We start from the raw sequence: 114,283 nt of genomic DNA on the forward strand, positions 1-114,283 counted from the left end.
TTTTTCGTTTCCGGTGAACCCGGCAGCGCCCGACCGCGTCACCGGCGGCTCGTCATCGGGGTCGGCGGCGGCGGTGGCGGGCAGGCTGGCCGATATCGCCACCGGCTCCGACACCGGCGGCTCGATCCGCGCGCCGGCGAGCTTTTGCGGATTGATTGGGCTGCGCACCACGCATGGCCGCATTTCGCTCGACGGCGCGATGAAGCTGGCGCCAAGCTTCGACACGTTCGGTCGGTTCGCCGACGACATCGAGACCTACGAGACAGTGGGCAAGCTGCTGCTTGGCCGCGACCCGCACCAGCAAGCATTGGAACGCCCGCTGGCGCTGGACCGGCTGGATGGACTGGTCGCCCGCCCGGCGCTTGCCGAATATGCTCGGATGAAGGCACTGGCGAGCGCAGTTTTCGGTACGCCGGCGACGCCGGCTGCACCCTTCGCCTCGTCTGCGGATGAACTCTACTGGTGCTTTCGCCGGCTGCAGGCCAAGGAAGCCTGGGCGGTGCATGGCGCATGGATCACCAGCGGCGACCGCGACCTCGGCCCCGACGTCGATGAACGTTTCGGCTTTGGCCGCGCCGTCGACGCTCCGACAGCACAGGCCGAGACGGTGCGACGGCTGACCTTCAAAGCCGAACTGAGCGCCCTGCTCGGCAAGGACGGATTCCTTGTCCTGCCGACGGTGCCGGGCCCGGCACCCTACGTGGACAGCACGCCGGAGCAGTTCCAGGCCTATCGCGAGCGGGCGTTGCAGCTTCTGTGCCTGGCCGGCCTGTCGGGTTTTCCGCAAATCACCTTGCCCATCGGCTCGGTCGCCGGTGCGCCGTTCGGCCTGTCGCTGCTTGGCCCTTCCGGCAGCGACATTGCCCTGATAAGGCTCGGCCGCAAACTTCTCGACGCCGCACGAAGGGCCTGACCATGGACACACTGACCCGCATGCGTGCCTTCATCGATGTGGTCGAGGCCGAGGGCTTTTCGGCGGCGGCGCGCAAGATCGGCCGTTCCAAGGCATTGCTGTCGAAATATGTCCGCGAGCTGGAGGACGAGCTCGGCGCGCTGCTGCTCAACCGCACGACAAGGCAGTTCTCGATGACCGAGGCCGGCCACACCTATTACCGGCGCGCCTCCGAGATCGTGCGCGAGGTCGACAGCCTAGCCGATGCGGTGCGCGAATCCTCAGGCGACGTGCGCGGCCGCATCAAGCTGTCGGCGCCGCGCACCTTCGCCGATGCACCGATCGGCCAGTCGCTGATCGACTTCGCCAAGCAGTATCCCGACATCGTGCTCGACATCCAGCTCGACGACCGTTTCGTCGACCTCGTCGAGGAAGGCTTCGATCTCGCGGTGCGCATCTCGCGGCTGGAGAACTCGTCGCTGATCGCCAGGCGGCTGGCGCCGTTTTCGATAAGGCTGTGCGCCTCTCCCGAACTGATCGCCAAGCACGGCATGCCGACACGGCCGCAGGATCTCGGCCGCATGCCCTGCATCGTCGACACCAATGGCCGCGGACTGAACAACTGGCCGTTCAAGGGCGACAATGGCGATCCGGTGAGCGTTGCGGTGTCGGGTCCGATCGAGGTCAACAGCCCGATGACGGCGCGGGCCGCGGCCCTGGCGGGGCTCGGATTTTCCGTCCTGCCGGATTTCATCGCCGCGCCCGATCTCGAAAGCGGGCGGCTGGTGACGGCGCTCGATGACCGCATCCTGTCGGGCGGCGGCATCTTTGCCGTCTATCCGCACCGCCGCTACCTGCCGGCCAAGGTCCGGGTTTTCGTCGACTTCTTGGTGCAGTGGTTCAAGTCGCGTGAGGCTGCTTGAGCGCTTCGAGAGCCAAAGCGTAACGCGCTTTAAGTCTTTGTTCGGTGCGTGTCGTTGTCCCAAAACCGCTGCCCGCCTTTGGGCGGTGCGCACCAGCGGTCCCAATTTCGCCCCCTTTCTGGTAACTCTCGATATCTCTCCGAGGCCGATGGAATCGCGACCGAGAATGCACCTCAAACGGCACGCAATCATGCTGGCTTCGGCCTTGGCGGCGACCTTTGCCGCCACCGGACCGGCTTACGTGCATCCTCATGTCTTCGCCGAGGCTCGCCTCGACGTGATCCTCTCCCCGGATCACCAAAGTGTGAAGGCGCTGCGTCATCTCTGGCGCTTCGACGATCTGTTTTCCAGTACGGTGATGATGGAGTTCGACAAGAACTCCGACCTGAAGCTCGACGACAAGGAGCTGAAGGAGGTCGCCGACACCGTCCACGCCTCGCTGGCCGAGTTCAACTACTTCCAGCTCGTCACCGTCGACGGCAAGGATGTGGCGATGACGCCGCCGCCGCATCTGATGGCCAATTTCGACAATGACCAGCTGATCATCCTGTTCGAGTCCGAGCCGAAGGAGCCGATCAAGCTCACCGGCAAGATCGACATCGGCGTCTACGATCCGACCTTCTACACGGCGATCGATTTCACCGAGGACCGCAACATCACGGTCGAAGGCCTGCCGTCGAATTGCACCAGCAAGGTTGTCCGTCCCGATCCGGACGAAGCGATCAAAGAAAACCAGAAGACCCTGACCGATGCCTTCTTCAACGATCCGACAGGCACCGACATGAGCAAGATCTTCGCCACCAAGCTCGAACTGAACTGTCAGCCAGAAGGATGAAGCCGGTGACGAAACCGTCCCTGCGTTTGGCATTCGGCCTGTTGGCCATCACCTTTGTCATGATGCATTTCGCCAATTCCGCCCATGCCCAGAGTTCGCTCGGCATCGGCGTCAATGACGGCATGGCGCCCACCACGGGCCCCTTCGCCCACATCCTGATGTGGATCAATCTCAGGCAGCAGGAATTCTACCGCGCGCTGGCGACGGCGATGAAGGCGATGCGCCAGGACGGCAGCAAGCTGTGGGGGCTTATCGGCCTGTCCTTCGCCTACGGCATTTTCCACGCCGCCGGCCCTGGTCACGGCAAGGCGGTGATCTCGTCCTACATGGTGGCCAATGAAGTGGCGCTGCGGCGTGGCATTCTGTTGTCCTTCGTCTCGGCGCTGCTGCAGGGCCTGACCGCGGTCGCGGTGATGGCGGTCGCTTATTTCGTCCTGCGCGGCACCGCCGTCTCGATGACCGATGCGGCCTGGTTCATGGAAATCACGAGCTTCGTCTTCGTCACCCTGTTCGGTGCCTGGCTGCTGTGGCGCAAGCTCGGCCCGTCCGTCCTGCGCCTGTTTGGCAGAGGGCCCGCCTACAGCCTGTGGGCGGCTCACGCCGGTCATTCCCATACGGGTCATTCGCACGCGGGTCATTCGCATGCCGGCCACTCTCATGCCGGTCATTCGCATGCTGTCCATGACCATTCGGCGCATGCCCATTCGCACGCCCTGCACGCGCATGATCATCACGACCACGCGCACGATCATCACGAGCACGGTGCGCATGACCATGGCCCACACGACCATGCTCATCATGATCACGCGGCGGGCGAGGTCTGCGACACCTGCGGCCACTCGCATGCGCCCGATCCGGCGCTGCTGTCGGGCGACCGCTTCGACTGGCGCACGGCCTGGTCGGCGGTGGCTGCGGTCGGCATCCGTCCCTGTTCCGGCGCGCTGATCGTGCTGAGCTTCGCACTGCTCAACGGGCTCTGGCTCGGCGGCCTGCTGTCGGTGCTGGCCATGTCGCTGGGCACCGCGATCACCGTCTCGGCCCTGGCGACGCTGGCGGTGACCGCCAAGAACTGGGCAGTGTATTTCGCCGGCGACGGCCGCATGGGCAACCGCATCCACTCGATCGTCGAGATCGGTGGCGCGGCGTTCGTCTTCCTGTTCGGACTGCTGCTGTTGTCGGCGAGCCTGGCGACGGGCGGCTGATGTTGCGGGTCGCGACGCTCCGGGTTTAAACCGCGATCTTGCCTTCCAGTTCATCCTCGATATGCGCGCGGATGATCTCGTCAAAACTCTTTTCGGCACTGAAGCCAAGCTCTCTTGACCGCCGCGCCTCGAACCGCGTCGGCCAGCCCTTGACGATCGCCCAGATCGTCTCGTCCGGCTCCTCGCGGATCAACTTCACCGCCTTGGCACCGGCAATGCGTTCCAGCGCCTCGATCTGCTCGCCGACGGTGACCGCGACGCCGGGCATCGTCAAATTGCGGCGCGGCCCGACAGCGTTGCCGTCGATCTCCGCCGCATGGATTAGGAAATTGACCGCCGAGCGCGGGCTGGCATGGGTGTGCACGACCGAGCGCGGCACCGGCAGGATCGCCTCATGGCCGCTCAGCGGCTCGCGGATGATGCCGGAGAAGAAGCTGGAGGCCGCCTTGTTCGGCTTGCCTGGCCGCACGCAGATGGTTGGCAGCCGGATGCCGATGCCGTCGAAGAAACCGCGCCTGGAATAATCGGCAAGCAGCGCTTCGCTCATCTGCTTCTGGGTGCCGTACGAGGTCAGCGGCGTCGGATGGAATTCATCCGGGATGACATCGGGAAACGGCGCGCCGAACACCGCGATCGACGAGGTGAAGACGACGCGCGGTGCAAAGCCCGCCAGGCGGATGGCATCGAACAGCGCTCGCGTGCCGTCGAGATTGACGCGGTAGCCGAGATCGAAATTCGCCTCCGCTTCGCCCGACACGATGCCGGCGAGATGGAAGACGACATCGGGGCGTGATGCGACCAGGCGCTCAGTGGCCCCCGCCTCGGCGAGGTCGCCAGTGTGGATGGTGACGCTGACGCCGTCCATGCTAGGTGCCTGCGGCGGCACGATGTCGTGCAGGTCGAGTGCTGCGATCTTGCGGCTGCGCAGCGTACCGTCCTTCGCCAGCCGGGCGATGAGCTTACGGCCGACCATGCCTGCGGCGCCAGTGATCAGAATGCGCATGTCGAAATCCCTTACTTACCCTGGTTTTTGCGCTGGTTGCGGGCCCGCAGCCAGAACACCGAGAAAAACGCCAGCACGAAGACGATGCCAAAGGCACCGGCCAGCACGGTCGAGAAACTGCCAAGTGCCAGCATCATGGTCGGCAGATAGAACGCGGCGATACCGAACAGAAGCATGATCCACGCTGCCGCGATGGCCGCATTCCTGGTGTCACGGTCCATCATGCTGCACCCGGGCTGCGGGTCTTCATCAGGCTGGTTGTCAAGGCTTTGGGACTCCTGGGGCAGAACCGATCGATACCAATCGATCAGGCCTGGTGATGATGGTCGTGATGCGCGGCCGCATCATGCTCGTGGTCATGATCATGGTCGTCGCCATCGTCGGCGCACTGTCCGAATTCCGGTTCAACGGTGGCATGGCTGATGCCGTGCTCGCTGGCAAGCCGCTTCTTGATGGTGCTCACTGCCTGATAGGCATCGACGCCTTCGGTAAGGCAGGCATGCAGCGTCGCCATGTTGCTCGTGCCGTCGAGCGACCAGACATGCATGTGGTGCACTTCGCGCACCCCCAGGACCGTCGCCTCGATATCCCTGGCGATCAGGTCGCGGTCGAGGCTCGGTGGCACGCCCTCGAGCAGGACATGAGCGGCGGCGCGCATCAGCGACCATGCCGTTGACAGGATCAGCAGCGAGACCAGGACCGACAGGATCGGGTCGATCGGTGTCCAGCCGGTCGCCAGGATCACCAGCGCGGCAACGATCGCCGCAGCCGAGCCGAGCAGGTCGCCGAGCACATGCAGCATGGCGCCCCGCATGTTCAGGCTTTCGCGGTCGCCGCCATGCAACACGAAGAAGGAACCGATATTGACCAGCAGGCCGAGGACCGCCACGACAAGCATCGGTCCGCCGAGCACCGGTGTCGGCGCCAGCAGGCGCCCCCACGCCTCGTAGACGATCCACAGTGCGATGACGAAGATGGCGATGCCGTTGGTGTAGGCCACCAGCGTCTTGACCCGGCCGAAGCCATAGGTGAGACGGCCGGTCGCCGGCCGGCCGGCAAGATGAAATGCATACCACGCTAGGCCGAGCGCGATCGCATCGGCGAGCATGTGGCCGGCATCTGCTAGCAGTGCCAGCGACCCGGTGAGAAGACCGCCGAGCGCCTCGGCGACCATGAAGCCGCCGGTCAGGCAGGCGGCAATCAGAACGCGTTTCTTGTCGGTCGAGCCATGCACTTGGCCGGCGCCGTGATCGTGTCCGCTATGATCGTCGGAATGGGTATGTGCCAATGGCAACTCCCGTTACGCGCCGAATTCAGTTCACGCGCCAAACTCGGCGCGAAAATCCTCAAGCCGTCGCTTCTGCTGGCCGTCGCCATCGAAATTGGCCGGGTCGAGCCACGCTTCGTAGGCTTGGCGTAGAGCCGGCCACTCCTTGTCGATGATCGAATACCATGCCGTATCGCGGTTTTCACCCTTGACGATGAGATGCTGGCGGAAAATGCCCTCGAACTTGAAGCCGAACCGTTCGGCCGCCCGCTTCGATGGCTCGTTGCGGTTGTTGCACTTCCACTCGTAACGACGATAGCCGAGCTCGTCGAAAATGTATTTCATGAACAGGAACTGCGCTTCGGTCGCCCCGGGTTTGCGCGAGATGAGCGGTCCCCAATAGATGTTGCCGATCTCGATGACGCCATAGGCAGGATCGATGCGCATCAGCGTCTGGCGTCCGGCGACCTTGCCGCTGGCCTTGTCGATGACGGTGAAGAACAACGGATCTTCGCTGGCCTCCACCTTGTCCAGCCATGGCTGGAAGGCGGCACGGGTTTCCGGCGGATAATCGGGCAGCCAGGCGAAGCGGCCATCGACGTCGGACACGGAGGACGCTTCGTACAGACCGTCGCCATGCTTTGCAGCGCTCAGCGGTTCGAGCCGGACGGTGCGGCCGTCGATCGCCTTGCGCTCGGGTCGCGGACGCGGTTGCCACTCTTTGAGATTTTCCGACACCGAATGCTCCAATCCGTTTGACTTTTGCCGGCCAAGGCTCACAAAAACGCACGCCAACAGTAAGAACCACACGGACGGGAAAAATGCTCCACACGATTTCCGCCTTCGACCGTCTGGGCGAGGAAAACGCCTTCGCCGTGCTCGCGCGAGCGACAGCACTTGCGAGCCAAGGCCGCGACATCGTCAACCTCGGCATCGGCCAGCCCGACTTCAAAACACCGCAGCACATCGTCGAGGCGGCGATCAAGGCGCTGCGTGACGGCCACCACGGCTACACGCCGGCCAATGGCCTGCTGGCGACGCGCGAAGCGGTGGTGCGGCGCACGCTGACCACCACCGGTGTCGAGATATCGCCTGAAACGGTGATGATCCTGCCCGGCGGCAAGCCGACCATGTTCGCCGCGATCCTGATGTTCGGCGAGCCTGGTGCCGAGATCCTCTATCCCGATCCCGGCTTTCCCATCTACCGCTCGATGATCGAATTCACCGGCGCAGCGCCGATCCCGGTGCCGATGCGCGAGGAGAACGGCTTTGCCTTCTCCGCCGAGGAGACGCTGGCGCTGATCACCTCGAAGACCAGGCTCTTGATCCTCAACTCGCCGGCCAATCCGACCGGCGGTGTCACGCCGCGCGCCGAGATCGAGAAGCTGGTCAAGGGGCTGGAGAAGCATCCGCAGGTCGCCATCCTCTCCGACGAGATCTACGACGTCATGACCTATGACGGCGAGACGCATTGCTCGCTGCTTGGCTTTCCCGAGATCCGCGACCGGCTGATCGTTCTCAATGGCTGGTCGAAGACCTGGGCGATGACCGGCTGGCGCATGGGCTGGTCGATCTGGCCGAATGGCGACAAGGGCGCCCATCTCTACGACAAGGTGCGCAAGCTGGCGGTCAATTGCTGGTCCTGCGTCAACGCGCCGAGCCAGTTTGCCGGCATTGCCGCCATCGACGGCCCGCAGGACGATGTCGACAAGATGATGCGCGCCTTCGACCGTCGCCGCAAGATCGTGGTCGAGGGGCTGAATGGCTTGCCCAACATTTCTTGCATCACGCCCAAGGGCGCCTTTTATGCCTTCCCCAACGTGTCGAAGACCGGCTGGAAGGCAAAGAAGCTCGCCTCGGCCCTGCTCGACGAGGCCGGCGTGGCGCTGATCGGCGGTCCCGATTTCGGCATTCTCGGCGAGGGCTACATCAGGCTCTCCTACGCCAACTCCGAGGAGAACATTTTGCGGGCGCTGGAGCGGATCGGAACGTTCCTGGCGAAGTGAGCTCAGCCCGCGCTGTCCCTGGATATTCACGACCGGAGAAAGTGACTTCGGATGTTCTATGCAATCCTTGCCTATCACGTAGAAGATGCGATCAAGGCGTTGACGCCGCAGGAAGATGCGGCGCTGATGGCCGACCTACTGAAGATCAACACCCGGCTTCACGAGGAAGGCACGCTTGGACCGTCCGCGCGTCTGGGAGCGACGCAGGATGCCTTCACCCTGCGCGGCCCGGGTGACGGCGTGGTCATCGACGGCCCTTTCGCCGAGACCAAGGAACAATTGCTCGGCCTCTATGTCGTCGACTGCGCCACGCGGGACGAGGCCATCGCGATCGCCCGCGACCTTCGCCGTGTCAATCCGACCGCCGTCTACGAGATCAGGCCCATTCTGCTTTTCAAGCCCGGCGCGCCGCTGGCGGGCAAATGAGCCAGCGGCGGAGGCCCCCCAGCGTCCGCTGCTCACCCACGCCCCACAAACGGCATCTTGGTGGCCATCACCGTCATGAACAGCACATTGGCGTCGAGCGGCAGGCTGGCCATGTGGACGACGGCGTCGGCGACGCGCTCCACGTCCATCACCGCTTCGGCGGCGATCGAGCCATTGGCCTGCGGCACGCCGACCGTCATCGGCTGCGCCATGTCGGTCAGCGCATTGCCGATGTCGATCTGGCCGCAGGCAATGTCATAGGGCCGGCCATCGAGCGCCAGCGTCTTGGTCAGTCCGGTAATGGCATGTTTGGTCGCCGTGTAAGGCACCGAGCCCGGGCGCGGCGCATAGGCCGACACCGAGCCGTTGTTGATGATGCGGCCACCCATCGGCCGCTGCTTGCGCATGGCGCCGAAGGCGGCGCGGGCGCACAGGAAGGAACCGGTGAGATTGACGCCGACGATGTCGTTCCAAACCTCGACCGGGATCTCGTCGATCGGCGTCGATTTGTAGCCCATGCCGGCATTGTTGAAGAGCAGATCGACGCGGCCGAAGGCCTCCGCCACCGTCTCGAACAGATCATCGACCTGGCCGGCCTTGCTGATGTCGCAGGCAACCGCCAATGCCTTGGCCTCGGTCGGCCCGGCCTCTGCGACGGCGGCATCCAGCACGGATTTGCGGCGTCCGCAGAACACCGTGTTCCAGCCGGCGTTGAGCAGCGCCGTGGCGACGCTCTTGCCGATGCCCGTGCCGGCGCCGGTGACGATGGCGGTTCTTTGCTCAGTCATGGCTGTTGTCCTCAAGCGGCGCTACGTGTGCTCGACTGATTTTCGGGGTTTGTCTTCAGGAGAGAAGGCATCGCAAATGACGGCTGCGATGGCAAGCAGGACCACCAGGGCTGGTCTCGAAATGTGGAATCCGGTTTTCGGAAGAGACCCCGCTCAAACGAACGGATAGGGCCTGACAAAAAGGGCGGTCATTGGCGACCGCCCTGATCTGAACCGGGCTTGGGAGGAGGAAAAACCGGTCCGACTGTGTAGAATCATGCGCTTCCTGAGTTAATGGAGGGTTAACCCCGGAAAGGCGATCTGTGCCGATTTGGGTTAGCGCCTGGGTCGAAAGTCGCTCTGGCGTGTCATATGGTGGTTGTTTCGAGAACCGGAGCGCAGCGGACTTTGGTCCGTGAGCAGCGGAAGCGCAGAAAACGCCATCAGATGGCCGCCAGAGCAGAGTTTCCAAACAGGCTCTCACCAGCGCGGATTGGACGAAGTCCCTGCCTTGGCCGGCACCCTGGCTGCCGAAACCGTCGCCTCGACATGATCGACCAACGCATCCGGCAGGCCAAGCCGGCCGGCAAGCAGATCGAGATAGCCGCGCTCGGCGCGGGTGTCGGGATCGATGGTAAGGCGCGAGGCGGTATAGAGTTCGAGCTTCTGCGCATCGGTTTTGGCGCCGGCCACCAGCGCGTCGAGGTCGAGCGGGCTCTCCAGTTCCTTCATCAGGAATTTCTCGGCATCGGAGTCTATGCCGGCAAGGCTGAGCTTGCCGGCGATCTTCTGGCGTTCGTCGTCGTCGATATGGCCGTCGGCCTTGGCCGCCGAGATCATCGCCCGAACCAGGGTCAGCGTGAATTCGTCCACGCCTTGCGGCGCCTGCGACGGGTGGAAAGCGGTGTCCTTGGGCGGCGGCAGCAATTCCGGTTCGCCGGCCGCGGGCGCTTCCGCCGGCGCGTTGCCGGCCTTGTAGTTCTGGTAGGCCTTGTAAGCGAGCCCGCCGATCGCGGCCAGGCCGCCTAGCTTCACGGCAGCGCCCGTCACCTCGCGGCCAGCACCGGTCCCGAGCAGTACGGCAGCCAGTGCGCCGGCCGCAAGCGGATTGTCCTTGGCCATCTGCACGGCCTGGCCCGCCTTGTCGCGAACGGTGCCGCTGGTGCCGGGAATTTGCGAGCCAAGCAGATCGTCGAGAAGCTTCTTGGGATCGAACATTCAATGCCTCCAGGATTTGCCCGGCCGAACGGGCAGGTTTCGAACGCCGAAGAGGTAGGCCCCGCACTTTGACATTACAATGACGTATCCATCGGGACAGATCCTTGGCGAGCGGCCGAAGCCGTGATCAGGATCCGATATGCCGGCCCCTGCCCCGTACTTGCGCGAGTTCGACCTGGCGCTGGCGCTCGGCGTAACGCTCGCGATCCTCGTCGGAACGCGCATCGAAACAACGCGGACAAGACACGCCGGTGGCGAACTTCGGTGACGTTAGGTCGCCTGGCGTCAGCGGATGGCGACAGGCACGGCAGAGTTCGGCCTCGCCCTCGGCAAGACCGTGCGACACCGAAACGCGTTCGTCGAAGACGAAGCACTCGCCTTGCCACAGGCTCTGTTCGGGCGGAACCTCCTCCAGGTATTTGAGGATGCCGCCCTTGAGATGGAAGACATCCTCGAAGCCGAGGGACTTGACGTAGGCGGTCGCCTTTTCGCAGCGTATGCCGCCGGTGCAGAACATCGCCACCTTGCGGCCCTCGAGTTCCGCCCTGTGCGCTTCCACCCAGGCCGGAAACTCGCGAAAACTTGCCGTTGCCGGATCGACCGCGTCCTTGAACGTACCGATCGACACCTCATAGGCGTTGCGCGTGTCGATGACGATCGTATCGGGCTCGGATATCAGCGCGTTCCAGTCGGCCGGCGCGACATAGGTGCCGGCACTCGTCGCTGGGTCGATGTCCCCGACACCCATGGTGACGATCTCGCGTTTCAACCGCACCTTCATGCGGTGGAACGGCGTTTCTGCTGCGCTGCTGTATTTGACCTCGAGGCCGGCGAGCCCTTCGATGGCTTCGAGATAATCGATGAGTTCGGCAATCGCCGTCTCGCTGCCGGCGACGGTGCCGTTGATACCCTCATGCGCCAGAAGCAAGGTGCCCTTGATGCCGCGCCCGCAACAGAAAGCGGCGAGCGGCGCGCGCAATTCGTCGAAGGCGTCGAGCCGGGCAAACCGGTAGAGCGCGGCGACGCGGATGGGGTCTGTTGGCGTGGACAATGTCATTGCCAAGCCAACTAGACGCTCGTCGCAGCCGATTCAAGGCGCACCGGCTTCATCAGCCCGTCATCGTTTTTGATGGCAGTGTCCGGTATAACTGCGCCACGGCGCGTGACATCGCGACACGCTTCGTTTCATGGACAGAAAAACACCCGTCTGCTAATCGGTTGAATTGTCCCACGATACGGAGAGACAGATGCCCAGCAAGACCGAAAAACTCCTGTCGCTCCTCAACGGCCAGCCGGTCATCCCGGTGCTGAAGATCGCCAACGTCGATGATGCCGTGCCGCTGGCCCGCGCTTTGGCGCGTGGCGGCCTGCCGGCGATCGAGATCACGCTCAGGACCGCCGATGCACTGGAAGCGATCCGGCGGGTGGCGGCTGAGGTCGAGGACGCCATCGTCGGCGCCGGCACCATTCTCGATGCGCGTCAATTCGAACAGGCGGCGGCCGCAGGCTCGCGCTTCATCGTCAGCCCCGGCATCACCCGCGAGCTTCTGGCGGCAGCGGCCCAAAGCGACGTTCCGCTGTTGCCCGGCGCCATCACGCCTGGCGAGATCATGGCTGCACGGGAAGCCGGCTTGCGCTTTCTCAAATTCTTCCCGGCCGAGCAGTCGGGCGGCATCGCTTCGCTGAAGGCCTTCGCCTCGCCGCTCGCCGATGTGAAGTTCTGTCCGACCGGCGGCATCACCGGCAAGAACGCGGCCGAGTATCTCAGCCTGCCCAACGTCGTCTGCGTCGGCGGCTCCTGGGTTGCCCCGGACGACATGGTCAAGGCCGGTAAGTGGGACGAGATCGAGGCTCTCGCACGCGCGGCCAGCAAGCTGGCAAAATAGGGCTTTCGGCGCGGCATGAAAAACCCGGCCGACTTGCGTCGACCGGGTTCTGCTGCTTGAGTTTCGAGCCGATCAGTTGCAGACCCTGATCTTTTCCACGACCTTGCGGTGGTGAGCCCAATGCGTGACCACCTTGGTGCGGCAGTGCTTCCTCATCATGTGCATATGGTCGTTGGTCTTCACGACAACGGTCGCTGCCTGCGTGGGAGCGATGGCCGCCGAAGTGGTTGCCAAGGCAATGACCGATGCCAGTAGAATGTTCTTCATGGATATCCCCGGGTTTGAACGAACAGGGGAGGAACCCTTGAAGGACTGAGCAAGTTCCACGCTCACGGCAATGTCAGACCGGCGTGATCGGGCCGATGGTCAGGGAATCACCGCGCTCCGCTACGCAACAGAAAAGCCGCGCAGGTTGCCCGGCGCGGCTTTGTCGATTGGCTGGTCGCTTACTTGGTCTGGAAGCGGGCGACCGACAGGAACTTGACGGCGTTGCCGGTGAAGCGGTTGGCGTCGGCCATCTGGTCGCCAGACTGGAAGCCAGCCGTGTAGACCTCGCTCGGCGGCGTATGCACGATGCTGTAGGCGTAGCCCGGCGCTGTCGTGGCGCTTGAAACGGTGGCGACATGTTCGCCGCTGGTCAGCGCCCAGCGGGCGGCCTGCGGCGCGGCGGCAACCACCATGGCCTTGGGACCAGGCTTCAGGTCGCGGGCGGTGGCTCTCGATTCCTTACGGGTCGTCTTGACGCCAGCGCCGATCGCGGCGGCCGGATCGGTACCGGCAGGGCGGGCAACGACAGCCTCGCGCGGCGATGCAGCATCGGCGCCCGACTGATCGTTGAAGGCCGAACGCGCCTCGGACAAGGACAAGGAAGCGACCTGGTATGCGTCGGCCGCAGCACCGGCCCGGGCATTGGCCTCGTCGAGCACGGCCTTCACCTCGTCCGGCCTGGCCATGTCGGGCCGCGCGCTGGGCAGCGCCGAGAAGGCGTCGGTCGCAGCGCTGCCGCGCTCAGCCGTATCCGCCAGCGCCATCAGCACGTCCTTGCTGGGTGGCGGAGCCAGAGCGGCCGGCAGCGAATTGTCGGGGCGCCATGTCGGCAACGGTACGTTGTTGACAGCGACCTGAGCAGGGACCGGGGCCGGGGCGGCCGACGGATCGGCCATGCCGAAAGGCACGTTCGCCGGCGCATGTGCTGTCGCCACGGCCTGCTCGGTAGTTGTTGCCGCATCCGCTGTCGCAGTCGCATCCGCTGACGCATCCGCCATGGCGAAAGGAACGTTGTCAGGCGACTGGGCACCGACATCGGCCTTCGGCCGCGGTGCAAAATCAGGCAGCGGAATGCTGCGGGCGGGCAGCGCCGCGATGATCGTCTCCGGCGTATCCTTTTCCGGCTCCGGAGCCTGCTCCTCGGCGATCTGCGGAATCTCCGCGCGCTTTGCATTCTCCGGCGCCACGATGGCGATGCCCGGGAGGTTGTTGGTCTTGGCTGTCGCGGCCGGCTGCAGGTTTCTAGCCTTGGGCGGAGGTGCCGCCGAAGCGGTCTCGACATCGGCGCTGTCGTCGGCCTCGTCGTCGCCGCCGCCGCCAAAGAAAGCCGACAGGAACCCACCTGATTTCTTGCTGCTGCCGCCGGCGCTGGCCAGTTCAATGGCCGGCGCGCCTGCACCCTTGCGCGCCTTGTAGGAGGCGAGCGCCTGCTCAAAGCCTGGCAGCGGCCTGCCGTCGCTCGGCACATGCAGCGTCTTGCCATTGGGGAACAGGCTGACCAGTTCCTGGCGGCTGATGCCGGGCCAGTGGCGCACATTGCCGACATCCATATGGACGAACGGCGAACCGGATGTCGGATAGTAGCCGACGCCGCCACCCTGCATCTTGAGACCGATGTTGCGCAGCTTCTTCAGCGGCACGCCGGGAATGTAGAAGTCCATCGCCTTGCCGAGCATGTGCTGGCTCTTCTCGGCGACGCCCCTGCTGCGGCTGCGCAGCATCGAGTTCGTCGACGGCGAGCGATAGCCGCAGACGACCTGGATGTAGTCCGTGGCACCGCTTTCCCGGTAGGCTTCCCAGACCAGATCCAGCAGACGCGGATCCATCTTGGTGGGCTCGTTGCGGCGCCAGTCGCGCAAGATGATGTTGATCTTCCTCAGACCCTCGGGAACGTAGCGGCCATTGCGCTTGTAGACGATCTCGGCCTTCTCGTGCGTATGAAGGTGATAAAGTTTCAGCGAACGTGTTTCGGCGCTGGCACCGGTTGCAGCCGCGGCAACAAAACCAAATGCGACAATCAACGCCGCCAGCCATTTCGGCCAGACGCTCACGTGAAGGTGCCGCCCGTTTGTGTGTCGTTCGATTCTGTTCAAATCAAAAGGCCCTGCAGGCTGCCGTTTGTCCCCGGATTTGTCCAAACGGATGTGTCGTTATCACATCCGAATATCGATCCTAATGGTTAATCATCGCTTATTGAAGCCAAAATGCGGTAACACCGTGGCGATATCCCGTCAAAAATTGTTCACCGGGTTTCTTGGTAAACCACTGGTTTAGATCATGTTTCCGCCTTTGCCCGAAACACGATCTGTTACCGTCAGCCTTAATGCGTGAACAGGCCTGTCCATGGGCCCGCCACATTCCCGCCAAAACCCGATATAGGGCGTATTCTGACATTTCAAGCTGGCTCCGGCCTTGCGTCCGAAGCGTGGATCCCGAACCGAAGGTCGGCAAAGCAATGGAGGAAACTGGTTTTCGGAAGGGATTATGCGCTTGAAGGTGTGTTGGAATTGAGGTCAGGCGGCATCGCCTGAACCTCAACATACCTAGGAAGCGAGCCGGTCGACGCGGCCGGTCTCCGGGTCGATGCCGTATTCCTTGAGCTTGCGGTAAAGCGTCGAGCGGCCGATGCCGAGGCGGCGGGCGACTTCGCTCATCTGGCCGTTGTAGTGGTCGATGGCGAGCTTGATCATCTCGAGCTCGACATCGGCCAGCGCACGCACATTGCCGCGTTCGTCGAGCGCCCGCAACGTACCGAAGCGAGGCTGCAGCCTGGCCAGCGGATCGGGCTGGATCGCCACGGCGGCCTCGCCGGACGAGGCTTCCGCGTCGCCAGGCTCAGTGTCCAGCGGCAAGGACGCGGACGGCGAAACGCCATCGGCGTCGAGATTGACGGTGCCTTCCACCTGCGCCCGGATCTGCGGGAAGTCCTCCGTGGTCAGCACATCGCCTTCGCAAAGCACCGAGGCCCGGAAGACGGCATTTTCGAGCTGCCGGATGTTTCCCGGCCAGTCATAGGCCTGCAGCACGGCAAGCGCCGCGGCTGAAATGCCTTGCAGGCGATGACGCGGGTCGGCCGGCGCCACCTTCTCCATGAAATGCGTGACCAGATAGGGTATGTCGTCGCGGCGGTCGCGCAGCGGCGGCACGAAGATCGGATAGACGTTCAGCCGATAGAACAGATCTTCGCGGAACTTGCCGTCCTTGACCTGCTGCAGGAGGTTGCGGTGCGTCGCCGAAATCAGCCTGATGTCGACCCTGACGGTCGAGCGTCCGCCGACCGGGTCGACCTCGCCGTCCTGCACGGCGCGCAGCAGCTTGACCTGCACGTCGAGCGGCAGGTCGCCGATCTCGTCGAGAAACAGCGTTCCCGAATGCGCCTCGACGAACTTGCCTGTGTGCTTATCGGTGGCGCCGGTGAACGAGCCCTTCTCGTGGCCGAACAGGATCGATTCGACCAGATTGTCGGGAATGGCGCCGCAATTGACGGTGACGAAGGGTTTCGAGCGGCGGTCGCCGCTGCCCTGGATGGCGCGCGCCACCAGTTCCTTGCCGACACCGGACTCGCCCTCGATCAGAATCGGAATGTTGGATGCCGCCGCCTTCTGGCCGAGGCGGATCACCCTGTCCATGGCCGGGCTGTGCGTGACCATGTCCTTGAAGGTCAGAAGTCCGCCACGCCGGCGCGACGTACGCTTGACCTCGCCCTCGACGGCCTCGACCTTGAGCGCATTGGCGATCGACGCCTGCAGCCTGTCGGGCGATGCCGGCTTGACGACGAAATCGAAGGCTCCGTGACGCATGGCCGAAACCACGGTCTCGATGCCGCCCTGGGCGGTCTGCACGATCGTCGGGACATTTATGTCGCGCTCGCGCATCGCCTTCAGCACGCCGATGCCGTCCAGACCGGGCATGACCAGATCGAGGATGACCACCGAAACCTCGCGGGCGCCTGGCCCGTCGAGGACATCGAGCGCGGCCGCTCCGCCGTCGACGACGGTTGCCGCATGGCCGAACCGCGTCACGGCTGCTTCGAGCAGCCGTCGCTGCACGGGATCGTCATCGACTATGAGTATGGAACCTGTCATGACTGGTACGACTATGCCCGCCCGAGGAATTCTGCCCTGTGGACCATCTTGGCACAGGGTTCTAAATAAGGTTTCAAAAAACCCGGTGAATGAATTCCTTAGGATTTGACCGGCTTCTCGTTTCCCCTTTGAACCTCGGCCACGGAAGGTATCGGCGATGCACATGGTTTCTGGGCACATGGTTTCTGCTCGGCGGCTAACGGCGCCAGCCTCCGGTCAGGGCGCGGCCGAGCTTGGCGACCTGCCGGAGTGGAACCTTGCCGATCTCTATGCCGGCATGGAAGCGCCGGAACTGAAGCGCGACATCGCCAAGGCCGCAGCCGACGCGATCAGCTTCGAGACCCGCTGGAAGGGTACGTTGGCCGCCGAGGCCGAGCGTGGCAGCGCCGGCAGGCTGGGCGAGGCGCTTGTCGCCTACGAGGCGCTGGAGGAACTGATTGGCCGGATCGTCTCCTATGCCGGGCTGGTCTATGCCGGAAACACCGCCGATCCGCAGCGCGCCAAGCTCTATGGCGATATCCAGGAGAAGATGACCGACGCCAGCGCGCACCTTCTGTTCTTCGCGCTCGAACTCAACCTGATCGACGACGGCGCGATCGAAGGCGCGCTTGCCGGCGATCCCGCGTTCGGCCACTACCGCCCCTGGGTGCTCGATCTGCGCAAGGACAAGCCCTACCAGCTCGAGGACCGCGTCGAGCAGCTTTTCCATGAAAAATCGATCACTGGACGCGGCGCCTGGAACCGGCTGTTCGACGAGACGATGACCGACCTTCGCTTCGACATCGACGGCGAGGAACTGACGCTCGAGCCAGCGCTGAACCGCTTGCAGGACGCCGACGGCGAAGTGCGCCGCCGGGCCGCCGAGGCGCTGGCAGCGACCTTCCGCAAGAATTTGCGGACCTTCACGCTGATCACCAACACGCTGACCAAGGACAAGGAGATTTCCGACCGCTGGCGCGGCTTCGAGGACATCGCCGATTCACGCCATCTCGCCAACCGCGTCGAGCGCGGTGTGGTCGATGCGCTGGCATCCGCCGTTCGCGACGCCTATCCGCGCCTGTCGCACCGCTATTATCAGATGAAGGCGCGCTGGCTGGGCATGGATGTGATGAACCACTGGGACCGCAACGCGCCGTTGCCGGACACGCCGCAGGCGATCATCGGCTGGGACGAGGCCAGGAACACCGTGCTCTCCGCCTATCAGCGCTTTTCGCCCGACATGGCGGAGATCGCGCGCACCTTCTTCGACCGCAACTGGATCGACGCGCCGGTGCGTCCGGGCAAGTCGCCCGGCGCCTTCGCGCATCCGACCGTGCCGTCCGCGCATCCCTATGTCCTGCTCAACTACATGGGCAAGCCGCGCGATGTGATGACGCTGGCGCATGAGCTGGGCCATGGGGTGCATCAGGTGCTGGCCAGCGGCCAGGGCGCGCTGATGGCCTCGACGCCGCTGACGCTGGCCGAGACGGCATCCGTCTTCGGCGAGATGCTGACCTTCCGCTCGCTGCTCGACCAGACCACCGACAGGCGCGAGCGCAAGGCCATGCTCGCCCAGAAGGTCGAGGACATGATCAACACGGTCGTGCGCCAGATCGCCTTCTACGAATTCGAGCGCAAGGTGCATGCCGAGCGCAGGAATGGCGAACTGACCTCCGACAGGCTCGGCCAGTTCTGGCTGGAAGTGCAGGCCGAAAGCCTCGGGCCGGCGATCAAGTTGCGCGAAGGCTACGAGGTGTTCTGGACCTACATCCCGCACTTCATCCATTCGCCCTTCTACGTCTATGCCTATGCGTTCGGCGACTGCCTGGTGAACTCGCTCTACGCGGTCTACCAAAATGCCGAGCGCGGCTTCCAGGACAAGTATTTCGAAATGCTGCGCGCCGGCGGCACCAAGCATCATTCCGAGCTCCTGGCGCCCTTCGGCCTCGATGCCACCGATCCCGCCTTCTGGCAGATCGGGCTTGGCGTCATCAGCGGCCTGATCGACGAGCTGGAAACACTCGACGCTTGAACGCCCTGTAGGTCTCATCTGCACGCAGAACAGTTGAGCCGGGGCGCATACTGGGACGGCTTATTCTTGGCCTAAATATCGGTTCTTGAAGTACTCTCCATGGAAGTTTTCCGATAGCTTTCCACAAGCCCTATGATAGCCTTCCTTCCAAGCTCAGCCGGAGCGCATGCCGATCGGCGAGGGGAAGTCTCAGCCGGCCGCGGCGCCTTGGCGAACGCGACAACGGCCGTTGGCCATGGCAGGCAAAGCCGATCGCCGACAGCTCCAACCGAAGCCGGCTGTTCTGCGAACCGCGGAACCACCATCGACTAGTCCTTTCGCCGAAGGTCATGAACCCATGCCACGGCAGACGGATCTGATTGGAGAGAGAAACAATGGGCACTTTTTTCTACATGCTCCTGGCGTTCCTGGTAGGCGTGTTGGTGGGCTGGTTCCTCTGGGGACGCCTGCGCGGTGAACTCGACAGCTTGCGCGGCGACCTCGACCGCACGCGCAGCGAGCGCGACAGGCTGCGCGCCGACAACGACCGCCTGACCGGTGAGCTCGATGCATGCGGCAAGACCCGCACCGACCTTGAGCGCCGGCTGCGCGAAGCGCCGGCAACACCCGCTGCAGGAACCGGCGCGGCAAAGGCCGCGAGCCAGGCGCCGGCTGCCCTGATATCGACCCCAGCCGCGGCCAAATCGGCGCCCGCGGCGGCCAAACCTGCACCAAAGAAGCCGGCGGCGACCAAGGCAGCGCCCAGCGCCGCCAAGTCCAGCGCCAAGTCCAGCGCACCGAAGTCCAGCGCCCCCAAGGCGAGTTCCGCGCCAAAAGCGGCAGCATCGGCGAAAGCCACGGCGGCCCAGCCGGCAGCGGCCAAGCCGGCAGCGGCCAAGCCCGACAACCTGCGCCGCCTGATCGGCATCGGCCCGGTCAACGAGAAGCTGCTCAAGGCACAAGGCGTCACCAGCTTCGCCCAGATCGCCGCCTGGACAGCCGCCGATATCAAGCGGATCGAGGATGTCATGAACTTCGACGGCCGCATCGCGCGCGAACGCTGGATCGAACAGGCCAAGCTGCTTGCCGCCGGCGACGAGACGGAGTTCGCCAAGCAGTTTCCGACAGCGGGAACCTCCAGCAACACCTGATCGGCGAAAGCAGGATTGTGACAAACGGCGGTGCCCAAGGCGCCGCCGTTTGTTTTTGGCCGCAATCGCAATATCGACCCGGAAGTTGGCCCAGGGATCGGCTCTCACGTTAGCCCGAGAGGTCGGCTTTGAGGGGCAGCGTGCCGTTCCCTCGATTGCGCGCAGGCGGCCCCCCATATAGAGCGGTCGACGGCTTCATCGAGCGTAGCATCCGAGTCCCATGTCCCTGCCCGCCGCAATTTTCCGCAACGACGAAAGCGCGCGCCAGCTCGTCTTCGACCGGCCGGCCGACATCATCGTGGCGCATGAGGCAAAGGACTTCCTGCCGGCGCTGGCGGCGGCGCAGGCGGCGCACGACGCCGGCAAATGGTTGGCCGGCTATTTTTCCTATGAAGCGGGTTATCTGCTCGAACCGAAGCTGGTTCCCTTGCTGCCGAAAGGGCGCCGCGCTCCAATCGTGTGCCTTGGGGTTTTCGACGCGCCGGTCGAAGAGGGGGTGCCGCCCCGCAACGCAGCGGCGACCAATGGCCCGATCTTCGACGCGCGGGCGACATGGTCGCTCGAGGATTACGAGAAGCGGTTCGCGCAGCTGCACCAGCACATCAGGCAAGGCGACTGCTACCAGGGCAACCTGACCTTTCCCGTTCACGCGCAATGGTCGGGCGACCCGCTGGCCGCCTTCGATGCGCTGACCGAACGCCAGCCGGTGAAATATGGCGCGCTGGTCTCGCTCGGTGATCCCATCGTGCTGTCGCGTTCGCCCGAACTGTTCTTCGAGATCGACGCCGCAGGCATGATCGAGACGCATCCGATGAAGGGCACCGCACCGCGCGGCGCCACCAAGGCCGAGGACGAGCGGCAGAAGATTTTCCTGCGCAACGACGAGAAGAACCAGGCCGAGAACCGGATGATCGTCGATCTCCTGCGCAACGATATCTCGCTGATCAGCGAGGTCGGCACGCTGGACGTGCCGGCGCTGTTCCGCATCGAGACCTATCCGACAGTCCACCAGATGGTGAGCGATGTCAGGGCAAAGCTGCTGCCGGGTCTCAGCATCCGCCAGGTGTTCGCGGCGCTGTTCCCGTGCGGCTCGATCACCGGCGCGCCAAAAATCCGTGCCATGGAAATCCTGCACGATCTGGAAGGCACGCCGCGCGACGCATATTGCGGCGCCATCGGCTGGATCGCACCCGGCGGCACGATGCGCTTTTCCGTGGCGATCCGCACCATCTCGCTCTTTTCCGGCGGCGAGGCCGTCTACAATGTCGGCGGCGGCGTCGTCTTCGATTCGACGGCTGAGGAGGAGTATCAGGAGTGTCTGCTGAAAGCGCGCTTCGCGACGGGAACACCGCCGACTTCCAGCTGATCGAGACCATGCGCTGGGAACCCGGCTCGGGCTTCCTGCGCTTCGATCGCCACCTTGCCCGCCTCTATGGCTCGGCAGCGGAACTCGGCTTTGCCTGCGACCCGCAAAGGGTCGGCGACGTGCTGGGCAATGCGGTCAGCGGATCCGGCATCGCGTTGCGCACGCGTCTGGCCTTGTCGCGCGACGGCGAAGCGACCGCCTCGGCACAGCCTTATGAACCGCTGGCCGCCGACAAGGTCTGGGTGCTGCGGCTGGCGCGGACAAGGCTCGATTCGCACGACACGCTGCTGCGTCACAAGACCAGCCGGCGCCACCTGTACAGCCACGCCCGCGCCGAATATCTCATCACCCAGGCCGACGAGGTGCTGCTGGCCAATGAGCGCGGCGAGATCTGCGAAGGCACCATCACCAATGTCTTCGCCGATCTTGGCGATGGCATGCTGGCGACGCCGCGGCTCGACTGCGGCCTGCTGTCTGGCGTACTGCGCGCCGAGCTTCTGGATGAAGGCCGCGCCCGCGAAGCGATCTACAGCTACGGCGATCTGCAGTCGGCCAAGGCGATCTTTGTCGGCAATTCGCTGCGCGGCTTGATTCCCGCAAAGCTGGCATGACCGGGAGAATGCTATGTTCGTCGTTTCGCTGAACTACAAGGTGCCCCTGACCGAGATCGACCGCTTGCAGGCGGCCCATATCGAATGGCTGAAGGCCTGCTATGCGGACGGCATCTTCGTCGCCTCCGGCCCGAAGAAACCGAGAACCGGCGGCATCATCATCGCGCAATGCCCGCGCGAAATCCTCGACGCCACGCTGGCTGCCGACCCCTTCGCCAAGGCGGGTGCCGCGGACTACGATGTCACCGAATTTCTGGCGAGGATGACCATCGCCGTCCTGGACAGTTTCAGGGAAGCTTGAGCTTGGCCGAGGCGCTGCCCACCCATACGCCTTATGACGGCTCGTCGAAACTCTTCAGCATCGGGCTGAAGCCGCTCGATCCGGCAGACTGGATCGAGGTCGACGACCATCTGCTGCCGTATCTGGCCGAAAAGCGCCGGCTCTATGCCGAAATCCCCGAGCGGGTTTTCGTCGAGGAGGACGGCACGCGGGAGGCCCAGCAGGAAGTGCTCGAATTGCTCGGCAAGCATCTGCCGGAAAGATTTCCCGACACCTATCGGCGCACCGATGCAGGCGTCGAGGTCGTGAGCGCGGAGAGCCATTTCCCCATCCCTTCCGGTCTCGACGGCGCACCGCTCGTCGCCGCCTCGCTGTTGGTTCAGGAAGACCTGATCCTGATGCGCCGCAACGACAGCGGCTGGCGGCTTGTCGCCGGCTCTTTGTGCTTCCCCTCATCCTGGTCGCTGCTCGAAAAATTCGGCAAGCCGTTGCAGCAGATCCACGAGCCCGTACCGGGCTTCGGTCCGGGCACGCGGCCGGCCGAACTGATCAACCGCATGTTCGACGGTCTCCAGGGCCAGGCGGTCGAGCGCTTCAACTGGTCGATCCAGGCCGACAATGCGCTCTATCATCCGCTGTCCAATGTCGAGCGCATCGACCGCGCCACCAGCCGGCCGACACGCTTCCCCGATGGTGACGTCAGGGCGCACGCCTTCATCCGCGTCGAACGTCAGACGTTGCGCAAGCTGCCGTCCTCGCGCGACATCCTGTTCACCATCCGCATCCACCTCGACCCGCTCGCCGTGCTGGAGCGGCACCCGGACCGGGCGACGCTCGCACTGTCCTTTGCCGCCCAGCTCGAAGCGCTCGATCTCGACCAGCTCGACTACAAGGGCCTGACATCGGACCGCGACCTGCTGATCGAACGATTGAAGACAATGGCCGGCTGAAGCCGCCTACAGGCTGCCCGCCAGGAAATCAACGAATGTCCTTGCCCTGACGCTGGCCTTGCGTCCGGCCGGAAACAGCGCCCACAATTCAACAGGCGGCAGCGCCCAGTCGACCAGGATCGGCCGAACCGCACCGCTGCGCAGTTCCGCGTCGAACATCCATTCGGAGCCGACCGTGAAGCCGATGCCGGCAAGTACGGCCTCACGTATCCCTTCGGCGGAAGTCACGCGCAGCCGCCCTTGGCCGGCAAGCGAAACTTCTTCGGCGCCTCGCCGGAATGTCCAGCGATTGGAAGTGCCTGCTCGGACAAAAAGGATCGCCTCGTGCCGCGACAGCTCATCCGGCGCGATGGGTTCGCCCTCGCGTGCTAGGTAAGAGGGTGCCGCCACCACGAGACGACGACAGGTGGCGATCTTGCGTCCGACATGAGCGGGGGCGAAGTTTTCACCCAGACGCAGCATGACATCCACCCCTTCCTCGACGAGGTCGACGTTCCTGTCGTCCATCGCCACCTCGACGTCGAGCCTCGGGTGAGCGTCCAGGAAGGCTTTCAGCCTCGGAACGACATGCAGGCGGCCGAAGGTTACCGACGTACCGATGCGCAGCAACCCGTTAAGCGCCGCCGCAGTGCCACGCGCCGCGTTCTCTGCTTCGTCGGCCTCGTCGACCGCGCGCTTGGCGCCTTCATAGAAGCTGAGGCCGGCATCGGTCGGCGAGAGACCTCGAGTGGTGCGCGACAGCAGGCGAACGCCGAGCCGTTCCTCGAGCTGCGCGATGGCCTTCGAGACGGCTGGCTGCCCGACGCGCAAATGCCGCGCGGCCGCCGAGAACGAGCCGGTTTCGATGACCCTTATAAAGGTGTTCATCACCATGAGCCTGTCCATCTATTCCACCTTGGAATTAGTTATATGGTGTTATTCACTCTACTTGACCCATCTAGGAATGGCCAATTGGGCGATTGTCAAATCCATCCATCCATCCATTCGGAGAACCAAAATGGGCAAGCTCAACAACAAGGTCGCCATCGTCACCGGTGCCGCGCGAGGCATCGGTGCGGGCATCGCCAAACGGCTGGCGGCGGAAGGCGCCGCCGTCGTCGTTAACTACGTCTCCAGCCGTGAGGCTGCAGAACGCACGGTCAAGGAGATCGTCGCCGCCGGTGGCAAGGCGACTGCGGTTCGGGGTGACGTGGCCGACGCCGCCGAAGTCGAGAAGATGTTCGAGGCCGCCGAGATCGCATTCGGCAAGCCAAGCATTCTGATCAACAACGCCGCGACCGCCAGCTTCGGCACTTTCGAGGAAGCCAGTGAGGCGGATTATCGGCGGCTCTTCGACACCAACGTACTGGGCACGATCCTGACCACAAAGGCGGCCATGCGCCACTTCCCCGAGACCGGCGGCAGCATCGTCAACATCGGCACGATCTCGAGCTGGAACCCGGTGCCAAACACCAGCCTCTATTCCGCCAGCAAAGCGGCGATCGATACGCTGACGCTTAGCCTGTCGAGAGAACTCGGAGCCCGCAACATCCGTGTCAACATCGTGGCGCCTGGCTATACCCGTACCGAAATGACCGAAGGCATGGTTGGCACCGATTTCGGCAATATGCTGATCGCTGGCGTCCCCCTTGGCCAGCGCTTCGGCAAGCCGGACGACATAGCCCCAACCGTGGCCTTCCTCGCCTCGGACGAGGCGGCGTGGCTGACCGGCGAACGCATCAACGCGTCCGGCGGCGCTCGCTGATACGACGCCGGCTCAACATCCGCCATCGGGCAGGCCATGGCCTCCCGGTGGCATCGCCGAGCACTTCCACAGCGGCGTTCCCGGGCGTTTCGCTGCTTTTCGCTTTATTGTGACAATGATCTATGGTTTGTCGCGCCGCGGCCAAGCGGCTGTTCCGGAGTGTTTTTTGAGGAGTGCTCGATAAAATGGCGAATGAAAATTGGCCCGTTTACGGTGAGATCACCGGCCCTGTGGTGATGATCGGCTTCGGCTCGATCGGACGGGGGACGCTGCCGCTCATCGAACGCCATTTCACGTTCGACAAGTCGCGCATGACGGTCCTCGACCCACGCGACACTGATCGCAAGCTGCTCGACGAGCGCGGCATCGCCTTCGTCCAGGAAGCGGTGACCGAGAAGAATTACAAGAAGCTTTTGACGCCGCTTCTGACCAATGGCGGCGGCCAGGGCTTTTGCATCAACCTGTCGGTCGATACCGGCTCGGTGGATCTGATGCGCCTCTGCCGCAAGCTCGGCGTGCTCTACATCGACACGGTCGTCGAGCCTTGGCTCGGCTTCTACTTCGATGCCCAGGCCGACAATGCCAGCCGCACCAACTACGCGCTGCGCGAAGCGATGATCAAGGAAAAGCACGACAAGCCCGGCGGCGCGACGGCGGTCTCCACCTGCGGCGCCAATCCCGGCATGGTCTCGTGGTTCGTCAAGCAGGCGCTGGTCAACCTCGCCACCGATCTCGGCCTCGAGTTTTCAGAGCCCACGCAGGACGACCGCGAAGGTTGGGCCAAGCTGATGAAGAAGGCCGGCGTCAAGGGCATCCACATCGCCGAGCGCGATACCCAGCGCGCCAAGAAGCCGAAGCCGATGGATGTGTTCTGGAACACCTGGTCGGTCGAAGGCTTCATTTCCGAGGGCCTGCAGCCTGCCGAGCTCGGCTGGGGCACGCATGAGACGTGGATGCCGAAGAACGCCAAGAAGCACAAGCACGGTTCGAAGGCCGCCATCTATTTGGAGCAGCCCGGCGCCAACACGCGCGTGCGCTCATGGTGCCCGACGCCGGGGCCGCAATACGGCCTCCTGGTCACACATAACGAGGCGATCTCGATCGCCGATTTCTTCACCGTGCGCTCCAGGAAGGGCAAGGTTCAATATCGCCCGACCTGCCACTATGCCTATCATCCCTGCAATGACGCGATGCTGTCGCTGGACGAGATGTTCGGCGCCGCCGGCAAGCCGCAGCCTGTGCACCACGTGCTCGACGAGAATGAACTGGTCGACGGCGTCGACGAACTCGGCGTGCTGCTCTACGGCCACGACAAGAATGCCTACTGGTACGGCTCACATCTTTCGCTGGCCGACGCGCGCAGGCTGGCGCCCTATCAGAACGCCACCGGCATGCAGGTCACCTCGGCGGTTCTCGCCGGCATGGTCTGGGCTCTGGAAAACCCTGAAGCCGGCATCGTCGAGGCAGACGAGATGGACTACAAGCGCTGCCTGGAAGTGCAGTCGCAATATCTGGGACCGGTCAAGGGCCACTACACCGACTGGACGCCACTCGATAACCGGCCCGGCCTGTTCCCGGAAGACCTCGATCGCAGCGACCCGTGGCAATTCCGCAACATCCTCGTCCGATAGCGCTCTGCTAGGGATACTCCATTGCCTTGCAATCGCCCGGAAATCGGGCGATTGAAGGGGTGCGGCCTAGAGCGACGTGCGTCCAATCGTACGCATAAAGTACGCTCTAGCACTTTGGGTGTGCGCATCGTGTTTTCCAAAAATCGATTCCGATTTTTGGGCCGATGCGAGAGGAGAGGATTTTCATAATGAACATTGCGCGCAAGATTGTTTGGATGAGCGTTGCAGCAGCTGTAGTGGGACTTGCTGGCTGTGCGACGAGCGGCCCGGATGAACCACCGATGGCGGCTTCGCCGAAAGGTGTCGAAGGCTCCTGGATCGACGCCAAGGGCACCGGCCTTTCGACCTTCGCCAGCGGCACCTTCACGACCGTCGCCACCGACACCGGCCAGAAGCTTGCCGACGGCAGCTACACCATGACCGGCGCGACGTCGGTGCAGATCAACGGCACGTCGCTGATCCGCCAGACCGCGGTCAGCTTCAACTGCCTGATGGTGTCGACAAGCCAGCTCAACTGCACCAGCTCCAGCGGCCAGAACTTCGTGCTAACACGGCGCACCTGAACCGACGAGCATTCGCTTCCCCAGGGGACGGCGGCCAATGGCTGCCGTCCCTTTTTTATGCCGGCAAAAGTCCGGGATTTCCGCTTGCGTCATCTGGAACGCGATGGGAACATGCTCGAAACGCCGACTGTTATGTTCCAGTCAAGCAAGAGCGCTAAACGCCTCTGATCAGCCTTCCGGGAGACGAAGATGAAGAAATTTGCCGCCATTGCCGCCCTCTCCGCCTCGACGATCGCTCTGTCGTCCGGCGCATCCTTTGCCGACTACACGCTGAACATCCTGCACATCAACGACTGGCACAGCCGCATCGAAGGCAACAACAAATATGAATCGACCTGCTCGACCGATGAGGAGACCAAGGGCGAGTGCATCGGTGGCGCGGGCCGGCTGATCACCGCCATCGCCCAGGAGCGCACAAAGCTGGAAGGCCAGAACGTGCTGCTGCTTAGCGCCGGCGACAATTTCCAGGGGTCGCTGTTCTACACGACCTACAAAGGCAAGGTCGAAGGCGAATTCCTCAACGAGATGAAGTTCGACGCCATGGCGCTCGGCAACCATGAATTCGACGATGGTGAGACGGCGTTGGCGCCGTTCCTCGACATGATCAAGTTCCCGGTGCTCGGCGCCAATGTGAAGGCCAACGCGCAATCCAAACTCGGCGACCGCGTCAAGCCGTCAATCGTCGTCGAGGTCGGCGGCCAGAAGATCGGCATCATCGGCGCGGTGACCAATGACACCCCGGAACTCGCTTCCCCCGGCCCCAACATCACCATCGAGGACGACGTCAAGTCCATCACCGCCGAGGTCGAGAAGTTGAAGGGCGAAGGCGTCAACAAGATCATCGCCGTGACCCATATCGGCTACAAGCGCGAGCGCGACGTCATTGCCAAGATCCCGGGCATCGATGTGGTCGTCGGCGGCCACAGCCACTCGCTGCTGTCGAACACCGACCCGAAGGCGGAAGGCCCCTATCCGACGATGGTCGACAATCCCGACGGCTACAAGGTGCCGGTCGTGCAGGCGGCGTCCTATTCCAAATATCTCGGCGAGTTCAAGGTGGTGTTCGACGACAATGGCGTCGTCAAATCGGCCAGCGGCGACCCGATCTATCTCGACAAGTCGATCACCCCCGACCCGGCCGTGCTCGCCCGCATCAAGGAGCTTGGCGCGCCGATCGAGGCGTTGAAGAACAAGGAAGTGGCCGAGACCACCGACGTCATCGACGGCAGCCGCGAGAACTGCCGCACCCGTGAATGCGCGATGGGCAACCTCGTCTCCGACGCCATCCTCGACCGCGTCAAGGGACAGGGCGTCGAGATCGTCATCTCCAATGGCGGTGGCCTGCGCGCCTCGATCGACAAAGGCACCGTCACCATGGGCGAAGTGCTGACCGTGCTGCCGTTCCAGAACACGCTGGCAACCTTCCAGATTTCCGGCAAGGACCTGGTGGCCGGCCTCGAGAACGGCCTCAGCCAGATCGAGGACGGCGCCGGTCGCTTCCCTCAGGTCGCCGGCCTGAAATATTCCTTCGACAAGTCGGTTGCGCCCAATGCCGGTCGCGTCAAATCGGTGGAAGTCATGGAAGGCGGCGCCTGGACGCCGATCAATCCGAACAAGGACTATCTGGTCGCCACCAACAACTATGTCCGCCAGGGCGGCGACGGTTACAAGATCTTCGCCGACAAGGCCAAGAACGCCTATGACTACGGTCCGGGCCTCGAACAGGTGGTTGCCGATTATCTCGGCGCGCACCGGCCCTACACGCCAAAGCTCGACGGCCGCATCACGGAGATCGCCGCGACCGTCGCGGCGGCGCCAGCGGCCCCGGCAGCTGAGCCGGCCAAACCTGCCGAAGCAGCAAAGCCTGCTGAGGCCGCGCCTGCAATGCCCGAACTGCCCGCCAAGTCGGGCGATATCGCCAACACACCGCCGGCCGTATCGACAGAGACAGCGCCGGCCGCACCGACAAAACCGGCTGAAGCGGCACCGGCGCCGGCGCCCGCCCCCGCCGAACCGGCAAAGCCCGCCGAGGCCGCGCCGGCCGAAAGCAGCCATGTCATCGTTGCCGGCGACACCTATTGGGATCTGGCAAAGAAGGCCTATGGCGATGCGACCAAATGGAAGCTGATCTACGAGGCCAACAAGGGCCAAAGGCCTCACCGGCTTGCGCTTGGCGCAACCCTGACCATCCCGGCAAAGTAAGGTCGTTTCGCCTCTTTCAACGACGCGCCCGCCCAGGAAACCGGGCGGGTTTTTCGTTGCCTGCTAAGGTGCGGCCAGACGCGGCATTGAAAACTGGCGTGGCATCGCTAGTTTCGCGCCGTGTCCGGAGACCAGGTATGACCCTTTCCACCCCTGCCGATCCCAAAGCCGCGAAGGCCGGCGGCCCGTTGCCCGCCGGGCATCCGACGGTCAAGGCTGGCAAGGTTGGCGTCATGCTGGTCAATCTCGGCACGCCGGACGGCACCGATTTCAAGTCGATGTGGCGCTATCTCCGTGAATTCCTGTCCGATCCGCGCGTCATCGAGCTCAACAGGGCGATCTGGTACCCGATCCTCTATGGGCTGGTGCTCACCAGGCGGCCGAAGGCGTCGGGCGCCAACTACGCCCGGATCTGGAACCGGGAGAAGAACGAGTCGCCCTTGCGCACCTACACCCGCGCCCAGGGCGAAAAGCTGGCCGAGGCGTTGCGCGACCTGCCCGAGGTCGTCGTCGACTGGGCGATGCGTTACGGCAATCCTTCGACCGCGAGCGTCGCCCAGGGGCTGGTCGAAAAGGGCTGCGACCGCATTCTTTCATTCCCGCTCTATCCGCAGTACTCGGCGACCACCACCGCCACCGCCAACGACCAGCTGTTTCGTGCCCTGATGAAGATGCGCCGCGCGCCGGCCATCCGCAGCGTGCCGCCTTACTACGACGAACCGGTCTATATCGAAGCGCTGGCGCGTTCGATCGAGCGGCATCTGACAACGCTGGATTTCGAACCGGAGGTTGTCATTGCTTCCTTTCACGGCATCCCGAAACCGTATTTCGAGAAGGGCGACCCTTATCATTGCCACTGCCAGAAAACGACGCGGCTGTTGCGCGAACGGCTCGGCTGGGATGACAACAAACTGATCATCACCTTCCAGTCGCGCTTCGGCGCGCAGGAATGGCTGCAGCCCTACACCGACAAGACGGTCGAGAAACTGGCCAAGGACGGCGTCAAGTCGATCGCCATCGTCAATCCCGGCTTTTCGGTCGACTGCATCGAGACGCTGGACGAGATCGGCCGCGAGGCGGCCGAGACCTTCCATCACGCCGGTGGCAAGAACTTCGCCCACATTCCTTGCCTCAACGACAGCGCCGAGGGCATGGCGGTGATCGAGGCGATGGTGCGGCGCGAGCTGTCCGGCTGGGCCTGACACCGGAACAACACAAGCTCCGGGGCGTTGAGCAGCACCTCCGGAGAATTTGATGCCTCGCAAACTTGACCTCAGAAGCGGCCGGCCCGTCTGGTCCGCCTACCGGGCGCCTGCTGTCCCGACGGCCGCGCTGACTCGTGACGCCAAGGCTGACGTGCTGATCGTCGGCATGGGCATCAGCGGCGCCATGACGGCCGAGGCGCTGACGGCGCACGGTCATGCGGTGATCTGCATCGACCGGCGCGGCCCGCTGAAAGGCTCGACGTCCGCGACCACGGCTCTTGTGCAGTTCGAAATCGACCAGCCGCTTTCGACACTCTCGAAGCAGATCGGCAAGGCCTCGGCGGAGCAGGCCTGGCGGCGCTCGCGGCTCGCCGTTTCCAACCTCGCTGCCCGCATTGCCGAACTCGACATCAACTGCAGCCCGAGCCGCAAGCCGTCGCTCTATCTGGCGGGCACTGTACTCAGCCCGTCGAAACTCCGTGACGAGGCCGAAGCACGAAGACAGGCAGGCATCGCCGCGACCTATCTCACGGCGGTACCGCTGGCGGAGAAATTCGGCATCGACCGTGAAGGCGCCATCCTCAGCCACGGCAACATCGCGCTCGATCCGCGCAAGCTGACGGCCGGGCTGCTGCTGAAGGCCGCGGAGCGCAAGGCACGCTTCCATGCCCCCGTCGAAGCAACGGCGATCGAGGACAGTGCCGACGAGGTGGTCGTGGCAACCAGGGATGGGCCCACCGTCACGGCACGGCATGTTGTCCTGGCCACCGGCTACGAACTCGTCGACATCGTGCCGACGGCCGCCCACCGGATCATCTCGACATGGGCGATCGCGACACGCCCGCAACCGCGAAAGATCTGGCCGGGGGCAGCGTTCATCTGGGAGGCGTCGGACCCGTACCTCTATATGCGCGCGACATCGGACGGCAGGGTCGTCTGCGGCGGCGAGGACGAGGACTTTGTCGACGAGACGCGGCGCGACGGGCTGATCGCCGACAAGAGCGCACGCATCGCCGAAAAACTTGGCCGCCTGTTCCCGCATCTCGACGTCAGGCCCGAATTCGCCTGGACCGGTTCGTTCGGCACCACGACCACGGGCCTGCCCTATATCGGCGCCATTCCCAGGCACCCGCGCATCCACGCCGTCATGGGTTACGGCGGCAACGGCATCACCTTCTCGCAGATCGCTTCCGAGATTGTCTCGGCTTCGATCAACGGGCTGAGCGACACGGATGCAGAGCTGTTTGCCTTCAACCGCCGATAGCAAACCAGCAAACAATCCATCATCACCTGATTGTAACGCTCCTGAAACACACTTAAGTCTTTGGTGAAGCCGGCTGCGCGAGAATGGCTTTCGCGGCCTGCCTCTGAGGGAGAGCCAAATGGATTTCAGTGGTTTCGATATTGCGGTCATTGTTCTGGTCGCGCTTGTCGTGCTGGTGCTGTTCAAAGGCATCAAGACAATTCCGCAAGGCTATAACTATACGGTCGAACGTTTTGGCCGTTACACCAAGACACTGAGTCCAGGCCTCAATCTCATCACGCCTTTCGTCGACCGCATCGGCGCCAAGATGAACATGATGGAGCAGGTGCTCGACGTTCCGAGCCAGGAAATCATCACCCGCGACAACGCCATCGTCGGTGTCGACGGCATCGCCTTTTTCCAAATCCTCAATGCGGCGCAGGCCGCCTACCAGGTTTCGGGATTGCAGAACGCGATCCTCAACCTGACGATGACCAACATCCGTACCGTCATGGGCTCGATGGACCTCGACGAGCTGCTGTCGAACCGCGACGCCATCAACGAGCGCCTGCTGCGCGTCGTCGACGAAGCCGCGCATCCGTGGGGCATCAAGATCACCCGCGTCGAGATCAAGGACATCAACCCGCCGGCAAATCTCATCGAGTCGATGGGCCGGCAGATGACGGCCGAGCGCAACAAGCGCGCGCAGATCCTCGCCGCCGAAGGCCTCAAGCAGTCGCAGATCCTCGAGGCCGAGGGCCGCAAGGAAGCCGCCTTCCGCGACGCCGAGGCGCGCGAGCGTTCTGCCGAAGCCGAAGCGCGCGCCACGCAGGTGGTGTCGGAAGCAATCTCGAAGGGCGACGTACAGGCGCTGAACTACTTCGTGGCGCTAAAATACACCGAAGCGCTCGGCAAGATCGGCACGGCCACCAACAGCAAGATCGTGCTGATGCCGATGGAAGCCTCGTCGCTGATCGGCACGCTTGGCGGTATTGGCGAAATCGCCAAGGAAGTCTTCCGCAGCGATGGCACGGCCGGCGCGCAAAGGCAGGCCGCCCGCCCGCCCGTGGTTCGCCCAAGCGAGAACTGAGGGTACACTCCCATGTTGGACCGCATCATTTCCGAACTCGGCCCGTGGAACTGGATGGTTCTGGGCTTCGTCCTGCTGGTGATGGAAATCATCGCGCCAGGCATCTTCATGCTGTGGATCGGCATCGCCGCCCTGATCATCGGCGCGGTGTCGCTGTTGATCTGGGATGCCGGTTTCTGGACCTGGCAGGTCCAGGTCCTCGCCTTCCTGGCGCTATCGCTGATCTCGGCCTATGTCGGCAAGAAACTGGTCGGTGGTCGCGAAGATCCGACCGACCAGCCGCTGCTCAACCGGCGCGGCGCGCAGATGGTCGGCAAGATGGCGACGCTAGCCGAACCGATCCGGGACGGGCGTGGCCGCATCAAGCTGGGCGATACGCTGTGGCGTGTCTCCGGCCCGGACCTGCCGGCCGGCACGCAGGTGCGGGTGACGGCTGCGGCCGACACGGATCTGGAACTGACCGTCGAGCGGGTCTGATATCGAAGCATTGGTTTTGGGAAATCCGAGCGTGGCTGGAAAATGTCATCCAGTCGCGATTGTGGCCGCTTCGTTTCTCGCTTTTGTCAGGACGGCATCATCCCGCGCAACCGCAAACCTGTCACAATACGCATCGAGGTGGTTCTGGCCCCTATCCGCCTCTCCGATGGCGATGAGGACCAAACCCCATGCGAGGTCCGTTTGCACATGATTTTCCAACGAAAAGCGTCGAAACTCCATCTTCGATCGTCGTTCGAAACTATCAGTAACGTCGTTTAGCGACGTGATTCCGGACCAGTCCTGTCGTGCCGCATCGAGTACCTTCAAGGCGGTGTGTGCAACTCGATCGTCGCGATCATTGCTGTAAAACGAGCACCAGCTAGGGATCCGGCCTGATAAGTCAATGGGGTCGATACAGAGATCAAAGTTTGCCGACTTCGCTGTCCTTTTCCACCGTAAGCTTCCGCCTTTGAAAATTGGAACAAAGTCGACTGAGAGGCCCCAGCAGGCAGAGAAGGTCATCCCTTTCATCGCCTGAAATTTCAGCAGATAACGGATATGATCTGTCGAGCTTCCAACCCAGGACAGATCGCCCACCCGTTGAAAATCAGGCGCCAGGCCGCCTTCCAATGCTCCAGCGACGATGTCGCCCAACACTTTTCCAAGTTGCGGCGGGCGACTGAAGTCCGGCCGCCGACGAAATCTTTCGATTAGGCTGGAGAACATCTGACCTCGTCAACGGCAATCGTGACCTAGGGCTTTGCAAGCAATCATTGCCGATCGCAACAGGGCGAATCAAGTCGTCCAGAGCGGCTCGAGTTAGACTAGGCCGCGCCGATGCGCAGGAGATCGTGCAGGTGGATCAATCCGACCGGCCGTCCGCCTTCCACCACCATCAGACTGGTGATGGCTGAATTGTTGATCGTCTGCAGCGCCGTTGCCACGAGCGTGTCTGGCGACGCCGTTTTCGGTCCTTTTGTCATCACCTCATCCACCGTCATCGCCAGCAGGTTGCCGCCGATGTGACGCCTTATGTCACCGTCGGTGATGATGCCGACCAGCGCGCCGTCGGCGTCGGTGATCGCCACGCAGCCAAATCCCTTGCGCGACAGTTCCAGGATCGCGTCCTGCATGCCGGTGCCCGTGGCCACCAGCGGCAGCCTGTCGCCGACATGCATGATCTCGTGGATCTGCGTCAGGTTGGCGCCGAGCTGACCACCCGGGTGAAAGGTACGAAAATGGTCCGGCGTGAAGCCGCGCGCTTCGAGCAGGGCGATCGCCAGCGCATCGCCCATCACCAGTTGCAGCAGCGTCGAGGTCGTCGGCGCCAGGCCGTGTGGACAGGCCTCAGGCGCGCGGGGCAGCAGCAGCACGACGTCCGCGGCCCGCGCCAGCGCCGATGTCTCTCCGGCGGTGACGGCGATAAGCGGAATGGAGAAGCGCCTGGAATAGGCGACAATGCCCATCAGTTCCCTGCTCTCGCCCGACCACGACATGGCGATGATGGCATCGTCCCTGGCAATCATACCGAGATCGCCGTGATTGGCTTCGGCGGGATGGACGAAAAAGGCCGGTGTACCGGTCGAGGCCAGCGTCGCCGCGATCTTCGAACCGATATGGCCGCTTTTGCCGACGCCGGTGACGATCAGCCGGCCCTCGATCTTCGAGATCATCTCGACAGCCTGAGCGAAAGGCCCAGCCAATCCGTTCTCGAGTGCCTCGGCAAGTGCCGCGACACCAGCCTGCTCCGTTGCCACCGTTCTCAGCGCCGAAGCGATCGACGCTTGCCTGTCCAAAGGCTTCTTATTCAGGGATCCCGCATGCATGGCTGATGCGATTAGCGCGTTGCTGCCCGCCTGTCCAACAGAAATGGCCCCATGGTGGTTCGGGACAACACCAAGCATGCAACCAAAAGGCTAATAACACACGCCTGATGAAACCCTTTGGAAATCGGCGCTTGAGGCCGCTGGCGGGTTGCCGCCTCAACGCTCCGTTAACCATCCCCATTTACGGTTCGGTAAGTATGGCGCGCGTGCGCCGCGCAAGCAGTGGTGACGATGTCCGGGGGCCAGCCAGAAAAATCAGGAAGACGGAAGGGCATGGCTGCCTGCGCCTTGCTGCTGGCGACCAGCATGCTTGCCTTGCTGCGCCCGACGGCGCTCCATGCCCAGGAAACGGAGCTCCGCGGCGAGGTCTCCGAAACGGCGATCCTGTCCGACCAGCAGCGCAAGGCGAGACAGCTGGCTCTGGCAGCCCAGGGCCAGCAGGCGCCGGCCGACGCCGCTCAGGACAATGCGCCGGCACGAACCTACCTGCCGGCCAGCGCCGGCGCGGTGCCTGACGACACGGACACCGACGCCGCGACCGCGACCGGCAGCGTGTTCGATCCGCCTTCGGCCACCGACGATACCTCCGCCGACACTGCGGCACCGCCAAAGCCTCGTCGCCGGCCATCGACTGCCAGACAAAGTGCGGCGGATCAGGCCAAGGACAAGGCGGCCGGCAGGTCGAAGAAGAAAAAGGCGACGGCCTCGGCCACGGACGCCGCGACCACGGGCGCCATTACATCCACGACGGATGATACCGACACCAATGACGCGGATCAGGAGGCGGCCAACCGCCGCGCCCTCACCATCGACAGCGCCGATAGGCAGAAGCTCGACCGCGGCGCCGAACGAACCGCCTCCATCGAAGGCCAGGACAAGAAGGCCGAGGACGATCCGTTTGCCGCCACCGGCGTCAAATGGGGTTCTTTCGTCATTCGGCCGACGATCGAACAAGGCCTGACCGCCACCTCGAACGGTGATTCCAGCAGTGCCGGCACGTCGGCGCTATTGTCCGAGACGGCGCTGCGCTTTTCCGCCGTCTCCGACTGGCGTGAGAACTCGGCGACGATCGACGGCTATGGCCTTTTCCGCGAGACCGTGTCGGGCTATTCGGTTCACAATGAGCAGGGCCGCATAGAAGGCCAGCTCAACGTCGACCTCGACAACGAACTGCGCGCCATCGCCAAGCTCGGCTACGAGGCCGTGCCGGAATCGGCCTCCTCGCCGGACGCCATTGCTGGCGTCAACACGCAGCCGCTGCGGCAGACCGTGGACGGCAGCCTCGGCATCGAGAAAGACGCCGGCAAGATGCGGTATGCGCTGACCGGCGCGGTCACGCACGACTTCTACGGCGACGCCGAGCTTTCGGACGGCACCTCGTTGTCGCAGAAGGACCGCGACTCCACGCTCTATACGGCAACCCTGCGCACCGGTTACGAGATTTCTCCGGCACTCACCCCCTTCACCGAAGTCGAGGTCGGCCGCCGGACCTATGATCAACGCATCGACACCGATGGCTTCGAGCGCTCGTCGAAGCGGCTGGGCGCGCGCGCCGGCCTTGAGCTCGACATGGGCGAGAAGCTGTCGGGCGAATTCTCGGCCGGCTGGCTGCGTGAGGCGATCGACGACGACCGGCTCGAAGCGATTTCGGGCGCGACCGTCAACGCCGACCTCAAATGGTCGCCGGAACGCGGCACCACGATCGGCCTGACCGGCCTGACCACCGTCGAGCCCACGACCACCGCCGGGCAAAGCGGCGATATCCTTTATTCAGGCCGCTTGACGGGCGAGCGGCAAATCCGGGCCAACCTCACCGGAAATGCGGCCCTGGGCCTGGATTGGCGCGATTACATCGGCGTCGACGGCCATGACAGGACGTTGAGCGCCGAGGCCGGCCTGACCTGGTGGCTGAACCGCTATGCCGGCCTCACCACCCGGGTGAGGACCGAAAAGCTGACCAGCAACCTGCCGGGCCGCGACTACACGGCCAACAGCATCTTCCTCGGCGTGAAGGTGCAGCGCTGAGCACGGCGCCAAGAAGGGTATTCCGGTCAGGCCTAGTGGAGAGCGACGGATTCAGAGAACCTGAGCGGAGCGTACGTTCGGGTACATGAGCACAGGCGCAGCAAACCGTCGCTCGCAGGCCGGCATCACCGGAATATCGACATAGCCTTAGAAGGCGGCGCCGCGACGCTCCGACGGTTTCAGCTCGTCAAGAAGCGTCCGGATGACGCCGGCCATGCTCTCGTTCATGTCGCTGCGCCACAGCGCGAAGGCCACATTGGCCTCGACGAAGCCTTCCGGCGATCCGCAATCGAAAGTGCGGCCCTGATAGTGGTAGCCATAGAAGGGCTGCTGCTTTTCCAGCTTCAGCATCGCGTCGGTGAGCTGGATCTCGTTGCCGGCGCCCTTTTCCTGGCCTTCGAGGATCTTGAAGATCTCGGGCTGCAGGATGTAGCGCCCATTGATGTAGAGATTGGACGGTGCGGTGCCGGTCTTCGGCTTTTCCACCATCTCGGTGATGCGGAAGCCGTGATGCGTGTCCTCGCCGCGGCCGACGATGCCGTATTTGTGGGCTTCGGCCGGGTCGCATTCCTGCACCGCGATGATGTTGTTGCCGGTTTCCTGGTAGAGCTCGACCATGTCCTTCATGCAGCTCTTTTCGGACTGCATGATCATGTCGGGCAACAAAAGGGCGAACGGTTCGTCACCGACCAGCTCGCGCGCGCACCAGACGGCATGGCCAAGGCCAAGCGGCACCTGCTGGCGGGTGAAGCTGGTCTGCCCCGGCGCCGGCTGCAGGCGTTGCAGGCGGGCGAGTTGGTCGTCCTTGCCGCGCTGTGCCAGCGTGTCGTAAAGCTCGAACTGGACGTCGAAATGGTCCTCGATGACGGCCTTGTTGCGGCCGGTCACGAAGATGAAATGTTCGATGCCGGCCTCGCGCGCCTCATCCACCACATATTGGATCACTGGCCGGTCGACGACGGTCAGCATTTCCTTGGGGATGGCCTTGGTGGCCGGGAGAAACCGTGTGCCGAGACCGGCGACCGGGAAGACTGCCTTGCGAACTCTCTTCATACTGTCAATTATCCGTTTGATGGCCTGCTCCGCAATCCCCGTCTCAAGACATTTTCACGCCGGAATTGAGGACTACTGAGCGACTGAGGGGAACATTCCCCGGTAAAGCTTCGAGGCGTCTTTTCGTTCCCGGCGGCACCTATGGTAAACTAATTCCTAACCTGGTTCGGCGATGAATGGTCTTTCCTGAGACAGAGAAAGGGGAAAAGATGTCCGTTCGCAGTGCCGCAAAGCGTTTTACCAGCGTCATCGCGGCAGCCAGCCTCTCGCTCGCCCTGCTGATGCCCGTCCCGGCGTTCGCCGATGCCGGTTTCCGGCAGTGGGTCGCCGGCTTCCGCGCCACAGCCGTGCAGAGCGGCGTTTCCGGTGCCCTCTACGACCAGGCCTTCAGGGACATCCGGGATATCGACCCGGTGGTGCTGGAAAAGGCGCGTACGCAGCCGGAATTCACCGCACCTGCCTGGGACTATTTCGACAACCGCGTCCATGACCAGTCTGTCGCCGTCGGCCAGCAAATGGCCAAGAAGTGGAAGCCGTGGCTGGACAGGATCGAGGCCAGATTCGGCGTCGACCGCTACATTCTGCTCGCCATCTGGTCGATGGAATCGAACTATGGCGAAATCCTCAAGCGCGACGACATCATGCGCAACGTCGTGCGCTCGCTGGCGACCCTGGCCTATGCCGATCCGAAACGGGCGAAATTCGCCCGCACCCAGCTGATCGCCGCACTCAAGATCCTGCAGACCGGCGATATCGACGAAAGCCATCTGAGCGGGTCCTGGGCCGGCGCCATGGGCCACACCCAGTTCATCCCGACCAGCTATCAGCACTATGCCGTCGACATGGACGGCAACGGCAAGCGCGACATCTGGAATTCGATCCCCGATGCGCTGGCGACGTCCGCCAACCTGTTGAAGAAGAATGGCTGGCAGGCCGGCAAGACCTGGGGCTATGAGGTTAGCTTGCCGGCCGGCAAGCTTCCTGGCGGCTCGAAGACGCTGTCGCAATGGCAGGCGCTCGGCGTCGTCAGGGCCAACGGCAAGCCGTTCAAGAACGGCTCCGACAAGGCGACGCTGAAAGTGCCGGACGGCCGCGGCGGTCCAGCCTTCCTGATGATCAAGAATTTCTCGGTCATCAAGGCCTACAACAATGCCGACAAATATGCGCTTGCCGTCGGTCTTCTCGCCGACGAAATCGCCGGCTCCAGCGGTCTCGTGCAGGACTGGAAGCGGCCTTTCACCAAGCTCACCTTCGAGGAAAGGCAGGAGCTGCAGAAACGGCTTTCCCAGCATGGCCTCTACGACGGCAAATTCGACGGCAAGATCGGCGACGGCTCGAAAACCGCCATCATGGCCTTCCAGGCCAAGGCCGGATTGACCCAGGACGGCTATCCGAGCATGGAAGTGCTGAAGTGGCTCCGGCAGAAATAGAGCCACCTACGGTGCCGCGTAGCCTTCCGGACGCGCAAAGGACACTGTAGCAATCTGTTTGGTGCAATGCCCTTTAAAAAGTCGACGCGACTTTTCAAGGCAGTGCGCCACGGGATGGAGGAAACGATTGGCTTCGGCTGCGCGCATCGCAGGGCTTGTTCGTCGCATGCCGGTGCTGATTCTGGCCGTCGTCGTGCTCGCCGTCGGCGTGGCTGGCGCCTTCCATGCGCCGGCCATGGCGCAGGAGCAGCAATACCGCGGCTGGTCGTTGCGTGACCTTCTGTTTCCACGCCGCAGCGAGCGGATCGAGCCGCCGCTGAACATCCAGAAGGCGAAGCCGAAGCCGCGCAAACCCCGCGTCCCGCGTGCGCCGGCCGAACCGCAAATGCCGATCGCCGAGAAAGTCCCTGATGCCCGCACCGTCCTGGTGGTCGGCGATTTCATGGCGTCCGGGCTGGCCGAAGGCCTCGACACCGCCTTTGCCGAAAACACCGGCATCAGGATCGTGGCACGCAGCAATGGCTCGTCCGGCTTCGTGCGCGATGATTTCTACAACTGGCCCGAACAGATCAAGACGCTGATCGAGACCGAGAAACCGGCCGCCGTGGTCGTCATGCTGGGTTCCAACGACCGTCAGCAGATGAAGGTGGGGGATGTGCGCGAGCAGCCCCGGTCCGAGAACTGGACCAAGGAATATGAGCGCCGCACCGATGCACTCGGTAAGGCCATCGCCGACGCCAAGGTGCCCTTCCTGTGGGTTGGCATGCCGGCCTTCAGGGTGCCGAAGATGACCTCCGACATGCTGGCGTTCAACGACATCTACCATCAGGTCGCCGAAAGCCATGGCGGTGAATTCGTCGACGTCTGGGACGGCTTCGTCGACGAAAACGGCGCTTTCGTCACCAGCGGTCCCGATATGAACGGCCAGCCGGTGCGGCTGCGAGCCGATGACGGCATCAACGTCTCGAAGGCCGGCAAGCGCAAGCTCGCCTTCTATACCGAAAAGCCGCTGATGAAGATCCTGGGCCTCGCCGCGCCGGGAAGCGTGGCCCCGGCAACCGCGCCGGCGGGTGCGCCCGTCGAGGCGCCGGGGCCGGCCGCCGCGCCCATCGTCATCGATCGCACCGCGCCGATGCTGCTCAGCGATCCGGCACTCGATGGCGGCTCCGAACTTCTCGGCGCAGCCCCGCCGGCAAAGGCCAATTCGGACCTGCCCGGTGAAAAACTGGTAGTCGAGGGCAAGGCGCCGGAAGCCTCGCCCGGCCGTGCCGACGATTTCTCCTGGCCACCCCGGACGCAGCCTGCGGCGGCAGCAGCACCCGGCACGACGACGGCGATCAACCCTTAGAAGCTCCCCTGAGCCCGTTTCGAAATTCGCTCCCGCGAGTCATTGGTGGCGGTTTCGAGAACCGGCGCGGAGCGTACGTCAAAGTACGTGAGCACACCGGAAGCGCAGAAAACGCCTCCAGATGGCCGCGCGGGAGTAGAATTTCCATCGGGCTCAGCTCGGTAGTACGGTCGACCCCATCAATGCCTCGTCGATCGAACGCGCCGCCTGGCGGCCCTCGCGGATCGCCCAGACGACCAGCGACTGCCCGCGACGCACGTCGCCTGCCGCATAGAGCCTGTCGACGCTGGTCTTGTAGTCGCGGTCATTGGCTTCGACGTTCCTGGAACGGCGGCTGTCGGTGACGATCTTCATCTGGCCGTCCAATTCCCCAACCAGGCCGGCGGTGGCCGGGCCGGCGAAGCCGATGGCGATGAAGGCGAGATCGGCGCGGATGACGAATTCGGTGCCGGCGATCGGCTTGCGCTTCTCGTCGACCTCGCAGCACTTGACGCCGGTCAATTGGCCTTCCTCGCCGATGAACTCGAGCGTCGCCACCTGGAATTCGCGCTCCGCTCCTTCGGCCTGCGAGGACGAGGTGCGCATCTTGGTCGCCCAGTAAGGCCAGACCGACAGCTTGTCTTCCTTCTCCGGCGGCTGTGGGCGGATGTCGAGTTGTGTGACGCGCACGGCGCCCTGGCGGAAGGCGGTGCCGACGCAGTCGGACGCGGTATCGCCGCCGCCGACGACGACGACATGCTGGCCGCCGGCGATGATCGGATGCGACGGCCAGGCCACCGACTGGATCGGCTCGCCGCCGACCCGCCTGTTCTGCTGCACCAGATAGGGCATCGCATCATGCACGCCGCCGAGATCGTCGCCCGGGATGCCGGCCGCGCGCGGTGTTTCGGAACCGCCGCAATAGAGGACCGCGTCATGTTCGGCGAGCAGTTCGGCAATCGGTTTGTCGACACCGACATTGACGCCGCAATGGAAGGTCACGCCCTCACCCTGCATCTGCTCGATGCGCCGGTCGATATAGTGCTTCTCGATCTTGAAGTCGGGAATGCCGTAGCGCATCAGTCCGCCCGGCCGGCTTTCGCGTTCATAGACATGGACGTCGTGGCCGGCGCGGCCAAGCTGCTGGGCAGCCGCCATGCCGGCCGGGCCAGAGCCGATGACGGCGACGCGTTTGCCGGTCTTCCTCTCTGGCGGATAGGGCCTGATATGGCCGGTCTCATAGGCCTTGTCGGCGATCGCCTGCTCGACCGTCTTGATGGCGACGGGAATGTCCTCGAGGTTCAGCGTGCAGGCTTCCTCGCAGGGCGCGGGGCAGATGCGGCCGGTGAACTCCGGGAAGTTGTTAGTCGAATGCAGGTTGCGGATCGCGTTGTCCCAGTCACCATTGTAGACGAGGTCGTTCCAGTCCGGGATCTGGTTGTGGATCGGGCAGCCCGTCGGTCCATGGCAGAACGGAATGCCGCAATCCATGCAGCGCGCGGCCTGTTTCTCGACCTCCTTGTCCGACATCGGCAGCGTGAATTCGCGGAAATGCCGGATGCGGTCGGAGGCCGGCTGGTACTTGTGCACCTGCCGGTCGATTTCGAGAAAGCCTGTTACCTTGCCCATAGTCCAGTTCCTGCTGTCCAGATGGTGCGGTTTTCGCCGCACCCGTTAACCTCTCGAGGCAGCCATGGCAACCTTGCCTTCGAGGTCAAGCTGTCGATGAAAGTGGGCCGGGAAACCTGGGCCTCCCGGCAACTGCCAAGTCTATTCCGCGGCCACGCCCATGCGCATGCGTTCCATCTCGATCAGTGCGCGGCGGTATTCGACCGGCATGATCTTGCGGAATTTCGGCCGGAAGGTCGTCCAGTCGTCGAGGATTTCGCGACCGCGCACCGAACCGGTGTAGTGCACATGGTTCGAGATCAGCTGGTAGAGCCGCTCCTCGTCATGGCTGGTCATGTCGCCGGACACGTCGACGCGCCCCTTGTGGTCGAGGTCGCCGCCATGGTGCAGCAGCCTTTCCATCAGGTCGTCTTCTTCCGGAACCGGTTCCAGCTCGACCATCGCCATGTTGCAGCGCTCGGCGAAATCGCCCGCCTCGTCCAGCACATAGGCGACGCCGCCCGACATGCCGGCGGCGAAGTTGCGGCCGGTCTTGCCGATGACGACGACGATGCCGCCGGTCATGTACTCGCAGCCATGGTCGCCGACGCCTTCGACGACGGCGGCCACGCCCGAATTGCGCACGGCGAAACGCTCGCCGGCGACGCCGGCGAAATAGGCCTCGCCCTCGGTCGCGCCATAGAGCACCGTGTTGCCGACGATGATGGATTCAGCCGCGACGATCTTGGCCTCTTCCGGTGGCCGGATGACGATACGGCCGCCCGACAGGCCCTTGCCGACATAGTCGTTGCCGGCGCCGACGAGATCGAACGAGATGCCGCGCGCCAGGAAGGCGCCGAAGGACTGGCCGGCAGTGCCGGTCAGCTTCACCGAAATCGTATCCTCGCGCAGGCCCTTGTGCTTGAAGCGCTTGGCCACTTCGCCCGAGAGCATGGCACCCGTCGAGCGATCGACATTACGGATGTCGACCTCGATCTTGACCGGCTGCTTGCTTTCGAGCGCCGGCTTGGCCATTTCGATCAGCTTGCGGTCGAGTACGTCGTCGATCGGGTGCTTCTGCCGCTCGGTCCAATGCACCGCTTCATGCGGCGCGTCCGGCTTGAAGAACATCTTCGAGAAATCGAGCCCGCGCGCCTTCCAGTGCACGATCAGGTCGCGCTTCTCCAAAAGGTCGGTGTCGCCGATGATCTGGTCGATATGGGTGTAGCCCATCTCGGCGAGCAGCTCCCTCACCTCTTCCGCCACGTAGAAGAAGAAGTTGATGACATGCTCGGGCGTGCCCTTGAAGCGCTTGCGCAGCACCGGATCCTGCGTCGCCACGCCGACCGGACAGGTGTTGAGATGGCACTTGCGCATCATGATGCAGCCGGCCGCAATCAGCGGCGCGGTCGAGAAGCCGAACTCGTCGGCACCGAGTAGCGCGCCGACGATGACGTCGCGGCCGGTGCGCAAGCCGCCGTCGACCTGCAGCGCCACGCGTGAGCGCAAGCCGTTCAGCACCAGCGTCTGGTGCGTCTCGGCAAGGCCCATTTCCCACGGGCTGCCGGCATGCTTGAGCGAGGTCAGCGGCGAGGCACCGGTGCCACCATCATAGCCCGAGATGGTGATGTGGTCGGCGCGCGCCTTGGCGACGCCAGCCGCAACCGTGCCGACGCCGACTTCCGACACCAGCTTGACCGACACGTCGGCCGCTGGGTTGACGTTCTTCAGATCGTAGATCAGCTGCGCCAGATCCTCGATCGAATAGATGTCGTGATGCGGCGGCGGCGAGATCAGGCCGACGCCCGGCGTCGAGTGCCGGACCTTGGCGATGGTCGCGTCGACCTTGTGGCCGGGCAATTGGCCGCCCTCTCCGGGCTTGGCACCTTGCGCCACCTTGATCTGCATCATGTCGGAATTGACGAGATATTCGGCCGTCACGCCGAAACGGCCCGAGGCTATCTGCTTGATCGCCGAGCGTTCCGGGTTCTTGCCGCCGCCGGGCAGCGGCAGATAGCGGTCGGCCTCTTCGCCGCCCTCGCCGGTGTTGGACTTGCCCCCGATGGCATTCATGGCGCGCGCCAGCGTGGTGTGCGCCTCGCGCGAGATCGAGCCGAAGGACATCGCCCCGGTCGAGAACCGCTTGACGATGTCGGCCGCCGACATGACGTCGTCGAGCGCGACCTTCTTGCGGCCGGTTTCTTCGGCCAGTTTGATCCTGAACAGGCCACGAATGGTCTGGGCCCTGGCCGTCTCGCTGTCGATCTGCGCGGAATAGTCCTTGAACGTCTCCCACGAGCCCTGGCGCACGGCGTGCTGCAAGGTGGCGACCGCATCCGGTGACCACATATGCGCCTCGCCGCGCATGCGGAACATGTATTCGCCGCCGACTTCCAGACTGTTGCGCAGCACCGGATCGTTGCCGAAGCCGTCATTGTGGCGGCTGAGCGTCTCGGTCGCGATCTCGTCCAGCCCAACGCCTTCGATCAGCGTCGCGGTGCCGGTGAAATACTGCTGCACGAAATCGGTCTTCAGCCCGATGGCGTCGAAAATCTGCGCGCCGCAATAGGACTGGTAGGTCGAGATGCCCATCTTGGACATCACCTTCAGGATGCCCTTGCCGATCGACTTGATGTAGCGCGTGACGACTTCGTAGGCGTCGACCTCCTTCGGCAGTTCGCCGCGCTTGTGCATGTCGAGCAGCGTGTCGAAGGCGAGGTAAGGGTTGATCGCCTCGGCGCCATAGCCGGCAAGGCAGCAGAAATGATGCACTTCGCGCGGCTCGCCGGACTCGACGACGAGGCCGACCGAGGTGCGCAGCCCCTTGCGGATCAGGTGGTGGTGCACCGCGGCCGTCGCCAGCAGGGCCGGGATGGCGATGCGGTCAGGCCCGACCTGGCGGTCGGACAAGATGATGATGTTGTAGCCGCCGGCGACTGCCGCCTCCGCCCGCTCGCACAAGCGGTCGATGGCGCCCTGCATGCCCGCGGCCCCTTCATTCGAGCCGTAGGTGATGTCGATCGTCTTGGTGTCGAAGCGGTCCTCGGTGTGGCCGATGGAGCGGATCTTCTCCAGATCGCCATTGGTCAGGATCGGCTGGCGCACCTCGAGCCGCTTGCGGCGCGAATTGCCGACCAGGTCGAATATGTTCGGCCGCGGCCCGATGAAGGACACCAGGCTCATCACCAGTTCCTCGCGGATCGGATCGATCGGCGGGTTGGTGACCTGGGCGAAGTTTTGCTTGAAATAGGTGTAGAGCAGCTTCGACTTGTCCGACATCGCCGAGATCGGGGTGTCGGTGCCCATCGATCCCACGGCTTCCTGGCCGGTCGTCGCCATCGGCGACATCAAAAGCTTGGTGTCTTCCTGGGTGTAGCCGAACGCCTGCTGGCGATCGAGCAGGCTGACATCCTTGCGCAGCGCGCGCGGCTCGACCGGCTTCAGGTCTTCGAGGATGAGCTGCGTGTTTGCGAGCCAGGTCTTGTAGGGATGCTTGGTCGCGATCTCCGACTTGAGCTCCTCGTCGGAGACGATGCGCCCCTTCTCCAAGTCGATCAAAAGCATGCGGCCGGGCTGCAGCCGCCACTTCTTGACGATCTTCTCTTCCGGCACCGGCAGCACGCCGGCTTCCGAAGCCATGATGACGCGGTCATCGTCGGTGACGATATAGCGCGCCGGGCGCAATCCGTTGCGGTCGAGCGTGGCGCCAATCTGGCGGCCATCGGTGAAGACGACCGCCGCCGGTCCGTCCCACGGCTCCATCAGCGCGGCATGGTATTCGTAGAACGCCTTGCGGTCCGCATCCATGAGCTTGTTGCCGGCCCAAGCTTCCGGGATCAGCATCATCATGGCGTGGCTGAGGCTGTACCCGCCCTGGAACAGGAACTCGAGCGCATTGTCGAAACAGGCGGTGTCGGACTGGCCTTCATAGGAAATCGGCCACAGCTTCGAGATGTTGTTGCCGAACAGTTCGGAATCGACCGATGCCTGTCGCGCCGCCATCCAGTTGTTGTTGCCGCGCACCGTGTTGATCTCGCCATTGTGGGCGACCATGCGGTAGGGATGCGCCAGCTTCCACGACGGGAAAGTGTTGGTCGAGAAGCGCTGGTGGACCAGGATCAGCGCGGTTTCGAAGCGCGGATCGGTCAGGTCCTTGTAGTAGGCACCGACCTGATAGGCGAGGAACATGCCCTTGTAGACGATGGTGCGCGCCGACAGCGACACGCAGTAGGAGCCGATGTCCTTGTTGTCGTTCTCGGCATAGATGCGGCCCGATATGACCTTGCGCAGCAGATAGAGCCTGGCCTCGTACTCCTCGTCATCGGGAATGTCTGATGTGCGGCCGATGAAGACCTGCCGATGGAACGGTTCGGACGCGACGATGTCAGGCGCCTTCGACAGCGACGAATTGTCGACGGGCACGTCACGGAAACCGATGAGCGGAAGCCCCTCGGACTGCGCCGATTCGGCGATGATGTCCTCGATATGGGCGCGAAGTGCTGCGTCCTGCGGCATGAACCAGTGTCCGACTCCGTATTGACCCGCCGGCGGCAGTTCGATGCCCTGGGCTGCCATCTCCTCGCGGAAGAAACGGTCGGGAAGCTGCACCAGCACGCCCGCGCCATCGCCGACCAGCGGATCGGCGCCGACGGCGCCGCGATGCGTCAGGTTTTCGAGCACGGCAAGGCCGTCCTCGACGATCTGATGCGACTTCACGCCCTTCATGTTGACGATGAAGCCGACGCCGCAGGCATCATGTTCGTTGCGCGGATCGTAGAGGCCCTGGGCAGAAAAGCCGGTTCGGCCAATATTGGAGCGGCCAATGTCGGTTCGGCCAATCTCGGTTCGGGACGCGGTTTTGACGGTAGCCGCTTTCGTCTGCGCGGCCTGGCCGTTCGTCGCAGAGTGCGTCATGTCCGTCATCTCTTGGTCCTCCATTCCCAGCCCTTCGGGCGCTGGTCTGCCCCGGCAAGCGCCTGGCTCACCCTGATCCTTGCGGCACGTCTTGCGAAATCCTTGCCGAACCAAGCGGCTTTCCGCATGGTTCGTATTCGTACAGGCCAGCGTCTGGCTGTCCAACCCGTCGCCCGCAGCAACAGCCGGAGAGGCCCAAATGATACGCCAATCCAGCTCGTTTTGTGCGACAAAATAAGACAGCACTACTGTCCTAAATTTTTATGACAGAATTTCTGGACGCATACAAGACCGATTCACAAAAAACTTGTGCCGTCGGCGACATAAAATTACGTGAAGTTGAGGAAAAACGTAAGCTTCAGTCGCCGACCGCTGCCCCGGCCATGCCGACTGGCTTTAATGGTTTTCCGGCGCTTGGCCCTTGCGGTCACCATGCGAAACCGGTCAACCTTAGCCCGATTTCCCCAAAAACACAGGCAGATGCATGTTCTTCGCTTCCGACAATTGGGCAGGCGCCCATCCCAATATCGTTGCCGGCCTTTCGGCCAATGCCGATGGTTTTTCCACCGCCTATGGCGACGGAGCGCTCGACCAGGCCGTCTACCGGCGCTTCAACGAGATTTTCGAGCGCGAGGTCGCGGTGTTCTTCGTGGCGACCGGCACGGCCGCCAACTCCCTGTCGCTGACCACCTTCAACAAGCCCGGCGGCATTTCCTTCGCCCACCGCGAATCGCATGTCATCGAAGATGAATGCGGCGCGCCGGAATATTTTTCCGGCGGCTCGCGGCTGCATGCGATCGACGGCGCATTGGGCAAGATCGACCCGCACAATCTTGAAAGGATCATCGGCCGCTTCGCCCCCGAAATCGTCCATTGGGGACGGCCGATGGCTGTCTCGATAACCCAGTCGACCGAGGTCGGCACCATCTACGGGCTGAACGACATTGATGCGATCTCGGCCATCGCCAAAAAGCATTCCGTGCCGCTGCACATGGATGGCGCCCGCTTTGCCAACGCCCTGGTCGCGCTCGACACGACGCCGGCGGAAATGACCTGGAAACGCGGTGTCGACGTGCTGTCCTTCGGCGGCACCAAGAACGGCTGCTGGTGCGCCGAGGCGATCGTACTGTTCGATCTCGACCGGGCCAAGGAATTGGCCTTCCTGCGCAAGCGCGCCGCGCAACTGTTTTCGAAATCGCGCTTCGTCGCGGCGCAGTTCGAAGCCTATTTCAAGGATGGATTGTGGCTCGACACCGCCCGCCACGCCAATGCCATGGCCGCGCGCCTTGCCGCGGCGATCGAGGATTCGGCCACGGCAAAGCTGGCCTGGCTGCCGCAGGCGAACGAGGTTTTCGCAGTGATCAAGAAAGCCGAAGCCGAGAAGCTGCAGGCAGCCGGTGCTGCCTTCTACGACTGGCACAGGCCGCATGGCTTTGACGGCCATATCAGCGAGGACGAGTTGCTCTATCGCTTCGTCACCAGCTTTGCCACGACGGCCGATGAGGTCGACCGCTTTGGCCAGCTGATCGCTGGATAATTGATATCCCGGACAACAAAAAAGGCGGCGCCCTTCGGCGCCGCCTTTGCCTTGGGAGGCTATTGGTTTAGTTGGCGGTCTTTAGTTGGCGGTCTTGGCCTCGATCTGCTTGGCCTTGGCCGGAGCCGAGGTGATCGCGATCTTGCGCGGCTTCAACTCCTCGGGAATGTTGCGCTTGAGGTCGACGAACAGCAGGCCGTTCTTCAGAGCGGCGCCGACGACTTCAACATGGTCGGCAAGCTGAAAGCGGCGCTCGAAAGCTCTCGAGGCGATGCCGCGATAGAGCAGTTCGGAACCTTCGCCGGTGCCCTCGTCCTTGCGCTCACCTTTCACGGTCAGCACGTTGCGATGGGCTTCGATCGAGATTTCCTCGTCCGAGAAGCCGGCAACGGCCATCGAGATGCGGTAGGAATCCTCGCCGGTGCGCTCGATGTTGTAGGGCGGATAGGTCTGCGCGCCATCGGGCTGCGCAAGCGAATCGAGCATGGTGAAGAGACGGTCGAAGCCGACGGTCGAGCGATAAAGCGGGGAAAAGTCAACGTGACGCATGAGGTGTTCTCCTGTTGAGCAACATGGTTTGCGTATGGCCGGTGCGAAACCCTTGAGCGGCGTTTCGGCTGGACCAGCGGCCCCGATATTGGCGACCGCATCCGACATTTGGGGAGCGCTCGAAGGCATTTCAAGATTTCGCCTGCTGGCAAAAAGCCGCGCGGCTGTTCGTTGATGAACGGCAGATGAACCGGTGCTTCGGCGCGCGTTCAGACAGCCGGCGCTAGAGTGACTTCAAGATCAAGGACTGGCGGGTGCCGACTGAAGAACAGGCGCCGCAACGAGGCCGACCGGGGTGTAACGTCCCTTCCTCCCGGATCGACAGAGGCCGGAAGCGCGCTTTCAAGCGGCTTCCGGCCTTCCCCATTGTGGGTCTCCCGTCACCGGGAATTCCTTTGCTTTTGGCGCATGGGCGTCTATCACCTTAGCAGAGCCAGCCAGCACCGGCGGGCACGAGCACGAAGCGCCGAATGACGGATCTTGTCCCAGACATCCCCCTTTTTCACGAAATCGAGGGCAATCCACGACCGGAAAACGCCAGCGGCGGCTTCTTCACCACCCGCGACCGCAAGAAGATCCGCTACGGCCTGTTCGGCGCGGTCGCTCGTCCGTTGAAGGGCACCGTGGTCGTGCTCAACGGCCGCAACGAGTGCATCGAGAAATATTTCGAAACCATCCGCAATCTTGCCGACCGTGGCTTTGGCGTCGCCACCCTCGACTGGCGCGGCCAGGGCGATTCTTCCCGTCTGATCCGCGATCGCCAGCGCGGCTATGTCCGTAGCTTCCGCGACTACACCGCTGACCTGGAGCAGTTCTTCGAGGAGATCGTCCTGCCCGACTGCCGCGGCCCCTACTACATCCTCGCCCATTCAGCCGGTGCGGTGATCACGCTGCTCGCCACGCCGTCGATGGTCAACCGCGTGCGGCGCATGGTGCTGATCGCGCCATTCCTGACCGTGCCCGATCTGCCGGTCTCGATATCGACCGTTCGCCGCGTCTGTTCGTTCTTCTGCGCGATCGGCCTAGGCCGGCTCTATGCCGCCTGGGGTCCACGGCCGAAGATGACGGCGCCCTTCGAGACCAACAAGCTGACGTCCGACCCGGTGCGCTATCGGCGCAACACGCGGATCTACGAAGAGTACCCGCAGCTGGCGCTCGGCGGCCCGACGATCCGCTGGCTGCAGGCCGCCGCCAAAGCATCCGAGGCTGTCACCGACCCCGACTTCATGGCTCGCATTCAGGTCCCCATGCTGATAATCGCCGCCGGCGCCGACCAGGTCGTCTCGACCAAGGCGGTGGAAGCCTATGCCAGGCGTCTGCGGCTCGGTTCGCTGCTGATGATCGACGGCGCCCGCCACGAAATCCTGCAGGAGGCCGACATGTACCGCGAGCAACTCCTCGCCGCCTTCGACGCCTTTATTCCCGGCAGCGACGACCCTACGGTCTGACAGGCGCCGATCACGTCACGCCTGGCGGGCGAACTCCATCACCCAGTTGGTCTCCCAGCTCGTGCCGCCATCGAGCGAAAATGCCTGTTCCCAGCGCGCCGAATTCTCCATCATCCGTGACCAGAGGAAACGAACCTGGATCGGCCGTCCGTCGAAGACATCCTCACACAGGAACGTGCCGACACCGTCGGTGAAGGCGCCGCGCACCGGCACATCGATGGTCAGCGGGTTGCGACCGTCGATCCACCAGATCGACCATTGCCGCGTCGCCGGATCGAAGGTCCGCACCGTTGCGGCACGATAGGCGCCGTCCGGCAGCTCGATCACGTTGTCGTCGACATTGCCGAGACCGCCGAGCAGTGGGCGTACCTCGCATGTGCCGCCGAATTCGTCCCAGTTGGTGTCGCCCGCCAGGCGCTTTTGCAGCCTTCGATGGCTGACATCCCAACTGCCGAAGAAGAAGTCGAAATCGCTACGCCCGTCCGTCTGACCGTCATTGGCGTGGCCGGCTGTTGATTGCATCGGCATGTCTAGTCCTCCTCTGGAATAGCCCTTCCATAGTCGGTGCCAACTGACACCCTGTTGTCAGTAGGGATGGGCCGGCGGCGCCGGCGGCACACAAAGTGCTAAAGATTCTGACAGCCCGCGCCGTCCCGCAGTGCTCATCTGCCCGCGTCGAACTGAACGCCATGGAGATGAGATCATGACCGAGAAAACCTGCGCCGCCTGCGATTGCCAGCTGGACGCCAACCCGATCTGCGTCAAGGTCGGCGGCAAGACTGTCGAAGTCTGCTGCGAGGAATGCGCGCAAGCGCTTAACGAAGCCGGCGCCTCGGCGGCCGGCGCCGGGGAGGACTGAGCGATGCGCCCCGATCATACAGCGGCAACGCAATGCCTGGCCGACGCAATCCCCGCACTCAAGCCAACGGTTCGAGCATCGGACGCCGCAACGATCCGGCAGGCCCTGCGTGCACGACTCGTGGCTGCGGCCAGCTGGGTCAGCTATCAGATGGAGCGGCGCCGAAGCCGGCGCGCCTTGCTCGAGATGACCGACGACCAGCTCAAGGACATCGGTCTGTCGCGCGGTGAAGCCTACTCAGAATCAACGCGTCGGCTGTGGGATTGATGCATGTCGCCCAAAAAGTGCTCCCGGTTTCGGGGCGACGAGGAACAGAAACTCCAAGCGTCGCGTGAATCCGTTTTGACGCGACGCGCCTTAAGAAGCAGCCTGCCTGGAAGTCTCCTGACAGGAATGGGCGGGCCGATTGCGTAGAGTGCCGATGCAGGACCCATGGTCCGGCGCAGGGAAACAACGCAATGGCCATATCGCAATTCACGGTCCAGCCGCTTCTCGACACCGATACTGTGAGGGTGCGCGACGTCGTCTGCAGCGGGCAATGCCGGCACAGGAGCGAGGAAGAGTGCACGTCGGCGACGCATCTTGTGTTTCCCCACCGCGGCGTCTTCGTGCGCCATGTCGGCCGCAACGACGCGGTCGCCGAAGCCAATCAGCTGCTGTTCTTCAACGTGGCGGAAGCCTATCGGATCAGCCACCCCGTCGAGGGTGGCGACGCCTGCCTCGATCTCGTCGTCGAGGAGGCACAGCTGCTGGAGCTGGCGCCCAAGGAACAATTGCGCAGCGGCGCCACCCCGGCATTTCGTCGCCAACGCCGACGCATCGACCCGAGGGCGCAGGCTTTGGTGGCTTTGCTGCGCCACAGCTTGAGCCGCAACGTCGCCGAAACGCTCGAGGCAGAAACCCTGGCGCTGACGCTGGTGCGGCGCTCTCTCGGCGAGCGAACCTCGCATGTCGCCGGCGCCAGTCCGGGCCGGCAGAAACTGGTCGACCGCGCCAAGCTCGTTTTGTCCTCGGATCTGTCGCGACGCTGGACACTGGCAGAAATTGCCGCCGAGGTCGGCGTCTCGCCGGTCTACCTGACGCAAGTGTTCCAGCAGGTCGAGGCCATGCCGCTTTATCGCTATCATTTGCGCCTGCGGCTGGCGCGCGCGCTCGACCTGCTTGGCTGCTACGACAATCTGACGACGCTTGGCATGGACCTTGGCTTCTCCAGCCACAGCCATTTCAGCTCCGCGTTCAGGCAGGTTTACGGCCGCACCCCAGCGGAGTTCCAGCGCTCGATCAAGCCGCGTTGAAGCAGTTCAGGAAAAGTCAGCCTCGCAGCGCAGCCATCGCGGCCGCATGCAGCTCCGGCGTCGCCGCTGCCACGACATCGCCCCCCTTCTCAGCCGGCCCGCCGTCGAACGTGGTGACCACGCCGCCGGCCTTTTCGATGATCGGGATCAGCGCCACGATGTCGTAAGGCTTCAATCCGGGATCGGCGACGATGTCGACGCTTCCCGATGCGATCATGGCGAAGGCATAGCAATCGGTGCCGTAGCGGGCGAGCTGCACCTGTTTTTCGAACTGGTCGTAGCGCTCGCGCGCCGCGCCCTTGAACAGCGCCGGCGTGGTGGTGAACAGTGTCGCCTCGGCGAGCTTCGTCGTCTTGCGTGTTGTCAGCTTGCGCGGGCCACCCGGCCCCTCATAGTGGGAGCCCGACGCGTTGGCGTAGTAGAGTTCGCCGGTGAAAGGTTGCGACATCATGCCGGCAACCGCATCGCCGTCGACCGTCAGCCCGACCAGCGTCCCCCACACCGGCAGGCCGGAGATGAAGGCGCGCGTGCCGTCGATGGGGTCGATCACCCAGACATGCTTGCTCGAAATGTTTTCGCTGCCATGCTCCTCACCGAGGATGCCATGGTCGGGATACTCAGCCGATATCAGCGCCCGGATGGCGCGTTCGGCCTCGCGATCGGCTTCGGTAACCGGATCGAAACTGCCCTTTTCCTTGTTGGCGACGGCGCCCTGGCTGCGGAAGCGCGGCAAGGTTTCCGCAGCGGCGGCCTGCGCGATGCGGCGCATGAAATCGATGCTGATGTCCAACTGATTCTCCCGCATTGCAGCATGCCCGAGCCGTGCTCTGCCGCCAATTTCCTGCCAAAACAAGGGTGTTCGACGATTTTCCCGCTGCGGCACCTGTTGCCCGGATGTCACACAAGCGTCACCGAAATGCAATTTCCACATCAGAGTGAATTAAAAAAGCCTGAAGGTCGCTTGACATTTGTGCAGCGCACAATACCCTCAGCCTCGGACAGGTTTTCCTGTCCATGCCCTCCTTGGGCGTTTCCTCCCTAGACTTCGACCGTATCGTGCAAACGATGCGGTCTTTTTTTACGCCGGAGTGTCCCGGACCAAGGCTTCACTCCGCCGCCAGCGGCAGGTCGATGAAATGATGGTCCGGCATTGCCATCAGATCCGCCGAAAATCGCGACAGATCGTCGGCCAGCGCGTCGAAGCCGGCGGCCTTCTCGAATGTCCGCTCGTTCATGTAGAGTCCGCGATTGACCTCGATCTGCAGGGCGTGGAGATGGCGCGCCGGGCGGCCATAGTGCTCGGTGATGAAGCCGCCGGCATAGGGCTTGTTGTGGGCGACGGTGTAGCCCATGGCGGTGAGCAGGCCGATCGCGGTCTCGGTCAGGGCCGCGGTGGCCGAAATGCCGAAACGGTCACCAATGATGAAGTCGGGCCGCAAGCCGTTGTCGCCGACGCGGATGCTCGCCGGCATCGAATGACAGTCGATCAGCACGGCAAAGCCGAAGCGCGCATGGGTCCTGGTCAAAAGCCGTTTCAGCGTCTCGTGATAGGGCTTGTAGACGGCCTCGATGCGGGCGACCGCTTCGGACAGCGGCAAGCGGCCGGAATAGATATCGAGCCCCTCGCCGACCAGCTTGGGCACCGTGCCAAGCCCGCCGGCCACCCGCGCCGAGCGGATGTTGCAGAAGGACGGCACCGGCTCGGCGAACATGCGCGGATCGAGTTCCCACGGCTCGCGGTTGACGTCGAGATAGGCGCGCGGGAAATTCGCCGCCAGCATCGGCGCGCCCAGCGCCACGGCGCCGCCGAACAGTTCGTCGACGTAGCAGTCCTCCGACCGGCGGATGGCGTTGCGGTCCAGCCTTGCCATGGCAAGGAAGCGCTCCGGATAGTAGCGGCCGCTATGCGGTGAGTTGAAGAGGAAGGGGACGCGCTGCTCGGCGCCCGACCGGATTTCGAAGGGTGGAAAGACCGAAAAATCCTCGGCTGCCGTCTTCAATTTGAGCGAACCCGCAAACACCAGTGCATCATCATGTGAAGGTGCCACCTTGCTGGCCGCGTGTCCAGCATTTCAGCAGCAGCTCACACACCGGCCAAATATGGACCATCCCGGCTCTCGTTCACTTGATGTTTACCCTCACCTCCTCATATACAGGATGGTTAACGGGCTTGCCCAACGGCAATCTCGAGCGGGTGATTCGGACGGGATATCATGGCACGCATTCTTCTGGCGGAAGACGACGACGATATGCGTCGGTTCCTCGTCAAGGCGCTGGAGCGCGCCGGCTACCAGGTCAGCGATTTCGACAATGGCGCCAGCGCCTATGAGCGGCTGCGCGAGGAACCGTTCTCGCTGCTTCTGACCGACATCGTCATGCCGGAGATGGACGGCATCGAACTGGCGCGCCGCGCCACCGAGATCGATCCCGACCTCAAGGTCATGTTCATCACCGGTTTCGCCGCCGTTGCGCTGAACCCGGATTCCAAGGCGCCTAAAGACGCCAAGGTGCTTTCGAAGCCGTTCCACCTGCGCGACCTCGTCAACGAGGTCGAAAAGATGCTGCAAGCGGCCTGAGTCTTCCTGAGCCAGGCATGTCACCCAAAAGTGGCCCCGGTTTTGGGAGAACGACATGCATGAAAACAAAGACCTGAAGCGCGGCGCCTGATTCCGTTCAAACGCGACGCGCTCTAGGCGTTGGCGCCCTTGTCACCGCTGCGGCGAGACGACGCCTTCTTTCCTTTTTCCTGCTATTGACGCGCTGGATCAAAAATGGTGTATGCGCGGCTTCGGATGGGCGTGTAGCTCAGCGGGAGAGCACTGCATTGACATTGCAGGGGTCACAGGTTCAATCCCTGTCACGCCCACCATCCAATCCCAGACGATCAATACATTGCGCCGAGTATCCGCTGGCCAGGCATCCAAGGGCCAGCTCAGCCCTGCTTTTCCTTGTAGAGCAGCAATTCAGGCCGATACTCGAAATGCATGGTGTCGTAGTGATACCAGCGCCCACCCCAGATAAAACCCTGCCTTTCAAACAGCGTGACGATTGACAAGGGAATGCGGTTCTTGAACGGGATCCGGCCCTTGTCATCAGGCTTGTTCCAGAACCAATAGTCGGAATAACCGACATTGATGTCGAACGCGGCCCCGAAGGAATGGACGCTGAGTTGGTCCGTGCCGGCGATGACCCGCCAATTGAAACCGCCGCCCGGCTTGAGGCCGAAGCGGCTCATGTCGGCGGGCATTTCCTGCAAGGCATTCGAGATTTTGGAGAGGCGCGCGTCAACACCGAAGAGTGAGGTTATCCGAACCGGATACTTGCCCAGTTTGGGCAGCCATTTGACGGTCGTTAAATGATGGCCGACCGCCGCGGCACTGGCCCCATAAAGTTTTTTGAAGAAAGCCTCGTTGCGAATCCGACCGGGATCGAAATCCACGTCAGGGATAAGGTCTCCGGCACTGGCTGTCGGATAGACGTAGTGGAACATGTCCTCGATATCGGGGGACTTGATCAACTCCTCGGCCGTGCGTGCCTTGCCGTCATCCCAGACCATCGTGGCACCATCAGACCACGTCACCGTATTGCCCGAGATGGTAAAAAGGCCGGGGTAGGCTTCGAGCAGCGCAGCCTTGGCGTCAGCCTGGTCGACGCCATCACCGCCTTGCGCGGCCGATAAGGGGATCGCCGCCAGCAAAACCACGAAAACGATGGAAATCCTTGGCTTCATCGCCAGCATGGCCCCGCGAAAATCGCACGCGTACGATTTCGATCATAAACGAAAAGGGAATGTGATCAGGGCACGAGCCCACATTTATTCCGAGACGCCTGCGACGGCACACAAACTTCTCATCCTGGCAACCGCCAGTTCCGGATCGGCCAGCAACCCTGCCTGATCGGCAAGTCGGAAGACATCGGCATAGTGGCGGATGCCGCGCGCCGACTGCATGCCGCCGACCATCGCGAAATGGTCCTGATGGCCGTTTAGCCAGGCCATGAAGACGATGCCGGCCTTGTAGTATTCGGTCGGCGCCTCGAAGATTTTTCGCGATAGCGGCACTGTCGGCGCCATCAGCGCGTCATAGCCGGCGCGTTCGCCATCCGCCAGCTTCGCCAGTGCCGCATTGGCGACCGGCGCGATCGCATCAAAAATGCCGAGCAGCGCGTGAGAATGTCGTCCGCCGTCGCCGGCAATCAGTTCGGGATAATTGAAGTCGTCGCCGGTGAACATGACGACGCCGTCCGGCAGCCGGTTCCTGAGCGCGACCTCCTTGCCGGCATCGAGCAGCGAGATTTTTATCCCTTCCACCTTGCCGGCATGGCGTTCGATGATGGCGACGACAGTGTCGAGGGCGGCCTCGAAATCGCCGCTGCCCCAGTAACCTTTCAGTGCCGGATCGAACATGTCGCCCAGCCAGTGCAGGATGACCTTACCGGACGCCTGGCTCAGGATACGGTCGTAGACACGGGCATAGTCGTCCGGGCCTTTGGCGACAGCCGCCAGGGCGCGGCTTGCCATCATGATCGCCTTGCCGCCCTGCCCTTCGATGAATGCGAATTGTTGCTCGTAGGCCGCGATGACATCGTCGAGCGTCCGTGCGGCGCTTGGCGCCAGATGGTCTGTGCCGGCACCCGAAGCGAGATCGGCGCCTTCGACGGTGCGAGCTTCCGCGATCGAGCGGCGGATCAACTCCTGCGCATTTGTCCAGTCGAAACCCATGCCGCGTTGCGAGGTATCCATCGCCTCGGCGATGCGGAAGCCGAGCCGCCACAGGTGATGACGAAACGCCATCGTCCTGTCCCAGTCGACCACCGGCTTCGACCACGGATCGGTCATCGCCAGCGGATCGGCAACGACATGGGCTGCGGCATAGGCGATGCGCGAAAACCGCGCGCCGACCACCGGCTGCACCGGTTGGCCGACCAGCGCGTAGGGGGTGCTGCGGCCACCCTCCCCAGGCAAGACAATGTCCATCGTTCTCTCCCTATCATCGTGCCTATAAATGGAACGTTCCAATAAATCAAGAACCTTTAAGATTCAAAGCTCATTCACGAGTAAATGCTGCGCCGCAACACGGAAAGCCTTATGGAATGGGCGTGCAGGCCTCATCAAGTCAATTTTTCGAATTCGGGAAGAACCCCGATTGACTCCGAATGGGAGTAGTGATTAGAACGTTCCAATAGATCGACGCTGGAAAGCGGGAGGATGCATCTGGATGGCCAGCCGGGCCAAGGCAACGATATTCGACATCGCCCGCGAGGCAGGCGTGTCCAAATCGACGGTGTCGCTCGTGCTCCAGGGCAGCGGGCTGATCCGGCCTGAGACCGCGGTCAAGGTTCGCAAGGCGATCGAGGACGTCGGTTATGTCTACAACCGTGGCGCCGCCAATCTGCGCAAGGCTCACTCCAACGTCATCGGCATGGTCATCAACGATCTCACCAATCCCTTCTTCGCCGAACTGGCGGTCGGCATGGAGCGCGTTTTCCAGTCGGCCGGCATCGTGCCGTTCATCGCCAACACCGCGGAAAATCCGGTGCGCCAGGAAGAGGTGCTGAAATCGCTCATGGAGCAAGGTGTCGCCGGCCTCATCGTGTCGCCGGCGCGCGGCACCACGCCGGGCGCTTTCCGTCGCCTGGAGATGGCGGGCGTTCCGGTCGTCTTCGCCATGCGCCGGCTGCCTGAAAGCCGCATTCCGGTGATCACGCCCGACAATCATCGCGGCGCCTACCTGGCCGCTGCCCATCTCATCGGCAAAGGGCATCGCCGGCTGGCCTTCTTCGGCGGCTCGGCCGACCTCGTGGTCTATCAAGAGCGGCTGGGCGGCTTTCGCGAAGCTTGCGAGACGCTTGGCATCGCCGCCCGCGACATCACCGTGATCGAAGGCGAGACCAGCCGCAGGGGCGGCATCGCCTGCCTGGATACCGCTCTCGCAACATCCGAACCGCCGACCGCGGCACTGTGTTTCAACGATGCGGTCGCCTTTGGCGTCATGCTGGCGCTGCGCAAGCGCGGGCTTGAGCCCGGACCGGATTTCGCCGTCGTCGGCTTCGACGACGTGGTCGAGGCCGAGCACTACATGCCGGCCTTGACCAGCGTTTCGGTGGACACCGCCGGCCTTGGCGAACGTGCCGCCCATGTCATGCTGAAGATGATCCAGTCGCGCACCACGCGGGCCGAAGATCATATCGGTGCGGTCAATCTGGTGATCAGGGAAAGCTGCGGCCCGGATCGCCGCGCCCGAAACAGGCCCGCAGGAATGGGGGACGCGGCATGAGCGTCAGATGGGGCTTGATCGGCGCCAGCACGATCGCCAGACAGTTCATGATCAACGCCATCCGCGCGCAAGGCGATGGCGAGATCGCGGCGGTGATGAGTTCCAGCCCCGAGCGCGCCACCGCCTATGCCAGGGAAAACAACATCCCGTTGGCTGTTTCGACGCTTGACGCTCTGCTCGGCGCCGACATCGACGCAGTCTACATCTCGACCACCAACGAACTGCATCTCGAGCAGGCTTTGGCCGCAGCCAAGGCAGGAAAGCATGTGCTGTGCGAAAAGCCGCTGGCGCTGACCAGCGACGACGCGCGCACAATGGTTGCCACGGCAAAAGCCGCCGGCATCGTGCTCGGCACCAACCACCATCTGCGCAACGCTGGCGCGCACCGCGCCATGCGCGAGGCCATCGCCGCCGGCCGCATCGGCAAGCCGATCGCCGCGCGCGTCTTTCATGCCGTCTACCTGCCGGAGAACCTGCAGGGCTGGCGCATCACCAAGCCTGAGGCAGGTGGCGGCGTGGTGCTCGACATCACCGTGCACGATGCCGACACGCTGCGCTTCGTGCTCGGCGACGATCCCATCGAAGTCTCGGCCTTCACGCAATCGGCCGGCATGGCCGGCAGCGGGCTGGAAGACGGCGCCATGTGCATCTGGCGCTTCAAGTCGGGCGTCATCGCCCAATCCCATGAAGGCTTCACCACCAAATTCGCCGACACCGGTTTCGAGGTGCATGGCTCGGAGGGTTCGCTGATCGCCAGCAATGTGATGACGCAGAAACCGGTCGGCTCGGTGTTGCTGCGCACAGCCAACGGCGAGGAGCAGCTGAGCTTCGACCGCGAGGACCTCTACGCAAGATCACTGCGCCAGTTCCACGCCGCGATCCGTGGCGACGGCCAACCGTCCGCCAGCGGCGAGGACGGTATCTGGTCGCTCGCTGCTGCCGAAGCCGCACTTCAATCGGCCAGTTCCGGCAAGGCCGTCAAGATCGACCCGAAACTCGGGAGCAAGAATTGAGCAAGGTCGTTTCCGCCGCTGAAGCCGCAGGCCTGATCAAGGACGGCATGGTGGTGTCCGTCTCGTCGTCGAGCGGTCTCGGCTGCCCGGATGCTGTGCTGGCCGCGATCGGCGAGCGCTTCGACAGCGAGGGCCATCCAAAAGACATCACCACGCTGCACCCGATCGCCGCCGGCGACATGTATGGCATCAAAGGCATCGACCATCTCGCCAAGCCTGGCCTGTTGAAGCGCACTTTGTGCGGCTCCTATCCATCCGGCCCCTCTTCTTCCGAGCCGCCGCAGATCTGGAAGATGATCGGCGACAATTCGGTCGCCGCCTACAATGTACCGTCCGGCATCTTGTTCGACATGCACCGCGAGGCCGCCGCCAAGCGTCCGGGTGTGCTGACCAAGGTTGGCCTCGACACCTTTGCCGACCCTCGCCACCAGGGCTGCGCCATGAACGCGGCCGCCAGCGAGCCGATCGTTTCGGTGCAGCAGTTCGACGGCGAGGAATGGCTCTATTTCCGCTCGATCGTGCCGCAGGTCTCAATCATCCGCGCCACCACATCAGACGAGCGCGGCAACCTCACCTACGAGCATGAGGGCGCCTATCTCGGCGGTCTCGAACAGGCGCTCGCGGCTCGCAACAATGGCGGCGTCGTCATTGCCCAGGTCAAGCGCGTCGTCGAGAACGGCACGCTGAAGCCGCACGACGTGCGCGTGCCCGGCGTGCTGGTCGACCACATCGTCGTCGCGCCCGACCAGTTGCAGACGACGCTGACGCCCTACGATCCGGCAATCTCGGGCGAGGTCTTCCGGCCGCTGTCGAGCTTCCGCAACGCCGAAATGAACGTACAGAAGGTGATCGCGCGCCGCGTCGCCTTGGAACTCCGAGACGGCATGGCCGTCAACATCGGCTTCGGCATCTCGGCCAACGTGCCGCGCATCCTTCTCGAGGAAGGCCAGCACGGCAAGGTCACCTGGGTGATCGAACAGGGTGCCGTCGGTGGCGTGCCGCTGCTCGACTTCAAGTTCGGCTGCGCTTCGAACGCCGAGGCGATCATGCCCTCGCCGCACCAGTTCATCTATTTCCAGGCCGGCGGCTTCGACGCGTCGCTGCTGTCCTTCCTGCAGATCGACCGCCACGGTTCGGTCAACGTGTCGAAACTGTCGGCACGGCCGCATGTCACCGCCGGTGCCGGCGGCTTTGTCGACATCACCGCGCGGGCAAGGAAGATCGTCTTCTCGGGCTTCTTCAACGCCGGGGCGAAACTCTCCCTGGCCGATGGCGGCATCCGCATCGATCAGGAGGGCAAGGTCAAGAAGGTGGTCAACGAGGTCGAGCACATCTCCTTCTCGGGCAAGCGCGCGGTCGCGCAGGGACAGGACATCACCTACGTCACCGAGCGCTGCGTGATGAAGCTGACGCCGGAGGGTCTGGTCGTCACCGAACTCGCACCCGGCATCGACCTGCAGCGCGACGTGCTGGCCCAGGCCGAGATCCCGCTCGGCGTCGCCAAGGATCTCAAGACGACACCGGCAGCGCTCTACCTGGACCAGCCGATCGGCCTGTCGCTGAATGGCGGCGCCTCGCTTGGAGGCGCGCATGGCTGAGCGTCTCGTCACCTTCGAGCAGGACGGTGCCATCGGCATCGTCACGCTGCGCCGACCGGAGAAATTCAACGCGCTTGATATTCCGATGCTGCGCGCACTGGAGGCCGCGCTGGACGAAGCGGAGATGGCGGAAGGCGTTCGTGTCGTGCTGCTGCGCGGCGAAGGCAAGGGCTTTTGCGCCGGCGGCGATGTCGAGGCGTGGGCGCAGATGAGTGCCGCGGACTTCCAGGTGCAATGGGTCCGCTACGGCCACCGTGTCTTCGACCGGTTGGCGCGGCTGCGGCAGCCGACCATCGCCGTGCTGTCGGGCCATGCGCTGGGCGGCGGGCTGGAACTGGCTGTCGCCTGCGACTTTCGCGTGGCGGAGACACAGGTGAAATTGGGCTTCCCCGAAACCTCGATCGGCGTCGTTCCCGGCTGGTCCGGCACGCAACGCGCGGTGCGCCGCTTCGGCGCGCAGACGGTGCGGCGCATGGCGCTGGGCGGCGAGATTCTGCTCGCACCCGAAGCGCTGGCGCTCGGCGTGGTCGACCGGGTGGTCGAAACCGGCAGCGGCCTGTCCGATGCCAAGGCCTGGGCCGAAAAGATCGCCGAGCGCGGGCCGCTGGCGACGGAAGCCGCCAAGCTGATGATCGCGGTCGCCGAAGGCGAGGAAAGTGCCGCGGCGACGGAAGCGCTGGCCAGCGGCTTCATCGCCCTGACCGGCGATCTCAAAGCCGGCGTCGGCGCTTTCAAGACCAAGCAAAAACCAGCATTTTCAAGAACCTAGAGAAAAGAAACCTGATGAACGCCGCTCTCAACATCATCATGCCCGCCGAGGCATCCGCAGCGCCAAGAACCTATCGGCTGCTGATCGACGGCAAGCATGTCGATGCGCGCGACGGCCGCATGCTGGAACGCAAGAGCCCTGGCCACGGCTTCACCGTCTCGCACTACGCACAGGCCGGCGAAGCCGAAGTGGAAGCCGCGGTGCAGGCCGCGCACAACGCGTTCGAGACCGGCCCATGGCCGCGCATGAAGGCGGCCGAGCGCGCTGCGATCCTGCTCAAGGCAGCCGACCTGATCGAGACGCGGCTGGAAGACATCGCCCGCCTCGACGCGCTAGAATCGGGCAAGCCGATCGCCCAGGCGCGCGGCGAGATCGGCGGTGCGGTCGACATCTGGCGCTACGCCGCCTCGCTCGCCCGCACCTTGCACGGCGAATCCTACGCCAATCTCGGCGACGCTATGCTGGGTGTTGTGCTGCGCGAGCCGATCGGTGTCGTCTCGATCATCACGCCGTGGAATTTCCCCTTCCTCATCGTCAGCCAGAAGCTTCCCTTCGCGCTCGCCGCCGGCTGCACCGCCGTCGTCAAGCCGAGCGAGATGACCTCGGCCTCGACCTTTGTTCTTGGTGACATCCTGATGCAGGCCGGCCTGCCCGCCGGCGTCGTCAACATCCTTGCCGGTCTTGGCGCCGATGTCGGCGCGCCGATGGTCAGCCATCCCCTGGTCGAGATGGTCTCGTTCACCGGCTCCACCCGCGTCGGCAAGATGACCATGGCCTCGGCCGCGCAGTCGCTGAAGAAGGTCTCGATGGAACTCGGCGGCAAGAACGGCCAGATCGTCTTTCCGGACGCGGACCTCGAAGCGGCCGCCGACGCGGCCGTGTTCGGCGGCTTCTTCAATGCCGGCGAATGCTGCAATGCCGGCAGCCGGCTGATCGTGCATGAGGCGATCGCCGATGATTTTCTCGGCGCGGTCAAGGCGCTCACAGCCAGGGTGACGGTCGGCGATCCGCTCGACGACAACACCAAGGTCGGCGCGATGATCTCGTCCGACCATCTGGCCAAGGTAGCCGGCTATGTTGCGGCAGCGGCAAGCGACGGCAGCAGTGTCTACAGCGGCGGCAAGCGTTTGGCCTCGAATGCCGGCCAGTACCTCGATCCCACCATCATCCGCGGCGTCACCGAGGACATGGCCATCGCGCGCGAGGAAGTATTCGGACCGGTGCTCTCGGTGCTGACTTTTGAAACGATTGAAAAGGCGTTGCACATCGCCAACAACACGCCTTATGGTTTGTCGGCGGGCGTGTGGAGCGCCAGCATCGACACCTGCATGTCGGTGGCGCGGAGTGTGCGTTCGGGAACCGTCTGGGTAAACACGTTCATGGAAGGTTACCCCGAGCTGCCATTCGGAGGCTACAAGCAGTCCGGTCTCGGACGCGAACTCGGCAAACGCGCCGTCGAGGATTATACCGAAGAAAAGACAATCCAGTTTCATCGCGGCCAGCGCACCGGATGGTGGGTCGGCTGAGTTGAGAAGAACCCGGCGGGCACCCGCCGGTCGTGTAGATGCAACAAGGGAGGAAGTACATGTTGCGCAAATTGCTTATCGGAACGGCCCTCGCATCGGGCTTTGCTTTCGCGGCCCATGCCGAGGACGTCAAGGAAGTGCAGATGCTGCATTGGTGGACGTCGGGCGGCGAAGCGGCTGCCCTCAACGTGCTCAAGCAGGACCTTGCCAAGGAAGGCTATGCCTGGAAGGACGTGCCGGTGGCCGGCGGTGGCGGTGACCCCGCAATGGTTGCGCTGAAGGCAATGGTGGCTGCAGGCAATCCGCCGACGGCTTCTCAGATGCTCGGCTACACCGCCCTCGACTATGCGGCGGCCGGCAAAATGGGCGATATCACCGCCATCGCCGTCAAGGAGGGCTGGGACAAGGTTGTTCCCGCGGCGCTGCAGAAGTTTACCGTCTATGACGGCAAATGGGTCGCGGTGCCCGTCAACGTCCATTCGGTCAACTGGCTGTGGATCAACAAGGCGGTGATGGACAAGATCGGCGGCACCGAGCCCAAGACCTTCGACGACCTTATTGCGCTGCTCGATAAGGCCAAGGCGGCCGGCGTCATTCCGCTCGCTCTCGGCGGCCAGAACTGGCAGGAAGCCACCATGTTCGACTCTGTCGTGCTGTCGACCGGCGGACCTGAGTTCTACAAGAAGGCCTTCAACGACCTCGACGACGCATCTCTGAAGTCCGATACGATGAAGAAGTCGTTCGACAACCTCGCCAAGCTCGTCACCTATGTCGACCCGAACTTCTCGGGCCGCGACTGGAACCTCGCCACCGCCATGGTCATCAAGGGGGATGCCCTGGTTCAAGTCATGGGCGATTGGGCCAAGGGCGAGTTCCACGCCGCCAACAAGACCCCGGGTACCGATTTCCTGTGCTACCGCTTCCCGGGCACCGACGGCAGCGTCGTCTACAATTCCGACGTGTTCGGCATGTTCGACGTATCTGACGACCGCAAGGCCGCCCAAGCCGCACTTGCCACCGCTACTTTGTCGAAGAGCTTCCAGGCAGCCTTCAACGTCGTCAAGGGCTCGGTTCCGGCCCGCACCGACGTTCCGGACACCGACTTCGACGCCTGCGGCAAGAAGGGCATCGCCGACCTTAAGGCCGCCAACGAGAAGGGCACGTTGTTCGGTTCGCTGGCCCAGGGCTATGGCGCCCCGCCCGCGATCGCCAATGCCTACAAGGATGTCGTGACCAAGTTCGTCCACGGCCAGATCAAGACCTCGGACGAGGCCGTGACCGAGCTGGTCAAGGCGATCGACGACGCCAAGTAAGCGCCACACACCAAAAACGCCTTCCCCGCCCCGGCGGGGAAGGCTCCGATCCGCGAACCTGGTTGGCCTTGCGTCGACGGGAGGAGCCCTATGAGCACGGTAGCGACAAGCCAGATCAAGCTGACGCCGGAGCACGCCCGTCCGCGCGCCTCGGTGCGCTCGCGCCTGCAGGATGCCCTGCCGAAGATCGTGCTGGCGCCGAGCTTCGCCATCACCATTATCTTCGTCTACGGCTTCATTCTGTGGACGATCTATCTGTCCTTCACCAATTCAAAGACCTTCCCGTCCTATGTCATCACTGGCTCGCGCGCCTATCGGCGGCTGTGGGGCTGGACCTTCGACACCGACCCGCCATCGAGCTGGTACACGTCGATCACCAATATGGGAATTTTCGGCTTTCTCTACATCTTCATCTGCCTGGCGCTCGGCCTGTTCCTGGCCATCCTGCTTGACCAGAAGATCCGCGGCGAAGGCGTGCTGCGGCCGATCTATCTCTACCCGATGGCGCTGTCCTTCATCGTCACCGGTGTCGCCTGGAAGTGGTTCCTCGATCCCGGCCTCGGCCTCGAGCAGACCTTGCACCAATGGGGATGGACGAGCTTCCATTTCGACTGGATCAAGAACAAGGATTTCGTCATCTATACGGTGGTCATTGCCGGCGTCTGGCAGGCCTCCGGCTTCATCATGGCGATGTTCCTGGCCGGCCTGCGCGGCATTGACGGCGAGATCATGAAGGCAGCGCAGATCGATGGCGCCACCACCTTCCAGCTCTATCGCCGCATCGTCATCCCGCTGCTGCGACCGATCTTCCTGTCGGCCTTCATCGTGCTCGCCCACCTCGCCATCAAATCATATGACCTGGTCGTGGCGCTGACCAGCGGCGGCCCCGGCGGTTCGGCCTGGCTACCGTCGAACTTCATGTATGAGTACACTTTCAAGCGCAACGAAATGGCCGTCGGCTCGGCCAGTGCGGTGATCATGCTGATGACCATCGTTGCCATCATCGTGCCCTATCTCTATTCGGAACTGCGGGAGAAGCCGCGATGAGCGCCATCACCACGCTCGCCCGTCAACCCTCCGGCGGTGTCAACGCTAGGATCGTCAACCGCATCGTCATCTACGGGCTGCTGGCGCTGTTCGCGCTGTTCTACCTGATGCCGCTGTTCGTCATGCTGGTCACCTCGTTCAAGACCATGGACGAGATCCAGAACGGCAACATGCTGGCGCTGCCACAAGCGCCGACCTTCGAGCCATGGATAAAAGCGTGGAGCGAAGTTTGCTCGGGCCTGACCTGCGTCGGCATGAAGGGCTATTTCTGGAACTCGATCAAGATGGTGGTTCCGGCAGTCATCATCTCGACCCTGCTCGGCGCGCTCAACGGCTATGTGCTGACGAAGTGGCGCTTTCGCGGGGCGACGCTGGTGTTCGGGCTGATGCTGTTTGCCTGCTTCATCCCGTTCCAGTCGGTCCTCTTGCCGATGGCAACGGTCCTCGGCAGCTTCGGCAGGTTCGGCGTCAAGCTGCAGAACGCGACCGGCTTCACCTTCGGCTTCGGCAATCCGACCGTGAACCTGGTATTCGTTCACGTCGTCTACGGCATCGGTTTCACCACCCTGTTCTTCCGCAACTATTACGAGACGTTTCCGAACGAGCTGGTGAAGGCGGCGCAGATCGACGGGGCAAGCTTCTTCCAGATCTTCCGGCGCATCATGCTGCCCAACTCGCTGCCGATCATCGTGGTGACGGTGATCTACCAGTTCACCAACATCTGGAACGACTTCCTGTTCGCCTCCGCCTATGCCGGCTCTGGCGACGTGATGCCGATGACGGTGGCGCTCAACAATGTCGTCAACACCTCAACCGGCGTCGTCGAATACAACGTCAACATGGCGGCCGCGATGATCGCCGCACTGCCCACCCTTCTCGTCTACGTGCTCGCCGGCCGCTATTTCGTGCGCGGTCTGATGGCTGGCGCCGTCAAAGGATAATCTGATGGCTTTTCTGGAAATCAATGGTCTGAAAAAGCGCTTCGGCCAGGTCGAGATCCTCAAGGGGATCGATGTCGAACTCGAGAAAGGCGGCTTCCTGGTGCTCGTCGGGCCGTCCGGCTGCGGCAAGTCCACGCTTCTGAACACCATCGCCGGCCTGGAGACGATCACCTCGGGTGAAATCCGTGTCGAAGGCCGCGCAATCAACGATCTGCATCCGTCCAAGCGCGACATCGCCATGGTGTTCCAGAGCTATGCGCTCTATCCGAACATGACGGTGGCCGGGAACATCTCCTTCGGCATGGAGATGCGCGGCGTGCCGGCGGCAGAACGCCAGCAGGCGATCGACAAGGTGGCCAAGGTGCTGCAGATCGGCCACCTCCTGCAGCGCAAGCCAAGCCAGCTTTCCGGTGGCCAGCGCCAGCGGGTTGCCATGGGCCGGGCGCTGGTGCGCGATCCAAAACTGTTCTTGTTCGACGAGCCGCTGTCCAACCTCGACGCCAAGCTGCGTGTCGACATGCGCATCGAGATCAAGCGCCTGCACGCCACCACTGGCACCACCATCGTCTATGTCACCCACGACCAGATCGAGGCGATGACGCTGGCGACCAAGATCGCCGTCATGCGCGACGGCGAGGTGCAGCAGTTCGGCACCCCGGCCGAGATCTACAACAACCCGACCAATCTTTTCGTCGCCGACTTCATGGGTTCCCCCGCAATGAACCTGATCCCGGCGACGATCGGCACCAACGGCAACGCGCTGTCCGTCGTGCTGCAGCGCGAGGCGCGCGAGCCGATCTCGCTGCCCATGGCCAACGCGCCGGCCGGCCTGTCTGCATTCCAGGGCAAGCCGATCATCTTCGGTGTCCGCCCCGAAGCGCTGACCGATCCGGAAGGCGCCGAGCGCAATGCCTCCAACATCGCCACTGCCGACTGCTTTATCGAGGTCGTTGAACCGGCAGGCTCCGACACCTTCGCCGTCACCAATCTCGGCGGCAAGGGCGTGGTGGCGCGGCTGCGTGCCGACGCCAACATCCAGCCCGGGACCAACACGCCGCTCGCCTTCAACCTGACCAAAGCGGTATTCTTCGATCCGGCGACCGAAAACCGCATTCTCTGACCGAGATGACCAATCCCGATATCGTCATCATCGGCTCCGGCATCGGCGGCGCCACGATCGCCTCCGGTCTGGCCGGCAGCGGCGCCTCCATCCTGATGCTGGAGCGCGGCGAACCCTTGCCGGCAACGCCGCATGCGCGCGACACGCGTTCCATCTTCGTCGACGGTCATTACCGGCCGAAAGAGATGTGGCGTGAGGCCGGTGGTGCGGCCTTCAATCCCGGCAACTACTACTATGTTGGCGGCAATTCGAAATTCTACGGCGCGGTCCTGATCCGCTACCGCAGGGAAGATTTTGCGGCCATGGAGCATTTCGGCGGCGTCTCGCCGGCCTGGCCGTTTTCCTATGAAGAATTCGAACCCTGGTATTCGAAGGCCGAGCAGCTGTTTCGCGTGCGCGGCTCACTGGGCGAAGACCCGACCGAACCGTTTCACTCGATCCCCTATGCCTTCAGGCCAGTGCCCGACGAGGCGCCGATCGCGCGCGCCCGCGCCGAGCTCAAGGGCCTCGGCCTGCATCCGGCTTCGCTGCCGCTTGGCGTCGACATCGACACATGGCTGAAGGAGGGCAAGACCGGTTGGGACGCTTTCCCGAACACCGGCCAGGGCAAGGTCGACGCGCAAACAGGACCGCTGACGGCGGCGCTGAGCGACCCGAACATCAAGTTAGAGACCGGCGCCTATGTCGAGTATCTCGAAGTCTCGGCCGACGGCAAAACCATCGTCGCTGTTCACTACCGCCAGAATGGCGCGTTGAAAAAGCTGACGCCGAAGCTGGTCATCCTCTCCGCCGGCGCGGTCAATTCCGCCGTCATCCTGCTGCGTTCGCCGTCACCCGCCAACGGCAAGGGCGGTGGCAAGGGTCTCGCCAACCGTTCCGACCAGGTCGGCCGCAATTTCATGAACCACAATTCCAGCGCCATGCTGGCCATCGATCCGCGCCGCCGCAACGATGCCGTCTACCAGAAGACGCTGATGCTGAACGATTATTATCTGTCCGACGGCAAGGGCGGCAAGCCGCTCGGCAACGTCCAGCTGCTCGGCAAGATCGACGGCAACATCCTCAGCGCCAATGTGAAGTTCGCGCCGAAATTCGCGCTCGATTTCATGGCCGGCCATGCTGTCGACTGGTACCTGATGTGCGAGGACCTGCCTGATCCCGAAAGCCGCATCATGGTCGACGGCAAGGATATCGTCATGCAATGGCGGCGCTCCAACATGCAGTCGCTCGACGGCTTGACCAAGGTAATGCGCGAAAACTTCCGCGCCTGCGGCTATCCGATCGTCCTGTCGCGCCCCTTTGACAAGCGCACCCCGTCGCACCAGTGCGGCACGGTGAAGATGGGCGACGATCCGGCAACCGCGCCGCTCGACCCGTTCTGCCGGTCCTTCGATCATCAGAACCTGTTCGTTGTCGATGGCGGCTTCCTGCCGAACTCGGCCGCCGTCAATCCGGCGCTGTCGATCGCCGCGCAAGCGCTGCGTGTCGCCGACCATATCCGCAAGACCGAGCTTTCCGCGTGACCCGCCCGGCGGCCATCGTCACCGGCGGCGCGCGCGGCATCGGCCTTGCGTGCGCCCGGGCGCTTGCCGATGCCGGCTTCGATATCCTCGTCGCCGACCTTGCCGAAAAACCCGCTGACGGGTTAGCCAAAGACATCGCCAAGCACGGCGCGAAGTTCGCTTATGTCAGCTGCGACATCGCCGATCTTGCCAGTCACACCACGCTCGTCAACGCCGCGATGCGCGCCTTCGGCCGCATCGACTGCCTGGTCAACAACGCGGGCGTCGGCGCCGTGGTGCGCGGCGACCTCCTGGAGCTGAAGCCGGAGAACTTCGACAAGGTGCTCGGCATCAATCTGCGCGGCACCGTGTTCCTCAGCCAGGCCGTCGCCAAGGCGATGCTGGCTGCACCCGGCAATCACCCGAAATCGATCATCACCATCACCTCGGTCAGCGCCGAAATGGCGTCGCCGGAACGGCCGGACTACTGCATCTCGAAAGCCGGCCTGTCGATGTGGGTGAAGACCCTGGCGCTCAGGCTCGCCGCCGAAGACATCGCTGTGTTCGAGGTGCGGCCGGGCATCATCCGCACCGACATGACCTCAGGCGTCACCGCCAAATACGGCGCCTTGATCGACGGCGGGCTGGTGCCGGCAAAGCGCTGGGGCGAAGCATCGGACATCGGTGCCGTGGTGGCGACTCTTGCCGGCGGCAAGCTCGGCTTTTCGACCGGCTCGATCATCAATGTCGACGGCGCGCTCTCCGTGCCGCGGCTGTAAGGTGGATAGTGTCATGACCGACTACATCATCGTGGGCGCCGGCCCGGCCGGCTGCGTTCTGGCCAACCGGCTGAGCGAGGATCCGACGCATCAGGTGCTGCTTTTGGAAGCCGGCGGCAAGGACTGGCATCCCTACATCCACATGCCGGCGGGCTTTGCCAAGATGACCAAGGGCATTGCCTCCTGGGGCTGGTCGACCGTGCCGCAGAAGCACATGAAGGACCGCGTCTTCTGGTACACGCAGGCCAAGGTGGTCGGTGGCGGTTCTTCCATCAACGCCCAGATCTACACGCGCGGCAATCCCCGCGACTATGACGCCTGGGAGAAGGAAGAGGGTCTCGCCGGCTGGGGCTATCGCGATGTGCTGCCCTATTTCAAACGCGCCGAGAACAACCAGCGCTACGCCAACGACTTTCATGGCGACCAGGGCCCGCTCGGCGTGTCGAACCCGATCTCGCCGCTGCCGATCTGCGAAGCCTATTTCCGCGCCGGCCAGGAGATGGGCATTCCCTTCAACCCGGATTTCAACGGCGCCACCCAGGAGGGCGTCGGCTACTATCAGCTGACTCAGAAGGATGCGAGGCGTTCCTCCGCTTCGGTCGCCTATCTCAAGCCGATCCGCGCTCGCAAGAACCTCACCGTCAGGACCGATGTGCTGGTGACGCGCATCGTCATCGAGAAAGGCCGCGCCATCGGTGTCGAGATCGTCGACAGGCCGGGCGGCGAGAAGAAAATCCTGCGCGCCGACAGCGAGGTGATCGTCTCGTCCGGCGCCATCGGCTCGCCGAAGCTATTGATGCAGTCTGGCATCGGCCCGGCCGACCATCTGAAAGCTGTCGGCGTCACGCCCGTGCATGACCTCCCCGGCGTCGGCTCCAATATGCAGGACCATCTCGACCTGTTCGTCATCGCCGAATGCACCGGCGACCATACCTATGACAATTACGCCAAGCTACACCGCACGGCCTGGGCCGGCCTGCAATATCTGCTGCTGAAGAAGGGACCGGTGGCCTCCAGCCTGTTCGAGACCGGCGGCTTCTGGTACGCCGACCCGACCGCAGCCTCGCCCGACATCCAGTTCCATCTCGGCTTGGGCTCCGGCATCGAGGCCGGCGTCGAGAAGCTGAACAACCCGGGCGTCACCTTGAACTCCGCTTTCCTGCGGCCGCGCTCGCGCGGCACGGTTCGGCTGAAGAGCGCCGACCCGGCCGACCATCCGCTGATCGATCCGAACTACTGGTCCGATCCCTATGATCGCGCCATGTCGATCAAGGGGCTGAGGCTGGCGCGCGAGATCATGCGGCAGAAGGCACTTCAGCCCTACGTGCTGCGAGAGGTGCTGCCCGGCCCGTCGCTCGCCAGCGACGACGAGCTGTTCGACTATGCCTGCCGCAGTTCCAAGACCGACCATCATCCGGTCGGCACCTGCCGCATGGGCCATGACGACATGGCCGTGGTGACACCCGATCTGCGGCTGCGGGGCATCGAGGGCCTGCGGGTCTGCGACGCCTCGGTGATGCCGCGCGTGCCCTCCTCCAACACCAATGCGCCAACCATCATGGTCGGCGAGAAGGGCGCCGACCTCATCCTCGACCGCGAGCCGCTGCCGCCCGCGGTATTTTCCGGAAACCGGGCGGCTTAGGAGCAAAGATGATCAGGCACTGTGTCTTCGCCAGGTTTCGCAACGATGTTCCCGCCGCCGAGCGCATGGCGATCCATGCCGATCTCGAGGCGCTGCGACAGGTGATCAACGGCATGGACACGGTCCAATTCAGCGCCAATGTCAGCCCGGAGCCGTTCGCGCGCGACTTCACCCATGCCTTCACTATCGACTTCAGCGATGGCGCCGCCCGCGATGCCTATCTGGTGCATGAGGCGCATCAGCGCGCCGGCGCCCGACTGGTCGCCGCTCTAGAAGGCGGCACCGACGGATTGATGGTCTTCGATCTCGAGCTTACGAAAAAGTGACCGCCGGTTTTTCGAAAGCCGGCTGACCAGCTGTTCTCTTTTCCCGACCGGGCGACATATCGTTGCCCGGGGACGGCAAAGGAGGAACGTCTTGAACCTCAATTCCCAACAGAAGAAAACCGTCCTGGCTTCATTTCTGGGCTGGACGCTCGACGCTTTCGATTTCTTCCTCCTGACATTCCTGCTCACGGATATTGCGACTGAATTTCAGACCGACGTCCCGGCCGTCTCGAAGGCGCTGTTCCTGACCTTGGCGACGCGCTTCATCGGTGCGTTCTTCTTCGGCATGCTTGCCGACAAATACGGGCGCAAGCCCATCCTCATGCTCAACATCGTCAGCTACTCAGTGATTGGCGCGCTCGCCGCCTTCTCGCCCAATCTCGGCATCTTCCTGGCGTTGCGCGCCCTGTTCGGCATCGCCATGGGCGGCGAATGGGGACTTGGCAGTTCGCTCGCCATGGAGTCCATCCCGCCCAGCGCGCGCGGCATGGTTTCGGGCATCCTGCAATGCGGCTATCCGACCGGCTACCTCTTGGCGGCAGTGGTCTATGGCCTGCTCTACCAGCAGACGATCGGCGGCTACACGATCGGCTGGCGCGCCATGTTCCTGCTCAGCTTCGTGCCGGCATTGATCGTGCTGTTCATCCGCTCGCACGTGCCGGAATCGCCGGCCTTCATCGACGCGCAGAAGACCGCCAGGCCCGGGCTCCTCGAAACGCTACAAGAGCACTGGGGCGTCGCGCTCTATGCGGTCGTGCTGATGATGTTCTTCAATTTCTTCAGCCATGGCACGCAGGATCTCTACCCGACCTTCCTGAAGAAGCAGCACGGCTTCGATCCGCATACGGTGAGCTGGATCACCATCGTCGCCAACATCGGCGCCATCGTCGGCGGCCTGGCATTCGGTGCTTTGTCCGAGAAGATCGGCCGTATCAACGCCATCACGCTGGCGTGCCTGATCGCCTTGCCGTCGATTCCACTGTGGGCCTACAGCACCACGCCTTTCATGCTTGCCATTGGCGCCTTCGTCATGCAGGTCGCGGTCCAGGGCGCCTGGGGCGTCATCCCGGTGCATCTCAACGAGCTTTCGCCGGGGTCCGTGCGGGCGACCTTGCCCGGCTTCATCTATCAGGCCGGCAATCTCGCGGCGTCCTATGGCGGCCCTTACCAGGCAGGCATAGCTGAAGCCCCTGGAGGCAGCTACGGCTATGCGCTGGCGCTTTTTGCCGGCGTGGTTGCCGTCTGCATCATCGTCGTCATCCGCTTCAGTCCGGAGCGACGCGGCCAGGTGATGACCGTGCTGGGCTGAAAGACTTAGGTTTTTCGCATGATCTTTTCCGAAAAGTCTGCAACTTTTCGGGATCAAGCTTAGCCCAGTCTGAGCGCGACGACGCCGGCGACGATGCTGAGCGCGGCGGCAGCGCGCCAGCTGGTCATCTTCTCGCCGAGGGCGAAGACCGAGATCATCATGGCGAACAGGATCGAAGTCTCGCGCAGCGATGCCACCGAGGCGATAGGCGCCTTGGTCATCGCCCACATCACGATCCAGTAGGCCGCGCCGCTGAGCACGCCGGTGAACAGGCCCACCTTCCAGTCGCGTGCCAGCACCGGCAGCGCTTTCGGCCCACGGAAGATGAGGCACAGCACCAGCGCTCCAAGGGCATCGCAGATGAACAGCCAGGCGGCATAGCTTTGCGCCGTGGCCGCCAGCCGCGCGCCGCTGCCGTCGGACAGCGTGTAGCTGGCGATGAAGATCGAGGTGCCCAACGCAAAGCCGACCGCGCGCAGGTTCAGCCTTTCCAGATGCGCACCGCCACGAAACGACATCACCAGCGTACCGGCCGACAGCAGAAAAATGCCCAGAATTGCAAGCGGTGCCGGCACCTCGGCGACCACGAACATACCGCCAAGCGCCGCCAACAGCGGAGCGGTGCCGCGCGCCAGCGGATAGGTCTGGGCGAAATCACCGGCCTGGTAGGCGCCGATCAGGAAGGTCCGGTAGCCCATGTGGAAGATCACCGAGGCGATGATGTAGGGCCACACTTCTGCCTTCGGCACCTCGACGAAAGGCAGCACGACAAGGGCGGCAGCGCCCATGCCGAGCGTCATCAGCGTGATCGACAGGAAGCGGTCGAGATGGACCTTGACCAGCGCGTTCCAGATCGCGTGCATGGCGGCGGCGGCAAGCACCGCGAAGAAGACGAAGGGCGTCATTGCCGGATCATCCGCCGCGCAGCACGGCGAGCGGCATTTCGAGGTCGATGTCGACCCGTAGCGGGAAATGGTCCGATGCTTCCTCGCCGACATCGGCGCCGACCGAGCGGACGCGCCCGGCAAACATGCCGCCGACGAAGCAATGATCGAGCCGGCGTTTGGCCAGTTTGCCGTCGATGGTCTTCACATGGGTGTGGAAATTCCCGGTCGGCTGGCTGGCAACGGCGGCGGCATCGACGAAGCCGTCGAGGTAGGCGGCGCCACGATGATAGGGCGTGCTGCCGACGATGCGGCCATATTCGGCGCTGCCCGGCTCCATGTTGAAATCGCCCATCCAGATCGCTTCCAGCGGGTTTTCCGGCTCCGGCTCGCCATTGCTCCAGTTGCGCGCAGGCTCGTCATCGACGCCGCTCCACGGCCCGCCCTCGCGGGTCGCACGGCGATGTTCGCCCAGGAGGTAATCGATCTGCTCCAGCCGCTCCTCCGCTGCGATATGGGCGAGATGCAACGAAAACACCCGAACCGGGCCGGCCGGCGTGCGGATCATGCATTCAAGTGCCGCGTTGCGCGTGTTGAGCGGCCGCAGCGTGCGGTGCATAGGCAGCGCATGCAGCCGCGACCAGACGATCGGCAGCTTCGACAGCACCATCGTGCCGAACTGCCGGCGCCGGTTGATCAGACGGCCGTCGCGCCGCTCGCTGGCGTCCATGTCGAAGGCCGGACCATAGACCCAGTGATAGTCCGGCAGCAGGCGGGAAATAAGCTCCGGCTGGTCGTCGTCATTGCTGCGCTGCCAGTGCCGTTCGACTTCCTGCAGCGCAATAATGTCGGCGCCGGCGACGAGGCGCGCGGCGCGCGAAAGATCGTAGCGGCCGTCGCTGCCGAACCCGTACTGGATGTTGTAGCTGACCAGCTTCATTGCTTATCCGGCTCAATTTCGATGATGGCAGTAACGGTTCGGCAGATTGGTTGCAATGTGCAGGGAAATGGCAGCGGCTTGGGCCAGATATCTCACGTCGTCAGCGGCTGGAAACTTCCAGCTGGCGATGCCGCCAGTTCCGACCAGTCGATTTCCTCTTCAAGCCGGTGATAGGCCTCGTCGCCGATTGTGCCGTTGCGGCGCAGTTCCTCGAGCGTGTCGCGCTGGCGGTTGATGGCATAGAGGCGCAGCCGGTCATATTCGGTTGCCGCCTGTGCGTCCTCCGGGTTTTGAGCGATCAGGCGCTGAGCCTCATACTGCTCGCGCACAACAGCAGCCGCCGCCGATGTCTTGCGGCTCAACACGTCAAGGGCGGCCTGCATGATGGCGACTCGCGCCTGCGCCACCTCGTTGTCGATCGTTCTGTCCGGGTCGAAGTTGAGTATCCGCAGCAGCGGCTTCAAGGTCATGCCTTGTAGCACCAGCGTGCCGAGAACGACCGCGAAGGCGGCAAGCACGATCGGATCACGGCCGGGAAAACCCGCCGGCAGCGCAATGGCCACCACCAGCGTCACCAGCCCCCGCATGCCGCACCAACCGACGAGCACCGCGCCGCCAAACGTCGGCACATCTCGCCTTTGGCCTTCGCTTCCGAAACGGGCCAACCATCGGATGATCGCAACGTAACTCCCCACCCAGACGAGGCGCGCCACGATAACGACGGCCAGCACCGTTGCAGCGAAGAGAAAGGCTTCGCCTTGCCCTTCGCCGGAGAGCCGGCCGACGATCGATCGTGCTTGCAGGCCCATCAGCACGAAGGCCAGCACGTTGAGCACGAAGACCGCCGACTCCCACACCGAATAGGTGCTGACGCGCCGCCTGGCCGACATGCGGCGCGGCGCCATCCGCGCAATGGTCATGGCGTAGACGACGATGGTGATGATGGCGGACAGGCCCAGCCTGTCGGCCAGGATCCAGACTCCGAATGTCCCGGCGAATTGCACCACGGTGCTGCTTGCCGCATCCTCGATCCTGCTGAGCGTCAGCAGCGAGAAGCGGCCAAGCAGATAACCGGCGACGAGGCTGCCGATCGTCGACAGCAGGATCGTCGGGATGGCATTGCTCAGCATGATCGAGCCGAGCGCTGCCGAAACCGCCAGGCGGTAGATCAGGAGTGCTGTGGCATCGTTGAGCAGGCTCTCGCCCTGCAGGATGGCGGTGATGCGGTGCGGCACCTTGAACTGCCCGAGTACGGCGCTCGCCGCGACCGCATCGGGCGGCGCGACGATGGCGCCGAGCGCGATTGCCGCCGCGATCGGCAGCCCGGCCATCTTCCAGCCGACGAAAGCAACGACCGCCGTGGTGAAGACGACGGCGCCGAGCGCCAGCAACGCAAGCGGCAGCCGGTAGCGGTTGAGATCCCGCAACGATGTGTCGTAGGCGGCATCCAGAAGCACCGGTGCAATGAACAGGGCAAGAGCCAGTTCCGGATCGATCTCGATCATTGGCGCACCAGGCACGAAGGCAATCCCGACCCCGGCCAAGGCCAGCAGGGACGGATAGGGAATCTCCAGCCGTCGCGACAGCGCCGTCAGCGCAACGGCAGTCAAAAGCAGGACAAGCGTCAGTTCGAAAAGAGCCATGGCCTGTTATCCCCGTGATGCTGCATTGTCGGCAGTGGCAGGCCAGCAAGATGCTGTTGATTGGCCATTGCGCACAAGCCCCGTGGCAGTATGTCCAGCAGTCACTTGCAGCGTAAAAGTCCGACCATGATCCTGATTGGCCAATTTGACTCCCCCTTCGTTCGCCGCGTCGGCATTGCGATGACCTTATACGGCATCGCCTACGAGCACCGTCCGTGGTCGGCCTTCGGCGATGCAGACAAGATCCGGCCCTACAACCCGCTGACGCGGGTGCCGACCCTGGTGCTGGACAATGGCGAGGTGCTGATCGAAAGCCATTTGATGCTCGACTATCTCGACAGCCTCGTTCCGGCCGAGCGGAGGATGTTTCCGACGGCCGAACCGGCGCGTCACCAGGCGCTGCGGATATCAGCCCTGGCAACCGGCCTCGGCGACAAGGCGGTCAGCCTGTTCTACGAGACGCGGCTGCACGAGAAAGTCTCCGACCTCTGGGCCGGGCGCTGCCGCACACAGATCGAGGCTGTCCTTGCAGTCCTGGAAGCCGATCGTCAGGGAAGGTCGACACCTTACTGGTTCGGCGACCGCATCGGCCATGCCGACATCGCGGTTGGTGCCGTGCTCCGCTTCATTGGCGAGGCGCATCCCGGGCTTGTGCCGCTGGCCGACCTCCCGGCGCTGGACGCACATGCCGCACGAATGGAAGCGCTACCGGTCTTTCAGAAAGTCATGCAGCCATTCATCGCGCCGGCCTGAGGGGGCTTGGTTCTTGTTCTTCCGGTCCGCTCTACCGCCTAGTGCAGCACCAGCATATCGCTCGACGAGAACGAAATCTGGGCCTTTTCGCCGACAGCAGGCGGCGGTGTGGCAGGGCTGTTGAACGTATCGAGCGACACGGTGTTACCGCCGATGCCGACGCGAACCCGGATCACCGAGCCGAGGAAATGCACTTCGGAGATCTCGCCGGAAAGACTGGAGTCGCGACCGGGCTGAAGGCCCAGCGAAATGGCTTCCGGACGCAGGGCAAGCGACAGCGTGTCGCCGGACTTCGAGCCGTTGAGCTTGCCCTTGAGCGAGACTTCCTGCGTGTCGACCTGCACCTTGCCGGATGCAGCATCGGTGACCCTGCCTTCGAGCACGTTCAGCGTACCGACGAAATTGGCGACGAACTTGGTTGCCGGACGGTTGTAGATCTCGAACGGCGTGCCGACCTGTTCGGCCTTGCCGCCATACATGACGGCGATGCGGTCCGAGATCGACAGCGCCTCTTCCTGGTCATGTGTGACGAAGATGGTGGTGATGCCGAGCTTCTTCTGGATCGAGCGGATTTCCTCGCGCAGCGACACGCGCACCTTGGCGTCGAGCGCCGAAAGGGGTTCGTCCAGCAGCAGCAGCTTCGGTTTCGGCGCGATGGCGCGGGCCAGCGCAATGCGCTGCTGCTGGCCGCCCGAGAGCTGGTAGGGATAGCGATCCGCCATTTGCGGCAGTTTGATGATGCCGAGCATCTCGGCGACACGCGCATCGATGTCCGCCCTGGGCATACCGGCAACCTTCAGGCCGAAGCCTATGTTCTGCGCCACGGTCAGGTTCGGGAAGAGTGCGTAGGCCTGGAACACCATGCCGACATTGCGCTGGTTGGGCTTCAGCCTGGTAATGTCCTTGCCACCGACGACGATCTTGCCGGCTGTCGGCTCCTCGAAGCCCGCCACCATGCGCAGCACGGTGGTCTTGCCGCAGCCGGACGGACCGAGGAACGAGACGAATTCGCCGCGCTCGACGTCGAGATTGAAATCCTCCACCACCGTGGTGGCACCGAAGGATTTTCGCACGTGCTGGATGGAGAGGAACGGGTCGGCCATGGTGTTGTTCTTTCGATCAGTACTTTTCGATCAATTGGGGCGGTTCGCCGATCTCGGCGCGAAGCGGGACAGGATCTGGATCAGCGACATGCAGCCCCAGGTGATGGCAAAGGCGATGATGGCAAGGGCTGCCGGCTCATACGCGCGGTTGGCGCCAATGTTCTGTAGATACGGGCCGAAAGCGGGTCGGTTGAGCAGGCTGGCCATGGTGAACTCGCCAATAACGATCGCGAAGGTCAGGAACGCGCCCGACAACACCGCGATCAGCACATTGGGCAGGATAACGCGCGTGATGATCGTCGACCAGCCGGCGCCAAGGATCTGCGCCGCCTCCGTCAGCGTTCGCACATCGATGGTTCTGAGCCCGGTGTCGACCGCACGGTACATATAGGGCAGCGACAGCGTGGCATAGCCGATCACCAGCAGGGCGTTCGTACCGGTGTCGCTGGCCAGGAACGGCAGCGGCGAGTTCGATCCGTACATCCTGATATAGCCGAAGACGATGACGATGGCCGGAATGACCAGCGGCAACAGCGTGATGAACTCGACGAGCGGCCGCAGTTGCGGCAGGCGCAGCCGGATCCAGTAGGCGGCCGGCACTACGATCAGCACGCCGAGAATGATGGTGAAGACGGCGGCAAGCACTGAATAGCCGAAGGTCGCCTGGAAGCGAGGATCGCCCAACACCACCTTGTAGGCGTCAAAGGAGTACGCGCCACGCCGCATGCGCATGGAAAACTCCACCGTCGCGATCAGCGGGATGAAGAAATAGGCCGCGCCCAGCGCGAAGACGACCCAGGCCCAGAACTTTCCCGACTTCATTTCAGCCACCTCTCGGAACGGGTCCGGAACCAGATGTAGAAGACATTGGCAAGGCCGGTGATGAAGATCATGCCGAAGGCGATCGCGTAGCCAAGATGGGCATTGTGCAGCACGTCGCCGCGAATCTGCGCATAGAGCAGGATCGGCACGATGTTGAGTGACGAGCCTGTCAGCGCATAGGCGGTGGCGATGGCGCCGAAGGCGTTGGCGAACAGCAGGATGACCGTGCCAAGGAAACTTGGCCAGATCACCGGAATGACCACCATGCGCCAGTATTGCGCCATGGTTGCACCGAGTGTCGCGGCGGCCTCGCCCCACTCCTTCTTCAAGCCGTCGATTGCCGGCACGATGATCACCACCATCAGCGGGATCTGGAAGTAGACATAGGTCAGCGTCAGCCCCCAGAAAGACAGGATGTTGAAGCCGTGAGCGTAAATGTTGAGGCCGAAAAAGGTGTTCAGGATCACCGTGGCAAGGCCAAGCCGGCCGAGCGTGGCGATAAAGGCGAAGGCCAGCGGGACACCGGCGAAATTGGAAGCGACACCGGAGAAGGTCAACGTCGCCGAGCGTATCCATTCCGGCAGACCGCCGCGCACGATGGCGATGGCAATGGCGAGACCGGCGAAGGCACCAATCAACGATGAGGCAAGGCTGACCTTGATCGAGATCCAGTAGGCGGCAACGATCGACGGCTGCGCCAGTGCTGCGATATTTTCGAAGGTGAACTCACCCGCATCATTCTGGAAAGCGCCCAGCATCAGATAGAGCGTGGGCAGGATCAGGAACATGATGGCGAAGATGAAGAAGGGGGCAACGCCGAACCACTGCGTCGGCAGCCTCATGCTGCGTGCCTCGGCGGGAGGCGCGGTCTTCCCGGTGACAGCGTGGTCTGACATTGGGATATCGGTCATGCGCCGGCTACCGTCTTCGAGAAAAGGGGACCGGGCGACCTCGAGGCCGCCCGGCATGGCGTTTGTTACTTGACGTTGGCGCCGACGACCGCATCCCAGTTCTTGGTGATGGCTTCCTTGGACTTGGCCTGCTCGTCCAGCGTCGGGAACACCGCCGCGGCATAGGATTCGGCCGGCGGCAGCTTAGCCAGCACGTCCGCGGGGATCTTGCCGTTCTTGGCAAGGTCGTTGAAGCGGATCGGGTGGCAATAGCCCTTGAGCCAGCCGACCTGGCCTTCGTCGGAGTAGAGGTATTCCAGCCACAGCTTGGCGGCGTTCGGATGCGGCGCGTAAGCGCTGATCGCCTGCACGTAGACACCGGCGACGACACCGGTCTTCGGCACGACGACGTCGACGGGCGGGTTGCCCTTCAGCGTGTCCCGGCCGGCGAGCGCGTTGTAGTCCCAGGTGATCAGGATCGGAGTCTGGCCTTGGGCGAGGGTCGCAGCCTTGCCGATGACCGGGACGAAATTGCCGGCGGCGTTCAGCTTCTTGAAGAAGTCGAGGCCAGCGGTGCCGGCGGCTTCACCAGCAGCGGCGCCCGACGACAGGCCAGCAGCATAGACGCCCTGGATAGCCTGGTTCGACGCGCGCGGATCGCCGGCCAGTGCGACAGTGTTGGCGAATTCCGGCTTTAGCAGATCGGCCCAGTCAGTTGGAGCTTCCTTGACGATGTCCTTGTTCACTTGGAAGGACAGCACGCCGTAATAGTCGCCAGTCCAGTAGCCTTCAGCATCCTTGGCGCTGTCGGGGATCGAGTCCCAGGTCGACACCTTGTAAGGCTGGATCAGACCATCCTTCTTGGCGGACGGGCCGAAGGACAGGCCGACGTCGATGACGTCAGGCGCCTGTGGGCCCTTGTTGTCCTTGTTGGCCTTGATTGCCTCGACCTCGTCGCCGGAGCCGGCATCGGGGTTGAGCTCGTTGATGGTGATTTCCGGATACTTCGCCTTGAAGCCGGCGATGACGTCACCGTAGCCGCACCAGTCATGTGGCAAGGCGATGGTGGTGAGCTGGCCTTCGGCCTTGGCGGCCTTGACGAGATCGTCCAGCGAAGCCGCGGACGAAATCACCGACGACACCATCAGGGTCGCGGCCGAAAGGGAAAGTACTTTCCCCGTGAATTTGAACATGTGTTCTCTCCGTTGAACTGACGCCGTTGGACGCCTGCGATCCGGTATCGTTTTCATGTGACAGCCAGATGAAAGCTTTGTGAAACCGGCTGCTCGCAGCGCGAAAATTTAACTCTTTTTAACCGGCTGTAGCAATTAGCCATCACTTATTTTTCCGGCTAATTACTTTCCGCCATGTGTTTCATCCTTTCCCCCTTGGTTTGCCCTGATTTTCCAGATCAATTTCTAACAAGAAAGCCGTCTTACACCGTGCCGGCGATAGCGTTTTCAAGCAAGGTCAGGGCCGCCTTCTTGGTCAGCTTGACCGGGTTGCCGCCTGCGGTCGGATCGACCACCGCCATGTCGGCGATGAGCCCCTTGCGCTTCTTGTCCATGTCGAGCCCCTTGATCAGGCCCGGCAGAGCATGCGGCACCTTGAGTTCCCTGCGCAATTTAATGATCGCCTTGGCGAAGCCGTCGAAGCCGCCCTTGATGCCGCAATAGGCGGCAAGCCGGCCGATGCGCTCCTCGATGGAGTCCCTGTTGAAGGCCAGCACATAGGGCATGAACACCGCATTGGTCATGCCGTGATGGGTGTCGTACAGCGCGCCGACCGGATGCGACAATGAGTGGATGGCGCCCAGCCCCTTCTGGAAGGCGGTGGCGCCCATCGCGGCGGCGCTCATCATATGGGCGCGCGCGACGAGATCCTTGCCGTTGGCATAGGCCTTCGGCAGGTTCTCGAAGACCAGCCGGACGCCTTCGACGGCGATGCCGTCGGCCATCGGATGGTAACCCGGCGCGCAATAGGCCTCGAGGCAGTGGGCAAGCGCGTCCATGCCGGTGCCGGCGGTGATGAAGCCGGGCATGCCGACCGACAGTTCCGGATCGGCAATGACGATGGCCGGCAGCAATTTGGGATGGAAGATGACCTTCTTGGTGTGCGTCGCTTCATTGGTGATGACGCCGGCGCGGCCGACTTCCGAACCGGTGCCGGCCGTGGTCGGCACCGCGATGATCGGCGCGATCGCGTCGGAATTGGCGCGCGTCCACCAGTCGTCGACATCCTCGAAGTCCCAAACTGGCCGCGTCTGGCCGGCCTGGAAGGCGATCAGCTTGCCGAGATCGAGCGCCGAGCCGCCGCCGAAGGCGATGACGCCGTCATGCTTGCCTTTCTTGAACACCGCGATGCCGGCGGTCAGATTGGACTCGACCGGGTTCGGCCTCACCTCGGAAAAGACGCCGTAGGGGACCTTGGCATCGTCGAGGATCTTCAGGGTCGAGGCAACGACCGGCAGTTTCGCCAGGCCGGGATCGGTGACGAACAGCGGCCGCTTGATGCCGGTGGCCGCCAACACCTCAGGCAGTTCCTTGATGCGCCCGGCGCCGAAGCGAACGGTGGTGGGGTAGTTCCATTTGGAGATCAGCTTGGACATTTTTTGTCTTTCGAAAATTCAGATGGCTTCGCGCAGGTGGAACGACTTCGGCCTGGTCAGGTTGTCATAGCCGATGGCCGACAAGGCAGCACCCTTGCCGGTGTCCTTGACGCCGGTCCAGACCAGGGCCGGATCGAGGTAGTCGCAGCGGTTCATGAACACCGTGCCGGTCTCGACGCGGTTGCCGATCGCCACGGCATGGTCCGTATCGCGGGTCCAGATCGAAGCGGTCAGCCCGTAAGGGCTGTCGTTCATCAGCGCGATCGCCTCTTCGTCGTTGCGCACCTTCATGATGCCGACGATCGGCCCAAAGCTCTCCTCGCGCATGACGCTCATCTGATGGTCGACTTGCGTCAGCACTTCCGGCGCCAGATAGGGCGAGCCGGCCTTGTCATTGGCCACCTTCATGTTGATGTGCGCCACCGCGCCCTTGCGCAGCGCTTCGGCCTTCTGCTCGCGGATCAGGTCGGCGAAACGCGCCTGCGCCATCGGCCCCATCGTCGTTGCCTGGTCGAGCGGATTGCCGACGACATAGTTCTTGGTCTCGGCGATGAAGCCCTCGACGAACTCGTCATAGACCTTTTCGTGCACATAGACGCGCTCGATGCCGCAGCAGCACTGGCCGGAATTGTAAAAGGTGCCGTCAACCAGATTGGCGACCGCATGATCCATCTTGGCGTCGGGCAGCACATAGGCCGGATCCTTGCCGCCAAGCTCGAGGCCGAGCGTCATGAAGGTCCCCGCCGCCGCCTTTTCGATGGCGCGGCCACCGCCGACCGAACCGGTGAAGTTGACGTGGTCGATCTTGCCCGAACCGAGCAGCTTCTCGGTCTGGGCATGGTTGAGCACGACGTTCTGGAACACGCCCTTGGGCAGGCCCACTCTGTCGAAAGCCTGTTGGAAACGCTCGCCAACCAGCAGCGTCTGCGCCGCATGCTTGAGGATGACGGCGTTGCCGGCCATCAGCGCCGGCACGATGGTGTTGACCGCCGTGAGATAGGGATAGTTCCACGGCGCGATCACCATGACCACGCCAAGCGGGTCCTTTTTCACATAGCGACGGAAGCCGTCCTTTGGGTTGGAAGCCGGCACGGCCTTGAGCGCCACCTCGGCGATCTCGACCATGTAGTTGGTGCGTTCCTTGACGCCGCCGAACTCGCCGCCATAGCGCACCGGACGCCCCATCTGCCAGGCGATCTCCGGCACGATCTCGTCGGTCATCGCGACCAGCGCTTCCAGCATCGCCAGCATGTACTTGCCGCGCTCGACGATCGGCGTCTCGGCCCACCTCTCTTGCGCCGCCTTGGCGCGCTCGACCGCGGCATTGATCGCCTGGTCCGTTGCCACGGGCCGCTCGGCGTAGATCGAGCCATCGATGGGGGATTTGAGTTTGACCGTCTCGGTCATTTTGTAAGTCCTCGCATTCTACAACAAAATCTTGTGGCGTGGCGCTGCCCTCATCCGCCTGCCCGGCAGTCTCCCGCGTATGGTGACCGGGAGAAGGGAAGTGCTCTCCGGTCGCCCTGCCCGCGATTCACGGGAGGGTAGGGCGAGAGGCGCGCCAACGTTCGTCGGCTAGTTTAGTACCGCTCGAACCCTCTGTGCAGTTCCCAATCGGTTATGCGGCGGTCGTATTCGAACTGCTCCCACTTTGCGGTGTGAACATAGTGTTCGAGCACATCCTCGCCGAGCGCCTGCTTGAGCATCTTCGACTTCGCCAGCGTCTCGGTGGCGTCGCGCAGCGTCTTCGGGATCTCCGGCAAACGCGACGCCTGATAGGCATCGCCGACGAACGGCTTCTGCAGTTCCAGCTTCTCATCGATGCCGGCAAGGCCGGCGGCGATCAGCGCCGCAAAGGCGAGATAGGGGTTGAGGTCCGCGCCGCCGATGCGGCATTCCATGCGGATGCCCTTGGTGCCTTCACCGCACAGGCGGAAGCCGGCGGTGCGGTTGTCTTCGCTCCACATGATCTTGGTCGGCGCGAAGGTGCCGGCCTGGAAGCGCTTGTAGGAGTTGATGTAGGGCGCCAGGAACCAGGTGAATTCCTTGGCGTATTTCAGCTGTCCCGCCGCCCATTGCTGGCCAAGCGCCGACAGCGTCCAGTCAGCCTTCTTGTCGAAGAAGAGCGGCGTCTTGCCGTCGGCGCTCCACAGCGAATTGTGGATATGGCTGGAATTGCCGGCCAGCCCATAATTGTACTTGGACATGAAGGAAATCGCCTTGCCTTCGGACTCGGCAATCTCCTTGGCGCCGTTCTTCAAGATGACGTGGCGGTCGGCCATGTCCAGCGCCTCGGCATAGCGCACATTGATCTCTTCCTGGCCTGGGCCCCACTCGCCCTTGGAATTCTCGATCGGGATGCCGGCCGCTTCCATCTCGTTGCGAAGCCGGCGCATGACGCCTTCTTCCTTCGTGGTGATGCCGATCTGGTAATCGCCGATATAGGGCGAGGCGGTATCGAGACCCTGCCAGTGTTTCTTGCGGGCGGAATCATAGGTCTCGTTGAACAGATAGAATTCGAGCTCGGAAGCGAAATAGCCGATATAGCCGCGCTCCGTCAGCCGCTTGACCTGCTTCTTCAGGATGGCGCGCGGCGAATGCGGCAGGTCGTCATGCGTGTGGTGGTCGAGCACGTCGCAGATCACCAGCGCCGTCTTCTCAAGCCACGGAATGCGCCGCAGCGTCCCCAGATCCGGCTTCATGACGAAATCGCCATAGCCCTTCGACCAGCTCGCCGCCTTGTAGCCGGGCACCGGCTCCATATCGATGTCGGCGGCCAGGAGATAGTTGCAGCCGTGCGTCTCGTCATGCGCGGAATCGACGAAATACTGCGCCAGGAACCGTTTTCCCGCCAGCCGCCCCTGCATGTCGACGATGCAGGCCAGCACCGTGTCGATCTCGCCACTGGAGACCGCTTTCTTCAACTGATCGAACGAGAAATTTCCGGCCATTCCTTTGGCACTCCAGCGTTTTAGCTTTGAACAGGTTAGACAAAACCATGGCCGGCACGATGCCGGCCATGGCCAAGAATGGTCGATGTCAGTGACCGGTTTCGCCGACGGCCTGTTCCGCCGCCTTGATGGCTGCCTGGCGCGCCGCGATGATGTCGCCAAGCGGCGGACCCTGGAAGCGGTTCCGTTCGAACGCGAACCAGACGATCGCCGTCAGGATGAAGAAGCCGACGGTGATGTAGAGCGCCCAATCGTTCGGCGGCTGGATGCCGATGACGAAGATCAGGATCATCGACACGATCGACAGGAAGGCGAACAGCATGAAAACGCCGCGCCCCATGTTCCATGGACCCATCTTGTCCCACTTTGGCGTGCCCCAGGCCAGCATGCCGAGCACGATCGGCACGGTGAAGGACAGGAACAGGAAGATGACGGTGCAAGACACGACGATGGTGTAGGCCGAGGTGCCGGCGACCGAGACCAGCGTCGAACCCCAGACGAACAGCACCGACAGGATCGACGCCGTCCAGATCGCCGCCACCGGCGTGCGATAGGTCGGGCTGACTTTGGCGAGTGCCGATGAGCCCGGCAGGCCACCGTCACGCGAGAAGGCGAAGATCATACGCGAGGCAGAGGTCACGGTTGCGAGGCCGCACAGAAGCTGCGCGACGAACACGACGAGGTACACGAACTCCTTGATGCCAGGGCTGACGCGCTGGTCGAAGGCCCAGAAGAACACGTTCCAGCCCTGCTTGGCGGCGTCGTCCATGTTTGGGATCATCAGCACGAAGGCGGCCAGGAACAGATAGCCGAAGACGGCCGACCAGATCACCGACATGACCATGGCGCGCGGCACCGAGGAGGCTGCCTTGATGGTTTCCTCGGAGGTGTGCGCGGAAGCGTCGTAGCCGGTGATCGTATAGATCGGCAGCAACAGGCCAAGTGCGAACACCCAGGCATTCGAAACCGACGGCCAGACGCTGGCGCCGGCATCGCCGGAGTAGTTGTGGAAGGTGAACAGCCGGCTGAAATCCCAGGTCTCGGCGGAGAGAAGACAGACGACCGCGATCAGGATCGAACCGAAGAAGATCAAATAACCCGAGAAGTCGGTCAGCTTCGCCGTCAGCTTTATGCCGAGATGATTGATCAGTGCCTGGGCGCCGGTGATGATGACCAGGAAGATCATCTGGTTGGTCAGCGTACCCTCGATGCCGAGCGCCGGGCCGAAGGCGCCGACGAAGAACGTCCAGGTGCCGACATTGATGGCGCCGAGCACGGTGATCAGGCCGAGCAGGTTGAGCCAGGCCGTGACCCAGCCGGTGCCGCGGTTGCCGAGGATCGAACCCCAGTGATAGAGGCCGCCGGCAGTCGGATAGGCCGAACTGATCTGCGACATGGCGACCGCGAAGGTCAGCGACACGAAGCAGCCGACCAGCCAGCCGATGCCGATGCCGATGCCGCCGGCGCCGGAGGTTGCCTGGGCCAGCGAATTGATGCCGCCCGAAAGGATGCAGATGATCGAGAAAGAAACGGCGAAATTCGAAAAGCGGCTGAGGCGCCGCTCCAGTTCCTGGGCATAACCCATGCTGTGGAGGGCCTTTACGTCCTCCGCCTTGTCAACTTCAGTATAACCCGGTGCTGCCATTGGAAGTCCCCTGTTGGTTCTTAGCTGGCCGATTGAACTGACTTTCCGACTGAATGCGATCTGGCGTGTCCGGCCTCCTGTGGCTCCAGATCCGAAAAAATGCCCGTGAGCAGATCCGCCCATTTCCGCTGCCCGGTCTCGCCGGCTATTTCGTCGTTGCGGATTTCGATCATCGCGCACGGCAGGCCGCGCGAACGTGCGTGCCGCTCCAGCGTGAAATAGACGCGGTCGGCCGGCGAATAGGGCTCGTTGACGCCGACGGTGACGCCGGCAAGCCGCTTCAGCGCGTCGATCAAAGGCGACGCCAGCCGGCGGTCCTCGTCATGGATGATGCCGATATGCCAGGGCCGGTTGCGGCCCTTGTAGACAGGCGTGAAGGAATGCACGGAAACCAGGCGGGTTTCCTGCCCGCGCGCCAGCCTGCCGTCGACAATCTCTTCGATGGCGGCATGAAACGGCTGCCACGACAGCGCGACACGGGCCGCGCGCTGCTTGTCCGAAAGGCCGGTATTGCCGGGTATCGCCGTGGTCTCGCTGACCGGCGGCACCAAATCGGGCGCATCGAGCGGCCGGTTACAGTCGATGACGAGGCGCGAAATGCGGGTTTCGACCAGCGTCGCGTCGAGCGCCTCGGCCATGCGACGGGCAACCGGCAGCGCACCGGGATCCCAGGCGATGTGGCGGGACAAGTCCTCTGCGGCAAGGCCGAGCGTGCCGAATTCGGCCGGCAGGAAATTCGAGGCGTGATCACAGGTCAGCACGAAAGGGCTTGATCCGCCGGGGTTGGTCACCCTGACGGTATCAGACGATGCAAGGCTGGCGGGCCGTGCTTGCTCCATAGTCTGCCGTCCCCGGGGAGCGCTGTATCGTATGTTACGTATTTTGTCTCATTGCGTCCCTATGGATGATTTCATACAGTTTACCCGGTTTTGTCAAATGCGATTTCGGAAAAGACAGTGGACAGGGCCGAAGCATTTTGCAGCCAGGTGGAATCACCTGGCGTCGCGGAAATGCGGCCAAGACAAACAGACGGATCGGGATGGATTACCATTCGGCTCCGGGGTGGGGAAAAGATGATTTCCAGCATTGCCGAACTGATCGCCGACCGCGTCGGCACGATGCCGGCCAGTGAAAGGCGCGCAGCCCAGACTCTGATCGCCAGCTATCCGATGATCGGCCTCAAGACGGTTGCTGAATTCTCGGCCGCGGCAGGCGTCTCTTCGCCGACGATCCTGCGCTTCGTGGCCCGGCTCGGCTTCCAGAATTACCCCGAATTCCAGTCGAGCCTGCAGGACGAACTGGCGGCGCAGCTGCAATCGCCGGCGATAAGGACGCTCAACCCGCCCTCGCCCGGCGGCACCGCGTCACCGATGCTGGAAGCGACGCTCGACAATATGCGCGAGACGTTCAGACACCTGTCCGACAAGCAGCTTGCCGACATCGCCGCCCGCCTCGCCGACCGGCGCGGCAAGACCTTCCTGATCGGCGGCCGCTTCACCGATCCGCTGGCGCGTTACATGGCCGCCCACCTCGCCATCATCCAGCCCGAGGTCTTTCACCTCGCCGGCCAGGAAAGCATGTGGCGCGACCGGCTGATCGACATGGGCAAGCGCGACGTACTGGTGATCTTCGACATCAGGCGCTACCAGGACAGCCTCCTCCGCTTCGCCGAGAAGGCACATGAGCGCGGCGTACAGATCGTGCTGTTCACCGACCAGTGGCTGTCGCCGATCGCCCGCTTTGCCCGCCACGTCATTGCCGGACGAACCGCGGTGCCGTCGGCGTGGGACTCTTCGGCAGCCCTCTTCGTCGTCGCCGAAACACTGATCGGCGCCGTCACACGGCAACTGGAAGCAGAAGGCGCCAAACGCATCCGCGAGATGGAAGGTCTGCGTTAGCCGTCAACGTTACGCAGATTTAATGTGCGCAGACACTGGCCAGTTGTCATAAGGGCGCGATATCGGGGGTGTCTTCTTGCCTTAGAATAGCCTCGCTGCGTCTGCTTCCTTTCGGGAACCCGGTAGACGGAAGGATCGTTTTGCCCAACCGGAGTGCAGATGGCCGCCTGGAAACAGATACTTTTCGCGCTTGTGGTGCTGGTCGTGGCGGCAGCCGCCTGGCTGCGCTTTTTTCCGGGCGCACCGGAGGTGCTGGCACGCTGGGGGATAGACTGGGTTTACGCGGCAACGCCCCCGGCTGAAACCGGTGCCGCCAACGCCAAGCAGGCAAACGACGGCAATGGCGGCAACCGGCGGGTGAACGTGGTCGCCCTGGCCGCCACTTCGGCCACCATCAACGACCGCCTTCAGGCGATCGGCACTGGCCGTGCCAACGCCTCGGTGACCGTCAATCCATACAGTTCCGGCCGCCTTGCCAAACTGCTGGTCGAATCCGGCAGCCATGTCGACAAGGGACAGATTATTGCCACCCTCGATTCCGAGACCGAGGTGATCGCGCAGGATCGTGCCAAGCTGGTCTTACAGGACTCGCAGAACAAGCTCGACCGGGTGAAATCGCTGCGGGCCTCCAACGCAGCGACACCGGTCGCCGTCGCCGATGCCGAAGTGGTGCTGGCGGTCGCCAAACTGGTACTTCGCGATGCCGAACTTGCCCTGCAGCGGCGCTCCATCATCGCACCGATCGCCGGCACCGTCGGCATCCTGCCGATCGCCGCCGGCAATTATGTGACCAACCAGTCGGCGATCGCCACGCTCGACGACCGCTCCAGTATCCTTGTCGATTTCCTCGTGCCCGAACGTTTCGCAGCCGCCGTCAAGGTCGGCGCGCAATTGACGGCGACGCCGATCGCCAATCCCAGCAAAGCCTACACCGGCACGGTTTCGGCCATCGACAACCACATCGACGAAAAGAGCCGCACTTTGCTGGTCAAGGCCAAGATCGCCAACCCGGCCGATTCGCTGCGCGCCGGCATGTCGTTCGGCATCATCATGAAGTTCCCCGGCGAGACCTATCCGGCCGTCAGCCCGCTGGCGATCCTCTGGGGGTCGGACGGCGCCTATGTCTGGCGGGTCGAGGACAGCAAGGCCAGGCGGGTCCCGGTGCGCATCATCCAGCGCAACACCGAGACCGTGCTGATCGACGCGGAGATCGACAGCGGCGACATGGTGGTGACCGAAGGCACGCAGAGCGTCAGCGAGGGCGGCGCCGTGCGCATCGCCGGCGAAGACCAGCGCGCCGCGGACGCCGCCCAAGGCTCATGACCAGCCCCGTCAACACTGCCAGCGACACCGGCTTTACCGCCCTGTTCATCCGTAGGCCAGTGATGGCTTTCGTGCTGAACACACTGATCGCAGTCGCCGGCCTGGCTGCCATCTATGGCGTCGAGATCCGCGAACTGCCCGACGTCGACCGTGCGGTCGTCACGGTCTCGACCGCCTTCGAAGGCGCCGCGGCCGAAACCGTCGACCGTGAACTGACCGACACAGTCGAGGGCGCTGTCGCCCGCGTCTCCGGCGTCAAGTCGATCTCGTCGTCTTCTTCCTTCGGTTCGAGCCGCGTCACCATCGAGTTCAACGACGGAGTCGACCTCAACGTCGCCGCCTCGGACGTGCGCGATGCCGTCGGCCGTGTCGCCAACTTGATGCCGGACACCGCCGATCCACCGCGCATCGTCAAGGCCGACGCCAATTCCGATCCGGTGATGCGACTGGCGGTGACTTCGGACGACATGTCGATCCGGGACATGACGGTGGTGGTCCAGGATCAGATCGAGGACGAACTGGCCGCCGTGCCCGGCGTTGCCGACGTCCAGATCTATGGCTATCGCGACAAGATTTTCCGCATCGACGTCGACCAGAACAAGCTCGCCAGCCTCGGCTTCACCGTTGCCGACCTCAGGGCGGCGCTTGCTTCTGTCGCTTTCGATTCACCGGCCGGCTCGATCACCACGACAAACCAGGACCTGATCGTCCGCACCACGGCCGACGTGACCACGCCCGAGGAATTCGAAAACATCATCATCGGCGGCACGACGCGCATCCGCGACGTCGCCACCGTTACGCTCGGCCCCGATGTCGGCCAGACCACGCTGCGTTCGGATGGTAAGACCGGCATCGGCATCGGCATCATCCGCCAGGCGGAATCGAACACGCTGGACATCTCGACAGGCGTTCAGGCCGCCGTCGCCAAGCTGCAGGAGAACCTGCCCAAGGGTATGTCGATCAAGATCACCAGCGACGACGCGGTGTTCGTCAACGGCGCGGTGCACGAGGTCGAGATCGCACTCGGCCTGTCCGTCACCATGGTGCTGATCGTCATCTATGTGTTTCTGCTTGACTGGCGCGCAACGCTGATCCCGGGACTGTCGATGCCTGTTGCCATGATCGGCACCATCGCCGCGATCTACCTGGCCGGCTTCTCGGTCAACATCCTGACCCTGCTCGCTTTGGTGCTGGCGACGGGATTGGTCGTCGACGACGCCATCGTCGTGCTCGAAAACATCGTCCGACGACGCAATGAAGGCATGGGCCCGCGCGCCGCAGCCGTGCTTGGCGCCCAGGAAGTGTTCTTCGCCGTCATTGCCACGACGCTGACGCTGGTCGCCGTCTTCGTGCCGATCTCGTTCCTGCCCGGCCAGACCGGTGGCCTGTTCCGCGAATTCGGCTTCGTGCTCGCCATGTCGGTGCTTTTGTCCTGCGTGGTGGCGCTGACGCTGTGCCCTATGCTCGCCTCGCGCATGCTGTCGAGTGCCTCGCTCCACCATGAAGGCGGCCACGGCATCGGCGCCCTCGTCGGCGGCGCGCTGAATTCAGCCTACAAACGCGCCCTGCACGCTTGCCTCGACGCGCCATGGATCGTGCTTCTGGTTGCGGTGCTGTTTGCCGGCACCGCTTTCGCGCTGTTCGGCACCATCCGCCAGGAACTGACGCCGACCGAGGACCGCGCCGCCGTGTTGTTGCGCATCAGCGCCCCGCAAGGTGTCAGCCTCGACTACACCACGCAGCAGATGCAGAAGATCGAGAGGCTGATCCAGCCGATGCGCGAGTCCGGCGAGATCCGCAGCACCTTCGAGAACGCCGGCCAGAACGGCTCCTATAATTCAGGCTTCATGGTGATGACGCTGGCGCCGTGGAACGAGCGGAGCCGCAGCCAGCGGGAGATCATGGCCGAGATCAGCCAGTTGACCAGGCAGGTGCCGAGCGTGCGCATCTTCCCGGTGCAGCCCAACAGCCTCGGCATTCGCGGTGCCGGCAACGGCCTGCAGTTCGCGCTGGTCGGCAATAACCGCAAGGCACTCGGCGACGCGGCGGTCAAGATCATCGCCGAGATGCAGAAGGACCCACGCTTCCAGACACCTCGCCTGTCCATCGATCCGACGCAGCCGCAGCTGGCCGTGGCCATCGACCGCGAGCGCGCCTCCGATCTCGGCATCGACATCACCGGGATGGCCAACACCTTACAGGCCATGCTCGACGGCAACGACGTCGTCGACGTCTACATCGCCGACCGCAGCTACGGCGTGAAGCTGGTCTCGACCACCAACCCCATCAACGATCCGACCGACCTGGAAAACATCTTCCTGAAGATATCAGACGGCCGCTTCGTGCCGATGTCGACCATCGCCACGCTGACCGAGCGTGCGGTGCCGCCGTCACTGTCGCGCGAGCAGCAGCAGCCGTCGGTGGCGATCACTTCCAACCTCAACGGCGACTTCGCGCTCGGCGATGCGCTGACCCGCGCCGAGGAAATCGCCACGCCGCTTTTGCCTGCGGGCAGCCGCATCCTGCCGTTGGCCGAGGCCGCGACGTTGGGCGAGACCAACAGCGCCATGGTGACCATCTTCGGCTTCGCGCTGGTCATCATCCTGCTGGTGCTGGCAGCCCAGTTCGAGAGCTTCGTCAGCGCCGTCATCATCATGGCGACGGTGCCGCTCGGCCTAGCTTGCGCCATCTTCGCGCTGCTGCTCTCGGGCACCAGTCTCAACGCCTACAGCCAGATCGGCCTGGTGCTGCTGGTGGGGGTCATGGCCAAGAACGGCATCCTGATCGTCGAATTCGCCAACCAGCTGCGCGATCGCGGGCTTGGCGTGCGTGAAGCGATCGAGCAGGCCTCGATCATCCGCGTACGGCCGGTGATGATGACCATGATCTGCACCGTGCTCGGTGGCTTGCCGCTGGTGCTGGCGAGCGGCGCTGGTGCCGAGGCACGCGTAGCGCTCGGCTGGGTGATCGTCGGCGGACTGGGCCTCGCCACCGTCTCGACGCTGTTCCTGACGCCGGTTGCCTATCTCTTGCTAGGCCGCTTCGTCACGCCGAAGACCCATGAGGAAGCGCGGCTGAAGCGCGAGCTCGAGGAAGCCGCCTACACCAGACCATGATCCCGAAAAGTGGGAACCGGTTTTCGGAAAGATCATGGTTGGATCAGGTCCTGATGTGGAGCCGGCCGAGTAGAGAAATCCCAAGAACCTGTGTCGCGGTTTCCCGCCAGTGAATAGGCAGTGCCTATTTCAAGAACCGGCCTTCGATCGACCAGCGCGCGGCGAGGAAATTCAGCACCGCCGCCACCACGACACCGCCGATCTTTGCCGGCCATACTCCAACGGTGGCGGCAAACAGCGCGATCGAAAGGCTGGAGACACCGAGCGAAATCAGCGCCCCGAGCGAGGCGAAACGAAGGAACGCGTCGCGCAGCCGGATGGCTTGATTGCGTTCGAACGCCCAAAATCCGTTCGCCACGAACGAAAAGCAGACGGCGATGAACCAGGCAACGATGTTGGCGGGCACCGGCGGCATCTGCAGCTTGAGCAGCAGGAAGAAGCTGACAAGGTCAATGGCCGTGTTGGCAAGTCCGACAATGGCAAAGCGGACGATCTTGTTGCCGGTCGAACGCCGGGGCTGGTCGGCGCCGCTCATCCGTTGCCGTCCATGATTGCGACACCGGCGCGGGCCAGGCTGGCGCCGAAATCATCCGATGCCAGGACCGCGAATTCGACCTCGCGCACGCTTTGCATCGGGTCACGCGCGCGCAACGTCTCGTCGACATGGCCCGGGTGGCACATGAACAGCCCACGTTCCGGCAATGCCTCGACGGCGGCCTGCAGCACCGATGCGAACTTTTCGGGTCGCCGCCAGTCGTAGATGCCGGCGAGCGGCCCGAAAACGGTGAAGCCGGCATGCTGCATGGACCGGTTGAACCCGGCAGCGAGCGCCGCGATCGCAGCGACTTTCGGCGCCGTGCCGGCCAGTGCCGGTGCACCGCGCAGCGCCGGTCTGTCGGCTTCCTCATGCAGACGCGCGCGCAGCCATGTGCGCACCACAGGAAGGAAATGCACATGCTGATGCCCGTCGACGAAATCGGGGCGGCGCTCGAGTGCTTCGACAAAGCGGCTGTACTGAGCGTCGAGTTCGGCATGGACATCGCGGTCGTCGATGCGACCGCGCAGAACAGGCAACGCCAGCGAGCGGAGCGGCGGCAGCCGGCCTTCCGGCGCCAGGCTCGACCGGCCGGTGACGGCTGGCTGGTCGGTCAAGGTAAGATGTAGCCCGACCGCGGCACGGCCGCACAGAGGCTTTATGCGCTCCGCCTCCTGCGCCCATTGCGCAAAGCCGGTCATGCAGCTGGTGCCGGTCAGGCGCCCACGATCGAGCAGGTCGAGGATCGCGGCGGAGACGCCTGGCGCCAGGCCGTAGTCGTCGGCGATCAGGCGGATGCGCCGCGTCATGCCTCGCGAGCGCCCGGTGTCGGCTTGTCGGCAGCGATGTCGCTGTGTACGACATCGCGCACGATATAGACCGGCCGATCCTTGCTTTCGCTGAGCGTGACCCAGACATATTCGCCAATCAGGCCGAGAAGGGTCAGGTTGAGTCCGCCGAGCAGGACGACGGCGACCAGCAGGCTGGGATAGCCGGGAACGGCGATGCCGTAGAAGAGCACCTCGAAGAACACCTTGGCGCCGTAGACCGCCCCTGCAAACGCCGCAAGCAGCCCGCTGAGGCTGATCAAGCGCAGCGGTATGACGGAAAAGGAGGTGAACCCTTCCAGCGAGAAGGCAATCAGGTTGAGCCGGCTCCATTTCGACGTGCCGCTGGCGCGGTTCTCCGGCGAATAGGGCAGCGCCTTCTGGCGGAAGCCGGCCCAGGCAAACAGGCCCTTGTTGAAGCGTCGCTTGTCACGCAGGCTGGTCAGCGCGCGCGCCACGGCACCGCGCATGACGCGAAAGTCGCCGGCATTTTCGGGAATGTCGAAACGCTGGCTGCTGTTGATCAGGCTGTAGAAAAGCCGCGCCAGCTGACTGCGTCGCCAACTGGCCTCACGCCTGTCGTTCTGCGCGTAGACGACATCGATGTCGGGATGCTCCACCAGTTCGGCGATCATCTTCAGGCTGATGTCCATCGAATGCTGGAGGTCGGCGTCCATGATCAGCACCATGTCGCCGCGCGACTGGTCGAGGCCGGCGAGCACAGCGACTTCCTTGCCGAAATTGCGGCTGAGGCGGACGATCTCCCACGACCCCGTCAGCCCCTGCGAAAACCGCTTGGCACCATCGTCTCGGCTGCCGTCGTCGACCAGGATCTTGTGCACGGCCATGCCGAAGCGCTGTGCAACCGCCGCCTCCAGCGCGGCAAGCAACTCGGCGAATGCCAATGCCGACGGCGCCTCGTTGAGGAACGGCGCGACGATATCGAGTACCGGCCGCGACTTAGCCATTTGCGACCCCCGCATTCACCACCTTTTCTCCGGCCTTGGCCCAGAACCACCAGATCAGGGAACAGGCGATGAAAGCAATCGCGATCGGCCGGAACCAGGGGTTGAGGAAAGCATGCACATCGTGCTCGACGCCGGTCAGCCCGGTCGCGAACAGCGCCGTCGACAGCACCGAGGCGAGGACGCCGCCTGGTTCCTCGCGCCATAACAGGGCGATGGCGAGCCCGGCAGGCACGGCGATCATCGCATAGGTGTTGGGCTCGACACGCGGATTGAAGACGCACATGTAGAAAGTGGCCGTCAGGAAGATCGCCAACCCGGCCGTCCCCCGCTCGAGCTTGCGATCGAACAAGAGCACGATCGAGAGCGTCAACAGGCCGACCACGAAGCGCACCGCCGTGGCGCCGGATTCCGCGATGGGCATTCCCGCCACCGCAAAAGGCGCGGTGAAATCGGAGGCAACAAAGCGGCTGGTCTTGTCGACCGCCATCGAGGTCAGCATGCGGGCGAAATCAAGATACTGGCCGTTCAGATAACTGGCTGGCGCGAAAGCATAAGGTATGGCGAGCACGAACAGCACGGCCAGCACCAGCACCGGGATTAGCCTGGGGCGCAGCCCTCCCGCCAACAGCAGCATGATGATCGCGGTCGGCTTGGCGATGAGGGCCAGCGAAGCCCAGAAGAAGGTCTCGGCGCGCCGCCCTTCAAGCGCCGAAAGCGTAAGGAGCCAGCAGGCGCCAGTCAGCAGAATTGTCGATTGTCCGTTGCGGATGGCGCCAAGCGCCAGCGGCAGAGCGAGGAACAGACCGAATGAAAGCAGCCAGGTCAGTTCCTGGCCGCCGAGCTTGCGAACCTGCCGCATTGCGGCGAAAGTCAGCACCGCGAAGCCGATTGCATGCCACAGCAGGCCGCCCAGATGCGGGCCCAGCTTCAACAGCGGAACATAGAGCGTGGCAAAAGCCGGCGCGTAGAGATACCCCATCTGGGAGCCAAGATTGTAGAGCGGCCGGGCGGCCAGAAATTCCTCGCTGCCAAATCTGTAGGCTGCCAGCACCGAATGCGTGTCGGGCGACCACAGGACCATGACAAGAACGATCAGGAATGCTCCAATCCACATGCTAAGTCCCAAACGGTCGAAAACCGGCTTGGCAATCGTCATCAAGTCACTCCACCACCCCGGAACGGGCCCTTGCCGCGCCGTCAGGCATTCGATGGCGGCGGCATATCACGGACAAACCGGCGTGGCATAGAGGGCTGAGAGAGTGGATGGCGGTCCGAGGGCGCTGGCGGCAGCCGGACATCGCCATTTCTGGCATCGAGAGCATGTGCAGGCTTCGTGTCCGAACGACGGGCACCTTCATGCTAAGGCCGGATGAACACCTTGCCGTTGGGCTTGGCCAGTTCCTCCGGCACCCGCGCCATTGCCTCGGCGAGCGGCACCACCGCCGTCACATCGGTCGACCAGCGCCCATCGGAGAACCTTTTCTGCGCTTCCAGGATCGCCGGGCCGCGGCGGTCGCGAAACTGACGCATCCATTCGCTCAGCCAGAAACCCTCGATGTGCTTGTGCTGGAAGATCAGTTGGCCGGGTTCACGGATGATCGTGGCTTCGGGATCGAGCCGCCCATAGATGATCCAGCGCGAGCGCTTCGGCATGACGTCGAAAATGGCGGAGGCCAGCGGCCCGGTCACCGCGTCGAGGAAGATGCGCGGCTGTTCGGCCTTCATGACCTCGCGCAGCGCCGTCTTGAAATCCGGCGCCTTTTCGTTGAGGACGTGTGCGGCGCCAAGCTCCTCCAGAGCCGCGATCTGGTCGTCGCGGCGCACGGTGACAATGGGTCGAAAACCCGCTTCCCTGGCCAGGCCGATGATCAGCTTGCAGAGCTGGCTGGCGCCGGCGGTCATGACGAAGGCCTTTTCGCCCTCTTCCCTCACGATGTCGAACATGGCGAGCGCGGTGAGCGGGTTGACGATCATCGCCGCGCCATCCTCGTCGCGAACGGTGTCGAGCAGCGGGATGCAGACCACCGCTTCCGCCACTGCATATTCGGCCCATGAGCCCCAGTTGCTCACGCCTGTGGCGAAGGCAACGCGCTTGCCGATGAGGCTTTTGGGATAGGGCTCATCGCCACTGGCGACGACGGTGCCGACACCCTCGAAACCGGCCGGCTGGCCCTTGGCGCGCGGCTGGCCGTACTGGCCCTTGATGAAGGCGACATCGGATGGATTGATCGAGGCAAGGCTGACCTTGATCAGCACCTGCGTCGGCCCCGGCGTCGGCACCGCGATGCTGCCCGGCTCGAGATAGGGCTCCATCGCTTCCAGCGCGCTGCCGGACGGCGTCCTGGTGTAGCCGTCGCCGACAAGCAGCAGCGCCTTCATTTCGGAGGGGACGGTCATCGGAACACTCCTTGCTTGGACCTGCCGGCGGCGCCGGGTGACGAATGCCGGCGCTCAGACCTTTTCCTGCGTGTATTTCTTCAGTTCCGTCCGCGCCACCTGGCGGCGATGCACGGCATCAGGTCCATCGGCAAGGCGCAATGTCCGCAGATGCGTCCATGAGCGCGCCAGCGGCGTGTCCTGGCTGATGCCCTGCGCGCCGAACATCTGCACCGCCTCGTCGGTGACCTTGAGCGCCACGCGCGGCGCGATCACCTTGATCTGGCTGATCCAGGGTGCTGCGGCGCGCGCATCGCCCTGGTCGATCATCCATGCCGCCTTCAGGCAGAGCAGCCGCGCCATCTCGATCTCCATGCGACATTCGGCGATGATGTCGAAATTGGCGCCGAGTTTTGCCAAGGGCTGGCCGAAGGCCTGGCGGCGCACGGAACGCTGGCACAGCATCTCCAGCGCCATCTCGGCCTGGCCGATGGCGCGCATGCAGTGATGGATGCGGCCAGGGCCGAGCCGCCCCTGCGCAATCTCGAACCCCCTGCCCTCGCCGAGGATCAGGTTCGATGCAGGCACACGCACATTGTCGAAGCGAAGATGCATGTGGCCGTGCGGCGCGTCATCGTCGCCATAGACCTGCATCGCCCGGACCTTGGTCACGGCCTTTGCGTCGGACGGCACCAGGATCATCGAATGCCGCCTGTGTTTCGGCTCTTCGTCGCCACCGGTCCGGACCATGACGATGTAGATGGCGCACCGCGGATCGCCGGCGCCGGAAGCCCACCATTTCTCGCCGTTGAGCACATAGTCGCCGCCCTGGCGCTCACAGCGCATCGCAATGTTTGTGGCGTCGGACGAGGCGACATCCGGCTCGGTCATCAGATAGGCCGAGCGGATCTTGCCGTCGAGCAGCGGCTCGAGCCACGCCTTCTTGTGGTCGGCCGAGCCATACCGTTCCAGCACCTCCATGTTGCCGGTGTCGGGCGCCGAGCAGTTGAAGGTCTCGGCGCCGAGATGCGCCTTGCCCATCTCCTCGGCGAGATACGCGTATTCGACCGTGGACAGGCCGTAGCCGCGCTCCGAGCCGGTCAGCCAGAAGTTCCACAGGCCGCGCTCCCGTGCGGTCTTCTTCAACCCTTCGAGGATTTCGCTCTGGCGCGCGCTATAGACCCAGCGGTCGCCTTGCTTGCCCACTTCGCCGAGGAATTCCTCGTCGACCGGCTTGATCTCGTCACGCACCATGGCCGCGACGCGCGCGTGGATCGGCTTCAGTCGCTCGGTCATGCCGAGATTCATCTCCGTCATCGGTCGTAACCTTCATGCACGCCAGCCATTTTACCCGTGGCAAGGATGACCGTACTTCGGATAGCCTTGTCAACGCGAACTGTTTTGCCTGCACACCGAGGCCCGCACACCAAGGTAGGGCGCGGAGGATTGTGATGAGCTATCTGGACGAGCTGTTTTCGGTGGCCGGCAAGACCGCGCTGGTGACGGGAGCGGCGACCGGCATCGGCCGCATGGCGGCAACCGCACTGGTCAAGGCCGGCGCCAGCGTGATGATCGCCTCGCGCAAGGGCGAGGATTGCATCAAGGTCGCCGGTGAACTGAACGGGCTTGGCGCCCCGGGCCGGGCCGAAGGCTTCGCCGGCGATGTCTCCAGCGAAGCCGGCATTGCCGCACTCGTCGCCGAGGTCAAGACGCGGACCGATCACCTGAACATCCTGGTCAACAATGCCGGTGTGTCCTGGGGCGCGCCGCTGGAGAGCTTTCCCTATTCCGCCTGGGCGAAAGTGTTCGGCGTCAATGTCACCGCGGTCTTCCATCTGACACGCGAATTGCTGCCGCTGCTCGATGCCGCCGCCAGCGATGCCGATCCGGCCAGGGTCATCAACCTCGGTTCGGTGATGGGCATGCAGCCGTTGGCCGACGACGCCTATTCCTACACGGCGTCGAAGGCCGCGGTTCATCATCTGACGCGCACCCTGGCGCTCGAGTTCGCCGCCCGCCGCATCACCGTCAACGCCTTCGCCCCCGGCCCCTTCCAGAGCCGCATGACTGCGTTTGCCACCGGCACGGCAGAGCAAGCCAGGCATGTCGGCAACCATGTTCCGATCGGCCGTATCGGCGCACCGGATGACATTGCCGGCGCAACACTCTATTTGTGCAGCCGTGCAGGCAGCTATGTCACCGGCGCCATCCTGCCGATCGACGGCGGACAGTCGGTGCAGCATGGGCTGACCTTGTTCAAGGAATGACATTTTCCGGCCGAAGCCGGGGGTGAACTGGAGGACATCCGCGTGGAACCGATCAGTCTCGATGTACTTCTGGCCAGTGTCGGCAAGGAAGTTGGCGTGTCGCCGTGGCGGGTGGTCACGCAACGCATGATCGACCAGTTCGCCGACGCCACCGACGACCACCAGTTCATCCACTGCGATCCGGAGCGCGCCATGCGCGAGACGCCGTTCGGCGGCACCATCGCGCATGGCTTCCTGTCGCTGTCGCTGTTGTCGGCGATGACCTTCGAGACCATGCCGCCGCTGGAAAACGGCAAGATGGGCGTCAACCACGGGTTCGATTCGCTGCGCTTCCTGGCGCCGGTGAAGACCGGCGCGCGCATCCGCACCCGTTTCGTGCTGGCCGACGTCAAGGTCAGGCCGTCGGGCTGGGTGCAGACCGCGCATGACGTGACGATCGAGATCGAAGGCTCCAAGAAACCGGCGCTGACCGCCCGCTGGCTGACGCTGACCCTGATAGAACGCCAGCCCGAGACGGCATGATCGATCCGAACGTTCTCGACCAGGCAGCACTGGCGCCTTATCTCGAGGCCAACATCCCCGGCTTTACCGGGCTTGCCTCCATCGAAAAATTCAAATCCGGCCAATCGAACCCGACTTACCTTTTGACCGCGCAAAGCGGCCGCTACGTGTTGCGGGCCAAGCCGTCCGGGCAATTGCTGAAATCGGCGCATCAGGTCGACCGCGAATTCACCGTGATGAGCGCGCTGACCGGCACCGCCGTGCCGGTGCCCAGGATGCTGCATCTGTCGGCGGAGGACTCGCCGATCGGCCGGATGTTCTACGTCATGGATTTCCTCGACGGCCGCATCCTCTGGGATCCGGCGCTGCCCGAGGCCCGCGACAACGACCAACGCACCGCCATCTACGATGCGATGAACGCAACGCTTGCGGCGCTGCACGAGGTCGATGTCGGCGCTGCGGGTCTCACCGATTTCGGCCGGCCCGGCAACTATTTCGAGCGCCAGTTGGCGCGCTGGACCAGCCAGTACCGCGCCTCCGAAACCGGTACCATCCCCGATATGGACCGGCTGATTGCCTGGCTGGAGACGCATAGGCCGGCCGATGACGGCCGCGTTTCGCTGGTGCATGGCGACTACCGGCTGGACAATCTGATATTTGCTGCAGACCAGCCGACGGTTCTGGCGGTGCTCGACTGGGAATTGTCGACGCTCGGCCACCCCTTCGCCGACATCGCCTATCAGTGCATGCAATGGCGCCTGCCGCACGCCTCGGGCTTTCGCGGGCTGGGCGGCATCGACCGTCGCGCGTTCGGCCTGCCCTCCGAAGAAGACTATGTTGCCGCCTACTGCCGGCGACGCGGGCTGGACGGCATCGGCAACTGGACCTTCTTCCTGGCCTTCTCCTTCTTCCGTCTCGCGGCGATCTGCCAGGGCGTCTTCAAGCGGGCGCTGGACGGCAACGCCTCCAATCCCGAAAAGGCCAGAACCTATGGCGAGGCGGTAAAACTGCTTTCGCATCTCGCCGCGAAACTGATCGACCAGGAGGCGTGATGGGCCGTTTTGACGGAGCAACGGTGCTGATCACCGGTGCCACCGGCGGGCTTGGTCGGGGTGCGGCGAAAGGCTTTGCCGCTGAAGGCGGGCGGCTGGTGCTGTCGGACATCGACGACGGGGCGCTGGCCGATCTCGCAGCCACGCTGCAGGCCGAAACGGCGATCCTGGCCGGAAACATCGCCAACGAAAAACTTTCCGAGGATCTGGTCAGGCTGGCAGTCGAAAAATTCGGCAGGCTGGATGTCGCCATCAACAATGCCGGCATCGTGCAGAGCTTCGTGCGCTTGCCGCAGGTCCCCTCCGACGAGGCTCGCCGCGTGCTGGAGGTCGATCTGCTCGGCGTCTTCTTTGCCATGAAGCACCAGATCCCGCAGATGGAGCGGCAGTTCAAGGCGACCGGCAAGGGCGGCGCCATCGTCAACATCGCCTCGGCCGCCGGCCTGTCCGGCGCGCCGAAACTCTCGGTCTATGCCGCCGCCAAGCACGGCGTCATCGGCTTGACCCGCTCGGCCGCGCTCGAATACGCCACCAAGGGCCTTCGTATCAACGCCATCTGCCCCGCCCACACGAGGACGGCGATGGTCGACAGCTTCGTGCGCGCCTCCGGCGCGCCGGAAGCAGAGGCGTTGGCCGAGTTGACGCGCGGCGTGCCGATGAAGCGGGTGGCGGAGGTCGAGGAAATCACCACCGCCATCCTGTTTGCCGCCGACCCTGCAAACTCTTTCATGACCGGCCATGCGCTGGCCGTCGACGGCGGCATCGGTGCGATCTGAAGCATGCCGTTTGGGAACCTGTCGCGCCCTTGTCCGTTTTCGTACAGCGTATATAATTTAGCCAGGTACCAACCAACCAAAGGCACGAGATCTTGCCGCCGAGCGTCCAGACACGCCGCGAGAAACAAAGGGCCGAACTGCGCTCCGAACTGGTCGAGGCGGCGCATAAGCTCGTCCAGGAAGAAGGCTATGAAGGGCTGACCATCCGCAAGCTGGCCAAGCGGGTCGGCTACGCGCCGATGTCGGTCTATTCCTATTTCGCCGACAAGCAGGACATCCTGTTCGCCCTGGCCGAGGATGCGTTCGCGACGCTTGCCCGCCGCATAGAGGAGCATTCGTCCGACGATCCGATCGAGGCATTGCAGGCGGTCATGACCGAGTATGCCGCCTTCGGGCTCGGCAATCCCAACGAATACCGCACCGTGTTTATGACCGAAAAGACCAAGCTGCCGGAAGGCAGGAGCTACGAGGACATGGAAGAGAGCAACCCGGCGATGAACGCGCTGATCAGCAGGGTCGAGGCCTGTGTCGCCGCCGGCAAGTTGCAGGGCGACCCGCGCGCCATCGCCACCATGCTGTGGGCGGTCGGCCACGGCACGATCTCGCTGCTGATCACATTCCCGTTCTATCCCTTCGGCGACCCGCAGGCTTTCGTGAAGCGGATGTGCGATTTCACGCTTGCCACGCTGAGCACGCAGAATGTGCCGCCGCTGACTGAGACCCCGGTCAAGTGCTGAGCGACTTCCCTCACAACCTCTGACAACCACGACCACGTCCGGTTGGAGTGCTCGGCTGTGCCAGAACGCCGCGATTTTTGGCGTTCAATAAAAGTTCAATAAAATTCATTCGTACATGTACGTTTCTGACTTGAACGCCGGCATCGCCAGACGTATATGCACGTGGTATCGTACATGTACGGAAAAAATTCAACGGTCGAAAACGGAGACTGACGATGAAAACGACACTCCTTACACTCGCCGCCGTGCTGGCACTTTCGGGCTCGGCCTTCGCCGCCGGCGCCACCCATCCGGTCAAGCAGGCACCTGCTGCGACCTGCGTCGACACCAGGACCCATGTGAAACTCGATTGCGCTCCCACCGGCTCGGTCGAGAAGAAGGGTTCCACGGAAAACACTGCTGACGGCAAGGGCCCACGGCTCGGCATCAGCATCAATCCGTGGATCGTGCCCAGCACATTCTGAGACAAAAACAAAGCTGAGGCCGGCGCAATTCGAAGGCCGGCCTGGCGGGCAGTTTGGATTAAGCGGCGCCGCCTCGGTTGGCGGTACAGGATTGGCCCAGGCGAACGCTGACGCGTAACCCGGCAATGCCGCTGGTGCCGAGCATCAGAAGTCGGCGTGGGCCTGGCCCCATCAGCTCAGGCCCTTGTCACCATCGGCATGCAGGCGCAGCCCTTTCTGGACGATCTTCTCCTTGGCGGCATCCGCCGGCACGTTCGGTGCATTGGTAATGCCGGCCCAGGCCGGCGCCGGGTTGTGCGCCCAGTGCACGGCGTTACGCAGCACCTGTTGCACGCCCTCATTGTGATAGATCGGATAGGTTTCGTGGCCGGGCGAAAAGTAAAAGATCCTGCCGGCGCCGCGCTGGTAGGTCAGTCCGGACCGGAACACCTCGCCGCCCTCGTACCAGGAGACGAACACCGTCTCGAGCGGCTCCGGCACCGCGAACGGCTCGCCATACATTTCCGTCTCGCCGATCTCCAGGCACTCGCCGATGCCCTGCGCGATCGGGTGGCTGCGGTTGATCGCCCAGACGCGCTCGCGCTCGCCTGCCTCGCGCCATTTCAGCGAACAGGGTGTCCCCATCAGCCGCTTGAAAATCTTCGAGTAGTGGCCGGAATGGAGCACGATCAGCCCCAATCCTTCCCAAACCCGCTTCTGCACCCGCTCGACGATCTCGTCCTTGACCTCGCCATGCGACCTGTGGCCCCACCACAGTAGGACATCGGTGCTGGCCAGGCGCTGTTCGCTCAAGCCATGTTCGGGTTCCTGCAGGGTGGCGGTGGTCGCCTCGATACCCTTGTCCTGGTTGAGCGCCGCGGCGATCGTGCCATGCATGCCCAAGGGGTAGAGGTCGCGCACGGCGGCATTGGTCTGCTCATGGACGTTCTCGCCCCAAACGATGGCTTTTGTCGGCATTTTTCTCTCCCAAAGCGCTTTAAATACCATGTCCAATGGGATTGAGAAGGCCCGATCCGGCCTGGTCCGATGGAAACTACCTTGTGCGCTTCTTGCGGCCGGCCACGGTCTTGGCCTTGCCCGGCTTCGCGGGACCGCCGGGGATGGCCGTCCCGGTTATCGACACCGGATCGCTGGCCGGAAAGGTGTCCTCGAGGCCTTCCTCGAGATCCTCTTCAGCGCTCGAGCCTTCGTGCTTCTCATGTTCGAGCGAACGAACGGCAGCGCTCTTCTTGACCGGCGACTTCGGCGCGGAATTCGACGGCATCGGCATTCTCCCTCGGTGTACGGATGCAGAACGAGCGTGACCTGCAAAACGTTCCGAGTTCAGATTGCAGCGTCCCGCGATCCCTCGGACAGGAAAGTAAAGACATAGTCCGAGAAGGAACGCCAGCACTCGACCCTGAAGGCATCGGCGGCCGTGCGCAACAGCACGATCTCGGCCTTGCCCAGGATGGTACGCGAAGCCGCTCCGACCGGGAAGGCATCGAGCGACAGATCCTGCGGGCAGCCAGAATTGATCGCCGCGGCGGCGCCGGCGCCCGTCACGGCGATCGCGATGTTGCGATGCGATATGCCGACGGCCGAATGGAGGGCGGAAACCGCGGCGCAGTCGGCAAGCGGATCGTTGCCGGCCTCGTCGATGACCAGCCATTCGTCAGGCCCAAGCCAAAGAGCGGTGCGGCCGGCCTTCATGGTCGAGGTCTTCGGCTTTTTCGGCAAGGTCACACCAAGCGCCTTGGAAAGGGCGGCAGTTGAAGTCTCCGGCGCGCGCAGCGAGATGCGATCTGCCGGTGGCAGCGCCTCGACCTTGGCGCCGGTCGCGGCGGTGCTGCGTCCAGCCAGCGCCGGACGGCGCTCGATCGAAGGCGATGCAGCCGGAGCTGTCTTCTTTGCGGCGGCCTTAGCCATTGAGGCGCCCTCCCGTCTCATCGAAGAACACCATGCTGGAAACCTCCACTTCGATCACCCCGTTCGGCATCGGCACGTAGAGCGTGTCGCCCATGCGGTCGCGGCCGCCGGCGACCAGCGCAAGGGCAATCGAGCGGCCGCAATTTTCCGACCAGTAGCTCGAGGTGACGTGGCCGATCATCTTCATCGGGATCGCCTGCTTCGGATCCTCGACGATCTGCGCGCCTTCTTCCAGCACCACCTTGGGGTCCTTGGTCTTGAGGCCGACCAGTTGCTTGCGGCCCTTCGCGACCAGATCCGGCCGCGCCATGCCGCGGATGCCGACGAAATCGGCCTTCTTCTTGCCGACTGCCCAGTCGAGCCCGGCATCGTTCGGCGTCACCGTGCCGTCGGTATCCTGGCCGACGATGATGTAGCCCTTTTCGGCGCGCAGCACGTGCATGGCTTCAGTGCCGTAGGCCGCCGCATCATGCTTCTGGCCCTCGGCCCACAGCGCTTCCCAGACGGCCTGGCCGTAGTCGGCCGGCACATTGACCTCGAAGCCACGCTCGCCGGTGAACGACATGCGGAACAGCCGGGTCGGCACACCGCAGATCTTGCCTTCGCGCACCGACATATGCGGCAGCGCCTCGTCAGACATGTCGATGCCTTCGACCAGCGGCGCGATGATGTCGCGCGACTTCGGCCCTTGCACCGCGATGACCGCCCATTGTTCGGTGATCGAGGTCAGCCAGACATTCAGGTGCGGGAACTCGGTCTGGAGATAATCCTCCATGTGGTTCATGACGCGCGGCGCGCCGCCGGTCGTCGTCGTCACATGGAAGCGGTCGGGCGCCAGCCTGCCGACGACGCCGTCATCATAGATGAAACCGTCCTCGCGCAGCATGATGCCATAGCGACAACGGCCGGGCTCCAGCTTCTCCCACGGATTGGTGTAGAGCAGCTCCATGAACTTGGCCGCATCCGGCCCGACCACTTCGATCTTGCCGAGCGTCGAGGCATCGAACAGGCCGGCCGTCTTGCGCACCGCGACGCATTCGCGGTCGACCGCGGCATGCATGTCTTCGCCCGCCTTGGGAAAATACCAGGCGCGCTTCCACTGTCCGACATCCTCGAACACGGCGCCTTGCGCCTCGGCCCACGGATGGATCGCCGTCTTGCGCGTCGGGTCGAACAGCGGACCGCGCGCGTGGCTGACGATCGCCCCGAAGGTCACCGGCGTATAGGGCGCGCGGAACGTGGTCAGGCCGACTTCAGGGATCGGCTTGCCAAGCTCCTCGGCGGCGATCGCCAGGCCGTGCATGTTGGAGGTCTTGCCCTGGTCGGTCGCCATGCCGTTGGTGGTGAAGCGCTTGACGTGCTCGATCGAGCGCATGCCCTCATGCACCGCCTGGCGGATATCCTTGGCGGTGACGTCGTTCTGGAAATCGACGAACGCCTTCACCGTCGTGTCCGGGCCGGCACCGGGGGCAGCCCCCAGCATGCCGCGCGACCAGCTCTCCGAGGCGTCGACCTTCGGCCTGTTGCTCTTGACGGTTTTAGCACCGGTATCTTTCGCTGCCTTCTCGCCGGCCGCATAGGCCTCGTCGATCGTCGCCGACAGCCCGTCGGTGCCGTTGCAGGCGCCGACCGAGACGCAATCCTGCGCATAGGTGCCCGGCACGAAGCGCTTGGTCTCGTCGTTGAAGGCGACCTTGCCGCGCGACTGCGAGAATAGATGTACCGACGGCGTCCAGCCGGCCGACATCAGGATCGCATCGACCGGGATGGTGCGTTCGCCGCCGCCATTCTTCGGCTGCACGGTCATCGACGACACCCGCAATTTGCCGCCGGCGCGGATCACCGCGCGGCCGAAATTGACCTCGATGCCGAGCGCCCTCGCCTCGTCGATCACCGGTCCGGTCGGATGGTCGCGCAGGTCGACGATCGCCGCCACCTGGACGCCGGCCTTCTTCAGGTCTATCGCCGCCGCATAGGCGGAATCGTTGGCGGTGTAGACGCCGACTTGTCTGCCGACCGCGACGCCATAGTGGTTGAGATAGGTGCGCGCCGCACCGGCCAGCATTATGCCCGGCCGGTCATTGTCGGCGAACACCATGTGCCTTTCGATGGCACCGGAGGCCAGCACCACGCGCTTGGCCCTCACCTGCCACAGCCGCTCGCGTGGCAGATCATGGCCGGGGGTCGAGAGATGATCGCTGACGCGCTCGACCAGGCCGACGAAATTCTGCGCGTAGTAGCCGAAGGCCGTCGTGCGCGAGAGCACGCGGACATTGTCCATGCCTTGGAGCTCGGCAATCGCCGCCTGCGCCCAGGCAAAGCCGTCCTGGCCATCGATCCCGGCGCCGGTCTCGAAACGCAGGCTGCCGCCGAACTCGGCCTGCTCGTCGGCCAGGATGACGCGCACCCCGGTCTCGGCCGCGGCAAGTGCTGCCGCGATGCCGGCCGCACCGCCGCCGAGCACCAGCACATCGCAATGCCCATAGCGCGACGAATAATGGTCGGGGTCCGGCTGGTCAGGAGAAACGCCAAGCCCAGCCGCGGCGCGGATCTTGGGCTCGTAGAGGCTCTTCCAGGCCGCTTTCGGCCACATGAAGGTCTTGTAGTAGAAGCCGGCCGAAAACAGCGGCGACGCAATGTCGTTGACCGCGCCGACGTCGAAGGACAACGACGGCCAGCGATTCTGCGACTGTGCTTCAAGCCCGTCATAGAGCTCCTGCACGGTGGCCCGCACGTTCGGCGTCTTGCGCGCCGCGTCGCGCTTGATCTCGACCAGCGCGTTGGGCTCTTCCGCGCCCGCCGACAGGATGCCGCGCGGTCGGTGGTACTTGAACGAGCGGCCGACGAGATGGACGCCATTGGCAAGCAATGCCGAGGCCAGCGTATCGCCCTCGATGCCGGTGTAGGCCTGGCCATCGAAGTTGAACCGCGCGGTCTTCGCCTGTTTCAGGCGGCCGGCACCGGGAATGCGGAACGCGCCGCTCATTTGGCAACCACTTCGTTGGAGATTTTGGGCAGGTTCGACGGTTTTGGCTCGCCGGCCTTGTAGGTCATGATGAACTTGTCGGTGACGGTGTCGCGCACCGCATTGAAGAAGCGGGCGCAGCCATGCATGTGCCGCCAACGCTCATAGATGATGCCCTTGGGATTCGAGCGGATGAAGAAGAACTTCTCGAAATCGTCGTCGCTCTCGCCAGCCATGTTGGCCGAGCGCGCGATATGCGCCTCGCCGGCGTTGCGGAACTCAAGTTCCGGGCGCTCTTCCTCGCAATAGGGGCAGCGGATGAGAAGCATTTGGTTCGTTCCTACAATTCGCCGTTGCCGACGTGAGCGCCGGCGGGTTGGTCGCAAAGCCTCTGGCCCATGGCCGCAAAGGGCGCGACGAGCCGGATGCGCTCCTCCACGCTTGCAGCCGGCCGAAACAGGTCGCGGTACGCCATGTTGCCGATGGTGAGTTGCATCGGATCGGTCGTGACGATGACGCGGCGCGGCTCGAATGTGTCGTCCTCATCCTGGTCGGAAGGCATGTTCTCCAGGAACATGACCACCTTCTGGCCGCCGCTCCACACGCAGGCCAGGATGCCGTCATCGACGGAAAACGGCCATCCGGCCTCGTTCCCGGCGCGGCTGATCGGCTGCGTACGCACTTCGTCCGCCGAGGGAAAATGGAACATGCCTTGTTCCCCCGCCAGCATCAGCGGCATCGCGACAGCCATCTGCGCCATCATCAGTGCGCCACCGCCGCCGCTGCCGCCTCGTCGATGAGGCGGCCAGTGCGGAAGCGTTCGATGGTGAAGGGCGCGTTGATCGGATGCGGATCGTCCCTGGCGATGGTGTGGGCAAAGACATGGCCGGAGCCCGGCGTCGCCTTGAAGCCGCCCGTGCCCCAGCCGCAATTGACATAGAGGCCGGGCACCGGCGTCTTGGCCAGGATCGGCGAGCGGTCGGGCGTGACGTCGACGATGCCGCCCCATGAGCGCAGCATTTTCATGCGCGTGAAGATCGGGAACATCTCGCAGATGGCGTCGAGCGTGTGCTGCAATATGTGCAGGCCGCCGGTCTGCGAATAGGAGACATACTGGTCGGTGCCGGCGCCGATCACCAGTTCGCCCTTGTCAGACTGCGAGATATAGGCATGCACCGTGTTCGACATCACCACGCACGGCACCACCGGCTTGACCGGCTCCGACACCAGCGCCTGCAGCGGATAGCTTTCCAGCGGCATGCGCACGCCGGCCATGTTCATGATGACGGAGGAATGGCCGGCGGCGACGACACCGACCTTCTTGGCGCCGATGAAGCCGCGCGTCGTGTCGACGCCCATGACCGCGCCATTGGCCGCCCGCTTGACGCCGGTGACCTCGCAATTCTGGATGATGTGGACGCCGCGCGCCGAGGCGCCGCGCGCATAGCCCCAGGCCACGGCATCGTGGCGCGCCGTGCCGCCGCGGCGCTGCAGCGCCGCACCGACGACGGGATAGCGCGCATCCTTGGAGGTGTTGAGGGGCGGGCAGAATTCCTTCGCCTGCTCCGGCGTCAGCCATTCATTGTCGATGCCGTTCAGCCGGTTGGCGTGGACATGCCGCTTCAGCACCTGGATGTCGTGCACATTGTGAGCCAGCATCATGACGCCGCGCGCCGAATACATGACGTTGTAGTTGAGTTCCTGGCTCAGCCCGTCCCACAGCTTCAGCGCATGGTCGTAGATGCCGGCGCTCTCGTCATAGAGATAGTTCGAGCGGATGATGGTGGTGTTGCGGCCGGTGTTGCCGCCGCCGAGCCAGCCCTTTTCCAGCACCGCGACATTGGTGATGCCGTGCACCGTGGCGAGGTAATAGGCGGTGGCCAGGCCATGACCGCCGGCGCCGACGATAATGACATCGTATTCCTTCTTCGGCTCAGGCGAGGACCATTGTTCCTCCCAGCCCTTGTGGCCGCGCATGGCCTCGCGGGCGATGGCGAATACCGAATATTTCTTCAACGTTCCAGCCTCGCAAATGGCGGCAGGGCATTCTATCGACCCCGGCGCGCGAGGAGTATCACTAGCGAAACGCAGCTTCCACCCTTGCGCTGTTTGCGACGGCGCTTGCCGTTTTGCGCCGCGCCGAAAATGACGCATGCGATCTGGTGGCCATGGTTGCCATCAGTCACATTGCCGTCGCGACACTCTGGAGGACGATCATGGGCAACGCCTGGTGGAATTTGACGTTGCGCTTCCTGCTGGAGCTTGCCGCCTTGCTTGGCCTTGGCCTGGCGGGGTGGGGTCTCTCCGATGGATTGTGGCGCTGGATCCTGGCCGTGGCCTTGCCGCTCATCGCCGCTGCCTTGTGGGGCACCTTCGCCGTCCTCGACGATCCGAGCCGGTCGGGCCGTGCTCCGGTGCCGGTACCGGGTGCGGTGCGGCTGGCGCTGGAACTGACGATCCTGTTCGGTGGTGCCGCAGGATTCTACGTGGCCGGCTACACGACCGCCGGCATCATCGTCGCCCTGCTCATCGTCATCAGCTACGCATTCTCGCTCGACCGACTCAGCTGGCTGCTGAAGCAATAGGTCGCCCAACCCGCATCCCCTTTCGCGGCTCGCTCCTCCAACGCCCAACGGCAAGATCCAACTGTGCAGGTATCGGGTGTCGCGGGTAGGCGTGGCCTGCGATCAACGGGCCTCGTTGCCGGCACCAGTCGGCCAGACAGGACCGACAGAGGGACGACAGCCATGCTCGCACTCGCCAACAAGATCGCCATCGTCACCGGCGCCAGTTCCGGCATCGGCCGCGCCACCGCAAGACTCTTCGCCGAGGAAGGCGCCAGGGTCATCGTCGCCGCCCGCCGCCGGGCCGAGCTCGATGCTCTGGTGGCCGAGATAGCCGACGCCGACGGCACGGCCGTCGCCCTTGCCGGCGATGTCCGCGACGAAGCCTATGCGAAAGCCCTTGTCGATCTGGCCGTCGAAAAATTCGGCGGCCTCGACATCGCCTTCAACAATGCCGGCGCCGTCGGGCCGATGGGTCCGATTTCGGATCTGTCGCTGGAGGGATGGCGCGAGACGCTTGACACCAACCTAACCAGCGCGTTTCTCGGCGCAAAATATCAGGTGCCGGCGATGATCGAGCGCGGCGGTGGTTCGCTGATCTTCACCTCCACCTTCGTCGGTAACACCGTCGGCATGCCCGGCATGACCAGCTATGCCGCGAGCAAGGCCGGGCTGATCGGGCTGACGCAGGTGCTTGCCGCGGAATATGGCCCGAAAGGCGTGCGGGTCAACGCGCTGCTGCCCGGCGGCACCGACACGCCGGCGGCCACCTTCAAGACCCCCGAATCGCAGGCTTTCGTCGAAAACCTGCATGCCTTGAAACGTGTCGCGACACCGGTAGAGATCGCCCGCTCGGCCCTCTACCTCGCCTCGGACGCTTCGAGCTTCACCACCGGAACGGCATTGCTTGCCGATGGAGGCGTGTCGATCAACCGGACGTGAAGGGCATTCACAGCAAATAGGCATGTTCGTTGCCGCAAGGCAGACCGCCGGTCTTGCTTTTTCGGCACGATTTGGCGATGCCGTTTCTGTCGAAACAGGCCTTTTGCCAATACAGGTCCTGGAACCATGATGCTGATCAGAACCTACGTGGCTGCGAGCGCAATCGAAGGCGTCGGCGTGTTCGCCGCCGAGCCGATCCGGAAAGGCGCCTCGATCTGGCGGCTCGATCCGGATTTCGACCGGTTGATTCCGATGGAAAGATACGAGGCAGCACCCTCGCATCTGAGGGAATTGCTCGACCGCTATGCCTATCCGAGCCCGGATCGTCCTGGTTTCATGGTCTATGAGGTCGACAATGGACGCTTCATGAATCACGCCGAACGGCCGAACACGGATTTTTCGCAGTATGGCGGCGCCATCGCCACCCGCGACATCGCGGCCGGCGAGGAGATCACCTGCGACTATGGCGAGTTCTTCGAGGATTTCGAGCGGCTTCACCTCGCAACGGCGTAGT

Annotated in this window: 104 protein-coding genes and 1 tRNA gene (1 of these 105 running past the window's edge); 58 read left to right on the forward strand and 47 right to left on the reverse strand. The window is 63.5% G+C overall.

Features of this window, described 5'->3' with window-relative positions; translation table 11 throughout:
• The 4 genes from HNQ71_RS28185 to HNQ71_RS28200 all read left to right on the forward strand — a co-directional run.
• A protein-coding gene (locus HNQ71_RS28185; RefSeq protein WP_184876572.1) for an amidase crosses the window boundary here: on the forward strand, positions 1–913 show its 3' portion. The gene continues 284 nt to the left of window position 1, outside the view; only the last 913 of its 1,197 coding nucleotides appear in the window; the start codon falls outside the window, past its left edge; the stop codon is at positions 911–913.
• Positions 914–915: 2 nt separating this feature from the next.
• Positions 916–1,815 (forward strand): LysR family transcriptional regulator, encoded by a 900-nt coding sequence (locus HNQ71_RS28190; protein WP_184876574.1) that lies wholly within the window; start codon positions 916–918, stop codon positions 1,813–1,815.
• A 166-nt stretch (positions 1,816–1,981) separates the two neighbouring features.
• Positions 1,982–2,650 (forward strand): DUF1007 family protein, encoded by a 669-nt coding sequence (locus HNQ71_RS28195; RefSeq protein ID WP_184876576.1) that lies wholly within the window; start codon positions 1,982–1,984, stop codon positions 2,648–2,650.
• Positions 2,647–3,852 (forward strand): nickel/cobalt transporter, encoded by a 1,206-nt coding sequence (locus HNQ71_RS28200; protein ID WP_184876579.1) that lies wholly within the window; start codon positions 2,647–2,649, stop codon positions 3,850–3,852. The genes HNQ71_RS28195 and HNQ71_RS28200 overlap by 4 nt, the downstream gene beginning before the upstream one ends.
• A 25-nt stretch (positions 3,853–3,877) precedes the next feature.
• Here HNQ71_RS28200 and denD read toward each other — a convergent pair whose 3' ends face one another.
• From denD to HNQ71_RS28220, 4 genes are all read right to left on the reverse strand, one after another.
• On the reverse strand, positions 3,878–4,855 hold the full coding sequence (gene denD, locus HNQ71_RS28205; RefSeq protein ID WP_184876581.1) for a D-erythronate dehydrogenase: 978 nt from the start codon (positions 4,853–4,855) through the stop codon (positions 3,878–3,880).
• A gap of 11 nt (positions 4,856–4,866) precedes the next feature.
• A complete protein-coding gene (locus HNQ71_RS28210; protein WP_184876583.1) occupies positions 4,867–5,079 on the reverse strand; it encodes a hypothetical protein in 213 nt (70 codons plus the stop codon).
• 83 nt (positions 5,080–5,162) lie between these two features.
• On the reverse strand, positions 5,163–6,143 hold the full coding sequence (locus HNQ71_RS28215; protein ID WP_184876585.1) for a cation diffusion facilitator family transporter: 981 nt from the start codon (positions 6,141–6,143) through the stop codon (positions 5,163–5,165).
• A gap of 30 nt (positions 6,144–6,173) precedes the next feature.
• Entirely contained in the window at positions 6,174–6,860 is a 687-nt protein-coding gene (locus HNQ71_RS28220) for a GNAT family N-acetyltransferase (RefSeq protein WP_184876587.1), read from the reverse strand.
• Between the two features lie 83 nt (positions 6,861–6,943).
• On the opposite strand from HNQ71_RS28220, the gene HNQ71_RS28225 reads away from it, so the two are divergent.
• Positions 6,944–8,128: a pyridoxal phosphate-dependent aminotransferase gene (locus HNQ71_RS28225; RefSeq protein WP_184876589.1), complete on the forward strand. Its 1,185-nt coding sequence runs from the start codon at positions 6,944–6,946 to the stop codon at positions 8,126–8,128.
• Between the two features lie 51 nt (positions 8,129–8,179).
• The gene (locus HNQ71_RS28230) at positions 8,180–8,554 is read left to right on the forward strand and encodes a YciI family protein (protein WP_184876591.1); all 375 of its coding nucleotides are present in this window, start codon (positions 8,180–8,182) and stop codon (positions 8,552–8,554) included.
• A gap of 32 nt (positions 8,555–8,586) precedes the next feature.
• Here the strand turns inward: HNQ71_RS28230 and HNQ71_RS28235 are convergent, their stop codons facing one another.
• The 3 genes from HNQ71_RS28235 to trhO form a co-directional block, all read right to left on the reverse strand.
• Complete coding sequence (locus HNQ71_RS28235; RefSeq protein ID WP_184876593.1) at positions 8,587–9,342, reverse strand: SDR family oxidoreductase; 756 nt, start codon at positions 9,340–9,342, stop codon at positions 8,587–8,589.
• A 459-nt stretch (positions 9,343–9,801) separates the two neighbouring features.
• Positions 9,802–10,539, reverse strand: a complete 738-nt coding sequence (locus HNQ71_RS28240; protein ID WP_184876595.1) for a tellurite resistance TerB family protein — start codon at positions 10,537–10,539, stop codon at positions 9,802–9,804.
• Between the two features lie 127 nt (positions 10,540–10,666).
• Entirely contained in the window at positions 10,667–11,596 is a 930-nt protein-coding gene (gene trhO, locus HNQ71_RS28245; RefSeq protein WP_184876597.1) for an oxygen-dependent tRNA uridine(34) hydroxylase TrhO, read from the reverse strand.
• A 190-nt stretch (positions 11,597–11,786) separates the two neighbouring features.
• On the opposite strand from trhO, the gene HNQ71_RS28250 reads away from it, so the two are divergent.
• The gene (locus HNQ71_RS28250) at positions 11,787–12,425 is read left to right on the forward strand and encodes a 2-dehydro-3-deoxy-phosphogluconate aldolase (RefSeq protein ID WP_184876598.1); all 639 of its coding nucleotides are present in this window, start codon (positions 11,787–11,789) and stop codon (positions 12,423–12,425) included.
• 72 nt (positions 12,426–12,497) lie between these two features.
• On the opposite strand, the gene HNQ71_RS28255 is transcribed toward HNQ71_RS28250, so the two are convergent.
• The 3 genes from HNQ71_RS28255 to HNQ71_RS28265 all read right to left on the reverse strand — a co-directional run bounded on the left by HNQ71_RS28255 (position 12,498) and on the right by HNQ71_RS28265 (position 16,777).
• Entirely contained in the window at positions 12,498–12,692 is a 195-nt protein-coding gene (locus HNQ71_RS28255) for a hypothetical protein (protein ID WP_184876600.1), read from the reverse strand.
• A 179-nt stretch (positions 12,693–12,871) separates the two neighbouring features.
• Positions 12,872–14,743, reverse strand: a complete 1,872-nt coding sequence (locus HNQ71_RS28260; protein WP_184876602.1) for a peptidoglycan L,D-endopeptidase MepK — start codon at positions 14,741–14,743, stop codon at positions 12,872–12,874.
• A 492-nt stretch (positions 14,744–15,235) separates the two neighbouring features.
• A complete protein-coding gene (locus HNQ71_RS28265) occupies positions 15,236–16,777 on the reverse strand; it encodes a sigma-54-dependent transcriptional regulator (protein WP_184876604.1) in 1,542 nt (513 codons plus the stop codon).
• A 178-nt stretch (positions 16,778–16,955) separates the two neighbouring features.
• Here HNQ71_RS28265 and HNQ71_RS28270 point away from each other — a divergent pair, with 178 nt between their 5' ends.
• The 6 genes from HNQ71_RS28270 to HNQ71_RS28295 all read left to right on the forward strand — a co-directional run bounded on the left by HNQ71_RS28270 (position 16,956) and on the right by HNQ71_RS28295 (position 23,125).
• Positions 16,956–18,788, forward strand: coding sequence for a M3 family oligoendopeptidase (locus HNQ71_RS28270; RefSeq protein ID WP_246462185.1), 1,833 nt, complete (start codon positions 16,956–16,958; stop codon positions 18,786–18,788).
• 374 nt (positions 18,789–19,162) lie between these two features.
• Entirely contained in the window at positions 19,163–19,918 is a 756-nt protein-coding gene (locus HNQ71_RS28275) for a proton-conducting membrane transporter (protein ID WP_184876608.1), read from the forward strand.
• A 220-nt stretch (positions 19,919–20,138) separates the two neighbouring features.
• Complete coding sequence (locus tag HNQ71_RS28280; RefSeq protein ID WP_184876610.1) at positions 20,139–21,284, forward strand: aminodeoxychorismate synthase component I; 1,146 nt, start codon at positions 20,139–20,141, stop codon at positions 21,282–21,284.
• Positions 21,233–21,895 carry an aminotransferase class IV gene (locus HNQ71_RS28285; RefSeq protein WP_184876612.1) on the forward strand — a complete coding sequence of 221 codons (663 nt, stop codon included), beginning with the start codon at positions 21,233–21,235 and terminating at the stop codon, positions 21,893–21,895. Before HNQ71_RS28280 ends, HNQ71_RS28285 begins: the two co-directional genes overlap by 52 nt.
• Before the next feature lie 13 nt (positions 21,896–21,908).
• Positions 21,909–22,196, forward strand: a complete 288-nt coding sequence (locus tag HNQ71_RS28290; RefSeq protein WP_184876614.1) for a YciI family protein — start codon at positions 21,909–21,911, stop codon at positions 22,194–22,196.
• Positions 22,193–23,125, forward strand: a complete 933-nt coding sequence (locus tag HNQ71_RS28295; RefSeq protein ID WP_184876616.1) for a heme-dependent oxidative N-demethylase family protein — start codon at positions 22,193–22,195, stop codon at positions 23,123–23,125. The genes HNQ71_RS28290 and HNQ71_RS28295 overlap by 4 nt, the downstream gene beginning before the upstream one ends.
• Before the next feature lie 6 nt (positions 23,126–23,131).
• Here HNQ71_RS28295 and HNQ71_RS28300 read toward each other — a convergent pair whose 3' ends face one another.
• A complete protein-coding gene (locus HNQ71_RS28300; protein WP_184876618.1) occupies positions 23,132–24,010 on the reverse strand; it encodes a LysR family transcriptional regulator in 879 nt (292 codons plus the stop codon).
• 112 nt (positions 24,011–24,122) lie between these two features.
• Between HNQ71_RS28300 and HNQ71_RS28305 the strand changes: the two genes are divergently transcribed.
• The 8 genes from HNQ71_RS28305 (at position 24,123) to HNQ71_RS28340 (ending at position 33,280) form a co-directional block, all read left to right on the forward strand.
• Entirely contained in the window at positions 24,123–24,869 is a 747-nt protein-coding gene (locus HNQ71_RS28305; RefSeq protein ID WP_184876620.1) for an SDR family NAD(P)-dependent oxidoreductase, read from the forward strand.
• 185 nt (positions 24,870–25,054) lie between these two features.
• The gene (locus tag HNQ71_RS28310; protein WP_184876623.1) at positions 25,055–26,500 is read left to right on the forward strand and encodes a homospermidine synthase; all 1,446 of its coding nucleotides are present in this window, start codon (positions 25,055–25,057) and stop codon (positions 26,498–26,500) included.
• Between the two features lie 188 nt (positions 26,501–26,688).
• Positions 26,689–27,063, forward strand: coding sequence for an outer membrane lipoprotein Omp10 (omp10, locus tag HNQ71_RS28315; RefSeq protein ID WP_184876625.1), 375 nt, complete (start codon positions 26,689–26,691; stop codon positions 27,061–27,063).
• Between the two features lie 189 nt (positions 27,064–27,252).
• Positions 27,253–29,265: a bifunctional metallophosphatase/5'-nucleotidase gene (locus tag HNQ71_RS28320; RefSeq protein ID WP_184876627.1), complete on the forward strand. Its 2,013-nt coding sequence runs from the start codon at positions 27,253–27,255 to the stop codon at positions 29,263–29,265.
• Positions 29,266–29,402: 137 nt separating this feature from the next.
• Positions 29,403–30,467, forward strand: coding sequence for a ferrochelatase (hemH, locus tag HNQ71_RS28325; RefSeq protein WP_184876629.1), 1,065 nt, complete (start codon positions 29,403–29,405; stop codon positions 30,465–30,467).
• 52 nt (positions 30,468–30,519) lie between these two features.
• Positions 30,520–31,734 (forward strand): NAD(P)/FAD-dependent oxidoreductase, encoded by a 1,215-nt coding sequence (locus tag HNQ71_RS28330; protein ID WP_184876631.1) that lies wholly within the window; start codon positions 30,520–30,522, stop codon positions 31,732–31,734.
• A gap of 118 nt (positions 31,735–31,852) precedes the next feature.
• Positions 31,853–32,803 carry an SPFH domain-containing protein gene (locus tag HNQ71_RS28335; RefSeq protein ID WP_184876633.1) on the forward strand — a complete coding sequence of 317 codons (951 nt, stop codon included), beginning with the start codon at positions 31,853–31,855 and terminating at the stop codon, positions 32,801–32,803.
• Positions 32,804–32,815: 12 nt separating this feature from the next.
• The gene (locus HNQ71_RS28340) at positions 32,816–33,280 is read left to right on the forward strand and encodes an NfeD family protein (RefSeq protein WP_184876636.1); all 465 of its coding nucleotides are present in this window, start codon (positions 32,816–32,818) and stop codon (positions 33,278–33,280) included.
• A gap of 45 nt (positions 33,281–33,325) precedes the next feature.
• Here HNQ71_RS28340 and HNQ71_RS28345 read toward each other — a convergent pair whose 3' ends face one another.
• Together HNQ71_RS28345 and HNQ71_RS28350 are read right to left on the reverse strand one after the other, a co-directional pair.
• Positions 33,326–33,934, reverse strand: a complete 609-nt coding sequence (locus tag HNQ71_RS28345) for a hypothetical protein (protein ID WP_184876638.1) — start codon at positions 33,932–33,934, stop codon at positions 33,326–33,328.
• Positions 33,935–34,104: 170 nt separating this feature from the next.
• Positions 34,105–35,106: a KpsF/GutQ family sugar-phosphate isomerase gene (locus tag HNQ71_RS28350; RefSeq protein ID WP_184876640.1), complete on the reverse strand. Its 1,002-nt coding sequence runs from the start codon at positions 35,104–35,106 to the stop codon at positions 34,105–34,107.
• A 231-nt stretch (positions 35,107–35,337) separates the two neighbouring features.
• Here HNQ71_RS28350 and HNQ71_RS28355 point away from each other — a divergent pair, with 231 nt between their 5' ends.
• Complete coding sequence (locus tag HNQ71_RS28355) at positions 35,338–37,131, forward strand: outer membrane beta-barrel protein (RefSeq protein WP_184876642.1); 1,794 nt, start codon at positions 35,338–35,340, stop codon at positions 37,129–37,131.
• A gap of 147 nt (positions 37,132–37,278) precedes the next feature.
• On the opposite strand, the gene galU is transcribed toward HNQ71_RS28355, so the two are convergent.
• Positions 37,279–38,193 (reverse strand): UTP--glucose-1-phosphate uridylyltransferase GalU, encoded by a 915-nt coding sequence (gene galU, locus HNQ71_RS28360; protein ID WP_184877128.1) that lies wholly within the window; start codon positions 38,191–38,193, stop codon positions 37,279–37,281.
• A 200-nt stretch (positions 38,194–38,393) separates the two neighbouring features.
• Between galU and HNQ71_RS28365 the strand changes: the two genes are divergently transcribed.
• Both HNQ71_RS28365 and HNQ71_RS28370 read left to right on the forward strand, forming a co-directional pair.
• Positions 38,394–39,614, forward strand: a complete 1,221-nt coding sequence (locus tag HNQ71_RS28365) for a lytic murein transglycosylase (RefSeq protein ID WP_184876644.1) — start codon at positions 38,394–38,396, stop codon at positions 39,612–39,614.
• Positions 39,615–39,741: 127 nt separating this feature from the next.
• Positions 39,742–40,962 (forward strand): SGNH/GDSL hydrolase family protein, encoded by a 1,221-nt coding sequence (locus HNQ71_RS28370; RefSeq protein ID WP_184876646.1) that lies wholly within the window; start codon positions 39,742–39,744, stop codon positions 40,960–40,962.
• Between the two features lie 153 nt (positions 40,963–41,115).
• Here HNQ71_RS28370 and HNQ71_RS28375 read toward each other — a convergent pair whose 3' ends face one another.
• Both HNQ71_RS28375 and gltB read right to left on the reverse strand, forming a co-directional pair.
• The gene (locus tag HNQ71_RS28375; protein ID WP_184876648.1) at positions 41,116–42,570 is read right to left on the reverse strand and encodes a glutamate synthase subunit beta; all 1,455 of its coding nucleotides are present in this window, start codon (positions 42,568–42,570) and stop codon (positions 41,116–41,118) included.
• Positions 42,571–42,711: 141 nt separating this feature from the next.
• Positions 42,712–47,472: a glutamate synthase large subunit gene (gltB, locus tag HNQ71_RS28380; RefSeq protein WP_184876650.1), complete on the reverse strand. Its 4,761-nt coding sequence runs from the start codon at positions 47,470–47,472 to the stop codon at positions 42,712–42,714.
• 475 nt (positions 47,473–47,947) lie between these two features.
• Here gltB and HNQ71_RS28385 point away from each other — a divergent pair, with 475 nt between their 5' ends.
• Positions 47,948–49,000: a threonine aldolase family protein gene (locus tag HNQ71_RS28385; protein WP_184876652.1), complete on the forward strand. Its 1,053-nt coding sequence runs from the start codon at positions 47,948–47,950 to the stop codon at positions 48,998–49,000.
• An 81-nt stretch (positions 49,001–49,081) separates the two neighbouring features.
• Here the strand turns inward: HNQ71_RS28385 and HNQ71_RS28390 are convergent, their stop codons facing one another.
• Positions 49,082–49,549: an Hsp20 family protein gene (locus HNQ71_RS28390; RefSeq protein WP_023759726.1), complete on the reverse strand. Its 468-nt coding sequence runs from the start codon at positions 49,547–49,549 to the stop codon at positions 49,082–49,084.
• Positions 49,550–50,019: 470 nt separating this feature from the next.
• Here HNQ71_RS28390 and HNQ71_RS28395 point away from each other — a divergent pair, with 470 nt between their 5' ends.
• Positions 50,020–50,997: an alpha/beta fold hydrolase gene (locus HNQ71_RS28395; RefSeq protein WP_184876655.1), complete on the forward strand. Its 978-nt coding sequence runs from the start codon at positions 50,020–50,022 to the stop codon at positions 50,995–50,997.
• Between the two features lie 15 nt (positions 50,998–51,012).
• On the opposite strand, the gene HNQ71_RS28400 is transcribed toward HNQ71_RS28395, so the two are convergent.
• Positions 51,013–51,525: a DUF1579 domain-containing protein gene (locus HNQ71_RS28400; protein WP_184876657.1), complete on the reverse strand. Its 513-nt coding sequence runs from the start codon at positions 51,523–51,525 to the stop codon at positions 51,013–51,015.
• A gap of 175 nt (positions 51,526–51,700) precedes the next feature.
• Between HNQ71_RS28400 and HNQ71_RS28405 the strand changes: the two genes are divergently transcribed.
• From HNQ71_RS28405 to HNQ71_RS28415, 3 genes are all read left to right on the forward strand, one after another.
• Entirely contained in the window at positions 51,701–51,856 is a 156-nt protein-coding gene (locus HNQ71_RS28405; RefSeq protein WP_184876659.1) for a hypothetical protein, read from the forward strand.
• Between the two features lie 3 nt (positions 51,857–51,859).
• Complete coding sequence (locus tag HNQ71_RS28410) at positions 51,860–52,123, forward strand: DUF1127 domain-containing protein (RefSeq protein ID WP_184876661.1); 264 nt, start codon at positions 51,860–51,862, stop codon at positions 52,121–52,123.
• A 197-nt stretch (positions 52,124–52,320) separates the two neighbouring features.
• Entirely contained in the window at positions 52,321–53,151 is an 831-nt protein-coding gene (locus tag HNQ71_RS28415) for a helix-turn-helix domain-containing protein (protein ID WP_184877131.1), read from the forward strand.
• A 16-nt stretch (positions 53,152–53,167) separates the two neighbouring features.
• Here the strand turns inward: HNQ71_RS28415 and hisN are convergent, their stop codons facing one another.
• Positions 53,168–53,941, reverse strand: coding sequence for a histidinol-phosphatase (hisN, locus tag HNQ71_RS28420; protein WP_184876663.1), 774 nt, complete (start codon positions 53,939–53,941; stop codon positions 53,168–53,170).
• A gap of 316 nt (positions 53,942–54,257) precedes the next feature.
• Positions 54,258–55,199, reverse strand: a complete 942-nt coding sequence (locus tag HNQ71_RS28425; protein WP_184876665.1) for an N-formylglutamate amidohydrolase — start codon at positions 55,197–55,199, stop codon at positions 54,258–54,260.
• 165 nt (positions 55,200–55,364) lie between these two features.
• Here HNQ71_RS28425 and cpdR point away from each other — a divergent pair, with 165 nt between their 5' ends.
• Positions 55,365–55,727 carry a cell cycle two-component system response regulator CpdR gene (cpdR, locus tag HNQ71_RS28430; protein ID WP_006199474.1) on the forward strand — a complete coding sequence of 121 codons (363 nt, stop codon included), beginning with the start codon at positions 55,365–55,367 and terminating at the stop codon, positions 55,725–55,727.
• Positions 55,728–55,945: 218 nt separating this feature from the next.
• Positions 55,946–56,020, forward strand: a tRNA-Val gene (locus HNQ71_RS28435).
• Between the two features lie 63 nt (positions 56,021–56,083).
• On the opposite strand, the gene HNQ71_RS28440 is transcribed toward HNQ71_RS28435, so the two are convergent.
• Positions 56,084–56,854, reverse strand: coding sequence for a M15 family metallopeptidase (locus tag HNQ71_RS28440; protein ID WP_210334074.1), 771 nt, complete (start codon positions 56,852–56,854; stop codon positions 56,084–56,086).
• Between the two features lie 111 nt (positions 56,855–56,965).
• A complete protein-coding gene (locus HNQ71_RS28445; RefSeq protein ID WP_184876669.1) occupies positions 56,966–58,126 on the reverse strand; it encodes a dihydrodipicolinate synthase family protein in 1,161 nt (386 codons plus the stop codon).
• 241 nt (positions 58,127–58,367) lie between these two features.
• On the opposite strand from HNQ71_RS28445, the gene HNQ71_RS28450 reads away from it, so the two are divergent.
• The 14 genes from HNQ71_RS28450 (at position 58,368) to HNQ71_RS28515 (ending at position 74,311) form a co-directional block, all read left to right on the forward strand.
• Positions 58,368–59,426: a LacI family DNA-binding transcriptional regulator gene (locus HNQ71_RS28450; RefSeq protein ID WP_184876671.1), complete on the forward strand. Its 1,059-nt coding sequence runs from the start codon at positions 58,368–58,370 to the stop codon at positions 59,424–59,426.
• Entirely contained in the window at positions 59,423–60,439 is a 1,017-nt protein-coding gene (locus tag HNQ71_RS28455; protein WP_184876674.1) for a Gfo/Idh/MocA family protein, read from the forward strand. The genes HNQ71_RS28450 and HNQ71_RS28455 overlap by 4 nt, the downstream gene beginning before the upstream one ends.
• Entirely contained in the window at positions 60,436–62,037 is a 1,602-nt protein-coding gene (locus HNQ71_RS28460; RefSeq protein WP_184876676.1) for an acyl CoA:acetate/3-ketoacid CoA transferase, read from the forward strand. Before HNQ71_RS28455 ends, HNQ71_RS28460 begins: the two co-directional genes overlap by 4 nt.
• Positions 62,030–62,806 carry an enoyl-CoA hydratase/isomerase family protein gene (locus HNQ71_RS28465; protein WP_184876678.1) on the forward strand — a complete coding sequence of 259 codons (777 nt, stop codon included), beginning with the start codon at positions 62,030–62,032 and terminating at the stop codon, positions 62,804–62,806. Before HNQ71_RS28460 ends, HNQ71_RS28465 begins: the two co-directional genes overlap by 8 nt.
• 14 nt (positions 62,807–62,820) lie before the next feature.
• The gene (locus HNQ71_RS28470) at positions 62,821–64,332 is read left to right on the forward strand and encodes an aldehyde dehydrogenase family protein (protein WP_184876681.1); all 1,512 of its coding nucleotides are present in this window, start codon (positions 62,821–62,823) and stop codon (positions 64,330–64,332) included.
• 59 nt (positions 64,333–64,391) lie between these two features.
• Positions 64,392–65,645, forward strand: a complete 1,254-nt coding sequence (locus HNQ71_RS28475) for an ABC transporter substrate-binding protein (RefSeq protein ID WP_184876683.1) — start codon at positions 64,392–64,394, stop codon at positions 65,643–65,645.
• 90 nt (positions 65,646–65,735) lie between these two features.
• Positions 65,736–66,692: a carbohydrate ABC transporter permease gene (locus tag HNQ71_RS28480; RefSeq protein WP_184876685.1), complete on the forward strand. Its 957-nt coding sequence runs from the start codon at positions 65,736–65,738 to the stop codon at positions 66,690–66,692.
• A complete protein-coding gene (locus HNQ71_RS28485) occupies positions 66,689–67,633 on the forward strand; it encodes a carbohydrate ABC transporter permease (RefSeq protein ID WP_184876687.1) in 945 nt (314 codons plus the stop codon). Before HNQ71_RS28480 ends, HNQ71_RS28485 begins: the two co-directional genes overlap by 4 nt.
• Before the next feature lie 4 nt (positions 67,634–67,637).
• Complete coding sequence (locus HNQ71_RS28490) at positions 67,638–68,753, forward strand: ABC transporter ATP-binding protein (RefSeq protein ID WP_184876689.1); 1,116 nt, start codon at positions 67,638–67,640, stop codon at positions 68,751–68,753.
• Between the two features lie 5 nt (positions 68,754–68,758).
• A complete protein-coding gene (locus tag HNQ71_RS28495; protein ID WP_184876691.1) occupies positions 68,759–70,276 on the forward strand; it encodes a GMC oxidoreductase in 1,518 nt (505 codons plus the stop codon).
• Positions 70,273–71,034, forward strand: coding sequence for a 3-ketoacyl-ACP reductase (locus HNQ71_RS28500; RefSeq protein ID WP_184876693.1), 762 nt, complete (start codon positions 70,273–70,275; stop codon positions 71,032–71,034). The genes HNQ71_RS28495 and HNQ71_RS28500 overlap by 4 nt, the downstream gene beginning before the upstream one ends.
• Before the next feature lie 13 nt (positions 71,035–71,047).
• Positions 71,048–72,676 (forward strand): GMC family oxidoreductase, encoded by a 1,629-nt coding sequence (locus tag HNQ71_RS28505; protein WP_184876695.1) that lies wholly within the window; start codon positions 71,048–71,050, stop codon positions 72,674–72,676.
• 8 nt (positions 72,677–72,684) lie between these two features.
• Positions 72,685–73,002, forward strand: a complete 318-nt coding sequence (locus HNQ71_RS28510) for a Dabb family protein (RefSeq protein WP_184876697.1) — start codon at positions 72,685–72,687, stop codon at positions 73,000–73,002.
• A gap of 91 nt (positions 73,003–73,093) precedes the next feature.
• On the forward strand, positions 73,094–74,311 hold the full coding sequence (locus tag HNQ71_RS28515) for an MFS transporter (RefSeq protein WP_184876699.1): 1,218 nt from the start codon (positions 73,094–73,096) through the stop codon (positions 74,309–74,311).
• Positions 74,312–74,370: 59 nt separating this feature from the next.
• Here HNQ71_RS28515 and HNQ71_RS28520 read toward each other — a convergent pair whose 3' ends face one another.
• From HNQ71_RS28520 to HNQ71_RS28530, 3 genes are all read right to left on the reverse strand, one after another.
• Entirely contained in the window at positions 74,371–75,216 is an 846-nt protein-coding gene (locus HNQ71_RS28520; protein ID WP_184876701.1) for an EamA family transporter, read from the reverse strand.
• 7 nt (positions 75,217–75,223) lie between these two features.
• Positions 75,224–76,135: an endonuclease/exonuclease/phosphatase family protein gene (locus tag HNQ71_RS28525; protein ID WP_184876703.1), complete on the reverse strand. Its 912-nt coding sequence runs from the start codon at positions 76,133–76,135 to the stop codon at positions 75,224–75,226.
• Positions 76,136–76,227: 92 nt separating this feature from the next.
• Positions 76,228–77,778, reverse strand: a complete 1,551-nt coding sequence (locus HNQ71_RS28530) for a cation:proton antiporter (protein WP_184876705.1) — start codon at positions 77,776–77,778, stop codon at positions 76,228–76,230.
• A gap of 126 nt (positions 77,779–77,904) precedes the next feature.
• Between HNQ71_RS28530 and HNQ71_RS28535 the strand changes: the two genes are divergently transcribed.
• Complete coding sequence (locus HNQ71_RS28535) at positions 77,905–78,531, forward strand: glutathione S-transferase family protein (protein WP_184876707.1); 627 nt, start codon at positions 77,905–77,907, stop codon at positions 78,529–78,531.
• A 38-nt stretch (positions 78,532–78,569) separates the two neighbouring features.
• Here HNQ71_RS28535 and HNQ71_RS28540 read toward each other — a convergent pair whose 3' ends face one another.
• The 9 genes from HNQ71_RS28540 to HNQ71_RS28580 form a co-directional block, all read right to left on the reverse strand.
• Positions 78,570–79,634: an ABC transporter ATP-binding protein gene (locus tag HNQ71_RS28540; protein ID WP_184876709.1), complete on the reverse strand. Its 1,065-nt coding sequence runs from the start codon at positions 79,632–79,634 to the stop codon at positions 78,570–78,572.
• Between the two features lie 30 nt (positions 79,635–79,664).
• Positions 79,665–80,456, reverse strand: a complete 792-nt coding sequence (locus HNQ71_RS28545; protein WP_184876711.1) for an ABC transporter permease — start codon at positions 80,454–80,456, stop codon at positions 79,665–79,667.
• Complete coding sequence (locus HNQ71_RS28550) at positions 80,453–81,367, reverse strand: ABC transporter permease (protein ID WP_425492274.1); 915 nt, start codon at positions 81,365–81,367, stop codon at positions 80,453–80,455. Before HNQ71_RS28550 ends, HNQ71_RS28545 begins: the two co-directional genes overlap by 4 nt.
• A gap of 65 nt (positions 81,368–81,432) precedes the next feature.
• Positions 81,433–82,539, reverse strand: coding sequence for an ABC transporter substrate-binding protein (locus tag HNQ71_RS28555; protein WP_184876721.1), 1,107 nt, complete (start codon positions 82,537–82,539; stop codon positions 81,433–81,435).
• A 242-nt stretch (positions 82,540–82,781) separates the two neighbouring features.
• Positions 82,782–83,954, reverse strand: a complete 1,173-nt coding sequence (locus HNQ71_RS28560) for an iron-containing alcohol dehydrogenase (RefSeq protein ID WP_184876723.1) — start codon at positions 83,952–83,954, stop codon at positions 82,782–82,784.
• A gap of 18 nt (positions 83,955–83,972) precedes the next feature.
• A complete protein-coding gene (locus HNQ71_RS28565; RefSeq protein ID WP_184876725.1) occupies positions 83,973–85,361 on the reverse strand; it encodes an aldehyde dehydrogenase family protein in 1,389 nt (462 codons plus the stop codon).
• A 173-nt stretch (positions 85,362–85,534) separates the two neighbouring features.
• Positions 85,535–86,905, reverse strand: coding sequence for a glutamine synthetase family protein (locus HNQ71_RS28570; protein WP_184876727.1), 1,371 nt, complete (start codon positions 86,903–86,905; stop codon positions 85,535–85,537).
• Between the two features lie 88 nt (positions 86,906–86,993).
• The gene (locus HNQ71_RS28575) at positions 86,994–88,550 is read right to left on the reverse strand and encodes an amino acid permease (RefSeq protein WP_184876729.1); all 1,557 of its coding nucleotides are present in this window, start codon (positions 88,548–88,550) and stop codon (positions 86,994–86,996) included.
• 20 nt (positions 88,551–88,570) lie between these two features.
• A complete protein-coding gene (locus tag HNQ71_RS28580) occupies positions 88,571–89,389 on the reverse strand; it encodes an N-formylglutamate amidohydrolase (RefSeq protein WP_184876731.1) in 819 nt (272 codons plus the stop codon).
• Positions 89,390–89,623: 234 nt separating this feature from the next.
• On the opposite strand from HNQ71_RS28580, the gene HNQ71_RS28585 reads away from it, so the two are divergent.
• The 3 genes from HNQ71_RS28585 to HNQ71_RS28595 all read left to right on the forward strand — a co-directional run bounded on the left by HNQ71_RS28585 (position 89,624) and on the right by HNQ71_RS28595 (position 94,887).
• On the forward strand, positions 89,624–90,448 hold the full coding sequence (locus tag HNQ71_RS28585) for a MurR/RpiR family transcriptional regulator (protein WP_184876733.1): 825 nt from the start codon (positions 89,624–89,626) through the stop codon (positions 90,446–90,448).
• A 159-nt stretch (positions 90,449–90,607) separates the two neighbouring features.
• A complete protein-coding gene (locus HNQ71_RS28590; protein WP_184876735.1) occupies positions 90,608–91,771 on the forward strand; it encodes an efflux RND transporter periplasmic adaptor subunit in 1,164 nt (387 codons plus the stop codon).
• Complete coding sequence (locus tag HNQ71_RS28595; protein WP_184876737.1) at positions 91,768–94,887, forward strand: efflux RND transporter permease subunit; 3,120 nt, start codon at positions 91,768–91,770, stop codon at positions 94,885–94,887. Before HNQ71_RS28590 ends, HNQ71_RS28595 begins: the two co-directional genes overlap by 4 nt.
• Before the next feature lie 124 nt (positions 94,888–95,011).
• Here HNQ71_RS28595 and HNQ71_RS28600 read toward each other — a convergent pair whose 3' ends face one another.
• From HNQ71_RS28600 to HNQ71_RS28625, 6 genes are all read right to left on the reverse strand, one after another.
• Complete coding sequence (locus HNQ71_RS28600; protein WP_184876739.1) at positions 95,012–95,422, reverse strand: GtrA family protein; 411 nt, start codon at positions 95,420–95,422, stop codon at positions 95,012–95,014.
• On the reverse strand, positions 95,419–96,231 hold the full coding sequence (locus HNQ71_RS28605; RefSeq protein WP_184876741.1) for a ChbG/HpnK family deacetylase: 813 nt from the start codon (positions 96,229–96,231) through the stop codon (positions 95,419–95,421). Before HNQ71_RS28605 ends, HNQ71_RS28600 begins: the two co-directional genes overlap by 4 nt.
• Positions 96,228–97,217 carry a glycosyltransferase family 2 protein gene (locus HNQ71_RS28610; RefSeq protein WP_184876743.1) on the reverse strand — a complete coding sequence of 330 codons (990 nt, stop codon included), beginning with the start codon at positions 97,215–97,217 and terminating at the stop codon, positions 96,228–96,230. Before HNQ71_RS28610 ends, HNQ71_RS28605 begins: the two co-directional genes overlap by 4 nt.
• Positions 97,210–98,373: a glycosyltransferase 87 family protein gene (locus HNQ71_RS28615; protein WP_184876745.1), complete on the reverse strand. Its 1,164-nt coding sequence runs from the start codon at positions 98,371–98,373 to the stop codon at positions 97,210–97,212. Before HNQ71_RS28615 ends, HNQ71_RS28610 begins: the two co-directional genes overlap by 8 nt.
• A 203-nt stretch (positions 98,374–98,576) precedes the next feature.
• Complete coding sequence (locus HNQ71_RS28620) at positions 98,577–99,614, reverse strand: zinc-binding dehydrogenase (protein WP_184876747.1); 1,038 nt, start codon at positions 99,612–99,614, stop codon at positions 98,577–98,579.
• Positions 99,615–99,668: 54 nt separating this feature from the next.
• Positions 99,669–100,910: an acyl-CoA dehydrogenase family protein gene (locus HNQ71_RS28625; protein ID WP_184876749.1), complete on the reverse strand. Its 1,242-nt coding sequence runs from the start codon at positions 100,908–100,910 to the stop codon at positions 99,669–99,671.
• 134 nt (positions 100,911–101,044) lie between these two features.
• On the opposite strand from HNQ71_RS28625, the gene HNQ71_RS28630 reads away from it, so the two are divergent.
• From HNQ71_RS28630 to HNQ71_RS28655, 6 genes are all read left to right on the forward strand, one after another.
• Positions 101,045–101,860, forward strand: a complete 816-nt coding sequence (locus HNQ71_RS28630) for an SDR family oxidoreductase (RefSeq protein WP_184876751.1) — start codon at positions 101,045–101,047, stop codon at positions 101,858–101,860.
• A gap of 36 nt (positions 101,861–101,896) precedes the next feature.
• Positions 101,897–102,382 carry a MaoC family dehydratase gene (locus tag HNQ71_RS28635; protein ID WP_378922604.1) on the forward strand — a complete coding sequence of 162 codons (486 nt, stop codon included), beginning with the start codon at positions 101,897–101,899 and terminating at the stop codon, positions 102,380–102,382.
• Complete coding sequence (locus HNQ71_RS28640; protein ID WP_184876753.1) at positions 102,379–103,413, forward strand: phosphotransferase family protein; 1,035 nt, start codon at positions 102,379–102,381, stop codon at positions 103,411–103,413. Before HNQ71_RS28635 ends, HNQ71_RS28640 begins: the two co-directional genes overlap by 4 nt.
• Positions 103,413–104,189 carry an SDR family NAD(P)-dependent oxidoreductase gene (locus HNQ71_RS28645; protein ID WP_184876755.1) on the forward strand — a complete coding sequence of 259 codons (777 nt, stop codon included), beginning with the start codon at positions 103,413–103,415 and terminating at the stop codon, positions 104,187–104,189. Before HNQ71_RS28640 ends, HNQ71_RS28645 begins: the two co-directional genes overlap by 1 nt.
• Positions 104,190–104,281: 92 nt before the next feature.
• Entirely contained in the window at positions 104,282–104,926 is a 645-nt protein-coding gene (locus HNQ71_RS28650; RefSeq protein ID WP_184876757.1) for a TetR/AcrR family transcriptional regulator, read from the forward strand.
• 215 nt (positions 104,927–105,141) lie between these two features.
• Positions 105,142–105,390, forward strand: coding sequence for a DUF680 domain-containing protein (locus tag HNQ71_RS28655; RefSeq protein ID WP_184876759.1), 249 nt, complete (start codon positions 105,142–105,144; stop codon positions 105,388–105,390).
• Positions 105,391–105,561: 171 nt separating this feature from the next.
• Here HNQ71_RS28655 and HNQ71_RS28660 read toward each other — a convergent pair whose 3' ends face one another.
• The 7 genes from HNQ71_RS28660 to HNQ71_RS28690 all read right to left on the reverse strand — a co-directional run bounded on the left by HNQ71_RS28660 (position 105,562) and on the right by HNQ71_RS28690 (position 112,279).
• Positions 105,562–106,347 carry a ThuA domain-containing protein gene (locus HNQ71_RS28660; RefSeq protein WP_184876761.1) on the reverse strand — a complete coding sequence of 262 codons (786 nt, stop codon included), beginning with the start codon at positions 106,345–106,347 and terminating at the stop codon, positions 105,562–105,564.
• 76 nt (positions 106,348–106,423) lie between these two features.
• Positions 106,424–106,654 (reverse strand): hypothetical protein, encoded by a 231-nt coding sequence (locus tag HNQ71_RS28665; protein ID WP_184876763.1) that lies wholly within the window; start codon positions 106,652–106,654, stop codon positions 106,424–106,426.
• Positions 106,655–106,713: 59 nt separating this feature from the next.
• Complete coding sequence (locus HNQ71_RS28670; protein WP_184876765.1) at positions 106,714–107,298, reverse strand: sarcosine oxidase subunit gamma; 585 nt, start codon at positions 107,296–107,298, stop codon at positions 106,714–106,716.
• Positions 107,291–110,284, reverse strand: coding sequence for a sarcosine oxidase subunit alpha (locus HNQ71_RS28675; protein ID WP_184876767.1), 2,994 nt, complete (start codon positions 110,282–110,284; stop codon positions 107,291–107,293). Before HNQ71_RS28675 ends, HNQ71_RS28670 begins: the two co-directional genes overlap by 8 nt.
• Positions 110,281–110,592 (reverse strand): sarcosine oxidase subunit delta, encoded by a 312-nt coding sequence (locus HNQ71_RS28680; protein ID WP_184876769.1) that lies wholly within the window; start codon positions 110,590–110,592, stop codon positions 110,281–110,283. The genes HNQ71_RS28675 and HNQ71_RS28680 overlap by 4 nt, the downstream gene beginning before the upstream one ends.
• A gap of 11 nt (positions 110,593–110,603) precedes the next feature.
• On the reverse strand, positions 110,604–111,026 hold the full coding sequence (locus HNQ71_RS28685) for a hypothetical protein (protein WP_184876771.1): 423 nt from the start codon (positions 111,024–111,026) through the stop codon (positions 110,604–110,606).
• The gene (locus HNQ71_RS28690) at positions 111,026–112,279 is read right to left on the reverse strand and encodes a sarcosine oxidase subunit beta (protein WP_184876774.1); all 1,254 of its coding nucleotides are present in this window, start codon (positions 112,277–112,279) and stop codon (positions 111,026–111,028) included. The genes HNQ71_RS28685 and HNQ71_RS28690 overlap by 1 nt, the downstream gene beginning before the upstream one ends.
• A 152-nt stretch (positions 112,280–112,431) precedes the next feature.
• Between HNQ71_RS28690 and HNQ71_RS28695 the strand changes: the two genes are divergently transcribed.
• The 3 genes from HNQ71_RS28695 (at position 112,432) to HNQ71_RS28705 (ending at position 114,282) form a co-directional block, all read left to right on the forward strand.
• Complete coding sequence (locus tag HNQ71_RS28695; RefSeq protein WP_246462186.1) at positions 112,432–112,848, forward strand: YrdB family protein; 417 nt, start codon at positions 112,432–112,434, stop codon at positions 112,846–112,848.
• A gap of 162 nt (positions 112,849–113,010) precedes the next feature.
• Positions 113,011–113,769, forward strand: coding sequence for an SDR family oxidoreductase (locus HNQ71_RS28700; protein WP_184876778.1), 759 nt, complete (start codon positions 113,011–113,013; stop codon positions 113,767–113,769).
• A gap of 126 nt (positions 113,770–113,895) precedes the next feature.
• Positions 113,896–114,282: an SET domain-containing protein gene (locus HNQ71_RS28705; RefSeq protein WP_184876786.1), complete on the forward strand. Its 387-nt coding sequence runs from the start codon at positions 113,896–113,898 to the stop codon at positions 114,280–114,282.
• Position 114,283 lies beyond the last annotated feature (1 nt).

Source organism: Mesorhizobium sangaii (assembly GCF_014207355.1).
In the GTDB taxonomy this organism is placed as follows: domain Bacteria; phylum Pseudomonadota; class Alphaproteobacteria; order Rhizobiales; family Rhizobiaceae; genus Mesorhizobium; species Mesorhizobium sangaii.

What these genes read in the sequence shown, in the direction of transcription:
- HNQ71_RS28190 (WP_184876574.1), top strand. Translation starts at nt 916, where the DNA reads ATGGACACACTGACCCGCATGCGTGCCTTCATCGATGTGGTCGAGGCC.
- HNQ71_RS28195 (WP_184876576.1), top strand. Translation starts at nt 1,982, where the DNA reads ATGCACCTCAAACGGCACGCAATCATGCTGGCTTCGGCCTTGGCGGCG.
- HNQ71_RS28200 (WP_184876579.1), top strand. Translation starts at nt 2,647, where the DNA reads ATGAAGCCGGTGACGAAACCGTCCCTGCGTTTGGCATTCGGCCTGTTG.
- denD (WP_184876581.1), bottom strand. Translation starts at nt 4,855, where the DNA reads ATGCGCATTCTGATCACTGGCGCCGCAGGCATGGTCGGCCGTAAGCTC.
- HNQ71_RS28210 (WP_184876583.1), bottom strand. Translation starts at nt 5,079, where the DNA reads ATGATGGACCGTGACACCAGGAATGCGGCCATCGCGGCAGCGTGGATC.
- HNQ71_RS28225 (WP_184876589.1), top strand. Translation starts at nt 6,944, where the DNA reads ATGCTCCACACGATTTCCGCCTTCGACCGTCTGGGCGAGGAAAACGCC.
- HNQ71_RS28230 (WP_184876591.1), top strand. Translation starts at nt 8,180, where the DNA reads ATGTTCTATGCAATCCTTGCCTATCACGTAGAAGATGCGATCAAGGCG.
- HNQ71_RS28235 (WP_184876593.1), bottom strand. Translation starts at nt 9,342, where the DNA reads ATGACTGAGCAAAGAACCGCCATCGTCACCGGCGCCGGCACGGGCATC.
- HNQ71_RS28240 (WP_184876595.1), bottom strand. Translation starts at nt 10,539, where the DNA reads ATGTTCGATCCCAAGAAGCTTCTCGACGATCTGCTTGGCTCGCAAATT.
- trhO (WP_184876597.1), bottom strand. Translation starts at nt 11,596, where the DNA reads ATGACATTGTCCACGCCAACAGACCCCATCCGCGTCGCCGCGCTCTAC.
- HNQ71_RS28250 (WP_184876598.1), top strand. Translation starts at nt 11,787, where the DNA reads ATGCCCAGCAAGACCGAAAAACTCCTGTCGCTCCTCAACGGCCAGCCG.
- HNQ71_RS28255 (WP_184876600.1), bottom strand. Translation starts at nt 12,692, where the DNA reads ATGAAGAACATTCTACTGGCATCGGTCATTGCCTTGGCAACCACTTCG.
- HNQ71_RS28265 (WP_184876604.1), bottom strand. Translation starts at nt 16,777, where the DNA reads ATGACAGGTTCCATACTCATAGTCGATGACGATCCCGTGCAGCGACGG.
- HNQ71_RS28270 (WP_246462185.1), top strand. Translation starts at nt 16,956, where the DNA reads ATGGTTTCTGCTCGGCGGCTAACGGCGCCAGCCTCCGGTCAGGGCGCG.
- HNQ71_RS28275 (WP_184876608.1), top strand. Translation starts at nt 19,163, where the DNA reads ATGGGCACTTTTTTCTACATGCTCCTGGCGTTCCTGGTAGGCGTGTTG.
- HNQ71_RS28280 (WP_184876610.1), top strand. Translation starts at nt 20,139, where the DNA reads ATGTCCCTGCCCGCCGCAATTTTCCGCAACGACGAAAGCGCGCGCCAG.
- HNQ71_RS28290 (WP_184876614.1), top strand. Translation starts at nt 21,909, where the DNA reads ATGTTCGTCGTTTCGCTGAACTACAAGGTGCCCCTGACCGAGATCGAC.
- HNQ71_RS28300 (WP_184876618.1), bottom strand. Translation starts at nt 24,010, where the DNA reads ATGGACAGGCTCATGGTGATGAACACCTTTATAAGGGTCATCGAAACC.
- HNQ71_RS28305 (WP_184876620.1), top strand. Translation starts at nt 24,123, where the DNA reads ATGGGCAAGCTCAACAACAAGGTCGCCATCGTCACCGGTGCCGCGCGA.
- HNQ71_RS28310 (WP_184876623.1), top strand. Translation starts at nt 25,055, where the DNA reads ATGGCGAATGAAAATTGGCCCGTTTACGGTGAGATCACCGGCCCTGTG.
- omp10 (WP_184876625.1), top strand. Translation starts at nt 26,689, where the DNA reads ATGAACATTGCGCGCAAGATTGTTTGGATGAGCGTTGCAGCAGCTGTA.
- HNQ71_RS28320 (WP_184876627.1), top strand. Translation starts at nt 27,253, where the DNA reads ATGAAGAAATTTGCCGCCATTGCCGCCCTCTCCGCCTCGACGATCGCT.
- hemH (WP_184876629.1), top strand. Translation starts at nt 29,403, where the DNA reads ATGACCCTTTCCACCCCTGCCGATCCCAAAGCCGCGAAGGCCGGCGGC.
- HNQ71_RS28330 (WP_184876631.1), top strand. Translation starts at nt 30,520, where the DNA reads ATGCCTCGCAAACTTGACCTCAGAAGCGGCCGGCCCGTCTGGTCCGCC.
- HNQ71_RS28335 (WP_184876633.1), top strand. Translation starts at nt 31,853, where the DNA reads ATGGATTTCAGTGGTTTCGATATTGCGGTCATTGTTCTGGTCGCGCTT.
- HNQ71_RS28340 (WP_184876636.1), top strand. Translation starts at nt 32,816, where the DNA reads ATGTTGGACCGCATCATTTCCGAACTCGGCCCGTGGAACTGGATGGTT.
- HNQ71_RS28350 (WP_184876640.1), bottom strand. Translation starts at nt 35,106, where the DNA reads ATGCATGCGGGATCCCTGAATAAGAAGCCTTTGGACAGGCAAGCGTCG.
- HNQ71_RS28355 (WP_184876642.1), top strand. Translation starts at nt 35,338, where the DNA reads ATGTCCGGGGGCCAGCCAGAAAAATCAGGAAGACGGAAGGGCATGGCT.
- HNQ71_RS28365 (WP_184876644.1), top strand. Translation starts at nt 38,394, where the DNA reads ATGTCCGTTCGCAGTGCCGCAAAGCGTTTTACCAGCGTCATCGCGGCA.
- HNQ71_RS28375 (WP_184876648.1), bottom strand. Translation starts at nt 42,570, where the DNA reads ATGGGCAAGGTAACAGGCTTTCTCGAAATCGACCGGCAGGTGCACAAG.
- gltB (WP_184876650.1), bottom strand. Translation starts at nt 47,472, where the DNA reads ATGACGGACATGACGCACTCTGCGACGAACGGCCAGGCCGCGCAGACG.
- HNQ71_RS28385 (WP_184876652.1), top strand. Translation starts at nt 47,948, where the DNA reads ATGTTCTTCGCTTCCGACAATTGGGCAGGCGCCCATCCCAATATCGTT.
- HNQ71_RS28390 (WP_023759726.1), bottom strand. Translation starts at nt 49,549, where the DNA reads ATGCGTCACGTTGACTTTTCCCCGCTTTATCGCTCGACCGTCGGCTTC.
- HNQ71_RS28395 (WP_184876655.1), top strand. Translation starts at nt 50,020, where the DNA reads ATGACGGATCTTGTCCCAGACATCCCCCTTTTTCACGAAATCGAGGGC.
- HNQ71_RS28400 (WP_184876657.1), bottom strand. Translation starts at nt 51,525, where the DNA reads ATGCCGATGCAATCAACAGCCGGCCACGCCAATGACGGTCAGACGGAC.
- HNQ71_RS28405 (WP_184876659.1), top strand. Translation starts at nt 51,701, where the DNA reads ATGACCGAGAAAACCTGCGCCGCCTGCGATTGCCAGCTGGACGCCAAC.
- HNQ71_RS28410 (WP_184876661.1), top strand. Translation starts at nt 51,860, where the DNA reads ATGCGCCCCGATCATACAGCGGCAACGCAATGCCTGGCCGACGCAATC.
- cpdR (WP_006199474.1), top strand. Translation starts at nt 55,365, where the DNA reads ATGGCACGCATTCTTCTGGCGGAAGACGACGACGATATGCGTCGGTTC.
- HNQ71_RS28445 (WP_184876669.1), bottom strand. Translation starts at nt 58,126, where the DNA reads ATGGACATTGTCTTGCCTGGGGAGGGTGGCCGCAGCACCCCCTACGCG.
- HNQ71_RS28450 (WP_184876671.1), top strand. Translation starts at nt 58,368, where the DNA reads ATGGCCAGCCGGGCCAAGGCAACGATATTCGACATCGCCCGCGAGGCA.
- HNQ71_RS28455 (WP_184876674.1), top strand. Translation starts at nt 59,423, where the DNA reads ATGAGCGTCAGATGGGGCTTGATCGGCGCCAGCACGATCGCCAGACAG.
- HNQ71_RS28465 (WP_184876678.1), top strand. Translation starts at nt 62,030, where the DNA reads ATGGCTGAGCGTCTCGTCACCTTCGAGCAGGACGGTGCCATCGGCATC.
- HNQ71_RS28470 (WP_184876681.1), top strand. Translation starts at nt 62,821, where the DNA reads ATGAACGCCGCTCTCAACATCATCATGCCCGCCGAGGCATCCGCAGCG.
- HNQ71_RS28475 (WP_184876683.1), top strand. Translation starts at nt 64,392, where the DNA reads ATGTTGCGCAAATTGCTTATCGGAACGGCCCTCGCATCGGGCTTTGCT.
- HNQ71_RS28480 (WP_184876685.1), top strand. Translation starts at nt 65,736, where the DNA reads ATGAGCACGGTAGCGACAAGCCAGATCAAGCTGACGCCGGAGCACGCC.
- HNQ71_RS28485 (WP_184876687.1), top strand. Translation starts at nt 66,689, where the DNA reads ATGAGCGCCATCACCACGCTCGCCCGTCAACCCTCCGGCGGTGTCAAC.
- HNQ71_RS28490 (WP_184876689.1), top strand. Translation starts at nt 67,638, where the DNA reads ATGGCTTTTCTGGAAATCAATGGTCTGAAAAAGCGCTTCGGCCAGGTC.
- HNQ71_RS28495 (WP_184876691.1), top strand. Translation starts at nt 68,759, where the DNA reads ATGACCAATCCCGATATCGTCATCATCGGCTCCGGCATCGGCGGCGCC.
- HNQ71_RS28505 (WP_184876695.1), top strand. Translation starts at nt 71,048, where the DNA reads ATGACCGACTACATCATCGTGGGCGCCGGCCCGGCCGGCTGCGTTCTG.
- HNQ71_RS28510 (WP_184876697.1), top strand. Translation starts at nt 72,685, where the DNA reads ATGATCAGGCACTGTGTCTTCGCCAGGTTTCGCAACGATGTTCCCGCC.
- HNQ71_RS28520 (WP_184876701.1), bottom strand. Translation starts at nt 75,216, where the DNA reads ATGACGCCCTTCGTCTTCTTCGCGGTGCTTGCCGCCGCCGCCATGCAC.
- HNQ71_RS28525 (WP_184876703.1), bottom strand. Translation starts at nt 76,135, where the DNA reads ATGAAGCTGGTCAGCTACAACATCCAGTACGGGTTCGGCAGCGACGGC.
- HNQ71_RS28530 (WP_184876705.1), bottom strand. Translation starts at nt 77,778, where the DNA reads ATGGCTCTTTTCGAACTGACGCTTGTCCTGCTTTTGACTGCCGTTGCG.
- HNQ71_RS28535 (WP_184876707.1), top strand. Translation starts at nt 77,905, where the DNA reads ATGATCCTGATTGGCCAATTTGACTCCCCCTTCGTTCGCCGCGTCGGC.
- HNQ71_RS28540 (WP_184876709.1), bottom strand. Translation starts at nt 79,634, where the DNA reads ATGGCCGACCCGTTCCTCTCCATCCAGCACGTGCGAAAATCCTTCGGT.
- HNQ71_RS28545 (WP_184876711.1), bottom strand. Translation starts at nt 80,456, where the DNA reads ATGAAGTCGGGAAAGTTCTGGGCCTGGGTCGTCTTCGCGCTGGGCGCG.
- HNQ71_RS28550 (WP_425492274.1), bottom strand. Translation starts at nt 81,367, where the DNA reads ATGACCGATATCCCAATGTCAGACCACGCTGTCACCGGGAAGACCGCG.
- HNQ71_RS28555 (WP_184876721.1), bottom strand. Translation starts at nt 82,539, where the DNA reads ATGTTCAAATTCACGGGGAAAGTACTTTCCCTTTCGGCCGCGACCCTG.
- HNQ71_RS28560 (WP_184876723.1), bottom strand. Translation starts at nt 83,954, where the DNA reads ATGTCCAAGCTGATCTCCAAATGGAACTACCCCACCACCGTTCGCTTC.
- HNQ71_RS28565 (WP_184876725.1), bottom strand. Translation starts at nt 85,361, where the DNA reads ATGACCGAGACGGTCAAACTCAAATCCCCCATCGATGGCTCGATCTAC.
- HNQ71_RS28570 (WP_184876727.1), bottom strand. Translation starts at nt 86,905, where the DNA reads ATGGCCGGAAATTTCTCGTTCGATCAGTTGAAGAAAGCGGTCTCCAGT.
- HNQ71_RS28575 (WP_184876729.1), bottom strand. Translation starts at nt 88,550, where the DNA reads ATGGCAGCACCGGGTTATACTGAAGTTGACAAGGCGGAGGACGTAAAG.
- HNQ71_RS28580 (WP_184876731.1), bottom strand. Translation starts at nt 89,389, where the DNA reads ATGGAGCAAGCACGGCCCGCCAGCCTTGCATCGTCTGATACCGTCAGG.
- HNQ71_RS28585 (WP_184876733.1), top strand. Translation starts at nt 89,624, where the DNA reads ATGATTTCCAGCATTGCCGAACTGATCGCCGACCGCGTCGGCACGATG.
- HNQ71_RS28590 (WP_184876735.1), top strand. Translation starts at nt 90,608, where the DNA reads ATGGCCGCCTGGAAACAGATACTTTTCGCGCTTGTGGTGCTGGTCGTG.
- HNQ71_RS28595 (WP_184876737.1), top strand. Translation starts at nt 91,768, where the DNA reads ATGACCAGCCCCGTCAACACTGCCAGCGACACCGGCTTTACCGCCCTG.
- HNQ71_RS28600 (WP_184876739.1), bottom strand. Translation starts at nt 95,422, where the DNA reads ATGAGCGGCGCCGACCAGCCCCGGCGTTCGACCGGCAACAAGATCGTC.
- HNQ71_RS28605 (WP_184876741.1), bottom strand. Translation starts at nt 96,231, where the DNA reads ATGACGCGGCGCATCCGCCTGATCGCCGACGACTACGGCCTGGCGCCA.
- HNQ71_RS28610 (WP_184876743.1), bottom strand. Translation starts at nt 97,217, where the DNA reads ATGGCTAAGTCGCGGCCGGTACTCGATATCGTCGCGCCGTTCCTCAAC.
- HNQ71_RS28615 (WP_184876745.1), bottom strand. Translation starts at nt 98,373, where the DNA reads ATGACGATTGCCAAGCCGGTTTTCGACCGTTTGGGACTTAGCATGTGG.
- HNQ71_RS28620 (WP_184876747.1), bottom strand. Translation starts at nt 99,614, where the DNA reads ATGACCGTCCCCTCCGAAATGAAGGCGCTGCTGCTTGTCGGCGACGGC.
- HNQ71_RS28625 (WP_184876749.1), bottom strand. Translation starts at nt 100,910, where the DNA reads ATGACGGAGATGAATCTCGGCATGACCGAGCGACTGAAGCCGATCCAC.
- HNQ71_RS28630 (WP_184876751.1), top strand. Translation starts at nt 101,045, where the DNA reads ATGAGCTATCTGGACGAGCTGTTTTCGGTGGCCGGCAAGACCGCGCTG.
- HNQ71_RS28640 (WP_184876753.1), top strand. Translation starts at nt 102,379, where the DNA reads ATGATCGATCCGAACGTTCTCGACCAGGCAGCACTGGCGCCTTATCTC.
- HNQ71_RS28645 (WP_184876755.1), top strand. Translation starts at nt 103,413, where the DNA reads ATGGGCCGTTTTGACGGAGCAACGGTGCTGATCACCGGTGCCACCGGC.
- HNQ71_RS28655 (WP_184876759.1), top strand. Translation starts at nt 105,142, where the DNA reads ATGAAAACGACACTCCTTACACTCGCCGCCGTGCTGGCACTTTCGGGC.
- HNQ71_RS28660 (WP_184876761.1), bottom strand. Translation starts at nt 106,347, where the DNA reads ATGCCGACAAAAGCCATCGTTTGGGGCGAGAACGTCCATGAGCAGACC.
- HNQ71_RS28665 (WP_184876763.1), bottom strand. Translation starts at nt 106,654, where the DNA reads ATGCCGTCGAATTCCGCGCCGAAGTCGCCGGTCAAGAAGAGCGCTGCC.
- HNQ71_RS28670 (WP_184876765.1), bottom strand. Translation starts at nt 107,298, where the DNA reads ATGGCTAAGGCCGCCGCAAAGAAGACAGCTCCGGCTGCATCGCCTTCG.
- HNQ71_RS28675 (WP_184876767.1), bottom strand. Translation starts at nt 110,284, where the DNA reads ATGAGCGGCGCGTTCCGCATTCCCGGTGCCGGCCGCCTGAAACAGGCG.
- HNQ71_RS28680 (WP_184876769.1), bottom strand. Translation starts at nt 110,592, where the DNA reads ATGCTTCTCATCCGCTGCCCCTATTGCGAGGAAGAGCGCCCGGAACTT.
- HNQ71_RS28685 (WP_184876771.1), bottom strand. Translation starts at nt 111,026, where the DNA reads ATGATGGCGCAGATGGCTGTCGCGATGCCGCTGATGCTGGCGGGGGAA.
- HNQ71_RS28695 (WP_246462186.1), top strand. Translation starts at nt 112,432, where the DNA reads ATGGTTGCCATCAGTCACATTGCCGTCGCGACACTCTGGAGGACGATC.
- HNQ71_RS28700 (WP_184876778.1), top strand. Translation starts at nt 113,011, where the DNA reads ATGCTCGCACTCGCCAACAAGATCGCCATCGTCACCGGCGCCAGTTCC.
- HNQ71_RS28705 (WP_184876786.1), top strand. Translation starts at nt 113,896, where the DNA reads ATGATGCTGATCAGAACCTACGTGGCTGCGAGCGCAATCGAAGGCGTC.